At 33.0% G+C, this 115,343-nt stretch carries 105 protein-coding genes, 4 tRNA genes, 1 other RNA gene and 2 pseudogenes (2 of these 112 cut by a window edge); 41 read left to right on the top strand and 71 right to left on the bottom strand.

The window, feature by feature from the left end; translation table 11 throughout:
- On the bottom strand, window positions 1-1,005 hold the 5' portion of the coding sequence (locus EV02_RS02185) for a DNA helicase (RefSeq protein WP_032520048.1). 444 nt of this gene lie to the left of the window's left edge; only the first 1,005 of its 1,449 coding nucleotides appear in the window; its start codon is at window positions 1,003-1,005; its stop codon lies off the left edge, out of view.
- A 95-nt stretch (window positions 1,006-1,100) separates the two neighbouring features.
- On the opposite strand from EV02_RS02185, the gene EV02_RS02190 reads away from it, so the two are divergent.
- On the top strand, window positions 1,101-1,940 hold the full coding sequence (locus EV02_RS02190; protein ID WP_032520047.1) for a prephenate/arogenate dehydrogenase: 840 nt from the start codon (window positions 1,101-1,103) through the stop codon (window positions 1,938-1,940).
- On the opposite strand, the gene crtD is transcribed toward EV02_RS02190, so the two are convergent.
- The gene (crtD, locus tag EV02_RS02195) at window positions 1,930-3,435 is read right to left on the bottom strand and encodes a C-3',4' desaturase CrtD (protein WP_032520045.1); all 1,506 of its coding nucleotides are present in this window, start codon (window positions 3,433-3,435) and stop codon (window positions 1,930-1,932) included. The two genes, EV02_RS02190 and crtD, sit on opposite strands and share 11 nt — an antisense overlap.
- A 4-nt stretch (window positions 3,436-3,439) precedes the next feature.
- Between crtD and EV02_RS02200 the strand changes: the two genes are divergently transcribed.
- On the top strand, window positions 3,440-4,318 hold the full coding sequence (locus EV02_RS02200; protein WP_032520044.1) for a fructosamine kinase family protein: 879 nt from the start codon (window positions 3,440-3,442) through the stop codon (window positions 4,316-4,318).
- Between the two features lie 7 nt (window positions 4,319-4,325).
- Here the strand turns inward: EV02_RS02200 and EV02_RS02205 are convergent, their stop codons facing one another.
- Window positions 4,326-4,691: a CAAD domain-containing protein gene (locus EV02_RS02205; RefSeq protein ID WP_011819180.1), complete on the bottom strand. Its 366-nt coding sequence runs from the start codon at window positions 4,689-4,691 to the stop codon at window positions 4,326-4,328.
- 294 nt (window positions 4,692-4,985) lie between these two features.
- Here EV02_RS02205 and moeB point away from each other — a divergent pair, with 294 nt between their 5' ends.
- Window positions 4,986-6,149, top strand: coding sequence for a molybdopterin-synthase adenylyltransferase MoeB (gene moeB, locus EV02_RS02210; RefSeq protein ID WP_032520043.1), 1,164 nt, complete (start codon window positions 4,986-4,988; stop codon window positions 6,147-6,149).
- Here the strand turns inward: moeB and EV02_RS02215 are convergent.
- Window positions 6,146-7,306, bottom strand: a complete 1,161-nt coding sequence (locus tag EV02_RS02215; RefSeq protein ID WP_032520042.1) for a cob(I)yrinic acid a,c-diamide adenosyltransferase — start codon at window positions 7,304-7,306, stop codon at window positions 6,146-6,148. The two genes, moeB and EV02_RS02215, sit on opposite strands and share 4 nt — an antisense overlap.
- A gap of 108 nt (window positions 7,307-7,414) precedes the next feature.
- Here EV02_RS02215 and larE point away from each other — a divergent pair, with 108 nt between their 5' ends.
- Window positions 7,415-8,239 carry an ATP-dependent sacrificial sulfur transferase LarE gene (gene larE / locus EV02_RS02220; RefSeq protein WP_032520041.1) on the top strand — a complete coding sequence of 275 codons (825 nt, stop codon included), beginning with the start codon at window positions 7,415-7,417 and terminating at the stop codon, window positions 8,237-8,239.
- 6 nt (window positions 8,240-8,245) lie between these two features.
- On the opposite strand, the gene speD is transcribed toward larE, so the two are convergent.
- Window positions 8,246-8,680, bottom strand: a complete 435-nt coding sequence (gene speD, locus EV02_RS02225) for an adenosylmethionine decarboxylase (protein WP_032520039.1) — start codon at window positions 8,678-8,680, stop codon at window positions 8,246-8,248.
- A 52-nt stretch (window positions 8,681-8,732) separates the two neighbouring features.
- Entirely contained in the window at window positions 8,733-9,824 is a 1,092-nt protein-coding gene (recF, locus tag EV02_RS02230; protein ID WP_072014637.1) for a DNA replication/repair protein RecF, read from the bottom strand.
- Window positions 9,825-9,901: 77 nt separating this feature from the next.
- On the opposite strand from recF, the gene EV02_RS02235 reads away from it, so the two are divergent.
- A tRNA-Arg gene (locus tag EV02_RS02235) sits at window positions 9,902-9,975 on the top strand.
- A gap of 11 nt (window positions 9,976-9,986) precedes the next feature.
- Here EV02_RS02235 and EV02_RS02240 read toward each other — a convergent pair.
- The 8 genes from EV02_RS02240 to EV02_RS02275 form a co-directional block, all read right to left on the bottom strand.
- Window positions 9,987-10,433 (bottom strand): hypothetical protein, encoded by a 447-nt coding sequence (locus EV02_RS02240; protein ID WP_025893607.1) that lies wholly within the window; start codon window positions 10,431-10,433, stop codon window positions 9,987-9,989.
- A gap of 3 nt (window positions 10,434-10,436) precedes the next feature.
- On the bottom strand, window positions 10,437-13,406 hold the full coding sequence (ppc, locus tag EV02_RS02245; RefSeq protein ID WP_032520037.1) for a phosphoenolpyruvate carboxylase: 2,970 nt from the start codon (window positions 13,404-13,406) through the stop codon (window positions 10,437-10,439).
- A 53-nt stretch (window positions 13,407-13,459) separates the two neighbouring features.
- Window positions 13,460-14,578, bottom strand: coding sequence for a glutamate--cysteine ligase (gshA, locus tag EV02_RS02250; RefSeq protein WP_032520034.1), 1,119 nt, complete (start codon window positions 14,576-14,578; stop codon window positions 13,460-13,462).
- Window positions 14,579-16,099 (bottom strand): anthranilate synthase component I family protein, encoded by a 1,521-nt coding sequence (locus tag EV02_RS02255; protein WP_032520033.1) that lies wholly within the window; start codon window positions 16,097-16,099, stop codon window positions 14,579-14,581.
- A gap of 59 nt (window positions 16,100-16,158) precedes the next feature.
- Entirely contained in the window at window positions 16,159-16,581 is a 423-nt protein-coding gene (locus EV02_RS02260; RefSeq protein ID WP_002807018.1) for a photosystem I reaction center subunit II PsaD, read from the bottom strand.
- A gap of 110 nt (window positions 16,582-16,691) precedes the next feature.
- On the bottom strand, window positions 16,692-18,056 hold the full coding sequence (locus EV02_RS02265; protein WP_032520032.1) for a sensor histidine kinase: 1,365 nt from the start codon (window positions 18,054-18,056) through the stop codon (window positions 16,692-16,694).
- The gene (rodA, locus tag EV02_RS02270) at window positions 18,056-19,324 is read right to left on the bottom strand and encodes a rod shape-determining protein RodA (RefSeq protein WP_032520031.1); all 1,269 of its coding nucleotides are present in this window, start codon (window positions 19,322-19,324) and stop codon (window positions 18,056-18,058) included. The genes EV02_RS02265 and rodA overlap by 1 nt, the downstream gene beginning before the upstream one ends.
- Before the next feature lie 3 nt (window positions 19,325-19,327).
- Window positions 19,328-20,398 (bottom strand): Mrp/NBP35 family ATP-binding protein, encoded by a 1,071-nt coding sequence (locus EV02_RS02275; RefSeq protein ID WP_032520029.1) that lies wholly within the window; start codon window positions 20,396-20,398, stop codon window positions 19,328-19,330.
- 159 nt (window positions 20,399-20,557) lie between these two features.
- Between EV02_RS02275 and hemF the strand changes: the two genes are divergently transcribed.
- A complete protein-coding gene (hemF, locus tag EV02_RS02280; protein ID WP_032520028.1) occupies window positions 20,558-21,586 on the top strand; it encodes an oxygen-dependent coproporphyrinogen oxidase in 1,029 nt (342 codons plus the stop codon).
- Between the two features lie 28 nt (window positions 21,587-21,614).
- On the opposite strand, the gene EV02_RS02285 is transcribed toward hemF, so the two are convergent.
- The gene (locus EV02_RS02285) at window positions 21,615-22,172 is read right to left on the bottom strand and encodes a cofactor assembly of complex C subunit B (protein WP_032520027.1); all 558 of its coding nucleotides are present in this window, start codon (window positions 22,170-22,172) and stop codon (window positions 21,615-21,617) included.
- Between the two features lie 162 nt (window positions 22,173-22,334).
- On the opposite strand from EV02_RS02285, the gene EV02_RS02290 reads away from it, so the two are divergent.
- Window positions 22,335-22,970 carry a ribonuclease D gene (locus EV02_RS02290; protein WP_032520026.1) on the top strand — a complete coding sequence of 212 codons (636 nt, stop codon included), beginning with the start codon at window positions 22,335-22,337 and terminating at the stop codon, window positions 22,968-22,970.
- Between the two features lie 3 nt (window positions 22,971-22,973).
- Here EV02_RS02290 and EV02_RS02295 read toward each other — a convergent pair whose 3' ends face one another.
- Together EV02_RS02295 and EV02_RS09225 are read right to left on the bottom strand one after the other, a co-directional pair.
- The gene (locus tag EV02_RS02295; RefSeq protein ID WP_025972613.1) at window positions 22,974-23,240 is read right to left on the bottom strand and encodes a hypothetical protein; all 267 of its coding nucleotides are present in this window, start codon (window positions 23,238-23,240) and stop codon (window positions 22,974-22,976) included.
- Window positions 23,241-23,275: 35 nt separating this feature from the next.
- Window positions 23,276-24,505 carry a lipid-A-disaccharide synthase-related protein gene (locus EV02_RS09225; RefSeq protein WP_241433717.1) on the bottom strand — a complete coding sequence of 410 codons (1,230 nt, stop codon included), beginning with the start codon at window positions 24,503-24,505 and terminating at the stop codon, window positions 23,276-23,278.
- Window positions 24,506-24,547: 42 nt separating this feature from the next.
- Here EV02_RS09225 and EV02_RS02300 point away from each other — a divergent pair.
- Window positions 24,548-24,618 (top strand) — tRNA-Cys (locus EV02_RS02300).
- Between the two features lie 211 nt (window positions 24,619-24,829).
- Here the strand turns inward: EV02_RS02300 and EV02_RS09555 are convergent.
- The 3 genes from EV02_RS09555 to purM form a co-directional block, all read right to left on the bottom strand.
- Complete coding sequence (locus EV02_RS09555; protein WP_193742634.1) at window positions 24,830-24,997, bottom strand: hypothetical protein; 168 nt, start codon at window positions 24,995-24,997, stop codon at window positions 24,830-24,832.
- Window positions 24,984-25,628: a hypothetical protein gene (locus EV02_RS02305; RefSeq protein WP_032520023.1), complete on the bottom strand. Its 645-nt coding sequence runs from the start codon at window positions 25,626-25,628 to the stop codon at window positions 24,984-24,986. The genes EV02_RS09555 and EV02_RS02305 overlap by 14 nt, the downstream gene beginning before the upstream one ends.
- A 132-nt stretch (window positions 25,629-25,760) precedes the next feature.
- Window positions 25,761-26,804 carry a phosphoribosylformylglycinamidine cyclo-ligase gene (gene purM, locus EV02_RS02310; protein WP_032520022.1) on the bottom strand — a complete coding sequence of 348 codons (1,044 nt, stop codon included), beginning with the start codon at window positions 26,802-26,804 and terminating at the stop codon, window positions 25,761-25,763.
- 98 nt (window positions 26,805-26,902) lie between these two features.
- On the opposite strand from purM, the gene EV02_RS02315 reads away from it, so the two are divergent.
- A complete protein-coding gene (locus EV02_RS02315; RefSeq protein ID WP_032520021.1) occupies window positions 26,903-28,435 on the top strand; it encodes a bifunctional pantoate--beta-alanine ligase/(d)CMP kinase in 1,533 nt (510 codons plus the stop codon).
- A gap of 2 nt (window positions 28,436-28,437) precedes the next feature.
- On the opposite strand, the gene EV02_RS02320 is transcribed toward EV02_RS02315, so the two are convergent.
- From EV02_RS02320 to EV02_RS02340, 5 genes are read right to left on the bottom strand one after another with little or no spacing between them, the layout of a single operon-like run.
- Window positions 28,438-28,911: a low molecular weight protein-tyrosine-phosphatase gene (locus EV02_RS02320; protein ID WP_032520020.1), complete on the bottom strand. Its 474-nt coding sequence runs from the start codon at window positions 28,909-28,911 to the stop codon at window positions 28,438-28,440.
- A 31-nt stretch (window positions 28,912-28,942) separates the two neighbouring features.
- The gene (locus tag EV02_RS02325) at window positions 28,943-29,704 is read right to left on the bottom strand and encodes a phycoerythrobilin:ferredoxin oxidoreductase (RefSeq protein WP_032520018.1); all 762 of its coding nucleotides are present in this window, start codon (window positions 29,702-29,704) and stop codon (window positions 28,943-28,945) included.
- Window positions 29,705-30,415 carry a 15,16-dihydrobiliverdin:ferredoxin oxidoreductase gene (locus EV02_RS02330; RefSeq protein ID WP_032520016.1) on the bottom strand — a complete coding sequence of 237 codons (711 nt, stop codon included), beginning with the start codon at window positions 30,413-30,415 and terminating at the stop codon, window positions 29,705-29,707.
- A 5-nt stretch (window positions 30,416-30,420) separates the two neighbouring features.
- Window positions 30,421-31,131, bottom strand: coding sequence for a heme oxygenase (biliverdin-producing) (locus tag EV02_RS02335; protein WP_032520015.1), 711 nt, complete (start codon window positions 31,129-31,131; stop codon window positions 30,421-30,423).
- 57 nt (window positions 31,132-31,188) lie between these two features.
- Window positions 31,189-31,620: a hypothetical protein gene (locus EV02_RS02340; protein WP_032516106.1), complete on the bottom strand. Its 432-nt coding sequence runs from the start codon at window positions 31,618-31,620 to the stop codon at window positions 31,189-31,191.
- Window positions 31,621-31,831: 211 nt separating this feature from the next.
- Here EV02_RS02340 and EV02_RS02345 point away from each other — a divergent pair, with 211 nt between their 5' ends.
- Window positions 31,832-33,256, top strand: coding sequence for an NADP-dependent isocitrate dehydrogenase (locus EV02_RS02345; RefSeq protein ID WP_032520014.1), 1,425 nt, complete (start codon window positions 31,832-31,834; stop codon window positions 33,254-33,256).
- 2 nt (window positions 33,257-33,258) lie between these two features.
- On the opposite strand, the gene EV02_RS02350 is transcribed toward EV02_RS02345, so the two are convergent.
- From EV02_RS02350 to EV02_RS02365, 4 genes are read right to left on the bottom strand one after another with little or no spacing between them, the layout of a single operon-like run.
- On the bottom strand, window positions 33,259-34,608 hold the full coding sequence (locus EV02_RS02350) for a four-carbon acid sugar kinase family protein (protein ID WP_032520013.1): 1,350 nt from the start codon (window positions 34,606-34,608) through the stop codon (window positions 33,259-33,261).
- A gap of 13 nt (window positions 34,609-34,621) precedes the next feature.
- Window positions 34,622-35,476 (bottom strand): galactose mutarotase, encoded by an 855-nt coding sequence (locus EV02_RS02355; RefSeq protein WP_032520012.1) that lies wholly within the window; start codon window positions 35,474-35,476, stop codon window positions 34,622-34,624.
- Window positions 35,477-35,485: 9 nt separating this feature from the next.
- Window positions 35,486-36,385, bottom strand: a complete 900-nt coding sequence (locus EV02_RS02360) for an alpha/beta fold hydrolase (RefSeq protein ID WP_032520010.1) — start codon at window positions 36,383-36,385, stop codon at window positions 35,486-35,488.
- Window positions 36,386-36,426: 41 nt separating this feature from the next.
- Window positions 36,427-37,794: a cation:proton antiporter gene (locus EV02_RS02365; RefSeq protein WP_025922676.1), complete on the bottom strand. Its 1,368-nt coding sequence runs from the start codon at window positions 37,792-37,794 to the stop codon at window positions 36,427-36,429.
- A gap of 150 nt (window positions 37,795-37,944) precedes the next feature.
- On the opposite strand from EV02_RS02365, the gene EV02_RS02370 reads away from it, so the two are divergent.
- Complete coding sequence (locus EV02_RS02370) at window positions 37,945-40,491, top strand: glycogen/starch/alpha-glucan phosphorylase (protein ID WP_032520008.1); 2,547 nt, start codon at window positions 37,945-37,947, stop codon at window positions 40,489-40,491.
- On the opposite strand, the gene EV02_RS0108850 is transcribed toward EV02_RS02370, so the two are convergent.
- The 3 genes from EV02_RS0108850 to EV02_RS02380 form a co-directional block, all read right to left on the bottom strand.
- The gene (locus EV02_RS0108850) at window positions 40,484-40,939 is read right to left on the bottom strand and encodes a hypothetical protein (protein WP_032520007.1); all 456 of its coding nucleotides are present in this window, start codon (window positions 40,937-40,939) and stop codon (window positions 40,484-40,486) included. The genes EV02_RS02370 and EV02_RS0108850 overlap by 8 nt on opposite strands.
- A 31-nt stretch (window positions 40,940-40,970) precedes the next feature.
- Window positions 40,971-41,303 carry a hypothetical protein gene (locus EV02_RS02375; protein ID WP_011377237.1) on the bottom strand — a complete coding sequence of 111 codons (333 nt, stop codon included), beginning with the start codon at window positions 41,301-41,303 and terminating at the stop codon, window positions 40,971-40,973.
- Between the two features lie 77 nt (window positions 41,304-41,380).
- A tRNA-Arg gene (locus tag EV02_RS02380) sits at window positions 41,381-41,454 on the bottom strand.
- Between the two features lie 38 nt (window positions 41,455-41,492).
- Here EV02_RS02380 and rnpB point away from each other — a divergent pair.
- Window positions 41,493-41,875: RNase P RNA component class A (gene rnpB, locus EV02_RS09145), an RNA gene on the top strand.
- Window positions 41,876-41,896: 21 nt separating this feature from the next.
- Entirely contained in the window at window positions 41,897-42,646 is a 750-nt protein-coding gene (locus tag EV02_RS02385) for a ribonuclease III family protein (RefSeq protein WP_032520006.1), read from the top strand.
- Window positions 42,647-42,648: 2 nt separating this feature from the next.
- Here the strand turns inward: EV02_RS02385 and EV02_RS02390 are convergent, their stop codons facing one another.
- A complete protein-coding gene (locus EV02_RS02390; protein ID WP_032520005.1) occupies window positions 42,649-42,834 on the bottom strand; it encodes an NAD(P)H dehydrogenase subunit NdhS in 186 nt (61 codons plus the stop codon).
- A gap of 24 nt (window positions 42,835-42,858) precedes the next feature.
- Between EV02_RS02390 and rimM the strand changes: the two genes are divergently transcribed.
- On the top strand, window positions 42,859-43,398 hold the full coding sequence (gene rimM / locus EV02_RS02395) for a ribosome maturation factor RimM (protein ID WP_032520004.1): 540 nt from the start codon (window positions 42,859-42,861) through the stop codon (window positions 43,396-43,398).
- Window positions 43,399-43,429: 31 nt separating this feature from the next.
- On the opposite strand, the gene glmS is transcribed toward rimM, so the two are convergent.
- Both glmS and psaC read right to left on the bottom strand, forming a co-directional pair.
- A complete protein-coding gene (glmS, locus tag EV02_RS02400) occupies window positions 43,430-45,325 on the bottom strand; it encodes a glutamine--fructose-6-phosphate transaminase (isomerizing) (RefSeq protein ID WP_032520003.1) in 1,896 nt (631 codons plus the stop codon).
- A gap of 79 nt (window positions 45,326-45,404) precedes the next feature.
- Window positions 45,405-45,650 (bottom strand): photosystem I iron-sulfur center protein PsaC, encoded by a 246-nt coding sequence (gene psaC / locus EV02_RS02405; protein ID WP_007099573.1) that lies wholly within the window; start codon window positions 45,648-45,650, stop codon window positions 45,405-45,407.
- 133 nt (window positions 45,651-45,783) lie between these two features.
- Between psaC and acpP the strand changes: the two genes are divergently transcribed.
- The 3 genes from acpP to tkt are packed head-to-tail and all read left to right on the top strand — an operon-like array spanning window position 45,784 to window position 49,324.
- A complete protein-coding gene (gene acpP, locus EV02_RS02410; RefSeq protein WP_032520001.1) occupies window positions 45,784-46,023 on the top strand; it encodes an acyl carrier protein in 240 nt (79 codons plus the stop codon).
- A 6-nt stretch (window positions 46,024-46,029) separates the two neighbouring features.
- Window positions 46,030-47,274, top strand: a complete 1,245-nt coding sequence (gene fabF / locus EV02_RS02415; protein WP_032519999.1) for a beta-ketoacyl-ACP synthase II — start codon at window positions 46,030-46,032, stop codon at window positions 47,272-47,274.
- 43 nt (window positions 47,275-47,317) lie between these two features.
- Window positions 47,318-49,324: a transketolase gene (gene tkt, locus EV02_RS02420; RefSeq protein ID WP_032519998.1), complete on the top strand. Its 2,007-nt coding sequence runs from the start codon at window positions 47,318-47,320 to the stop codon at window positions 49,322-49,324.
- A gap of 14 nt (window positions 49,325-49,338) precedes the next feature.
- Here tkt and thiC read toward each other — a convergent pair whose 3' ends face one another.
- The 4 genes from thiC to ruvB all read right to left on the bottom strand — a co-directional run bounded on the left by thiC (window position 49,339) and on the right by ruvB (window position 54,140).
- On the bottom strand, window positions 49,339-50,709 hold the full coding sequence (gene thiC / locus EV02_RS02425) for a phosphomethylpyrimidine synthase ThiC (RefSeq protein ID WP_032519997.1): 1,371 nt from the start codon (window positions 50,707-50,709) through the stop codon (window positions 49,339-49,341).
- 409 nt (window positions 50,710-51,118) lie between these two features.
- The gene (locus tag EV02_RS02435) at window positions 51,119-52,303 is read right to left on the bottom strand and encodes an amidohydrolase (RefSeq protein ID WP_032519995.1); all 1,185 of its coding nucleotides are present in this window, start codon (window positions 52,301-52,303) and stop codon (window positions 51,119-51,121) included.
- A gap of 3 nt (window positions 52,304-52,306) precedes the next feature.
- Window positions 52,307-53,095 carry a tetratricopeptide repeat protein gene (locus EV02_RS02440; RefSeq protein ID WP_032519993.1) on the bottom strand — a complete coding sequence of 263 codons (789 nt, stop codon included), beginning with the start codon at window positions 53,093-53,095 and terminating at the stop codon, window positions 52,307-52,309.
- Window positions 53,082-54,140 (bottom strand): Holliday junction branch migration DNA helicase RuvB, encoded by a 1,059-nt coding sequence (gene ruvB / locus EV02_RS02445; protein ID WP_032519992.1) that lies wholly within the window; start codon window positions 54,138-54,140, stop codon window positions 53,082-53,084. Before ruvB ends, EV02_RS02440 begins: the two co-directional genes overlap by 14 nt.
- Window positions 54,141-54,192: 52 nt before the next feature.
- Here ruvB and smpB point away from each other — a divergent pair, with 52 nt between their 5' ends.
- Window positions 54,193-54,687, top strand: a complete 495-nt coding sequence (gene smpB / locus EV02_RS02450; RefSeq protein ID WP_011819228.1) for an SsrA-binding protein SmpB — start codon at window positions 54,193-54,195, stop codon at window positions 54,685-54,687.
- A 26-nt stretch (window positions 54,688-54,713) separates the two neighbouring features.
- Here the strand turns inward: smpB and EV02_RS02455 are convergent, their stop codons facing one another.
- The 6 genes from EV02_RS02455 to EV02_RS02480 all read right to left on the bottom strand — a co-directional run bounded on the left by EV02_RS02455 (window position 54,714) and on the right by EV02_RS02480 (window position 59,842).
- Window positions 54,714-54,959 carry a hypothetical protein gene (locus EV02_RS02455; protein ID WP_032519991.1) on the bottom strand — a complete coding sequence of 82 codons (246 nt, stop codon included), beginning with the start codon at window positions 54,957-54,959 and terminating at the stop codon, window positions 54,714-54,716.
- A gap of 55 nt (window positions 54,960-55,014) precedes the next feature.
- The gene (lysS, locus tag EV02_RS02460) at window positions 55,015-56,526 is read right to left on the bottom strand and encodes a lysine--tRNA ligase (protein ID WP_032519990.1); all 1,512 of its coding nucleotides are present in this window, start codon (window positions 56,524-56,526) and stop codon (window positions 55,015-55,017) included.
- A gap of 50 nt (window positions 56,527-56,576) precedes the next feature.
- Window positions 56,577-57,323, bottom strand: a complete 747-nt coding sequence (gene rpaB, locus EV02_RS02465) for a response regulator transcription factor RpaB (RefSeq protein WP_011819231.1) — start codon at window positions 57,321-57,323, stop codon at window positions 56,577-56,579.
- Between the two features lie 194 nt (window positions 57,324-57,517).
- Window positions 57,518-58,036: a hypothetical protein gene (locus EV02_RS02470; protein WP_032520498.1), complete on the bottom strand. Its 519-nt coding sequence runs from the start codon at window positions 58,034-58,036 to the stop codon at window positions 57,518-57,520.
- On the bottom strand, window positions 58,036-58,785 hold the full coding sequence (mreC, locus tag EV02_RS02475; protein ID WP_032519988.1) for a rod shape-determining protein MreC: 750 nt from the start codon (window positions 58,783-58,785) through the stop codon (window positions 58,036-58,038). Before mreC ends, EV02_RS02470 begins: the two co-directional genes overlap by 1 nt.
- Window positions 58,786-58,789: 4 nt before the next feature.
- Window positions 58,790-59,842 carry a rod shape-determining protein gene (locus EV02_RS02480; RefSeq protein ID WP_011819234.1) on the bottom strand — a complete coding sequence of 351 codons (1,053 nt, stop codon included), beginning with the start codon at window positions 59,840-59,842 and terminating at the stop codon, window positions 58,790-58,792.
- 132 nt (window positions 59,843-59,974) lie between these two features.
- Here EV02_RS02480 and EV02_RS02485 point away from each other — a divergent pair, with 132 nt between their 5' ends.
- On the top strand, window positions 59,975-60,346 hold the full coding sequence (locus tag EV02_RS02485; protein ID WP_011819235.1) for a single-stranded DNA-binding protein: 372 nt from the start codon (window positions 59,975-59,977) through the stop codon (window positions 60,344-60,346).
- Here the strand turns inward: EV02_RS02485 and EV02_RS02490 are convergent.
- Together EV02_RS02490 and ahcY are read right to left on the bottom strand one after the other, a co-directional pair.
- Window positions 60,343-61,002: a DedA family protein gene (locus tag EV02_RS02490; RefSeq protein ID WP_032519986.1), complete on the bottom strand. Its 660-nt coding sequence runs from the start codon at window positions 61,000-61,002 to the stop codon at window positions 60,343-60,345. The genes EV02_RS02485 and EV02_RS02490 overlap by 4 nt on opposite strands.
- Before the next feature lie 2 nt (window positions 61,003-61,004).
- Window positions 61,005-62,423: an adenosylhomocysteinase gene (gene ahcY, locus EV02_RS02495; protein WP_032519985.1), complete on the bottom strand. Its 1,419-nt coding sequence runs from the start codon at window positions 62,421-62,423 to the stop codon at window positions 61,005-61,007.
- 51 nt (window positions 62,424-62,474) lie between these two features.
- On the opposite strand from ahcY, the gene tsaE reads away from it, so the two are divergent.
- Window positions 62,475-62,912, top strand: a complete 438-nt coding sequence (gene tsaE, locus EV02_RS02500) for a tRNA (adenosine(37)-N6)-threonylcarbamoyltransferase complex ATPase subunit type 1 TsaE (protein WP_032519984.1) — start codon at window positions 62,475-62,477, stop codon at window positions 62,910-62,912.
- Here the strand turns inward: tsaE and EV02_RS02505 are convergent.
- Complete coding sequence (locus EV02_RS02505; RefSeq protein ID WP_032519983.1) at window positions 62,870-63,868, bottom strand: carbohydrate kinase family protein; 999 nt, start codon at window positions 63,866-63,868, stop codon at window positions 62,870-62,872. The genes tsaE and EV02_RS02505 overlap by 43 nt on opposite strands.
- A gap of 88 nt (window positions 63,869-63,956) precedes the next feature.
- Here EV02_RS02505 and EV02_RS02510 point away from each other — a divergent pair, with 88 nt between their 5' ends.
- Window positions 63,957-64,871 (top strand): alpha/beta fold hydrolase, encoded by a 915-nt coding sequence (locus EV02_RS02510; RefSeq protein WP_032519982.1) that lies wholly within the window; start codon window positions 63,957-63,959, stop codon window positions 64,869-64,871.
- On the opposite strand, the gene EV02_RS02515 is transcribed toward EV02_RS02510, so the two are convergent.
- The 6 genes from EV02_RS02515 to gyrB form a co-directional block, all read right to left on the bottom strand.
- Window positions 64,856-65,857 carry an RpoD/SigA family RNA polymerase sigma factor gene (locus EV02_RS02515; RefSeq protein WP_032519981.1) on the bottom strand — a complete coding sequence of 334 codons (1,002 nt, stop codon included), beginning with the start codon at window positions 65,855-65,857 and terminating at the stop codon, window positions 64,856-64,858. The two genes, EV02_RS02510 and EV02_RS02515, sit on opposite strands and share 16 nt — an antisense overlap.
- A 101-nt stretch (window positions 65,858-65,958) precedes the next feature.
- Entirely contained in the window at window positions 65,959-67,365 is a 1,407-nt protein-coding gene (mgtE, locus tag EV02_RS02520; RefSeq protein ID WP_032519979.1) for a magnesium transporter, read from the bottom strand.
- 43 nt (window positions 67,366-67,408) lie between these two features.
- Window positions 67,409-67,738 (bottom strand): CrcB family protein, encoded by a 330-nt coding sequence (locus EV02_RS02525; RefSeq protein ID WP_032520497.1) that lies wholly within the window; start codon window positions 67,736-67,738, stop codon window positions 67,409-67,411.
- 1 nt (window position 67,739) lies between these two features.
- Window positions 67,740-68,105 (bottom strand): fluoride efflux transporter FluC, encoded by a 366-nt coding sequence (locus EV02_RS02530; protein WP_032519978.1) that lies wholly within the window; start codon window positions 68,103-68,105, stop codon window positions 67,740-67,742.
- 3 nt (window positions 68,106-68,108) lie between these two features.
- Window positions 68,109-68,438, bottom strand: a complete 330-nt coding sequence (locus EV02_RS02535; RefSeq protein ID WP_032519977.1) for a hypothetical protein — start codon at window positions 68,436-68,438, stop codon at window positions 68,109-68,111.
- Window positions 68,435-70,402, bottom strand: a complete 1,968-nt coding sequence (gyrB, locus tag EV02_RS02540) for a DNA topoisomerase (ATP-hydrolyzing) subunit B (protein WP_032519975.1) — start codon at window positions 70,400-70,402, stop codon at window positions 68,435-68,437. Before gyrB ends, EV02_RS02535 begins: the two co-directional genes overlap by 4 nt.
- A gap of 149 nt (window positions 70,403-70,551) precedes the next feature.
- On the opposite strand from gyrB, the gene miaA reads away from it, so the two are divergent.
- The 4 genes from miaA to cysE all read left to right on the top strand — a co-directional run bounded on the left by miaA (window position 70,552) and on the right by cysE (window position 73,882).
- Complete coding sequence (miaA, locus tag EV02_RS02545) at window positions 70,552-71,451, top strand: tRNA (adenosine(37)-N6)-dimethylallyltransferase MiaA (protein ID WP_032519974.1); 900 nt, start codon at window positions 70,552-70,554, stop codon at window positions 71,449-71,451.
- 53 nt (window positions 71,452-71,504) lie between these two features.
- Window positions 71,505-72,077: a translation initiation factor IF-3 gene (infC, locus tag EV02_RS02550; RefSeq protein WP_032519972.1), complete on the top strand. Its 573-nt coding sequence runs from the start codon at window positions 71,505-71,507 to the stop codon at window positions 72,075-72,077.
- 77 nt (window positions 72,078-72,154) lie between these two features.
- On the top strand, window positions 72,155-73,141 hold the full coding sequence (locus tag EV02_RS02555) for a GntR family transcriptional regulator (protein ID WP_032519970.1): 987 nt from the start codon (window positions 72,155-72,157) through the stop codon (window positions 73,139-73,141).
- Window positions 73,142-73,144: 3 nt separating this feature from the next.
- A complete protein-coding gene (cysE, locus tag EV02_RS02560) occupies window positions 73,145-73,882 on the top strand; it encodes a serine O-acetyltransferase (protein ID WP_032519969.1) in 738 nt (245 codons plus the stop codon).
- Between the two features lie 8 nt (window positions 73,883-73,890).
- Here cysE and secA read toward each other — a convergent pair whose 3' ends face one another.
- Entirely contained in the window at window positions 73,891-76,719 is a 2,829-nt protein-coding gene (gene secA / locus EV02_RS02565; RefSeq protein WP_193742633.1) for a preprotein translocase subunit SecA, read from the bottom strand.
- A gap of 172 nt (window positions 76,720-76,891) precedes the next feature.
- Here secA and EV02_RS02570 point away from each other — a divergent pair, with 172 nt between their 5' ends.
- Window positions 76,892-77,347: a GNAT family N-acetyltransferase gene (locus EV02_RS02570; protein WP_032519968.1), complete on the top strand. Its 456-nt coding sequence runs from the start codon at window positions 76,892-76,894 to the stop codon at window positions 77,345-77,347.
- A 27-nt stretch (window positions 77,348-77,374) separates the two neighbouring features.
- Here EV02_RS02570 and EV02_RS02575 read toward each other — a convergent pair whose 3' ends face one another.
- The 4 genes and pseudogenes from EV02_RS02575 to EV02_RS09885 form a co-directional block, all read right to left on the bottom strand.
- A complete protein-coding gene (locus EV02_RS02575) occupies window positions 77,375-77,806 on the bottom strand; it encodes a nuclear transport factor 2 family protein (protein WP_032519967.1) in 432 nt (143 codons plus the stop codon).
- A gap of 74 nt (window positions 77,807-77,880) precedes the next feature.
- Window positions 77,881-83,784, bottom strand: a complete 5,904-nt coding sequence (locus EV02_RS09770) for a BspA family leucine-rich repeat surface protein (protein ID WP_241433716.1) — start codon at window positions 83,782-83,784, stop codon at window positions 77,881-77,883.
- Between the two features lie 162 nt (window positions 83,785-83,946).
- Window positions 83,947-85,410 (bottom strand): annotated as a pseudogene (locus EV02_RS09890) (PA14 domain-containing protein); the annotation flags it as partial.
- A 567-nt stretch (window positions 85,411-85,977) separates the two neighbouring features.
- Window positions 85,978-86,088 (bottom strand): annotated as a pseudogene (locus tag EV02_RS09885) (immunoglobulin-like domain-containing protein); the annotation flags it as partial.
- Window positions 86,089-86,152: 64 nt separating this feature from the next.
- On the opposite strand from EV02_RS09885, the gene EV02_RS09765 reads away from it, so the two are divergent.
- Complete coding sequence (locus EV02_RS09765; protein ID WP_241433715.1) at window positions 86,153-86,326, top strand: hypothetical protein; 174 nt, start codon at window positions 86,153-86,155, stop codon at window positions 86,324-86,326.
- A gap of 118 nt (window positions 86,327-86,444) precedes the next feature.
- Here the strand turns inward: EV02_RS09765 and EV02_RS09760 are convergent, their stop codons facing one another.
- The 4 genes from EV02_RS09760 to psbZ form a co-directional block, all read right to left on the bottom strand.
- Window positions 86,445-86,585 carry a hypothetical protein gene (locus tag EV02_RS09760; RefSeq protein ID WP_241433714.1) on the bottom strand — a complete coding sequence of 47 codons (141 nt, stop codon included), beginning with the start codon at window positions 86,583-86,585 and terminating at the stop codon, window positions 86,445-86,447.
- A gap of 932 nt (window positions 86,586-87,517) precedes the next feature.
- Window positions 87,518-87,589: transfer RNA gene (locus EV02_RS02580), tRNA-Gly, on the bottom strand.
- A 61-nt stretch (window positions 87,590-87,650) separates the two neighbouring features.
- Window positions 87,651-88,127 carry a 6,7-dimethyl-8-ribityllumazine synthase gene (ribH, locus tag EV02_RS02585; RefSeq protein WP_032519964.1) on the bottom strand — a complete coding sequence of 159 codons (477 nt, stop codon included), beginning with the start codon at window positions 88,125-88,127 and terminating at the stop codon, window positions 87,651-87,653.
- Between the two features lie 49 nt (window positions 88,128-88,176).
- A complete protein-coding gene (gene psbZ / locus EV02_RS02590; protein ID WP_002807211.1) occupies window positions 88,177-88,374 on the bottom strand; it encodes a photosystem II reaction center protein PsbZ in 198 nt (65 codons plus the stop codon).
- Between the two features lie 141 nt (window positions 88,375-88,515).
- On the opposite strand from psbZ, the gene mutS reads away from it, so the two are divergent.
- Window positions 88,516-91,257 carry a DNA mismatch repair protein MutS gene (gene mutS / locus EV02_RS02595; protein ID WP_032519963.1) on the top strand — a complete coding sequence of 914 codons (2,742 nt, stop codon included), beginning with the start codon at window positions 88,516-88,518 and terminating at the stop codon, window positions 91,255-91,257.
- Window positions 91,258-91,288: 31 nt separating this feature from the next.
- On the opposite strand, the gene EV02_RS02600 is transcribed toward mutS, so the two are convergent.
- Window positions 91,289-91,912, bottom strand: coding sequence for a precorrin-8X methylmutase (locus tag EV02_RS02600; RefSeq protein ID WP_032519962.1), 624 nt, complete (start codon window positions 91,910-91,912; stop codon window positions 91,289-91,291).
- A gap of 58 nt (window positions 91,913-91,970) precedes the next feature.
- Between EV02_RS02600 and holA the strand changes: the two genes are divergently transcribed.
- Window positions 91,971-92,972: a DNA polymerase III subunit delta gene (gene holA, locus EV02_RS02605; protein WP_032519961.1), complete on the top strand. Its 1,002-nt coding sequence runs from the start codon at window positions 91,971-91,973 to the stop codon at window positions 92,970-92,972.
- Between the two features lie 39 nt (window positions 92,973-93,011).
- Window positions 93,012-94,772: an aspartate kinase gene (locus EV02_RS02610; RefSeq protein WP_032519960.1), complete on the top strand. Its 1,761-nt coding sequence runs from the start codon at window positions 93,012-93,014 to the stop codon at window positions 94,770-94,772.
- Window positions 94,773-94,779: 7 nt separating this feature from the next.
- Here EV02_RS02610 and uvrB read toward each other — a convergent pair whose 3' ends face one another.
- Window positions 94,780-96,819 (bottom strand): excinuclease ABC subunit UvrB, encoded by a 2,040-nt coding sequence (gene uvrB / locus EV02_RS02615; protein WP_032519959.1) that lies wholly within the window; start codon window positions 96,817-96,819, stop codon window positions 94,780-94,782.
- A gap of 29 nt (window positions 96,820-96,848) precedes the next feature.
- Window positions 96,849-97,625, bottom strand: a complete 777-nt coding sequence (locus tag EV02_RS02620; protein ID WP_032520494.1) for a DUF561 domain-containing protein — start codon at window positions 97,623-97,625, stop codon at window positions 96,849-96,851.
- Between the two features lie 85 nt (window positions 97,626-97,710).
- On the opposite strand from EV02_RS02620, the gene tilS reads away from it, so the two are divergent.
- A complete protein-coding gene (gene tilS, locus EV02_RS02625) occupies window positions 97,711-98,721 on the top strand; it encodes a tRNA lysidine(34) synthetase TilS (RefSeq protein WP_032519957.1) in 1,011 nt (336 codons plus the stop codon).
- Here tilS and EV02_RS02630 read toward each other — a convergent pair.
- The 3 genes from EV02_RS02630 to EV02_RS02640 form a co-directional block, all read right to left on the bottom strand.
- Window positions 98,718-100,706: a ribonuclease J gene (locus tag EV02_RS02630; protein WP_032519955.1), complete on the bottom strand. Its 1,989-nt coding sequence runs from the start codon at window positions 100,704-100,706 to the stop codon at window positions 98,718-98,720. The genes tilS and EV02_RS02630 overlap by 4 nt on opposite strands.
- Before the next feature lie 80 nt (window positions 100,707-100,786).
- Entirely contained in the window at window positions 100,787-101,689 is a 903-nt protein-coding gene (gene dapA, locus EV02_RS02635) for a 4-hydroxy-tetrahydrodipicolinate synthase (RefSeq protein ID WP_032519954.1), read from the bottom strand.
- Window positions 101,686-102,717: an aspartate-semialdehyde dehydrogenase gene (locus tag EV02_RS02640; RefSeq protein WP_032519952.1), complete on the bottom strand. Its 1,032-nt coding sequence runs from the start codon at window positions 102,715-102,717 to the stop codon at window positions 101,686-101,688. Before EV02_RS02640 ends, dapA begins: the two co-directional genes overlap by 4 nt.
- A gap of 124 nt (window positions 102,718-102,841) precedes the next feature.
- On the opposite strand from EV02_RS02640, the gene tig reads away from it, so the two are divergent.
- The 4 genes from tig to EV02_RS02660 all read left to right on the top strand — a co-directional run bounded on the left by tig (window position 102,842) and on the right by EV02_RS02660 (window position 108,295).
- Window positions 102,842-104,293, top strand: a complete 1,452-nt coding sequence (gene tig / locus EV02_RS02645; protein ID WP_032519949.1) for a trigger factor — start codon at window positions 102,842-102,844, stop codon at window positions 104,291-104,293.
- Between the two features lie 66 nt (window positions 104,294-104,359).
- Window positions 104,360-105,004, top strand: a complete 645-nt coding sequence (gene clpP, locus EV02_RS02650; RefSeq protein ID WP_011819266.1) for an ATP-dependent Clp endopeptidase proteolytic subunit ClpP — start codon at window positions 104,360-104,362, stop codon at window positions 105,002-105,004.
- A gap of 105 nt (window positions 105,005-105,109) precedes the next feature.
- Entirely contained in the window at window positions 105,110-106,477 is a 1,368-nt protein-coding gene (clpX, locus tag EV02_RS02655; RefSeq protein WP_032519948.1) for an ATP-dependent protease ATP-binding subunit ClpX, read from the top strand.
- Between the two features lie 57 nt (window positions 106,478-106,534).
- Window positions 106,535-108,295 (top strand): DNA polymerase III subunit gamma/tau, encoded by a 1,761-nt coding sequence (locus tag EV02_RS02660; protein ID WP_032519947.1) that lies wholly within the window; start codon window positions 106,535-106,537, stop codon window positions 108,293-108,295.
- A gap of 1 nt (window position 108,296) precedes the next feature.
- Here EV02_RS02660 and EV02_RS02665 read toward each other — a convergent pair whose 3' ends face one another.
- On the bottom strand, window positions 108,297-109,598 hold the full coding sequence (locus EV02_RS02665; protein WP_032519946.1) for a glycosyltransferase family 2 protein: 1,302 nt from the start codon (window positions 109,596-109,598) through the stop codon (window positions 108,297-108,299).
- 27 nt (window positions 109,599-109,625) lie between these two features.
- Entirely contained in the window at window positions 109,626-111,164 is a 1,539-nt protein-coding gene (locus EV02_RS02670) for a SpoIID/LytB domain-containing protein (RefSeq protein WP_032519945.1), read from the bottom strand.
- 91 nt (window positions 111,165-111,255) lie between these two features.
- Between EV02_RS02670 and rpmI the strand changes: the two genes are divergently transcribed.
- The 6 genes from rpmI to EV02_RS02700 all read left to right on the top strand — a co-directional run.
- On the top strand, window positions 111,256-111,453 hold the full coding sequence (gene rpmI / locus EV02_RS02675) for a 50S ribosomal protein L35 (RefSeq protein WP_002806185.1): 198 nt from the start codon (window positions 111,256-111,258) through the stop codon (window positions 111,451-111,453).
- 28 nt (window positions 111,454-111,481) lie between these two features.
- Window positions 111,482-111,829 (top strand): 50S ribosomal protein L20, encoded by a 348-nt coding sequence (gene rplT / locus EV02_RS02680; RefSeq protein WP_032519944.1) that lies wholly within the window; start codon window positions 111,482-111,484, stop codon window positions 111,827-111,829.
- 35 nt (window positions 111,830-111,864) lie between these two features.
- The gene (locus tag EV02_RS02685) at window positions 111,865-112,422 is read left to right on the top strand and encodes a tetratricopeptide repeat protein (protein ID WP_025895196.1); all 558 of its coding nucleotides are present in this window, start codon (window positions 111,865-111,867) and stop codon (window positions 112,420-112,422) included.
- Window positions 112,423-112,424: 2 nt separating this feature from the next.
- The gene (locus EV02_RS02690; protein ID WP_032519943.1) at window positions 112,425-113,219 is read left to right on the top strand and encodes a thiazole synthase; all 795 of its coding nucleotides are present in this window, start codon (window positions 112,425-112,427) and stop codon (window positions 113,217-113,219) included.
- A 170-nt stretch (window positions 113,220-113,389) separates the two neighbouring features.
- Entirely contained in the window at window positions 113,390-114,583 is a 1,194-nt protein-coding gene (locus EV02_RS02695; RefSeq protein ID WP_032519942.1) for an NAD-dependent epimerase/dehydratase family protein, read from the top strand.
- Between the two features lie 27 nt (window positions 114,584-114,610).
- Window positions 114,611-115,343, top strand: partial view of a glycosyltransferase family 4 protein gene (locus EV02_RS02700; protein ID WP_025980084.1) — the 5' portion only. It continues 401 nt past the right edge of the window; the window shows 733 of its 1,134 coding nt (coding positions 1-733); the start codon lies at window positions 114,611-114,613; the stop codon falls past the right edge of the window.

The following is a 115,343-nucleotide window of genomic DNA, read 5'->3' as shown; positions in this document are numbered from 1 at the left end:
AGTTAGACCCTTTCTAAAAAGTATTAACTTTTTGCATTTATCCAAGATTGAATTAGTAAAAAGAGGATTATTAGGAAGCAATTGTTTAGAGGGCATATATAATAAAATTTTTTTCTCTTCAAAATTACTTTTAAAATTAATAACCAAGTCAATATCTAAACTATGCTTTTTAAAATACATTTGGAAAAAATTATCTTTTCTCAATGCTGATAAAAAAACAAATTTATTATTTGAAAAAAATTCCTTAATTTGAAAAAGTTCATCTATTGGCTGTAAATACAAATTCCAATCTAAATTTGTATCATTTAACTTTACCCAGCATGCCCAACCTTGAGATAATGCTTTGTTGACGCTTAAAAATTTATCAGAAAAAAAAGAATTTTCATGAAAAAAGTTTGACAAGAAACTAATTTCTTTTTCATTTAAATTGATATAACTATTTCCTAAGACCTTCTTCAAGAAGAACTTTTTGTTCAACGAATCATATACTTTTAAAAATTTTTGATTGATTAATTCAAATTCTTTAAAATTTTTTGTCCAATCCTTTTTAAGTAAAGAAATCCTAAAATGATTTTTTAAATCCTGTTTTATATCCTCAATTCCTGAATAAACTATTCGATGATTTCTAAGATTACGAGAATTGGGATCATTAAGAAAATTTTGGATAGTTATCAAGTGAACATGATGATTTGCAAAAATAAATTGATCATTTTTCAAAATAAAATTAAAACCTAGATTTTTCAATGAATCAATCTGAAATTGGCTTATAAATTGGATTTTTTCTTTAGGTAAAATAAAAGTTGAATCCTCTTCCTTTAAAAATAAAGAAATCAAAATTGGAGTTAACCAATCATAGCTAGAGAAAATTTCTGAATTAATTAGATAAGTAGAATCATTTTCAATACATTTGGAAACTATCCTCCCAAAAGAATATATGTGCTCCCAATTAATACTTTGATCTCTCAAAAAATTTTTCAAATATTGATGACTTAAAATTTCAAGCATTTATAATTAATTTAATGTCAAAAACATGCAAAATTTATGAACCTAATATACAAAAAATTGGTATCAATAAAAGAGGGTCTTGAATTAATTAATTTATGAAAATTGGAATAGTAGGATTAGGATTAATTGGTGGTTCCTTAGGATTAAAACTCCAAAGTCTAAATCATACAATTTATGGAATAGCAAATAATGAATTTAATGAAAAAAAAGCTAAGGATAAAAAACTTGCAAATTTTGTTAGCTGTGATCTGAGCTTATTAAAAAAATGTGAGCTAATAATTATGGCATTGCCTATCAAAGATTTGATCAGTCCGTCGCAACAATTAGTAGCATCAATACCTCAGGAAACAATACTAACTGATGTAGGGTCTGTCAAAGAACCAATTGTAAATACATGGGAAAATTCTCATCCCCTATTTATTGGATCTCATCCAATGGCAGGCACTGAAAAAAAAGGAGTTGATTCAGGTTTTGAAGGTCTTTTTGAAAATGCAAAATGGATTATTACCCCAACACAAAATAGTGATTTAAATTCAGTCAAAACTATTTCCGAGCTCATAAAATCAATGGATTGTGAAATTTGCCAAGCTTCGCCAAAAGAGCATGATGAAGCAGTATCTCTAATTTCTCATTTGCCTATATTTTTAGCTTCTGCCCTCATAGAAACTGCGCAAACAAAAAATAATCAATCTTTATTAGATCTCTCGCAAAAATTAGCTGCTACAGGATTTGCTGACACTTCGAGAGTTGGAGGAGGCAATGAGCAACTAGGCCTAGATTTAGCTATTAATAATCAGATTAATGTTTTAAATTCCATAAATAATTTTAAAAATAAGCTGAATATACTGGAATCTCTTATTAAAGAAAAAAATTGGGATTTACTTTCTAAAAAACTTGCTGAAGCAAAAGAAAACAGACAAAATTTTATAAACTAAAATTTTCTATACCTTTGGAAGCTAAAATTTGTCTTGAAACCATTAATGCAGACTGACTTACACCTGCAGTCCCCTCTCCTGGATAAATAGAATCTCCACATAACCATAAACCTTCAAAAGGTGTCCTACTTGATAATCCAAATAAACCAAAAATATCTGGATTTTGACCAAGCCCGCCTACTATTCCATTAGGTCTTTTTGTCCATTTTTCAAAGCCCAATGGAGTTGCTAATTCTCTATGTAGCCATTTTTCAGGATCAATATCAAATTGACTTTCCAATTCGAGGGATATTTTTTTCATGAAACCATTTTTTTTCTTTAAGTAAGTTTGTTTATCTAGATCAAACCAATCTTTAGTTTTGGTAAAGATACTGGCAATTAAAGTAACCTCACCTTTTGGCGCTCTTCCATCACCATCATCACTAATTGATACAAATAACGAACAAAATTCTTTTGAAACAAATTGATAATGATTGGAGAATGTTTTTTTAATATGTTCCTTTTTTAATGCTGAATAAAAAACTACAGCTCCACTTGGATCAGGCAAATTATTAAGTCGATTTTTATAATTTTTTTTTCTTTCTAAAGGATCTTTCAAATGCTTAAGCAAAGATTGTGGAGGTGCGGTATAAATCACATCTTTTGCTTGATAAATAAATGATTTTTTTTTCGAATTAGCAGATAGTTGCCAACACTTATTTACGTCGTCATAAGTTATAGAATTAACTTCTTGTCCAAAAATTAAATTAACTCCAGTTTTAATTAATGAACTTTCTAATGATTCACTTAAAGACTGCATAGATTTTTTAAGATGCCACAGACCATGTGGCTGTTGACACATCTGAAGAACAGTTGATCCATATAATGCTGCAGTACTATAAACGTCCTCTTGAGAATAAAGTTTTAGTTGAAGATTTAAGAATTTAATCAAGCGCTCATTCTTGGATAATCCACAAATCCGCAATAGATCAAAAATAGTAGATTTAAGTAAGATACCTGTGACAAGATTTGAAGGTACTAGTGCTTTGAGAAGTTGAGAAAAATCCCAAAAATTTCTTATTGGTAATACAGGATTATTATTAGCAAATATCCAATTACTTTCATGTATTAGGGTACAAAGTTTCCAAAATCTTTGACTCCCAGGAAACTGCATTTCTCGTTCAGCAATCCATTTACTTTTTTCATACCAAATAGGTATAGGATTACCACCATCATTTAAATCAACAATGCAAGCAGGATCTAAAATTGTGGCTTCTGGGGATGGAATATCTAAAAAATCAAAAATTCTAGAATGTATTCCTCCCTTCTCTAAACCAGCAACCTGAGTTGCGCCAACATCGAAAGTATAATTCTTTCTTTTAAAAGTACCGGCACATCCTCCGGCTTGAGTATGAGATTCGATTAAAGTCACTGATAAGCCTTGTTTTGATAAAATCGCTGCAGAAGTTAGTCCTGCTATACCGGCGCCTACAACAATAACTTCAGACTTTTTCATTAAAATGCAAAAATTATCTCCTATTGAAATTAACGAAATTTGTGAAGAATTAGGTGAAACCTATCCAAAAAGTATTGAACAAGTTCATGGTGGAGATATTCATAATGCATGGCGAATACAATTCTCAAACAGAAAGTTATTCCTTAAAAGAAACATTAGAAACAAAAAATTTCTTGAATTTGAAAAATATTGTCTCCAAAATTTGAGAAAATATATTAATGAAGAAAACTTAGTTATTCCTGAAGTTATTGCATATAAAAATATTAAAAATATAGAGATTCTTTTAATTGAATGGATAGATATGCATAACTTTGACCAAAAAAAGCTTGGAAAAGGTTTAGGTGAATTGCACTTGAAATCAGCTGAATCTAACCCCAAAATGTTTGGGTTTCCAGTTGAGGGTTTTATCGGAACAACAGATCAGAAAAAAGGCTTGGAAGATAATTGGATAGATTGTTTTTTAAACTTAAGGATAATACCTCAATTATTAAGTCTTAAATCGATAATTTTAGATAAAGAAATTATAAATAAAGTTAAAGAAAAAATTAAATCAGAATTGCTGAATCACAAACCAATAAATGCTCTAGTTCATGGTGATTTATGGTCAGGCAATGCAGGAATGGACAAAAATGGAAAGGGGGTTATATTTGACCCTGCATCTTGGTGGGCAGATAATGAAGTAGATATAGCTATGACAAAACTATTTGGAGGTTTTGGAAAAGAATTTTATGAAGAATACCATAGAATTTTTCCAATAAAAAACGGTTTTGAAAAAAGAATTATTATTTATAATTTTTATCACATATTGAATCACGCCAATATGTTTGGAGGAGGGTACTTAAACCAAGTTGAAGATTACGTAAAAGCAATTCTTAATATGTAATCTTTAACTACCCTAAATATGTCTTCTTAAGATTTTGTACCTTATCTAGAACAGCTTCACGATTTTCACTGGTACGAAGATTTTGCCAGCTCCATTGACCGACAACAATGACCCCTAGCAGTTCTAGTAAACCAGGAAGAATTGGGAAAAAGTTTATCGTGTCAATGACAACTTTAATTATTATCTGAGCTATTACGACAACAGCAATTATGCCTGCCGCCTTGCCGTACTTGCCCATTTGAGTCCAATCAACATTACCAAGGGTTTCGTTGACTTTTCCCATAACATCAGAGTACTTCTCTGAAAAACTTTTGGTTTCTGAGCTTGTATCGGAGCCGGAGTCTTGATTTGACTCTGGAGTGTTATCACTCATGAATTCAGTAAACTTAATATATGAACCAGACAGTATCGGAAAAAACGTCTATTGACTACCTTTTTGTTGTGCAAAATTCCGAACCGAAACATTTTGTATTTTTTTAGAGGCGTTGGTATATATGCTTTCTGAAGATATTTAAACTTAAAATTGATTTATAAAAACTTCACATTATGGTCTAGTTCTAACAAAAACATTAATAAATTATAGTAATAAGAAAAATTTAAAAGTCTAAAATTTTTATTTTAATTATTATATTTTCATAGTTTATTTCGCAAACATTAAAGGATTTCAATGTCCAAAGATATAAAATTTAATTTCTTAAACTCTGATGAAGAAGAAAGATATCAAAAACATTTGACCCTCAAAGAGATAGGTTATGAGGGCCAACTAAATCTTAAAAAGAGCTCAGTATTATGCATTGGAGCAGGTGGGCTTGGTTCTTCCGTTTTGCTTTATCTAGCTGCAGCAGGAATTGGGAGAATTGGAATAGTTGATAACGATCAAGTTGAAAAGTCTAATCTCCAGAGACAGATAATTCATGAAACAAATACTATTGGCAATCTTAAAATTGATTCTGCTCGGGAAAGAATTAAAAAATTCAATCCTAATTGTGAAATATTAACCTTTTCAGAGAGAATTAATCCTAAAAATGCTCTTGAATTAATAGAAGAGTTTGATGTTATTTGTGATTGCTCGGATAACTTTGGCACAAGATATTTAATAAATGATTCATGCCTGATATTAAAAAAACCCCTAGTCTTTGGAAGTGTACAAGGCTTTGAAGGGCAAGTGAGCGTTTTCAATTTATATAAAAATAGTCCTAATTTAAGAGACTTACTTCCAGAATCACCTACAAAAAATGCTGCCCCTAGTTGTGCAGAATATGGGGTTGTTGGTGTTTCAACAGGTTTAATAGGAATTCTTCAGGTTAATGAAATTATCAAAATCATTTTAAAAAAAGGTGAAATTTTAGATGGGAAAATTTTAATTTTTGATCTTTTTAATATGAATATGAAAAAATTACATCTTAAAAGTGATCAGTTAAATAAACGAATAAAAAATTTATCTCAGTTTGAGAGCTTTTATAATAGTGATGAATATTGTGGGGAAAACGATGAAATTAAAAGTATTAATGCTAATGACTTTAATAGTTTATACATAGCAAAACCTAACAAAATTCTTTTAATTGATGTTAGAGAAAATGAAGAGTTTTCTAAATCCGCAATAGAGGGATCTATCTCACTTCCTCTGAGTCATTTGAAGCAAGAATCTGACTTAAAATTTATTCAAAAAGAAAGTTTAAATAAAGAGGTTTTTACTATATGTAAATCGGGGAAACGCTCTGAAAAAGCTTCAAGAATCTTGTCTAAATTCAAAATTCAGTCAAGATCAATTGAAGGCGGCATTGAAAAAATAAAAAAATATTGTGCAAATAATTTTTTAAGAATAAGTTAGTAATCAACTCCTCTTTTTAAATCAACTCCCACATTTGCATAATGCTTATGACAAACCATTTCAGAGTAAACATCAGCTAGTTCAAAGTATGAAGGTTCATTTTTACACCTCCCAGTAATTACAACTTCTGTATCTGCGGGTTTTTTTAAGAGCGTTTGATGTATTGATTCCACAGGTAACAACTCTAAATCAACAGTTGGATTCAATTCATCTAAAATGATTGTTTTATACAAGCCAGACAAAATAGCAGCTTTAGCAATTTCCCATGCTCTTTCAGCCTCAACATAATCAATTGGTTGTTGTTGACCTCTCCATACGATGGCATCTCTGCCTGAACGCAAATGATCTACTAAATGAGGGTAACTCTCTCTCAAAGCCTCTATAGCAGCATCTTCGGTATATCCATTTCCACCTTTTAACCACTGTAATATTAAAACTCTATGACTTTTATCTTGAGATATTCCTTTACCAATAGCTTGAAGAGCCTTACCGAGTGCACTTGTGGATTTACCCTTTCCTTCACCCGTATAAATCTCAATTCCACCACTAGAACTACTTTGTTTGGATAATTCTAATAAGTCTCCTATCAAACGCGGTCTCATTTCTGAGTGGAGTTGAGATATTCTTACCAAAGAGGGTGGGGCTGCCCTTCCAGTAATAATTATTTCTAATCCATCTGGACGATTTTGCAGAGTATCAACTACTTCATTGATATCAAGCATCCCTAAATCAAGAACTGGATTTAACTCATCTAGTACAACTACAGAATAAAGAGAACTAGCAATTGCTCCTTTAGCAATATTCCAACCTCTTTCGGCCTCACCAACATCAAACTTTGTAACTTGGTCAGCAGTGAAAAATTCGGATCTTCCTGTCCTTACATGGTCAATTAAATGTGGAAAGCCTCTTTGTAAAGCCTCTATAGCTGAATCCTCGTCATATGGTCTCTCAGGGCCTTTTAAAAATCTTAGAAGTAAAACTCTTGACTGTCTTTTTTCGCATATTCCTAATCCTATTGTCCTGAGAACTACTCCCAAAGCAGCCTGACTTTTCCCCTTTCCCTCTCCATCATAAATATGTAATTGACCTTTTGATCTCTCTTGACTGTCACTTGCTGTGACAATTCCAATTCCTCTATTTCTACTCGTATTCGTCAATTGAACAAAATTAATAAATTTAATCTAAGATATAGATAAGAATATTATTAAAGATTTAATAATAAATTCAACCTATTCATAGGTAATTTGAATTTTAAAGTAATTAGCATGTTCAATCAACTAGAAATTCTCTCTGATGAACAAAGTGAAAAGCTTTATACAATTAGAAGATACATTAAGAATCTTGATAGTGTTTGTATTGCTTATTCCGGAGGAGTTGACAGTACATTAGTAGCATCATTAGCATTCGAGCAATTAGGTAGCAAAGCAATTGCCATAACTGGAATTTCTCCTGCATTAGCCACTACTCTTCGTGAAGAAGCAAGATGGCAAGCAAAATGGATTGGAGTAAAGCATGTAGAGATTAAAACATCCGAATTAGACCAATCAAGTTACAGTGAAAATCCTAAGGATAGGTGCTTTGCATGCAAAAAAGAGCTCCACAAACATACAACCTACCTCTCTAAAAAACTTAATTACAAGATAGTTTTAGATGGAGTCAATCTGGATGACCTTAAAGATTACAGACCAGGTATACAAGCCTCAAAACAAGCAGGAGTCATCTCTCCCCTTGCAAAATTTAAAGTCTCAAAACAAGACATTAGGGATATATCAAGAGCATTGGGTTTTCCTTGGTGGGATAAACCTGCTCAACCTTGTTTATCATCAAGATTTCCTTATGGCCATGAAATAACTAGTGAAAGGCTAAAAATGGTTGAGAAAGCAGAAGAATATCTTAAAGAATATGGAATATCGGAGGTTAGAGTTAGATGCCAAGGCTCAACTGCAAGAATAGAAATTCCCCAAGATGAATTAAAGCATTTTTTTAACAAATGTAATTTTAGTGAGTTAGTTCAATATTTTTCTAATTTAGGATTTAATTGCACAAGTTTAGATCTTGAGGGACTTGTAAGCGGAAAATTAAATAGGTAAATATTGTCAAACAACCGTTCTGATCTGATTAGAGACTGCTGAAGGTGGATTTCTCTCAATGACACGCAAAGAATGTTCTTTAGCCATCAAAGATTCAATTAAATATTGACTAGCTAGTTCAGGCATCATATTTTGACCACATGTAAAAATATCGACTGCCGAATAATTAGATTCAGGCCAAGTATGTATTGAAATATGAGATTCTGCCAGTAATGCAATTGCCGTAACCCCCTGAGGCTCAAATTTATTACTTATCAAATTCAAAACTGTTGCATTTGCCAATTTAGCAGCTCTATTTAAAATACAGCGCAAAAAGGATTCGTCATTTAATTTTTCGCGATCGCATCTATAAAGTTCCAACAAAAGGTGTTTACTTTGATGAATTAATTTTTGGTCATTTCTTAACGAACTTAAAATTTGACTTTTTTTGTAGATTTCCATTTAAGAAATTTATATGAAATTAAGATTAGCTAAAAAACATGCTTTTTAAGAATTATAAGTGAATCATCTGTGAAGAGCCTAAGAAAGACTGATTAAATTTATCTAAATGTGTCGCACTTATAAAACATTGACTATCTTTACCAACAGAATTTAATAATAAATTTTGCCTGGTTAAATCTAATTCCGCCAAGACATCATCCAATATAAGTATTGGAGGAACATTTAATGTTTTAGTTAATAAATCGAGTTCAGCCATCTTTAAAGCCAAGATAAAAGTCCTTTGCTGTCCTGAGGAACCATATTTTCTAACTGAAACATTATTAATTAGAAACTCAATATCATCACGATGAGGGCCAAAATTACATTTACCAGTCAATGCTTCTATTGAACGCTGATTTAAGAGTTGTTCTGCTATTTTTTTACTAATAACTTCTTCTTCTTCTTCTTCTGGACTTATATTTTGTATCCCCGATAGATAATTTATGTCTATTTGCTCTTGAGATTTACTTAAATGATTATGCCAATATTCAACATATGGTTTTATTTTTAATAAAGCTCTTCTTCTGCGCCGAAAAATTCTTGTACTTATTATTGACATTTGAATATCAAAGCTTTCAACAATATCTGTGGATTGGGTTTTTAAGAAACTTTCCGAACGCCAAAAATGACTTCTTTGTTTTAAAAGCCTATTAAATCTACTTATCAGGTCTAGATATACTGGTTCAAGCTGAGATACGACTTTATCAATCCATGTTCTCCGATAACTTGGTTCACTTCTAACAATATCTATATCATTAGAACAGAAACATACACTCCGAATATAATTCTTTATTTCACTCTGTTTTTGCAAGATTGATTCATTAACATAAATTCTTTTAGGCCCTTTACGAAATAAATTTAACTTTAAATCGTCTTTAAAATTTATCTGTCCTATAACTACAGCCATATCACTATCGTTTTCTATTAAATCTTTATCGCTTAGTGCTCTATTAGATTTTAATTGACTTAAAAATTCAACCGATTCAAGTAAATTTGATTTGCCAATACCATTGCAGCCAAGAACAATTGCTCTTTGCTCTTTTAGATCAATTTCGAAACTTTTATGGTTCCGAAAATTTTTAATTTTTAATTTATTTAAAAAAATTTTTTTTGTGCATTCATTAATTAAATTAGCTAAGTTTAAAATATTTAGATTTTCTTTAAAGAAATTGAAAAATTAAAGGGCATGTAGCTCAGTTGGATAGAGCATCAGATTCCGGTTCTGAGAGTCGGGGGTTCGAATCCCTCCATGCTCGTAAAATGATTTTTAAAGTTTATATCCCATTACTCTTATTCCATTTGGGTCTAGTATAAACCCATTTTCCTCTAAACTTAAAAACGAAGATACTGGAGCCTGTACAGAAATACTGCATCCAGGCATTTCTCTATTTATTTTCTCAAGAGTTACTTGAAGCAATATTGAATAATAAAGTTGCTGATTATTCCCTGGCAATGCACTTAAATTCCACAAGTTAGCATTCAATCCCCTATCTGAGGTAACCCTTACAAAACCATATAATTTATTCTTTAATTCATTCTGTATGGTAAAAAAGAAATTACTTTTCTGAATAGCCTCAGAAAGAGGTTTTATTGGAAAAGTCTCACAACCACAATTTGCTAAAAGTTTATTAACTTCTTTAGCTAATGGAATTTGAGAAGAGTTAACAAAATAACCTTCTGGGAGAACAAGTTTTTTTTTAGAAAAATACTGCAATTATCAACCTGTATTTCTCATGCCTGCTGCTATCCCATTAATAGTTAAAAGTGCTCCCCTCAATAGTTCACTTCTGCTGTAAGCCCTTCTAGATTCATCTTTATCTATCATAAATTCGCTTATTGGAGGTTGTCTTGTCTGGTCTCTTAATCTTCTTAGAAGTGAAACCTGCAAAAACCCCAATGGAATAATTGTCTTATTTCTCAAGCTTACTGATGATTTCAAGTCTCTATCAGATTCTAGGAGCTTATTTTTACCAGTAATTTCAAGAATTAAAGATTTTGTAAGATTATATTCCTTAGAAATTACTTCAAAAATATCATCAAAAGAATTTTTATTTTCTTTACTGCCAAGAGTATCAACATAATATCTAGCAACTTCCAAATCGACCTTAGATAATGTCATTTCTACCTTAGATATGAGCATCCTAAAAAATGGCCATCTTTGATGCAGAACTCTTAATAATTCAATTTGTTGTGGATCTGAATTTAATTCAGATGACAATGCAGTGCCTACTCCAAACCAACTTGGTAAAAGAAATCTACTTTGTGTCCAACCAAATACCCATGGAATAGCTCTTAAACTTGACAAATCTTTTGCACCTTTTTTTCTTCTAGCAGGCCTACTAGATATCTGTAATTTACTTATTTCTTCAATTGGAGTGACCTCTTGAAAGAAATTTAACAGATCAGGATTCTCATGCACTAATTTTCTGTAATGAGACCTCGATGTTTCTGCCAACCTAGACATTAATTGATTCCATTCTGGAGTAGCGTCAAGTCTATTATTTACCAAACTATTTTGAATTACCGCTGTAGTTACAGTCTCAAGATTGTACAAAGCCAGTTCGGGAAGACTATATTTAGAAGCTAAAACTTCACCTTGTTCTGTTATTTTTATTCTCCCTTTTAAAGTACCGCTTGGTTGAGCCAATATTGCCTGATAGGCCGGGCCTCCTCCTCTCCCTACAGAACCACCTCTTCCATGAAAAAGTCTTAGCAATATGTTATTTCTACTTGAGAGATTTTGAAGAGCTATTTGAGCTCTATGAATTTCCCAATTACTAGAAACAAACCCTGAATCTTTATTGCTATCAGAATATCCAAGCATTAATTCTTGCAGAGGTTTAAAAGATTCTCCTACTTTTGGCAATAATGATCTATAGAAATCTAATTTAAACAACTTTTCCATTACTTCTGGTGCTCTTTTAAGGTCTTCCACAGTTTCAAAAAGAGGAACAACTAATAATTTTGACTTTTGTGAATTTTGATCAAGAAGTCCCATTTCTTTTGCCAGCAAGAGAACTTCAAGCAAATCAGATGCACTATGACTCATTGAAATTACATAAGAATGACAAATGCGACTTCCAAATTCTTGCTGTAGTCTCTTAACCATTTTAAAAACTGAAAAAGTTTCTTCTGTAGTTTTTGTCCAGTTAACGTCAGATGGAATTAAAGGCCTTTTTGTATTTAATTCGTCTATGAGCCATTTAATTTTCTCTTCCTCAGACATTTGGTCATATTGAACAGATAAATCAAGATAACTTGTAAGCTCTTGTATAGCGTCACTATGCCTTGTACTCTCTTGACGAATATCTAAACTGGCTAAAGAAAATCCAAAAATATGAACCTGAGTAAGTAAAGTATTTACAGACTCACAATTTAAATCTGTACTAATCAAACTATTTTTAATTAGTTCGAGATCATAAGTAAATTCGTTTACTGACTTGTAATATAAGTTTTCAACTTTATCTAGATTTTTGTTATCAGTTTCTCCCTCCAATTCAAATTTCCACCCACTATCAGCTAATAAATTATTTCTTTCTTGTGTTAACCTTAATTTTTCCAAAATATAACTTAATTTCAATCTATAGGGTTCTGATCTATACCTTGTAGCTCTAGCTTCATATATTTCAGGGAACTTAACCCTGTCAGTTTCGAGTGACTCTAGTAGAGAGGAACTGACTTGACTCCATTGCATCGAGACACTTAATTGATCTCTAAGATTAGAGATCGCAATAATATATCTTTCCAACATCAACTGCCTTTGGTAGCATGCAGTTCTCCATGTTATCTCAGGAGTGACCGATGGATTACCGTCCCTATCAGAGCCTACCCAAGAACCGAAGTTGCAAAAAGATTCAGAGGGCATCTGAACATCTGGATAATTTTCGGTGAGTGCTTCAGCGATTCTACCCCTCAATTGAGGCATCGCATTAAATAAAACTTGCTGAAAATAATGCAAGGCGTAATCAACCTCGTCTAAAACTGAAGGTTTAAATTGATGCAATTCATCTGTTCTCCACCAAAGTCTTACTTCCTCTTTTAATTGGGTTTTTAGAAAATTTTTTTCTTCTTGTGTTAGGAATTGCTCAATCTGTATTTTTTTTAGCAAATTTGCTACTCTTGTTTGCTTATGTCTAATCGTATGTCTTACTATCTCCGTCGGATGTGCAGTAAAAACTAAACGAATATCCATTTCCTGCAATAACTCCTCTAATTTTCCTGGTGGTACATTTAATTTTCTCAGCCTGTAAAATAGTTCTCTAAAAGTTACTGGAGCATTTTGCCTTGCCAATGCTGGGGCAAAGGGGTCAAGATTGTCAGGCGATTTTTTAACATCCTTATTGGTAAAGCTTTGAATATATCTATCTTCCTCAACTCTTTGTTCCAAAATATTCACTAGTTGAAAATACAATGAAAACGCCCTTGCTGCTGCTATGGATTCTGCTAAATCCATAGAATTTATAATATTAACTATTTCATTCTTAAAAGTTTTTGAACTATCGCCATCAATTTGTTTTGAATAACTTAATTCTTTAAGCTGTATCATTCTTTCTGCTTGATCATCAGGACATTCTTCTCTCAGCACAGATTCCCATAGATCTTCTATTAAAAGACGATTTTTATCAAGTGGATCATTGTTACTTATCAGATCCACATTGTTATTTTTTATCTGTCGAAAAGATTCCATATAATCATTATGTCACAAGTAAAAATGTTCAGATCAAATGTTTATTTAAATAATCAAACATTATTGGCCTCACTCCTTATCATATCTTCGATAGAAATTTTCATTATTTGCTCAATAGAAAAACCTTTTTCATATTGATTTATCCATTTCATAGATTGATTACCCTCTTCAAGGACTTTATAAATAGGATCTAAGAGATGTTTCATACCAAAATTTTCTGCTGTGGATGACAAATCTGATAATAAGTTTTGAATCCATTCTCTACAAATAACTTTTTTACCATCTTGCCAGTTAATTAATTCTGAATTCAGACTATTTTTAGCAGCATTAGTTTCATTTTGATCACATATTTCTGATAATTTATCAATAGAAAAAAAACTGGCATTCAAAGGATCTAAGCTATCAATATTTTCAAAAAGATGTTGAATCCTTAGTTCTATCATGGCTGTTATCCCTAAAAGCAAGTTAATATCATAAACAAAATCACAAATTCTTAATTCCAGACGATCAAGAATTAAAGGTCTTTGGGGACCATTTGGTCGGATTGAAGACCAAAAATGCCTAATATTTTGCATATTATTATTGGCTATATTTTCCTCGATCCAATCGATATAGGAATTATGATTTACAAAAAAAGGCACTTTACTTGGTGTTTTAGGAAACTGTATCCATCTCTGAGAGTGATTCTCCGTAATTTTATTATTTAAAAAAGGTGAACTAGCACTTAGAGATAGATATAAAGCAGCCTCAGATCTTGTTAGTCTAATAGCTGCAAAAAGCTTTTCTAAATCATCTATTCCTAAGTTTATATGTACGCTGGAAGTTGCAATTGAGGTTCCATAATTATCTTGTATAAATTGATGATAAGCATTATCAATATCAGATCTTTGAAATTGAATATCGTGTTTAAAACAAAGAGTGGATGAAGGAATGATTGTTAACTCTTTTTTGTTTAGCCACCGTCTCAACTTTTGTCTAGGAATTAATAATTTCTCATATAAAGAGTTGTAGTCTTTTTCTGGTGTTGTTATGTATTCAACGTTTCTGTTATCTGGCTCTTTTACAAAATCAGGAAATGTTTTCTCAATTTCAGCCGAAACACCAATATGAGAAGTTAAAGAACCTGTGAAAAGTTCCACCTCAAAACCCTTATAAAGATTATTTTGACTCATTTATTTATCCAAACAGGCTAATGCTTTTAGTATCCCCTTCGCTTTATTTATTGTCTCTTGATATTCATTTTCAGGAAAAGAATCAGCAACTATTCCAGCTCCTGCTTGCACTGAAACATTATATTTACCATCTTTTAAGGGTTTAACTATCATAGTCCTTATCGTAATTGCTGTATTTAATGCACCATTAATATCAATAGATCCGTAAACACCAGCATAAGGTCCTCTAGCATCTTTTTCAAAGTGGTTAATTAATTGCATAGCTCTTATTTTTGGTGCACCAGTCACTGTCCCTGCGGGAAAAGATGCTTTGAGCAAATCCCATACATCAGCATTGTTTTTTAAGATTCCCTCAACTTCACTAACTATATGCATAACATGTGAATATTTCTCAATAACCATTAAATCCTTAACCCTTACGGTACCAATTTCACAAACTCTTCCAAGATCATTTCTTCCAAGATCAATAAGCATTACATGCTCAGCTATCTCTTTTGGATCTTTTAATAAATCCTTTTCTAATTCCAAGTCTTGTTGATTATCAATACCTCTTGGTCTTGTGCCAGCTATTGGTCTTAAGCTTGCAACAATCTGACTATTTTTATTTTTTTTGGCTTTAACCATTACTTCAGGACTTGAACCTATTAAGTACCATGAGCCAAAATCAAAAAATGACATGTATGGAGATGGATTAACCATCCTCAAACTTCTATATAAATTAAAGGGATCATTATTGACTTGAGTTTGGAATCTTTGACTTATAACTATTTGGAAGATATCTCCCTTTTTTATGTATTCTTTTGCAGAGAGAACTGCACCCTCAAAATCTTTTTTCTTCCAATTACTTTCTAGATCTAAATTCAGATTCTCATTTTCATTCCAATTTAAAAACTCATCTTCTTTTAGAGGAACTCTCATTAAATTTCTAGTTTTCTGAATTTTAGAAATTGAGTATAGATACAACTCTTCAATCGAAGACTCTTTTGAAGAAGTGGTATCTGCATAAACCACTGCAGTAATACATCTTTTTATTTGATCAAAAACAACTAATTGATCAAAAAACATCCATGAACCATAAGGGATATTATTGTCTGATATTGCATTTATTGGAACGCTTGGTTCTATCCGATTTATTAATTCATAACCCCAAGAGCCATATAACTGTCCAATTGATGGTAAGTCATCAAGCACGGTTGACTTATATTCCTTTGTCCAACTTTTTAAGATATCAAAAGGATCACCTCTATGAGTTTCCGTTTTGCCATTATTCCAAGTTTTAACTATTTCTTCTCCATAACAAACGGCTTCCCAAAGAGGTCTAGTAGCAACAATACTCCACCTACCCAAACTTTCCCCACCTTCAACAGATTCAAGAAAAACACCATGGGAATCTTTTGAGGATAATTTTAACCAAGTCGACAATGGAGTCTCTAAGTCTGCTGGCCAAGTTTGAATGATAGGTATAAAATTTTTACCTTCTTTATAAGCCTTTAAAAAACTATCTTTTTGTGAGCTGATCATATTAGTAATGTCAACCCAAATTATAATTATTTTCTTCTTTTATATCAACTTTATGGAAGTTAATCAAAAGTATTCTTAGTTGTAAATTTCAAACCAGCTGGATTTGGATTCTCACCTATTCTTCTTGGATTATGTCCTACTTTCTCTCTGCCTTCATTTACTTTTTCAGAGAAAACACCATCTTTTGGGTGTAAAAATTCAATATCCCCTCCTGGGAAAATTCGGTAGATTTTAAAATCTTCAATTCTTGGTTTGAAAGCTCTTAATTGTGTCCCTAATGCAAGGCATTGTTCTTTTCTTGCAAAGTACATTAGATTATCACCTTCATGCATAATAGCAGCTCCACCGGTTGGCAATTCAAAGGCTTGTTCCTTGGAACTTTTCCATACAATTGCATATTTTTCTTCGGTTTCTGCTGAGTTTAATAAACCCCCAGTACTTCCTATATGCTTTGGAAATTGACCAACTAAAGTTTCAGTCATCCTTGATTTTGAGTTATTTCTTATAAGAAATTAGCATTCATATTTTGCAAAATTATAAATTTAAAAGAAATTTTCTACATTATTTAATATATGGAAACCTTTTTCTCATTTTATTTTGAATCTGAAATCGGAAAAAATACTGTTAAACCTGTATCACGCCTTTGTGTGACACGCCCTCCCAAGCTGGCCAACAACTTTTGAGTAGCATTTTGACTAAGTTGTAAACTACCTGTTTGAGGGTTCCAATTTAAAACAGGACCAATATCAGAACCGTTATCTTTTTTTGGAATTTCTTTTTGATTACTTTCTAATTTTTGTACTTTTAATTGAAGTTTAAGTTTTTGACCAGCTGGTCTTAATTCTAAAATTAATGTACTACCTTCTTTTAATCCTCTAGTATTTTTATTAATTAAACCACTTAACATTAATTCCAATTTTTCAGAATCACTCAAAATTTGCGGAAGTTGACTGGGTATATCAATCTTTAAAGAAATCCCACGTCGATTTAATTGATCATTCCATGAAGGAGCAAGCTTTTTAAAAATTTCGGCTAAATTAATTTTCGCCAAGTTATTCAAGGATGGTACTTCATTACTAACTAATTCTGCTGCATTAAAGATTAAACCAAACCTATCAATTTGTTCATTACATTCATTATCTATTTGAATCAAACGATTTCTTATTGATTCATCCATTCTATATTTTTTTAAAGTAGAACTAATTAGGGTTTTTATAGTTGCTAAAGGAGTTCTTACTTCATGAGAAATTGCACGTAATAATTTTGCTTCAGTTATCTGCACATTTTTTTCATCATTTTTCACAAAATTCTGTATATTGTGACTTGGCGTATTATTTGCTAATTTTGCCGATAATATTGGCCAAAATAATTTTTCAAATTGATGGTTAATATTAAGATTTCCTAAATTATTTATTGCATTACGAAATTTTACTCCCTCCTCATAATTTTCTTGATTTAATTTTGCATGCATTAATTCAATTGAAAGTTTTAGGCTTTCTTCATCACACTTCATTAATAGAATTTTTTTATCTTTTTCTCCTACAATTGATAATACGCATTGAAAATTTGGGGTGATTATCATCAAAAAAGGTTCATAGCCATCTTCCTGACAAAGATTTAAGACTTTATAATTGCTAACTAAATCGAAATCTTTTTTTATCTTTTCTGAATTATTGACTGGTAAAAAACCTGCATTCTCATTTTGAAAATATGAAAACCCCTCAGGAGACCAAAGCCATCCATTAAGTTGATTTAAAAATTTTTTATCATTAAAAGCTGGCAAAGGAGAGGCGATCCAGATCCCCCCCTGTTTATAATTTTGAGATAAAAAATCTTTTTGAATAACTTCTAAAGAAGCCCACCACATTCTTCTGGATGTATCATCATCAACATATATGGTTTGAACTCCCTTCATTAAAAGCTCTTGAATTTTTTTTATAGTTATTAGTGATTTCATCAACTTCTTAGTGATCTAGAACGTTTCAATATAGATAAAACGAATCCAATAGATATAAAATTAGTCACCAATGACGTTCGACCATAGCTCATAAAAGGAAGGGGAATCCCAGTAACTGGCCCTAATCCAATAGTCATGAATAAGTTAATAATTATTTGAAATATAAATATTGAGGCTATTCCAATAACAATTAAAGATTCAAAGTTAGTCCTAGCAATTGATGCAGTATTAATAAGTTTTTTTATCAAAAAAAAGAACAAAAATAAAACTGTAGTGCAACCCACAAAGCCTAATTCTTCCCCTAAAGCACTAAATATAAAATCAGTATGTTGTTCAGGTATAAATTGCAAATTAGTCAGTTTACCTTGTAGCAAACCAGTCCCAAATAATCCTCCTGAACCAATTGCAATTTGACTCTGTATCAAATGATATCCGCCACCTAATGGATCTCTATTTGGATCTAAAAATAAAACTAATCTATCTTTTTGATATTCTTTTAAACCATATTGCCACAAGATTGGTGTCAATTTTGCCACTATTAAATGGAACGAAATAGCGATAGCAGAAAAAATAATTTTCTTTTTTGAAGATCTATAAGCAAGATATCCTATAACTGGAATCCAGAAAATAAGAATAGTTGGTAAGGTTAGATAAAATATAGATGTGATAATACAAAACACTAATATCAAAATCCACTCTATTGGCATTTGCGACCAATAGAACATCACACTTGTCAAAACAAGTAAAACTAAAGAGGTGCCTAAGTCCGGTTGAAAGAAAATTAATAACCAAGGAATAACTACTAATAATAAGGGCAATACTAAATCTCTTATTGTTAAGATTATTTTTTTGTCGAGTACTAAAGCAAGCGTTAATACAGTACTAAGTTTAGCTACTTCTGAAGGCTGAAAAGAAAAAATGCCCAAGTTTAACCATCTTTGGGCTCCAGAAACTGAAATCCCAAAAAAATAAATTAGTAATAAGGATATTAAAGTACACAAATAAAATGGAACCACATACTTTCTAATTCTCTCTAAGGGTATATAAGAAATAAAAAATCCTAAAAAATAACCTAAAAAACCAGTTAGGATATGACTTAAATAATTCGATACTAAAAAATCACCCTGAATACTTTTTATTAAAAAACCGGAAATAATGACTAAAAAAAGAGGAATAAGAAGTAGTGGAGAGAGTAAAAAACCTCTATTAAAGTTGTCTTTTTTTTGTAAAAATCCTCTGTTATTTAATAAGGAAATTCTTTTAAACATCAATTAAATATTGACAAATTGATTCTTAATTAATTGAGCTAAATTACCAAATACAACAGAACTTTCTGTATGGGGCTGACTTACTGAGATTGGTATACCTTTATTACTATCATCAACGAGAGGGATTTCAATAGGAATTTGAGCTAATAATGGTAAGTCATTTTCATTAGCTAATGTTCGTCCACCACCTTTACCAAAAATTTCATATTTTTTGCCTGGCATATCTGGCGGAATAAATACTGACATATTTTCTACGATTCCCAGTAAAGGTACTCCGAGTTGTTTAAACATTGCTAATCCTCTCCTTGCATCTTGCAAAGATACCTGTTGAGGAGTAGTGACAACTATAGCTCCAGAAATAGGCACAGATTGAGAAAGAGATATTTGAGCATCTCCTGTTCCTGGAGGCAAGTCAATAACCAAAAAATCAAGATTCTTCCATTCAACTTGGTATAAAAATTGTCGGATAATACTATTAAGCATTGGTCCTCTCCATATAACTGGCTGACCTTCTTCTATGAGGAAACCCATTGATACCAAAGAAATTCCATATTTATTTATTGGTATTAACCTTTGATCACTGCCACTACCTTCCGTAACCTTTGGATTCTGTTCGGCAACTCCCATCATTGAGGGAGTATTAGGTCCATAAATATCCGCATCCAGCAAACCAGTTTTTAAGCCTAATTTAGCTAGAGAACAAGCGAGATTAACTGCAATGGTACTTTTTCCAACTCCACCTTTACCACTGCTAACAGCTATGATGTGCCGAATCCCATCAATCTTCTGCAATTCAGGAGCATTACTTTGATTTTGAGATTCTGTTTTGGAAGAATTATTATCTACCTCTATTTGAACATCATCAATATCTTGAAAATCCAGTAGTACTTCTCTAACCTCTTTTACAATTCTATTTCTCTGAGAATTAGCAAACGATGGTAATGATAATGTTACGATTACTCTTGGTATAGTTACTCTTACATTTTTAATCCAAGCTAATTCAATTACATTTTTCTGTGATCCAGCATCTAGAACTTTTTGTAAAGCAAAATTCGCATCTTCTATTGTGGTCATTAAATTTTTAAATATTTTGGCAAGGTAGTCGACTGTTTAAAAGATTAAGAACTATGTCGAACTATCAAATAATAGGCAATAGGGACCCCCTAAGAGAAATTATAAAGAGAAACTTATAATTAACCAAAAAAAATTTTTTCTTCAAGATTTACTAAATACATGTTGAAAGAACCTCCTAAAAACTCGAGAGAAAAAACTAAAAATCTCTTATTAACTCTACAAGACAAAATTTGTTCAGGGCTTGAAAATATAGATGGCAAAGGGAAATTTACAGAAGAATCCTGGCTAAGAGACGAAGGTGGCGGAGGAAAATCAAGAGTATTGAAAAATGGTTCTATTTTTGAACAAGCAGGAGTAAATTTCTCGGAAGTACAGGGAAAAGAATTACCTCAATCTATAATCTCTCAAAGACCCGAAGCAAAAGGTCATGAATGGTTTGCTACGGGAACTTCTATGGTGTTGCATCCTAAGAATCCCTTTATTCCTACAGTTCATCTGAATTATCGATATTTCGAAGCTGGTCCTGTTTGGTGGTTTGGGGGAGGTGCAGACTTAACCCCTTTTTATCCTTATCTTTCTGATGTAAGGAATTTTCATAACGAACATAAAAAAGCTTGTGAGAATGTTAGTAAAGATTTGCATAAAGTTTTCAAACCATGGTGTGATGAATATTTCTTCTTGAAGCATAGAAATGAATCTAGAGGCATAGGAGGTATTTTTTATGATTATCAAGATGGTTCAGGCAATATTTATAAAGGAAATAATCACAATGGAGAGGCATCAAAATCTTCACAAAATATTGGCAGATCTAATTTAAATTGGGATAATTTATTTTCTTTAGCCGAAAATTGTGGGCAAGCATTCCTCCCTTCATATTTGCCCATTATTGAAAAAAGAGCTTCTCAAACATATTCATCGAAGGAAAGAGAATTTCAGCTATATCGAAGAGGTAGATATGTCGAATTCAATTTAGTTTGGGATAGAGGGACGATTTTTGGACTACAAACAAATGGTAGAACTGAATCTATATTAATGTCCTTGCCGCCTTTAGCTAGATGGGAATACGGATATAAAGCTAAAAAGGGTTCTCGAGAGGAATTTCTCACTTCAATTTTTACAAAACCCCAAGATTGGTTAAATGATAAAGAGTTAGAGAAATTCTGTATAGAGAATAATATTTTTGATTAAAAATTATCTAATAAAATTTTAAAGTATCTTAAATAGGTGTTTTAAATAAGGAACCATCACTTTTCAATTGAAGTTTTTCTCCAAGTTCATTTTCTAAAGAGATTAATTCATCCCTATGTGCTCTTAGTCTCATGAAAGTTGAATCATTTTCATTTTCGTTGATCAACCTTAATTCAAATTTCTCCTCTCTTGCTGATTTTTTAAAATAAACAATTCCAGACAAAGGTCCACCAATTAATCCCAAAAGAATAGGCCACCAACCCAATTCAGGATATATTTGAATAATTACTAATCCCAAAGCACAAGAACCAAAACCGCCAAGAAAACCTAAAAAAATTGCTAAAAATTTACTAGAAACAACTTGACCCTTGAATATTAAAATTCTTTGTTCAAAATCTCCTCCTGTTTGCTTCCATCCCCTCAAGTTAAGCCATTCACATAAACTATTTAAAACTTTAATAGGCTGCTGAGAAGATGAGATCTCAACGATAGTTGTTCTATCTTTACTGGAAGCCCTAAGAAAAAAAAATAAACCTATGGCCAAGAGAATTGTCAGCAATAATGTTGAATTTAAGGAATATGACATTAAATAATTTTTTCTAGTAACTCGAGAATAAAAATTAAATTTACATCATATTATAATTTTTTAGAATTATTCTGTAAAATACTTCTATAAGATAAAAATTCTTAATTAAATAAAATCTTAAGTAATATTCTAAATCTTAAATTTCCTTAAAACTTATTAAAAATGACTATTGAAAGTAAAAATATTGATCTTCTTTATAACGATTTAACAGTAGATTTATACAATCTTTATAAAAAATCATCCTACCTAGCTATTGATACTGAAGCAATGGGTTTAATCCATGGAAGAGATAGACTCTGTTTAGTACAAATATGCAATGAATTTAAAAGAACATGCTGTATAAAAATCGAACGTAATACATCTTCTTCATCTCATTTAAAAAAACTTCTTGAAGATGACAAAATTACTAAAATATTTCACTATGCGAGATTTGATGTAGCAGCTCTAAAATGCAATCTTGAAATTAATACAAAAAATATTTTTTGTACAAAGATTGCTAGTAAGTTGGCAAGAACTTATACAAATAAACACGGTTTAAAGGATTTAATTAATGAATTGTTAGGTATAGATCTGGACAAAAGCTCGCAAAGTAGTGATTGGGGTAGCAACGAAGATTTAACAAAAGATCAATTAGATTATGCATCAAATGATGTTAGATATTTAATTGAAGCTATGCATAAATTAAAAGTTATCTTAGAAAGAGAGAATAGATATGAATTAGCTCAAAAATGTTTCGAAACAGTTTCTGTACATGCTGATTTAGACATACTAAAATTCTCAAATATATTTGAACATTAATAATCAATCTTCAGTTAAAAAATTATCTTCACCATCAAGAGTTTCCATAAGCTTATCAAGTATTCTTGAAGAACTTAATTTATCTCCATCATTTTTTTCACAAATTTTTAAAACATTTTGCGCAACTTGTATTTTTTCTTGAATAGTTTTCGAGCCTTCTTTTGCGATTTGAATTTCTACTTTCTTTTTAGCAGAAGATAAGCTTATACTCATAAGTTTTGCAATCTCTGCACAAATTTTTAGATATTGTCGATCATTTATTGGATACATAAAAGAATTAATAATTAATAAGCTTGTGCCATTTACTAAGATAACAAATAAAGGTTTATGGCATCTACGATTTTCTTACTTGCTCCGGATTCCCCCATTCTTTTTTTGCCTATTTTTGCTTGTTCTAACCTTTCAACTTTTTCTTTCAAAAGTAAACTTAAACGTTTTAAAAGAATTTTTTTGTTATTGCAAACTAAAACACTACCGCCCAATAATCTTGATTGCCTTTTTGCAAATGATTTTGTAAATTGTGGCCCAGGTCCCGGTAGAGAGAGAGATGGAATTCCAAGGCCAGCAATTTGCTCTGTAGCAGTTCCTGCATTAGATAAGCCAACTTCTGCCATATTGGCCCATGAATTGAATGTACCTTTTCCAATCACTACATATTGATCTTTCTTTTTCCATACTGAATCTTCGTTAATTAGAAATTTAACTTTGCTCTGTTTTATAAAACCATATTTATTTAAATAATTTTGAATTTGAATCACATTTGCATTAATACTCAAAGGCAAAAGAATAACCAAATCCTTTGATATATGAAAATCTTGCAAACAATTTAGAAAATTATCAAGATTTTTAAGAGCTTCTGGATATCTACTTCCAACTAATAAAATAATCCTTTTAAAAGAAATAATATTTGATATTTTGTCGTTTGTTGCATTAACAAAATCCATCATTGGATTACCCAAATATTTTGCATCAATATTTTTTTTATTCAAATTATTAGCTGTAATTTTATCTCTCATAATTAAATTTTTACATCTTGGAGATTTCATTAAAAACATTTCCCATGGATCCCATTCAGAACCTTTCAACTTATGATAAAAATCGCTTAAATCCCAACCTGGCCCACTACTCCAAGTATGATCACTTTTGGGAGTTCCAATGAAACTAAATTCGCATTCTGAACTCCAAGCGTAGACTAATGGCAAGAAATCGCCTACTGCGATAATTTTGCAGTTATGTTTTGACTTCTGTTTTACAAGTAGAAAATTTCTTAAATTATCGATTAAAAATCCTGCAAACAAATCAAGCACAAATCCCTTAAGACTTTGATTACTAAAACCTCCACTAGGGAGCTCTTTTAAAAATCCTATTTTACGAAAATTCTTTGATTTTATGGAATTAAATACATCTCCTTTTCCTACTAAAGGCAAAACTTCAATATTTTTATTTTTTATTTTTTTTAGTAATCTTTTTATTATCTCCGATGCGATTACATCTTCTCCATGACCATTGCATATAAATAATAGAGAATGAGACACCTTACTGTTAAGATCATAAAAAGACTCAATCGAATCTTTTTCGGCGGCATGGCCAAGTGGTAAGGCAGAGGATTGCAAATCCTTTATCCCCAGTTCGAATCTGGGTGCCGCCTTATTTAATTTTTTTACATATTTAATTATGAAATTTTCTAAAAACTTCAATTTGAAATAAAAGGTATAAAGTTTCAATTACTTATTGATATATAGAAAAATGATCTCTTCTTTATTTATTGATTAATAATACCCGATATCTATTAATAAATAAAATTTAATTAATTTATTAATTATTTTCATCAGATTATTTATATAAAAATTTAAATTTTTTTAGTAATCATTATCTGCTACACACATTCCTAAACATCTTATACCATTTGAAGCAGTCCTTTTGCAATGATTACATAAAATGGGATCTTTCTCTGATATAAGGTTAATTTTTGAATTATTTTGGTTTTTAAAGCTTATTAACTCTTGTGTTGAATCAAATAGAGTCATTCTTAGAATCATCACTTGAGTCGATACTAACAACAAGTGAAGCATTAGTGTTGGAAGAGGGTATATCCATAATTTTTACAGTTTCTTTAGGCTCATCAATTACTTGATTTTCTTCAGCACTCTCATCAACTGCACAAACTTCAAGAGCCTCTCGAAGAAGTGAATCAAAAGTTGCTCCAGGCAATCTATGTCTAGCAACCTCAAGAAAAGTTCTCGGTAACGATTCAGATGCAGCATCTCGTAAAGCAGGATTATTCTTTCTATGTTCTTGTTCTTCTTCAATTGATTTAATAAACCTCAGTGTGACGTCTCTTTTAGTAGAAGCTTTTATCAGCGTATCGTTTTCCGGATTACTAACGTTAGGTTCATTTTCAAGATCACTAAGTCTTTTTTCCAAACTATTCAAAACTTCATTAGCTTCTTTACTAATATGCGCTAATTGACCATCAGACAAATTAGGTAAATCAGCAACAAAAACTTTCCCATGATCTCTTAGTGTCAAGAAAGTTGGTCTTGGGCCTTGAGCCTGTCTTCCATTTGATTCAGAATTATTACCTATTGGTCTTTTTGGAGGTGTAGGGCCAGCTGAACTACGTCTACGTGTAATTCTTTGATTATTTGCAAAGGGCATTGAATAAAAGTTAAATCTTAATACTTAAACTTCCGATATAATTCGGCGGTAATTTTATTATATTACACCTAACTTTTTCATTTGGGTATAAAAAATAATTTTTTAAAACTCGTTTAAAAAAGATAAAAGAACTTAAGTTAAAATTTCTGGCAAAAATTTACTATTTGTTAAATTATTTTTTCGAACTATCTTTCCAATTTCCCAACTTTCTATATCATAATCCTTGCAGATACTTAATATCGCGTTCTTAAATTTTTTATCAATAATTAAACAAAATCCAACTCCAAGATTGAAAGTATTCCATAAATCTTTTTCAGGAACAGATCCTTTGTCTTTAAGGAATTTAAATAAAATAGGTATTTCCCAAGAACTGGTATTGATATAAGGAATAAAATCAGAAGGTATACATCTTGGTAAATTTTCTGGAATTCCTCCTCCAGTTATATGAGACATTGCTTTAATTTCTATATTTTCAGATAAAATTTGGTTAATCACATTATTGTAAATTTTTGTAGGTTTTAATAACTCATCATAAAAACTTAAGTGAGAAACTTTTTCAAATTCCTTTTCTATTTGATTATTGTTTTGGATAATTTTTCTTACTAAACTAAAGCCATTACTATGAACTCCATTACTTTTTAAAGCAATTATTAAGTCATTTTCAGAGACTTTTTTACCATTAATAAGCTTATCCTCATCGACAATTCCAACACAAAATCCTGCAAGATCATACTTATTTTTTGAATAAAATCCTGGCATTTCAGCAGTTTCACCGCCGAGTAATGAACAGTTATTTTCTCCACAGCCATGTGAAATTCCCTGAACAACCCTCAATAATTGTTTCTTATCAAGCTTACCAGTAGCAATATAATCCAGAAAAAATAAAGGTTTTGCACCACTAGTAATGATATCGTTCATGCACATAGCAACTAAATCAATACCAACCTCAAAGTGAAAGTTTTTACTTTGAGCTAATTCTAATTTTGTTCCAACACCATCAGTTCCTGAAACAAGAACTGGTTTTTTAAAACTGTCGATAGGTATTCTAAACAAGCCTCCAAACCCGCCAATACCCTCAATCACATTAGATGTATGAGTTCCTTCAACTGCCTGTTTAATTTCGGAAACAAATTCTCGTCCAGCTTCTATATCAACACCTGATGTTTTGTAATCCATGAAATAAAAATGATAGACTCTCCCTATATAGATATTCCTCCTAAGATTGCTTTTGTCCAGTAATTATTTATCAAATAGATTTATTTTTTAAAAACAAAGTGAAGAAAGTAATAATAAGGAAAACTGAAGAAATAGAAAATTGGAGGAGAAATATAAATAGTGAAATTAACTTTATTCCAACAATGGGTAATCTTCATAATGGACATATAAAATTAATATCAACGGCAAGAAATGAAAATTCTAATGTTAATTTAGTAAGTATTTTTATTAATCCACTTCAATTCGATAACAAGTTAGACTTAGAAAATTACCCTAAAACAATTGATAATGATATAAAAATCTCCTTTTCAAATGGCGCGGATGCCATCTTCATCCCAAGTAATGAAGATATATATCCACCAAATAATAAAAATATTAAATTCCTAAAAGCGCCAAGAGAATTATCTTCGGCATTATGTGGATTAAAACGAATTGGACATTTTGATGGCGTTTGTACAGTAGTTTATAGATTACTTAATCTCATCAAGCCTACAAATCTTTACTTAGGAGAAAAAGATTGGCAACAACTTTTAATTTTAAAAAATCTTGTCCTAAAAGAGAAATTAAATGTTGCTATTAAATCTATTCCTACACAACGAGATTTTGATGGAATTCCTTTAAGTTCACGTAATGTACATTTATCAAAAAATGAAAGGAAATTGATTAGGTTTTTTTCAAGTGAGTTATTAGAAGCAAAAAAAATTTTTCAACAAGAAAAAAATGTCAATTTAAACGAAATTATTAAAAAGTTATCAGCAAAAAAAATTTCAATCGAATATTTAGAACACTTGCACCCTCATACCCTCCAAAAAGCGAGACTTGAGGATAATATTTCGTTACTGGCTGGTGCGATAAGATGTGGAGAGACAAGATTAATTGATCACGTTTTCCTAATGAAAAGAAGGCCGATTATTGCAATTGATGGTCCTGCAGGGTCAGGTAAAAGTACTGTAACAAAGTTAATAGCGAAGAAACTTAAACTTCTATATTTAGATACTGGCGCAATGTATAGGGCATTGAGTTGGCTTATACTTAAAGAAAATATTGATTATAAAAAAGAAAAAAAATTACTGAATATTTTTAAAGATATATCTATTGTTTTCAAGTCAAATACAAATTCACATCAGGATGTTTATGTTAATAACTACTGTGTTACTGAAGAAATTAGGTCGCAAAAGATAAGTTCCATAGTTTCTAAAATTTCCTCAATAAAAGAAGTAAGAAAATTCTTAGTAGAAGAACAAAGAAAAATTGGAGAATCTGGCGGACTTGTAGCTGAGGGAAGAGATATAGGAACTACTGTTTTTCCTCATGCAGAACTTAAAATATTTTTGACTGCTAGCATTGATGAAAGAGCAAAAAGAAGAAAATTTGATAAAAATAGTAAAGACTTACAAGAAATAGACCTTAGTACATTAAAAGAGCTTATAAAGAAACGAGATTTTGAAGATTCCAATAGGGAAATTTCACCTCTAGTAAAAGCGGATGACGCAATAGAAATTATTACGGATGGAAACACAATTAATGAGGTGGTGGATAAAATTATTGATCTTTATAATGACAAGATTCCTAAAGAGACTGAGATCAAATAAATTCAAGAAATACTTTCCAAAAAACCTTTTACAGAGTCTTCTAATATATCAAGAACATAATCGAAGCCCTCATCACCTCCAAAATATGGGTCAGGAACTTCTTGCTCATTAAAAACTGTTCTAAAATCTTGTATTTTTTTAATTGATGCAAAACCAGCTGAAGCTGTTCTATTTTTAAGATCTTGAATATTTCTAAAATTTGAATCGTCCATAGCAATAATATAGTTAAATTCGTCAAAATCTTTGTTGGTTATTTGACGAGCCCTGCTTAAGATATTTATATCTCTTCTTTCTGCCGCAATTCTCATCCTAGAGTCAGCTTTTTTTCCAATATGCCAACTCCCAGTTCCAGCAGAATCTACAATAAAGCCATCGGTTAAGCCCTTCTTTTCAATTAGACTTATAAAGATAGCTTCTGCTGCAGGAGACCTACAAATATTTCCCAAACATACAAAAAGAACAGAAATTTTTTTCATATGATTTCAAATTTCATAAATTATAAGACTTTTAAGTAGTAAATAAAACTTCTTTAATTAAAGATTCAGTAAATTCTTTACCAAATAAACTCGACAACATTGGCCTCGCTGGATCGTTATCTCTTCTATAATTCAAATAATTATTTTGACCGTTTATTAATTCTTTTTGCAGTTCAATATTGACTTCTTTGCTTTCGAAAAGAATTTCCAAATACAAATCAAGATATTCCTTAAATGAGATATAAAGCTGATTAGCAATCAAAAAATCACTACTTTCTTCTTTGGGTAATTTTGACCATATTGCTCCTGGAGAAAAAAATCTAGCTACATCCGCAGACATTTCTTCAGCTAATGGGAGTGATGAATGACAATGATTTTTGAGTTTGATAAGTTTTTCTAATAACTGATTATTGTATTGATTTTGTATTTTTAATGAGGGCTGAAAATCTAACACTAATAAATAACTATTAGGTAGAGAAACAAAATCTACTCCAAAAAATGGGACGTTATAAATAGTATTAGGAATAATTAAAAAATTTAAAACAGAATAATTTGGACTATTTATACACACTGCTCTTGCGAATTGAATTCTTTTTTTATGCGTTACACCCCAAGTAGAGAGATTCACATTTTTTTTTGATTTTTTTGAACCATATGTTGAATCTTTATAAGAATATTCCGAGGGTATTATTTTTTCTAAACAGTTATATTTACTTAAATTATTTGTTAAATATTTTAAAAAATTATGCCATCTCCAATCTGGCCTGTAAAAAATAGTATCTTGTATTAACATTCAATAAATAATCTCATTATTTAATGTAAAAAGGAATTTATTGACAAATTTTTTTGTCCATTTTTCTCCAAAAAAAGATTTAAACAATTTATCTGCAGGGTCTTTTTCAAAACTATACTTATCATATTTAATTTGATTAATCTTTATTTCTTCTGCATCTAAGAATTGATTAACAGGGTTCGATTTATGAATGTTCAAATAATTATTTACAAATAAATGAAATATATTTTTTAAATCTCTATCAAGATTTAATTTATTTCCTCTACATATAATTACCCATGGCGAAAAATACTTTTTTGAATCATATATATTCTTCATTTTATTATTATCAAATGCAGAATATTTTTTTTTAATAATACCTAAACTTGAACAATATTTTTCGAGATATTTGCCTTCTTGAATTAAAGGTTGATAATCAAGTATTGCTAATAACTTTTGAGAAGTTCCAAACCATAAAATATCAGCTCCTAAAATAGGCATTTCACAATCAAAATTAGGATATGCAACCGTATTAAACACTTGCAGTTTTTTGCCACCATCTAATCTTGTTATTCGCCACTTTCTATATTCGGGGGATGAAAAAAGCCAATTCTTAATAATATATTTTGAGTCTTCATTATGATATTCTTTAAATTCGCTAGATATTTGTACTTCATGACCATTTAATTCATCAATATTGGTTTTAAGAAAATCAACTAATGAATCAAACATAAATATTAGGTCTCGGTACTTCCTTTCCTGACTTTTTTTGTAATGTAATTGAATACAATCTTTCCTAAAACAGCAATCAAGTTACCTTCAAGCTCCTTAAACATTTTCATATTGTAAGTAAAAGCTTGATTAGCTTCATCAATAATTTGATCAGCAGTCTTTTGATTTATTGGAAGTTTATTCAAAGTAATAGAATATTCTTCCTTGAATTTCTTTTCATCAGCAATTAATTCAAACTCATAAAAATTTAAACCATCATTTCCCTGCAAATTTAATGCTTTTTTTGCGATCCTTTTCAAAATTTGCCCTCCAGATAAATCTCCTATATAGCGAGTGTAGTGGTGACCAACTAATAGCTCTGGTGAATTTTTTGCGACCTCTCGGATTCTTTCAACATATTCTTTTGCTGAGTGAGAAATATTAATTTCATTCTTCCAGTTTTCACCAAAATAAAATTTAAGATCATTAACAAGAGTTTCTTTCCTGTATAACGATTTAAAACCTATAGGTTTTATTACGGGATGTTCCTCATTGACCAGTCTTTCAATTTCTTCTTCCATAGCTTCATAAACAAAATATAAATCACTAATTAATTTTCTATAAGATTTTTTTTCAACAACTCCTTTTAAAAAACAAGCCACAAAGCCAGTATTTTCTGCCATAGTATGGGATTTTTTTGTCCCTTCTCTTAATTGTCCTGCAAGAGCAACTGCCATCTATTTTGAATTATTTTTGTAAGTGTATTTAATCTACAAGGAAAATACATAAAACAGCTAATTTTTGTTACCTGCAGATGTTGTAGAGAATAACTTATAAAGTTCTTTACAAACCAAAAAAAGGTTATCTTTTTGTTCCTTTTGCGGTAAATGAGTACCAGTCATTTCCCAATCACCGATGGTAGCCACTCTCCATCTCTCGGAGGGAACAATCATACCTCTCATTATTATTCCCAACAATTTCGGAACTCTACCATTATTATCATTTTCAATTCTTAATTGTAAGAGTATAGCTCTACATTCAATAAGAGGGCTCCAACCAGGGAAATGAAACGCAAAATCAATAGTATCTTGCATAGATTCATTATTTGAATTGTCCCAGGGACTAAAGTTTACGCTTGCATCTGGAAAATATTTCCGAAACAAAGCTGCAGTGGAAGCAATTTTATTCGCTATTTCAACATTACTTACATTTGAACTCGCATTCATAAAGTAATTGAGTACTTTTTTGAAAATGACATAATTTTCTTTAACTTGCTTATTAACTACTTTTTCTTTTAATAAAGATGTTGAAATGCTGATCAACAAACTATTCTCTATTCACATTTGAATAATAAATTTCTAGGTTTTAAAGAAAATAACTCATCGCAAATTACAATACGAGGAACTTCAATGAGTTATATTTTATTAATTAAATGCTATGACAAAATTTGAAAAATTAACTTTACCTAATGAAGGCGAGATAATAACTTTTAACCAAGGCAAACCTAATGTTCCTAATAATCCAATTGTCCCATTTATTAGGGGTGATGGTACTGGAGTTGATATTTGGCCTGCAACTCAAATCGTTCTTGATTCAGCGATTAAAAAAAGCTATGGAGATAAAAGAAAAATACATTGGTTTAAAGTCTATGCAGGCGATGAAGCTTGTGAACTTTATGGAACATATAACTATCTGCCTCAAGATACTATTGAAGCAATCAAACACTTTGGTGTAGCCATCAAAGGGCCTTTAACGACTCCCATTGGTGGAGGTATTAGATCTCTTAATGTTGCATTAAGGCAAATCTTTGATTTATATAGTTGTGTTAGACCATGCAAATATTATTCAGGAACTCCAAGCCCCCACAAAAATCCCCAAAATTTAGACGTTATTGTTTATAGAGAAAATACTGAGGATATCTACATGGGTATTGAATGGGAAGCGGAGGATAATAATTGTCTTGAATTAATTAATCACTTAAATAACGTTGTCATACCAAAAAGTAAAAATTTAAAAAATAGATCTATACCAGACGGATCAGGTATTGGAATAAAACCAGTAAGTAAATCTGGTAGCCAAAGGCATATTAGAAAAGCTATTGAACATGCCAAAAGATTATCAGGAGATAAAAGGCATGTAACTCTTGTACACAAAGGGAATATTATGAAATATACAGAAGGTGCATTTAGAGATTGGGGATATGAATTAGCAGTAAATGAATTTAGAGAAGATTGCATTACAGAGAGAGAAAGCTGGATTTTAGATAATATTCAGAAAAATCCAGAAATTACAATTGAAAATAATGCTCGAAAAATTGAACCAGGTTTTGACAAGCTTACAAATAACAAAAAAGCATTCATTTGCGAAGAAATTAAAGAAGTTATTGCATCAATATCAAATTCTCACGGAGATGGAAAATGGAGAGAACTTATTCTTGTTGATGATCGGATAGCTGATAGTATATTTCAACAAATTCAAACTAGACCTCAAGAATATTCAATTCTTGCAACCTTAAATCTCAATGGAGACTATGTTTCTGATGCAGCTGCAGCAATTGTTGGTGGCCTAGGCATGGCTCCTGGTGCAAATATTGGAGATAATGCAGCAATTTTCGAAGCTACGCACGGTACTGCGCCAAAACATGCAGGCTTAAATAAGATTAATCCAGGCTCAGTAATTCTTAGTGGTGTAATGATGCTCGAATATTTTGGTTGGGATGAGGCAGCTAACTTAATTACTAATGGTTTAAGTAAGGCAATTGAGCAAAAAAAAGTCACCTATGATTTAGCACGCTTAATGGAACCAAAAGTAGAACCCTTAACCTGCAGCAGTTTTGCTGAAGAAATTATCTCAAATTTCTAATTTTAAAAATTATTTTTATTTTCAAAAACTTTCCAAATATTAACCAGTGAATCTTTAGTACCAATGTTTCCAGGATGAGTAACAATGGGAAGTTTTTTGCCATTTTTAAGGTTGTAAGTCACCACTGAAATGCCAGTTAAAATCTGTCCTTCAAGATAAACATAATCTGCATTAAGTCCTTTACTAAGAATCAAATTTGTTGTTATTCCACCTTTTGAAATCAAATATCCTATTTCATACTTCAAATCCGCGACTAATTCAGCAATAAAACAAGCAAGTAAATTATAAAAATTAAATAGTTCAGAATAATCTAAAGACATAAATTTTCTTGAAGTAAACAAAACAGGAGTTTTTCCTCTCTCAAAAGAAAATCTAATTTCTTTTAAAAATTTATTTTTAAACAAATTCCTTCTCTTCTGATTATTATCTAATGAAGTAATTTTAAAGAATTCAAAAACATCTAATTCAACTGGGTTGCAATTACTTATCTCTAATAAATTATTTAATTGTATTGTTGAAAGTTCTACATAAGATCCAACAATGATCAGTCCTGGAAGAAAACTCTTTTCTTTATTTCTTATTCTTAAATTAGAGAAAAATATTTCAGTATGAGAGACACTTTTTTTCTCAGAAATTGAACTAATGAAACTTGCTGCAGTTCGAAAAAGGAATTTTTTTTGTTTAATTAATTTTCTAATTACTAAAGAAAATTTTTTTAATTGAGAATAATTCTCTACATCTACAACTACATGTTTATTATTCTTCAAGTTCTTTAGTGTTTTAAAAACAATATTATTTTCTTCATCATTTAGAATTTCGATATCTGATAATAAAAGATTTTGAATATCTTCAAAATTTATTTGCGATTTACTTTGCTGAAATAATAGATTCTTTACATTACTTGTCTCATATCCAAAAATTTTATCTGTTGCAAAAATTGTTTGACTAATAGGAGTTTTATCAACAAAATGAGATCCATTAATTGTGAATCTTTTACCTTCTATGAAAGCTGGAATATGAAAAGTAGCATCAAAAGGACCTAAGCAACTATTTAGAGCAATTGGCTCTAAATAGTTATGTCCTCTAAGAGTAGAGTCTCCTCTACTTATAAAAATAATTTCTTCTTCATAGGCTTGAGAAGTAATTACAGTCTTGAGATTTTTGCAAATTTCCTCTATTGTTAATTTCGCATCATTTTCCGATAGTGACCTTGTATTAGCCAAAATAAAAAATAAATTAGATTTAGATTCAAAACCTTTAGCTAAAGTTGAGCAGTCCCACTTAAGCAGTAATAAGCAATCTTGAACAGTTTGAGAGCCTGTTGGATCATCATCTATAACAACAAATTTCATAAGTATTGCAAAATTACTTAAGAGATTTTATTTGTATTGAGGCATTTAACCTTTTACTATCATTTGAAGGAATCATAATGTTTCTAAATCCATCAACAAAAGAATTTCGGGGACTAGTCCAAGGTTCAAGACATATCATTCTTCTTGGAGGATCACTCCAAATAACGCCTAAATCAAAAGGATATGGATGATTTAAAGTTACCTCTCTTTTAAAAATTTTATCTCGAAAAGAGCTTCTACCGGAAGTATACATAAGTAGATCAACTCCTAAATTAATTTTATTTAATTCATCCAAAGTATTACTTAAAGTATTTCTTACTTGATCCTGACAATTAAGTGGATTATCAACAAACTCTAAATTTTTGAAATCTGAAATTTTAAAATAAGGATGCAAACCAAAATTTATAGGCATAGCAAAGTCTGTTTTGTTATGGATTGTAATTTCAAATTCTAAAGAGTTAATTTTTAAGATAACTTCTATTTTTAGTTCGAAATCGAAAGGATAATATTTTTTGGTTTTTTTAGATTCATTTAAGAATAAACATAAAAATTTTTCATTTTCATTGAAGGAGTATTGCCATTTCAAATCCCTAGCGAAACCATGTTGTGGTAATTGCAAATAACCATTTCCAAATACTGAACTAGAGGTATTGAGATTTCCACAAATTGGAAACAAGATTGGAATGCCTCCCCTAATACTTTTTGTCTTATCCATAAATCTTGTTTCATCGAAATAAAGTATTTCATTACCATCCGAAACCCAATTTGTAATAACACCTCCTCTTTCAGGACAAAATTTAATGTAATTATTTTTATCCAATTGAAAGACAAAAATTCCTTGGTCCTTATTAGATAATTCAAGTTTCACGATTATTACTTAAAGAGAATCAACCCAATCCAAAATATGCTGATTAACTAATTCAGGTATCTCATCATGAGGACAATGTCCTGCTTCAAGAATAATTTCTTTTGTATTCTTTGGTGTAAATTTTTTATATAGATTTCTTTTTTTTGGAGTATTCATCCATGGATCTTTCCCTCCCCAAAGAAGTAATAATGGTGCATTTAGTTTTGCGAATAGCTTATCCAAGGGCAATCCCTGAGGACCTGATGGGTTAAATACACTTCTAAAAACATTAAAAGCTCCGAAATCTAGAGAAGGCTTTCTTATTGACTCAACTAAAAAATCATCAACATTTTTTTTATCAACATAAACTTGATTCAACGTTTTTTTAATATTTTTTGGATTTCTCATATTTTCAAAAATCAAACGTTGAAGAACAATATTTTTCAAAAATATGCCGGCAACTGTTTCAATTGAAGTTTGCAACATATTCTTTTTGATAGTTTTTTCTTCACTAAAATATCCAGCAGCATTAAGTAAGATCACTCCTGCGTTTAGCTCATTTAATTCTGCACAAGCTGCTAATGCGGCATAACCACCTAATGAATTTCCAACAACAATTGTAGGTTTTTTTATTTTCTCTTTTACATAAGCGACAACCTGATCTTTCCATAAAGATCCTGAGTATTCGACGTCTTGAGGCTTAGGACTTTTTCCAAAACCGAGTAAATCCATAGCATGAACTTCGTATTTTGTACTCAAAATAGGAATATTAAATCTCCAATGATCCGTAGAAGCACCGAAACCATGAATTAATAAAATTGCACAATCTTTTGATGTTTGCTCGGGCTTAGCGGAAACTGTATGAATTGGGTAATTTAAAAAATTCCAGTTATTATTAACACTACTATCTATCTGAGCTGACTTTTCCATTCATTGAAATTTATCTTTATTGATTCTAATAAACTTATTTCCTAAAGAAGACCAACAGGATCAGCTGCAACATCATCTGAAATTTTATTGCCATCATTTGGGGGCTTATCTTTTAGAACAATTCTTAAGAGTACAGGTGCAAGAAATGTAGTTCCTATAACCATTAATAAAATAGCTGCTTCAAGAGAAGGAGTTAATAACTTAGCGCTTGTTCCTAGCCCAAGAAAAATTAAACCAACCTCTCCTCTAGGCATCATACCCAAACCTACAACTAATCTATTTGTAGGTTTATCACTTGAAAATACCCATCCAGCTGCAATTTTTCCAATAATCGCAACAACTAATAAAAATCCTGCAACTACAAGAGCTGATCTACTTGTTGGATCAAGTGGATTGATAACTGATAAATCCATTCCCGCTCCAACTAATACAAAGAAAATAGTTGCGAATAAGGATACTAAAGGTAAAACGGATTGCTGAATTGCGTGGTTATTTTTAGAACTACTTAGAATTAATCCAGCTGCAAAAGCACCTAAAGCTGCTTCCAATCCAATGGCTGTTGCCACGAAACAACACAATACAAGTATCACAAAAGAAGCTACTACTACGGCTCCTGGAGCCTTTAATCTATCTAATAACCAATCAAAACCTGGAGCGGCTGTTCTACTTAATGCAATAGCAGCAATAACGAATACTACAGCTGCTGCAACTAATTTAACGATAGGAGCAATTTCTAAAGTGCCTCCGGCAGCAAGGGCTACTACAACTGCCAGAATAACAATTCCTAAGATATCGTCTAACACTGCTGCACCAATAACAATCTGTCCTTCTCTAGTTTTCAAATAACCCAACTCACCAAAAACACTTGCAGTAATTCCTATACTAGTTGCCGTCATAGATGCTCCAGCAAAAACTGCTGGAATTAGATCTACTTGGAAAATAAACATTAATCCAAGAGTTCCAAAGGCAAACGGTAAAATTACACCAGCCATCGCAACAGTGAAAGCCTGAGCTCCAACAGCTACTAATTCCTCCAACTCACTTTCTAAACCTGTTAAAAATAAAAGAGCATATAATCCCAGAGTCGCTACTGCTTGCAGGGACGGAAAACTTTCGAAATAAACATCTGGTACAGCTTCTGGGGGAATTGACGCTAAAGAACTAATAACATTTACAAGTCCTTCATTTAATTCGGTTCCAGCTGAAGGCGGTATCAACAAATGAAATCCTGATGCCCCTATTACAACTCCTGCAAGAAGCTCACCTACTATTGTGGGCAAACTCAGTCTTACTAATACTTCTGCTAATGCTCTTGCAGCTAAAAATATCAATAGAAACCTTATAACTCCTATCAACGTTTCAGCAACTTCTAAATCATGTGCACTTAATTCAGCAAGTAAAGAGTACATTTAAGTGTAAAAAATAAACTACCTAATTGGAAGATAGTTTATTAAGGGCCCAATTTAAGAAATATGTAAGAAAAAAGCAAAAATACTCAACAAGTGTGGATCTGAAGTTACAACAAAGAAATTTTCTTAAAAATGGCTATTGTCTGTTATATGGCTAATCCAATGAATTCCAACGAACCCTTTGATCTGCGCTTGCCTACACCAGGCTGCTATCTAGATCCCGAGAAAGCTGGCATGGATTCAGATGCTGTTTTTCAAGGAATGACAGCCCATCTTTTCTACACTCTTGGAAAGTTAGCAACCTCTGCAAGTCCTCACGATTTGTACATGGCTTTAAGTTATGCAGTTAAAGATAGGCTGATGACAAGATATTTAGCCAGCCAAGAAGTCATAAGAAAAAAACCTCAAAAAACAGTTGCTTACTTATCAGCAGAATTTTTAATAGGCCCTCAATTAAGTAATAATCTTCTTAATCTTGGAATAACTCAAGAGGCAGAAGATGCTTTAAAAAGATTTGGCATTGAATCATTGTCAACAATTCTTGAAGTTGAAGAGGAGCCTGGATTAGGTAATGGTGGACTTGGCAGACTTGCCGCATGTTATATGGAATCATTAGCATCTCTACAAGTTCCAGCAGTCGGTTATGGTATTCGATATGAATTTGGCATATTCAATCAGTTAATAAGAGATGGTTGGCAAGTTGAAGTAACTGACAAATGGTTAAAAGGGGGCTGGCCATGGGAACTTCCACAACCTGATGAATCATGTTTTGTAGGTTTTGGAGGGAGAACTGAAAGTTATAGAGATGATAAAGGGAACTACAGATCAAGATGGATTCCCTCAGAACATGCAATTGGAGTACCTCATGACGTTCCAGTTTTAGGATACAGAGTAAATACATGTGACAGATTAAGATTATGGAGAGCAGATGCAACAGAAAGTTTTGACTTTTATGCATTCAATATTGGTGATTATTATGGTGCAGTCGAAGAAAAAGTTGCATCTGAAACTCTATCAAAAGTTCTATATCCAAATGATGGAACTGACGAAGGCAGAAGATTAAGACTCAAACAACAACACTTTTTTGTAAGTTGTTCTCTTCAAGATATGTTGAGAAGCCTTGAAAAAAGATCAATAGCAATAACAGAATTCCCTAAGCATTGGACAGTTCAACTAAATGATACCCATCCTGCTATTGCAGTTGCAGAATTAATGAGACTTCTTATTGACCAATATCAAATAGGTTGGGATAAAGCTTGGAACATAACAACCTCTTCAGTGGCATATACCAACCATACATTACTTCCAGAAGCTTTAGAAAAATGGGATTTAGGTTTATTTAATGATCTTCTTCCTCGTCATCTAGAAATTATTTATGAAATTAATTGGAGATTTCTACAACAATTAAGACTACGTTATCCAGGTGATGACAAAATCCTTCAAAAACTTTCAATAATTGATGAAGAAGGATCCAAATCAGTTCGGATGGCTCATTTAGCTACAATTGGAGCTCATCACATAAATGGTGTTGCAGCTCTCCACTCAGATCTAATAAAAAGACAACTTTTGCCTGAATTCGCATCTCTGTGGCCTGAAAAATTTACAAATGTAACTAACGGAGTTACTCCACGGAGATGGGTTGCCCTTTCAAATCCATCACTATCGAGCCTTTTAGAAGAAGAAGTGGGTCCGAACTGGATAACCAACATGGAACTTCTTAAGAAGTTAGAAGAAAAAAAAGATGACAACAATTTTTTGCAAAAGTTTGAGGAAACAAAATTAAATGGCAAAAGAAAATTAGCCAGCTTTATTCATTCAAAAACTGGAATACTTGTAGATCCATCAAGTTTATTTGATGTTCAAGTTAAAAGAATTCATCAATATAAAAGGCAACATTTAAACGCACTACAAATTATTGCCCAATATTTAAGAATCAAAAATGGTACAAACAAGTATGAAGTCCCTAGAACAATAATATTCGGAGGTAAAGCTGCACCAGGTTACTTTATGGCAAAGCTGATGATTAGATTCATAAATGGTATTGCTGATGTAGTTAATTCTGATCCAGATATGGATGGTTTATTAAGAGTTGTCTTTCTACCAGACTACAACGTTAAACTTGGTGAAATAGTTTATCCTGCAACTGATCTTTCAGAACAAATCTCAACTGCTGGAAAAGAAGCTTCTGGAACTGGAAATATGAAGTTTGCCATGAATGGAGCTTTAACCATTGGAACCTTAGATGGAGCAAATGTTGAATTAAGAGATCTTGTGAAAAAAGAGAATTTCTTTCTTTTTGGTAAAACTGAAAGCGAAATTATGGACTTAAAAAATAATAACTACTCTCCCAAAACTTTTATTGATCAATGTCAAGAGCTCAAAGAGGTTATACGCCTAATTGAAATTGGTCACTTTAGCAATGGGGATAAAGAATTATTTAAACCTTTATTAAATAGCCTTACAGGACATGACCCATTTTTTGTTATGGCTGACTTTGAAGATTTCTTAAATAAACAAGATGTTGTCAGTGAATGCTGGAATAATAAAAAATCTTGGAACAAAATGGCATTATTAAATACTGCTAGATCAGGATATTTTTCTTCAGATAGATCTATCAGAGAGTACTGCAAATCTATTTGGAAAGTATCTCCAATGCCTGTTAAAATTACTTGCGACGTCGAAGAACTAACTAATTGATATTTTTCTTGTCTGGTGAATCTGGGGTTTGATGAAATAATCTATTCAAAATTAATCTATCCATGTTTAATGGGTCTGGGGCTAATTCATTTGCAATTTCTTTAAATTTTGATTCAATATTGTTTGCAATTTTTGTATCAAATATCCTTTCCATTAAGGCTTCAATTGAATATAAATAGGCATTAACACTTTCCAGTTCATCTAAAGCTTCGGTAATTTCTGTATCAGAAATATGTTTTACTTTTGGACTGTTATCTTCATTTGATTGCCTTTCAGATAATTCTTTCTGCAACTCATCAGTTACCTTAGTACAAAGAGTTCTGAATGATTGAATAGATGCCCAATTCAATTCTTGTTGCTGCTTAAAAGTAGGAAATTCTCTAATCAGACGATCATGCTCTTTGTAAAATCTCTGACAATCAGAGCATTGACATGGTTCTTCAGCCAAAAGAAAAAATAAATCTTTCTATATCATCTCACTATTTGGGCAAAATTGTAGGGCCATCCAACAATTCGTCATTTTCATCAAGTGAATCTGGACTATCTGGCAAAGGTATCTCAATACTAGTCACTAAATTAATAACATCTCTTAGTCTCATAGAATCAGCAAACCATCCCATAGCTTGCTCTGCATCGCCTCTTTTTTCAGCATCATTTGCTTGATCTTCATGAGCTTCTGCTAAAAGAGCAAGCCAGCACAGGCATCTTGCCTGAACTATTGAAAGATCTAAATCATTTGGTTGGGATTTAGAAATACGTTCATGCTCTTGTTGAATTAAGAGCTTTAAACGCATATCATGCAACTTAGCCATAAAAGATTTATTACTAACTATACGCTAGCTAGAGAGTAACAAATTTGCACACATACTACATATAGTTTTTTATTTTACGGGACTGGCGGGAGTCGAACCCACGACCTACGGTTTAGGAAACCGTTGCTCTATCCTGCTGAGCTACAGCCCCAATAGATGATTTTTGGAGTATTAAGCATTATGCTAAATGAAAGCAGGAGAGGTAATCGCAAGAAAGTTTTATTTTGGAAACAAAATAAAACTTTCTTGAGGAAAGTCCGGGCTCCCACATGGTCAGGCTTGCTGGGTAATTCCCAGTGCGGGAAACCGTGAGGATAGTGCCACAGAAACATACCGCCTAATACTTTATGTATGGCAAGGGTGCAAGGGTGTGGTAAGAGCGCACCAGCAACATTGAGAAGTGTTGGCTAGGTAAACCCCGGCTGGGAGCAAGGCTTAGTAGATTTATGACCATTAAACAATCTACTTTTAAGCGCCGCTCGAGACTGTGAAGTAATTCCAGTCCTAGATAGATGATTGCCCATCTTATTAATTAAGATGAACAGAACCCGGCTTATGACCTGCTTTCTAATTGTTGTGATTATTTAAATCAAATGACAAATATAATTGACGCAAAGCGGATTACTCAAATAACTACTTTTTTAAAGTCTTTAAATATTAAATCAGAAAGATTTTCTGAAATAATTAGAACTCAAAATATTTCAATTATTCAAGATATTAATCAAGCATTTATCCACTCTTCGGAGGACAAAATATTAAATTATGAAAAACTAGAATTTTTCGGAGATGCAGTTCTTAGATTAGCGGCTTCTAATTTTATTGAAAAAAAATATCCTCAAATGAGTGTAGGAGAAAGATCAGAGTTAAGAGCACAAATTGTAAGTGATGAATGGTTAACTAAATTAGGGGGAAAAATTGATATAGAAAAATTAATAATTAAAGGACCTGAAGCTCTTGGTGACGAAAATTCAAAAAATACTATTATTGGTGAAGCTACAGAAGCTTTGATCGGTGCTGTTTACAAGTGCTTTAATTCCATTCGGGAAGTAAATCTTTGGTTAGATGATATTTGGGAGGAAGATTCAGAAATATTTTTAAGAGCTCCATATAAATTCAAATCAAAAACAGTATTGCAAGAGTGGTGTCAAAGCAAAGGTTTTGATTTACCAGTCTATAAAATAATTGAAGTCTCAAAGAAAAATGGTGACCCCAAAAGATTTTCTTGCGATATATTTATCGAAGGATTAAAAGAATCATCAGCATTCGGCAAATCCCATAAGCAAGCAGAAACTAATGCAGCTAGAGTTTTGATAGAAAAATTTCTTACTATTGGTAAAATCTAACTTTATACTATTTCTAAATTCGCTAGCTGAAAAGTTATGAGTTTATCCCAATTACCTCCTTCAAAAAGAACCGCTGCTCTTTTTTTTGTAACTCTTTGTACAAACCCTTTATATCCTCTATAAATAGAATTGGTGTCTTTTACAACAACAAAAGATCCTGGGAGTATGGGTTTAGTAGATAATTCCATAAAACACTCTTTCTAATACAATATATGATAAATAAAAATGAATGGTTGACTGTTGGATTGATAACATCATGTCATGGAATTAATGGACAGGTAAAGGTTAAATCTTTAAGTGATTTTGAAGAAAGATTTTTAAAACCGGGAATTAGATGGTTGCAAAAAGAAAATGAATCTCCTTCAAAAATAGAACTTATATCTGGTTTCAAACAGCCTGGTAAAGTAACTTTTATAGTTAAGTTCCAAGGAATAAATACAAGAAATCAAGCAGAGCAACTAAAAAAATTTAAAATTCTTGTAAAAACTGATACACTACCCAAATTAAAAAAGGAAGAATTCCACTTGTTAGAACTTTTAAATCTAGAAGTCAAGACTTTAGAAAATGATGAATTAAAAAAAATTGGGAAGGTTATCAATTTAGAAAATGAGAAAAATAATTTACTTGTTATTGAACTATTTAAGAATCAAAAAAAAGTTCTCATACCATTTGTTAAAGAAATAGTCCCATTAGTAGATATAAAAAACAATTTTCTAATCATTAATCCTCCAAATGGACTTTTAGAGCTATAAATTAAAAAAATAAAAATTTGTAAAAAGCTCATTATTCAACAGTTACACTTTTAGCTAAATTTCTTGGTTGATCGACGTCAAGTCCCCTATGTGCTGCTATATGATAACTCAATAATTGTAAAGGAAGTATATTAAGCAGAGGTGAAATCCATTCATTACAGGAAGGAACTTTCATCAAATAATCAAAGATTTCAGTTCCATTACATTCAGGAGCAATCCCAATCAAATATGAATCTCTAGCTTTTGCTTCTTGAGCATTACTGATAACTTTATCAAAAACTTCACCAGGTGAGGCGATAGAAATTACAGGTACTTTTTTATCTAATAAAGCTATTGGACCATGTTTCATTTCTCCAGCAGGATATCCAGCTGCATGAATATAACTAATTTCTTTAAGTTTTAACGCGCCTTCAAGTGCAATAGGATAATTTATTCCTCTTCCTAAAAAAATAACATCCTTAATATTAAAAAAGTCTTGTGCTAGCTTTTCTGAAGATTTATTATGTTTCTCTAAGAGATCTTCCAGTAGTGGCGGAAGTTTTATAAGTTCACTTATTAATTTACCTATTTCATCAGGACTTTTATTACCTTTAATTTGAGCAAATTTTATGGCTAATCCATAAAAAGAAAGTAATTGAGCAAAAAAAGTTTTTGTTGCTGCAACTCCAACTTCTATTCCTGCACAGATATCAATTATATTTGAGACCTGTCTTCCTATGGAACTCTCTTTTCTATTTGTTATTGCAATAAGATTAGGTTTAAATTTTTTATTTTCAACTGAAGAACGTCTTTTAATTTCCATATCGATAGCCGCAATTGTATCAGCAGTTTCTCCGGATTGAGTGACTCCAATAGTTAATGTATTTGGCAATAGTGGAGGTGGTGAATATCGAAATTCGCTTGCATAAAAGACATTTGTGGGAATACCTGAAAATTGCTCTAATAAAAAGCAGCCCACCATTGCAGCATGTTTACTTGTACCACAAGCAATAATTTCAATCCTTTCTATTGATCCAAAATACTCTGTATCAAATGGATAGTTGATTTGATATTGACCATTATCTGAGTTCTTAATTAGATAATTTTCCAACCAGTTTTTTGCAGTCTGCGGCTGATCATATATCTCTTTCAACATGTAGTGTTTAAAATTCATCTTATCCATTATTTGCTCTGAGACTTTTAAAGAAACTGGATTTCTATATTGTCTCTCATTGCTTGCGTCATATATTTCAATCCCAAGCGGAGTCAACAAGGCTATTTCTTCATCCTCCATGGGCAAAATAATATTCGTAAAGTTTGCAATGGCTGGAGTATCACTAGCACAAATAAATTCTCCTTCACCCAAACCAATAATCAAGGGTGCTTGTCTTCTTGCAACTACCAAAGAAGTTGGAGCACCAGACCATAAAACTGCTAAAGCATAAGATCCTTCTAAATCCGATAATACATTTCTCACAGCTACTAATAATGTTGACCCATTCTTCTCAAGATTAAGTTTACTTAATATGTTTAACTCTCTTTGAATTAGATGGGGAATTACCTCTGTATCTGTATCAGAATTAAAAATAATGCCCTCTTTCTCTAATTTATTTTTTAAATCTTGGAAATTTTCAATAATGCCATTTTGAACAACTGCTATATTTCCTGAACTATCGGTATGAGGATGTGCATTTTTAACCTCCGGCTTTCCATGAGTTGCCCATCTAGTATGTCCTATTCCAACAGTTCCAGGAATATTATGACCATTAAGATTACCTATTAAATTTTTAAGTTTCCCTTCTGCTTTATTACAAGAAATAGAATTTGTTTCGGAATTTATTATTGCAATACCTGCAGAATCATAACCTCTGTATTCAAGTTTTTCTAAACCATTAATTAATAATGGTAAAGCTTTTTTATATCCAGTTACAGCAACTATTCCACACATACGATTTTTTTTTCAATTATATTGAAATAAAACGCGTGTTTATTAAAATATGGACTCTCTTAAAACTGCACTATAAAAATTAATATGCTAAACCCATACTCCTAGATGTCTCATCTCCTAAATAAACACGAATACTTAAGAAATCTGTAGGACATGCCGTTTCACATCTTTTGCATCCTACACAATCTTCTGTTCTAGGAGAAGATGCTATTTGGCCTGCTTTACAGCCATCCCAAGGAACCATTTCTAAAACATCAAGTGGGCAAGCCCTTACACATTGGGTACAACCAATGCAAGTGTCGTAAATTTTAACTGCGTGTGACATGTAAAAATTGTCTTTTGAACCTCGTTTTATAATACTATTGTCTTACAAAGAAATTAAAAAAATTAAGATATGCTTCACTCTTGTTAACTCTAGGGCATAAAATCATATAGATAATTAGTAATTTACATAAACTATGTCACAAGAAATCCTCGAAAAAGTCTGTTCTATTGTTTCAGAACAATTAAGCGTTGAAGCAGAAGAAGTTAAATCAGATTCAAATTTCCAAAATGATTTAGGTGCAGATTCTCTAGATACTGTTGAATTAGTAATGGCACTTGAAGAAGCATTTGATATTGAAATTCCAGATGAAGCAGCTGAAGGAATAGCAACTGTTGGCGATGCAGTAAAATTCATCGAAGAAAAAAAAGGTTAGTATAGGATGCCAAATTTCCATCGAGTAGTTATTACTGGTATAGGAGCAGTAACTCCAATTGGTAATAACATTGATGAATATTTAGTCGGTCTTCAAACAGGTACTAATGGGGTTTCAGATATTACTCTCTTTGATCCTGAACAACATCCCTGCAAATTTGCTGCAGAAGTAAAAAATCTTCAATCTGAACTTTTTATTGAAGCTAAAGAATCCAAAAGATGGGATCGTTTTTCCCAGTTTGGAGTTATTGCTGCAAAGCAAGCCTTTAATGATTCTGGACTTGAAATTACTGAAGCTAATGCATCAAGAATTGGAGTGATTATTGGTTCTGGTGTTGGAGGCTTACTAACTATGGAAAGTCAAGCTCAAATATTGAGTCATAAAGGGCCTAAGAGAGTAAGTCCATTTACAGTCCCAATGATGATTCCAAACATGGCCACTGGATTGGCTGCAATCGCTTTAGGTGCAAAAGGACCAAGTTCCTCTGTTTCCACGGCTTGTGCTGCTGGTTCAAATGCAATTGGCGATTCTTTTAGATTACTCCAACTTGGGAAAGCAGATGCAATGATCTGTGGGGGAGCAGAAGCAAGTATTACACCTCTCGGGGTAGCTGGTTTTGCTAGTGCCAAAGCTCTTTCTTCCAGAAATGAAAGCCCTCAAACTGCTAGCAGACCTTTTGATGCAGAAAGAGATGGATTTGTTATTGGAGAGGGATCTGGAATTCTTATTTTAGAAACTTTAGAAAATGCACAAAAAAGGAATGCGAGAATTTATGCAGAAATAGTTGGTTATGGAACAACATGTGATGCTCATCATATAACTGCTCCATCTCCAGGAGGGATTGGAGGCGCAGAAGCTATCAAATTAGCAATTGAAGACGCTTGTCTTAGCCTTGAAAAAGTTGATTACATAAATGCTCATGGAACAAGTACATCAGCTAATGATAAAAATGAAACTTCTGCAATTAAATCTATTTTTAGAGACAGATCTTACCTCATTCCTGTAAGCTCTACTAAGTCGATGACAGGTCATCTCCTAGGAGGCTCAGGAGGTATAGAAGCTGTAGCTTGTATACTTTCTTTGACACATAATTTTATCCCTCCTACAATTAACTACGTTAATCGAGATCCTGAATGTGATCTTGATTATGTACCAAATAATGCGAGAGAAGCTCAATTAAGAGTTACTCTCTCCAATTCTTTCGGCTTTGGTGGTCACAATGTTTGCCTTGCTTTCAGCAAAATGAACTGAAGACAACCAATTCTGAATTTCCAACTTAACTTATTTTAAAAAAATGGTCGCTGCATCTGTTTCATTAGAGTCACTTTGTGTAAATAGTATAAGAATGCTTGCTGTAGATGCAGTAAATAAATCTAATAGTGGACATCCTGGATTACCAATGGGATGTGCTCCTATGGGTTATGCATTATGGCAAAACATACTTAATCACAACCCTAATAACCCAAAATGGTTCAATAGAGACCGTTTTGTATTATCAGCTGGTCATGGCTGTATGCTGTTATATTCCTTGCTTCATTTGACAGGATATAAATCAGTTTCCATAGAAGATATTAAACAATTTAGGCAATGGGGATCAAAAACTCCTGGGCATCCAGAAACATTCGAAACTGAAGGTGTTGAAGTTACAGCAGGTCCTCTTGGAGCCGGAATTTCAAATGCAGTTGGCTTGGCAATAGCTGAAACACACTTAGCAGCTAAATTTAATAAGTCTGATTGCAATATCGTTGATCACTATACTTATGTAATAATGGGTGATGGCTGTAATCAAGAAGGTATTGCATCAGAGGCCTGCTCATTAGCTGGTCATCTTAAGCTTGGAAAATTAATTGCACTCTATGACGATAATCAAATTACTATTGATGGGCGAACCGACGTTTCTTTTACCGAAGATGTCTTAAAAAGATACGAAGCTTATGGATGGCATGTACAACATGTTGAAGATGGGAATCATGATGTTAAAGGAATCACTGAAGCTATCGAAAAAGCAAAATTAATCACAGACAAGCCTTCAATTATAAAAATTTCTACAACCATAGGTTATGGTTCTCCCAATAAATCAGATACAGCAGGAATTCATGGAGCAGCTGTTGGAGAAGAAGAAGCTGCACTTACTAGAGAGTTTCTAAATTGGGAATATTCGCCATTTGAAATACCCGATGAAGTATATGCGCACTTTAGAAAATCAATAAACAAAGGTGAAAATTTAGAGAAAGAATGGGATTCTAAATTTGCAGAATATCAAAAAAAATATCCCTCTGAAGGAGCCGAGTTAAAAAGAATGCTAGAGGGTCAATTACCTGAGAATTGGGACTCAGATCTCCCCTCTTATTCTCCTGATGATAAAGGGTTAGCCACCAGAAAGCATTCACAAATATGTTTGGGTGCTCTAGGTCCTAACCTACCTGAATTAATTGGCGGATCTGCAGATTTAACTCACTCTAATTACACAGATATAAAAGGAGAAAGTGGATCATTCCAGCCACATAGCCCTGAAAAAAGATATTTACATTTTGGCGTACGAGAGCATGCAATGGCAGCTGTACTTAATGGTATTGCCTATCACAATAGTGGTCTTATCCCTTATGGTGGAACCTTTCTTGTTTTCGCCGATTATATGAGGGGCTCAATGAGACTTTCAGCACTTAGCGAATTAGGAGTCATCTATGTCTTAACTCACGATTCAATTGGTGTAGGAGAAGATGGTCCAACACATCAACCCATTGAAACTATCCCTTCTCTACGGGCCATGCCTAACATGCTAGTTTTCAGACCTGGAGATGGCAACGAGACGAGCGGAGCTTATAAGCTTGCTATTCAAAATCGAAAAAGACCTTCTGCCCTTTGTTTAAGTAGACAAGGTATGCCAAATCAAGAAAATACTTCGATCGACAAAGTTGCTCTAGGGGGATATGTAGTTTCCGATTGTGAAGGAACACCAGATCTAATATTTATTGGTACTGGAAGCGAACTGAATCTTTGCATTGAAGCAAGTAAAGAAATTTCAAGCTTAGGTAAAAAAATTAGAGTTGTTTCTATGCCTTGTGTAGAACTTTTTGAAGAGCAAGAAGAATCTTATAAAGAAAGTGTTTTACCTAGTAGTGTGAAAAAAAGAGTTGTAGTAGAAGCTGCCCATTCATTTGGTTGGCATAAATATACAGGTTTTGATGGAATTTGTATTACTATGGACAAATTTGGTGCATCAGCACCAGGTGGAGAATGTATGAAAAATTTTGGATTTACAGTCGAAAACGTAGTTAATAAAACGAAAGAAATTCTATAACTACTAATTGATAATTACACTGAAGTATTGCATTCTTCAAGCTTATCTTTTAACTGATCAAGAGATTCATCAGAAATCTTTGAATTCATTGGACAATGTTTAGGGCCACACATTGAACAAAACTCTGCCTTTTTAAAGATTTCTTCAGGCAGTGTTTCATCATGGTACTGCTTTGCCCTTTCCGGATCTAATGAAAGTTCGAATTGTTTATTCCAATCAAAGTTATACCTTGCATGACTAAGTTCATCATCTCGATCACGAGCTCCAGATCTATGTCTTGCTATATCAGCAGCGTGAGCAGCTATTTTATAAGCAATTAAGCCTTCTCTCACATCTTCTGCATTTGGTAGACCTAGATGTTCTTTTGGCGTTACATAACATAACATAGAAGTCCCATACCATCCTGCCATCGCCGCCCCAATAGCACTTGATATATGGTCATAGCCAGGGGATATATCAGTCACTAATGGACCAAGCACATAAAATGGGGCTTCTGAACATTCTTCCATTTGCTTTCTTACATTAAACTCAATTTGATCCATAGGTACATGACCAGGACCTTCAACCATTACTTGAACATTATGTTCCCATGCTCTTCTAGTAAGCTCGCCTAAGGTCTTCAATTCAGCTAGCTGAGCATCATCAGAAGCATCATGCAAACATCCAGGCCTTAGTGAATCTCCTAGAGAAAAAGTACAATCATATTTTTTGAAAATCTCACAGATATCATCAAACCTTGTATAGAGAGGATTTTGTTTAAAATGATGTAACATCCATTGGGCTAAAATACCTCCCCCTCTACTAACAATTCCAGTAATTCTTCCTTTAACTTTTGGCAAATGCTCTATTAATAGACCAGCATGAATAGTTTGATAATCTACGCCCTGCTTACAATGTTTTTCAATAATATGAAGAAAATCGTCTTCTGTTAGTCTATCTATTGAACCATGAACACTTTCTAAAGCTTGATAAACAGGAACAGTTCCTATGGGAACAGGAGATTCTTGAATAATTGCTTGTCGGACTTCATCTAAATTGACTCCTCCCGTAGAAAGATCCATAACCGTATCAGCACCATATTTAACAGCAAGTTTCAGCTTTTCTACTTCTTCATTGATATCACTTGCATTAGGGGAAGCACCAATATTGGCATTAACTTTGCATCTAGAAGCAATACCTATAGACATTGGCTCAAGATTCAAATGATTAATATTAGCAGGAATAATTAATCTTCCTCTTGCTACTTCTTCCATTATTAAAGAAGAAGGAAGATTCTCTTTTTTAGCAACAAAATCCATTTCTTCAGTGATATATCCATTTCTCGCAAAGTTCATCTGAGTTACATTGTCTTTCCCAAGGCGAGGCTTAATCCAAGAACTTCTCATAATTTCTTAATTTTCAAAAGTGTTATTACTAAAGTTTGATCAAATCTCAACTTCCCTGCATCGAAATTAATGATTCAGGTTCAAAGGGTATGATCTCAGCTAAGTAAAATTTCTTAGCACCCCTAGTATTTATCTTATTAATAGCTCTTTTCTAAAAATAAGTCATCTCTTATTGTGTGAAAATAAATAAAATCGTTTTATTTATTTTTTTGATAAGACTTTATCTTTTTTAAAATATTTTTTCTATCCAATTGTCTGCTCATACCCCTCTCCAAAATAATTACAATCCCCATTAGGCCAATAGGTAAATAAAAAATCTTCTTGGAATTATCCCTAAATATTAATCCGATGGCAGATATAAAAATCATGAAAGGAGCTACAAAAGATAAAATAAATCTTTTATTAATTTTCATTTGCCAATAGTATTAATTTTTTTATTATTTAATTTTACTATGGATTCTGTTATCACTTTAATTCCAACAGCAATAGCTCTTTCATCCGGATCAAATTTAGAACTATGAAGAGGAGCACATCCATTGGAACTAGAAACCCCAAGCCTAAACATAGCTCCAGGAATTTCATTTAAGAATTCAGCGAAATCCTCAGCTCCTAATGATGGTTTTTGTAATTCGATTACATTTTCTTGACCCAAAACCTTAATTCCCGAATCTCTGAGAACTCGATTAATTTCAGGATTATTATTAACTGCCGGAGTGATTTCTCTAAATATTACTTTTGCTTCAGCTCCGCAACTATTGGCTAAAGAAGTGATATTTTCATTAAGCCAATTACCAATATTCGTAAATACTTTACGATTAGTGCATCTAACAGTACCAATTAAATTAACCTTTTCTGCAAGAACATTGAATGCATTGCCGCCATTTATTTTTCCAAAAGTTATTACTACTGGATCTAGAGGGTCTAACTTCCGTGTTATTGATTCTTGAATTCCCGAGATAACTTTTGAGGCCGCCCAAATGGCATCAACTCCTTCATAAGGTCGAGCACCATGGCCTGATTTTCCTTTAATCTCAACATTAAGTTCTCCCGCAGCTGCAGTTAAACTTCCCTCTTTAATGCCAATAGTCCCTACGGATAAATCGGGGTAGACATGAACTCCAAAAATATGGGTTAAACCATTAGTTGCACCATCCTTAATCATCCATCTAGCTCCACTCGCAATTTCTTCAGCAGGCTGAAAAATTATCCGAGTCCCAAAATTTAATTTTAAATCCTTAATAATTTTTGCGACACCCAATCCAATCGAGATATGCAAATCGTGCCCACAGGCATGCATAACACCATCTACTTTTGAAGAAAAACTTAATTTAGTTTCCTCAAATATTGGCAAAGCATCCATATCCACTCTTAAACCTATAATACCTTTATCTAGGGGGCCAAAATCAGCTATAACTCCAGTCCTACCTATAGATTCTCTAACATTCCAACCAATATCTTTTAAAAAACCACTGATCAAGATTGCTGTTTGATTTTCAAGTCCACTTAATTCCGGATGTTCATGGATATGTCTTCTTAAGTTAATGAGTTCATCATTAAACGAATCAATTTTTTTATATAACTGATTTCTATTCATTACTTATTTTAAATCGATAAAATTCATTAAATCTTTAATTGGTTGAGGAGGCCATCTTCTTACTTCTTTTAACCATACTCCATCACTATATCTAGGATCTAATTCAGTTACCGCTATCCAATTACTCTCTGCTTTACCAGCTTCACCATTAGACCAATTCAAAGCTGTTAAAGCTGCCCTAGCATCTGCAAAAGTTGGATAACGTCTAATTAACTTTATTAATTCTTTTTCAGCTTCATCAATATTTCCCAACTGGAAATCTGCTAACGCCAAACTTGACCTAGCCATAACAAATCCTGGATTATATAAAGCAGCTTTTGAGAATAAATCTCTTGCTTTATCCCAATGGTATGTAGATCCTTCGACGTTAGCTAAATTATATAATGCAGAGAAATTTTTACTATCTAGGGAAATAACGAACATATAATCCTTTTTCGCTTGCGACCATAAACCCAATGCTTCCTCAGCAATACCCCTGTTAATATAAGGATCAATTTCACTAGGATTCAAACTTATTGCCTTATTTTGGTCATCTATTGATCCCTTAACATCTCCTACAACAAGTCTTACATTTCCTCTATTGCTAAAACCTGCAGCATCATCAGGATAAGAATCGAGATATTGATTCCATTCTTGTAAAGCGAGATTAAATTTTCCGCCTGAACTAAGATCTAACGCATTTTTAAACAAATCCTCTCTCGAAGATAATGAATAGCATGGTGCAATATAAAAAATATTGAAAAAAATAAAAATTAATAAAAAACAAACCTTAACTTTTTTAAAAGTTATCATCTTTTGAATCAATGTACTTTTTTCCTAAAGCAGTAAGCAATCTTCCTCGAGGAGTTCTCCTGAGAAAACCAATTTTAATAAGATATGGCTCAACAACAAATTCTAACATTGAAGAATCATCTCCCAACCCAGATGCAATTGAATCAAGGCCAGTTGGAATATTATTATTTTGGTTAAGAAAAGATAAATAGTGTCTATCTAAAGAATCCAATCCTTTTTCATCTATTTGGTAAGAATTTAAAGCTTTTTTTATTAAATTCACTGAAATAGTATTAGTCTTCATAACAACTTGAGCATAATCTCTAACTCGTCTTAATAATCTTAAAGCAATTCTTGGAGTCCCTCGAGATATCTTTGCCAAATCATAAGATGCTTCATCTTCTAAATTGAGGTTTATTAATCGAGAGAAATTAACAATAATTTGTTTTAATTCATCACATGTATAGAATTCAATTTTCTGAGATATCCCAAATCTGTCTCTTAGAGGTGCACTTATTGAGGCTAATTTAGTTGTCGCGCCAATCAGAGTAAACCTAGGAAGATTAATTGTTCTGCAACGGGCTCCTCTATTAGCTCCCATAGTTAAGTCAAGTCTAAAATCCTCCATTGCAGAATATAACAACTCTTCAGTTAACCTATTTAAGCGATGTATCTCATCGATAAATAAAACTTCACCTTCTTTTAATCCAAGAAGTAAACCTACAATATCTCTTGGTCTTTCAATTGCTGGTGCAGTCGCAATCCTACATTTTGTATTCAATTCGTGGGCTATCAAAAAAGCAAGAGTAGTCTTACCTAGACCAGGCTGTCCATATAAAAGAGTATGCTCCAAAGGTTCTTTTCTAATAATTGAAGCATCTATGGCTATTCTTAAAGAAGATTTAAGTTGTTCTTGGCCAATAAATTCTTTTAAATTAAGAGGCCGGGCTAAGTTCAAATTATTATTTCTCTTTTCTTCTGGAATGTTTTTTGAGTCAACTAGCCTAAGTTCTTTTTTACGAAAAGAAAAGTCATTATCGTCTATATTGGAAGAAATTATTGCCATAATGAAAGGTTAATTGCAATTGTTCTGAGTAGAAAGATTTTTTACAACTAAAATGGCAAAAAATTCAAACAAAGTTAAAAAAAATACTAATAAAGCAAATAATTTTAAACTTCTAGCTGATAATAGATATGCAAAATTTCAATATGCAATATCTGAAACAATCGAAGCTGGAATTGAGCTTTTAGGGACTGAAGTAAAGTCCATTAGAAACGGAAAAGCAAATTTAAGAGACGGATACTGTTCATTCAGAGATGGTGAGATCTTATTATTAAATGTTCACATTTCACCACATAAAAATGTGGGGTCTTTCTTTAATCATGATCCACTAAGAAATAGAAAGTTGCTACTACATAAAAAAGAAATAATAAAAATGAAATCTAATACTGAAAAAAAAGGAATGACTATTGTTCCATTATCTCTTTATTTAAAGGGCTCATGGATAAAACTAACTATTGGAGTTGGTAAAGGGAAAAAATTACATGACAAACGACAAGATGAAAAACAAAAAAGCATAAAAAAAGAAATCAACTCGGCACTAAAAAGATAAAAGATTAGTCAGAATTATTGAAAGTATCATTCTAAACTTACTGAAGTTGGAGGTGGTGAAGGATCTGGATCTGCAATTAGCATATGCTGCAATACAGTTTCTGGCCTCTCACTATCTCTCCAGCGAATTTTGTATGCAGGCATTTTTGTACCTCTACTCGTAGTTTGCTCTACTGGTTCAATAACCCATCCTCTTCTTGATCGGCCTTGAGGATTTCTTTTTACTACTGCATCCGCGTGTTTGAAACGGAAACCAACACGTTCACCACTCATTTAAAAATTTCGTATTGGATTAATTTATCTATTTTACTTCATTCGAGGGTAATTTTTAACTTTTTTTGGAAGTTATTTCTGGTTTTAACAATGGGAAAGGGATTACATCTCTAATCGATGCGCTATTAGTAATTAACATAATTAGCCTATCAATGCCTATACCTAATCCTCCCGTAGGCGGCATGCCTATCTCTAAAGCATTTAAAAAATCTTCATCTATACAGTGAGCCTCAAGATCTCCTTCATCTCTAAGAGATTGCTGTAATTGCATTCTTTCTCTTTGATCTACTGGATCTATCAACTCACTAAAAGCATTTGCCAGTTCTCGACCAACAATGAATAATTCAAATCTCTGAACTATTTCTTTATTATCATGATGAGGCCTAGCTAAAGGAGAAATTTCAACAGGATAATCAATAACAAAAGTGGGTTCTATAAGTTTTGATTCTACTTTTTGCTCGAAGACCTCATTTAAAAGTCTTCCTATAGTATTTACTTTATTAGAACAATCAACATTGATATTTTTAACGGCTTGTTTTGCTGCTAGAAAGTCTCCACTGAAAGAATCAAAATCAATCCCTGTATATTTTTTGACAATAGCTTTCATGGATATTCTTGACCAAGGCTTAGAAAAATCAATTTCTTTATTTTGATAATTTATAGTTAAAGACCCACATGCATCAGCTACGATATCTTTAATTAATTCTTCAGTTAAATTCATCATATCTACATAATCAGAATAAGCTTCATAAATTTCCACTGAGGTGAATTCTGGATTATGCCTTGTACTTATCCCCTCATTACGGAAGATTCTTCCCAATTCATAGACTTTCTCAAAACCTCCAACAACCATTCTCTTTAAATGTAATTCTGTAGCTATTCTTAAATACAACGGTATATCTAATGTATTGTGATGAGTTATAAATGGTCTTGCTTCAGCACCACCAGCTTCAGATTGCAGAATTGGAGTCTCTATCTCTAAAAAATTTCTATTATCAAGCCATTTTCTTATAAAACTTATACATTTCGCTCTGGTTTTAAATACATTTTTAGAGTGAGGATTTACTATTAAATCTAAATAACGTTGTCTATATCTTTTTTCAATATCAGTCAATCCATGCCATTTATCTGGGAGAGGTTGTAATGATTTGGATAACATTTCCCATTTTTCTACTTTAATTGAAAGCTCACCTTTATTAGTTTTTTTAATAGTTCCATAGACTCCTATCCAATCACCAATATCTACTATTTCCTTGAGATCTTCAAAAGAAAGTAATTTTTGTTTTTCTAAATTGAAATTAATAATCCTTTTATCTAGATAAAGCTGAATCTGACCTTCTTGATCGCTTATTGTGAAAAAGGCAATTTTGCCCATTACCCTTTTTGCAAGAACTCTACCAGCAATAGAAACACTGAAGTCTTCCTCTTGACCATTTTCTAGATGATCAAATTTTTGAATAAGAAAACTGGTAGTATGTGATACCTTAAAGCTCTGTGCGTAAGAAGCAAATCCTTTATTCACAAGTGAACTAGCTTTTTGTAAGCGCGCTTCTTTTATTTCAGACAAAATTTATTTAAATATATTTGTTTTATTTAATAAAATTATCAGACTATTGCTCAACTTGCCAAAGATGTTGCTGTTTCCCCAACTCTCTGAGATGCGTAACCAATCCCTCTAACAGTTAATATTAATTCTGGATTTCTTGGATCTGGTTCCAATTTACCTCTTAGTCTCGCAACATATACATCTACAACTCTTAAATCTGCCGCTCTACGAGGAGGATAGCCCCACAGCTGTTCCAAAATTTCTGCTCGAGGAACAACCTTACCAGGTTCGTCAAATAATAACTCTAAGAGACTAAATTCAGTATAAGTTAGACTGATTCTATCTCCAGCTCTAGAAACTTGTCTGCGATTAGTATCAACAACTAAACTTCCAAATTTCATAACTCCTTTGCCTGAAGGAACTTCTTTGGTTTCAGTAACGGATACAGTTGGCCCCATTCTTCTCAAAATTGTAGCTATTCTGGCCTCTAACTCTTTTGGGCTAAATGGTTTAGATAAGTAATCATCAGCTCCTAAATCCAAACCTGCAACTCTCTCTGAAATAGCCTCTAGAGCGGTTAAAAATATTATTGGTACTACTGACTCAGCTCTAATTCTTCTACAAACAGCAAATCCATCCATTTTTGGAAGCATAACATCTAGAACTATCAAATCTGGGGAATCCCTGTGAAAAGACTCAAGAGCTTCTTCGCCGTTAGTGGCTGAATATACCTGATATCCTGCTAGTTGAAGCCTAGTAACTAATACCTTCAAAACTGCTGGTTCATCATCAACAACTAAAATTCTTGCTTTTGACATAGTTAAAAAAAGATTTGTCGATATTTCAAAGCAAAGAATTATTGCATTGAACATTTATTCTAACAATTAAAAATATAACATTACGAACCCTCAAAGAGATATTCCTAAGGTTTACAAACATTTTAAATTAATTGAAAATATATAAATTTTTTCAAGCATTTTTTCCTCTTGGCAAAATTTATTACCAAAATTTATTACCAAAATTTTCTTCTTGAAAATTTAAACATCCTTATAAGTTGGGAGCAAATAAAAGGAGCAAACAAACCTGTCAAAAAAACTTCAGCTAAGATATTTTTTACACCTGGAATAAACATTAAAAAATTACCATCTAAAAAATTTCTAAACAAAATTTGTGCAAGATAAAGAGTACCGCATAAAAAACTTCCAAAAGAACAAATTAAACCATACCTAAAATGTCCCACCATAAAATCACTATGTGATTTAATTCTCCCAAAGAAAAATCCACAAAAAATTAGGCCTGGAATTTGAGTAAAACTTTCATTTAAAGTTATGGAATCTAAGATGATACCTAAAAATAAACCAAAAACTAATCCATTAATTGATCCATTAATCATTGCCCAAGGCAATAACCAAAATAACGGCCAATAAGGCTGAACACCTAAAAATCCAAGCCAATTAGGGTGCCACAAAAAAATAATTGGGATAAAAATAAAGCTTATAATGGATAATTTTTTGGTAAAAAATTTATTCATTAAATATTTAATTTCAAAATTTGTACCCAATCAATTACATGAGGTTTTGCTAAAAGTAAAATTTTTGCCGTTTTTTTTGATTTCAACGTCTCATCTATAGATTGAACAATACCAATAGGGATATTTGGAGGTAATAATGTACTAGCAGGAGATGATGATACAAAATCTCCGACTTTAATATCGGCATCTTTTGAATAAAGTATTAGGCTAGGATAATCATCTCCTAAACCGACTAGTAATCCATTGATTTGAATTCTATCCACCCAAACACCTAACTTACTTTCTGGAGAAGTTATTAAAGTTACCGACGAAGTGAATAAAGAAGTATTCTTTACTCTTCCTAATAATCCACCCGGACCAATCACAATATTGCCAATTTCTACTCCATCCTTTGAACCTTTGTTTAAAATTATTTGTCTCCACCAACCTCCTGTTTTTCGCGAAATAACTGCAGCAGAAATATGTTTATCATTCGATGATTCTTGGAGAGATAAGATTTGTCGCAATCTTATATTATCTTTTTTAAGAAGATTAAACTTTATTAAATATTCTTGATCAATACTCTCAAGAACAATTTCTTTTTGAAATTGACCAGGCCAAAAAGGTTTTGAAATAAAATAATAAAAATCTTTATAAAAAGCTCCTTTAGATATTCTTACAAAAACCAAAAATAAAAAAATTGCAAAAAATAGCCAATTTTTCTTTTTATGCCACCAACGACTATTAGAAATTCGTCGGATACCTATCATGACATTAATCTCTTATCGCATTCCTTATGAATTCTGGAGTGTCAACAACTCTTTTGAGTTTTTTAAAATCATCCAACACCTCTCCACAACCATTCACTACGCAAAGCAGTGGGTTTTCTGCTATGTGAGTAAAAATTCCTGTTTCATCGCTCAATAAATCATTAATGCCTCTCACTAAAGCTCCACCACCTGCAAGCATAATCCCTCTATCAACAATATCTGCGGCAAGTTCAGGAGGGGTTCGCTCTAAAGTTCTTTTTACAGCTTCGACTATTTTGCTAAGTGTTTCAGCCATAGCTTCTCTGATTTCTCCTGATGTCAAAGTGACTGATCTAGGTAGACCAGATAAAAGATGTAAACCTCTAACCTCTAAAGTAGTTTTATCAAAATCATCATCTGGAAATGCAGATCCAATTTTTATCTTGATATCTTCTGCAGTTCTCTCTCCAACAACTAAATTGTGAACTTTTTTAAGATAAAGCGCAATTGACTCATTTATTTCATCGCCTGCTATTCGAACAGATTCACTCAAAACAGTTCCTCCTAAACTTAATACTGCAACCTCAGTAGTACCTCCACCAATATCAACAATCATTGTTCCAATTGGCTCAGTTACTGGTAATGATGCTCCTATTGCCGCTGCGACAGGTTCATCTATTAAATGAACTTCTCTAGCTCCCGCTAATCCAGCTTCTCTTACTGCTCTTCGCTCAACACTAGTAACTCCACTTGGAATTCCAATCACTATCCTTGGAGCTACTATCCCCTTGCCTTCATTACATTTTTGAATAAATGTTTTTATCATTTGTTCTGCAGCATCAAAATCTGCGATAACTCCATCTCTTAGTGGTCTTACAGCTCTTATATTGCCAGGGGTCCTTCCTAGCATTAACTTTGCTTCTTTACCAACAGCTAATGGAATCCCTTCTTCTAAGTCCATAGCTACCACAGAAGGTTCCTGTAAAACAACGCCTTTTCCTGATACATGTATAAGAGTGTTGGCAGTTCCCAAATCTATGCCAATATCTCGAGAAAATTTAAATCTGTTAAAAATCACAATAAGAATTTCTTTTTTTAAATAATATATCTATTTTTTGATAAGCTCTCGGAATTCTGGCGTTTAGTTATGAATAGCACGTAAAACTTTGAGCAGAAACTGAAAAAATGAGTATTATAAAAAAAAAAAATTATGGAAATTAACACTATTAACCTTGTTGGCAGAGCAGGAAGAGAACCAGATGTCAGATATTTTGAATCAGGCAGTATAGTAGCGAATTTCACAATTGCAGTTAACAGAAGAAGCAGAGATGAAGAGCCAGATTGGTTTAATTTAGAAATATGGGGCAAGCAAGCACAAATAGCCGCAGATTATGTGAAAAAAGGATCATTAATTGGAATTACAGGAAGCTTTAAAATTGATAGCTGGAAAGATAAAAATACTGGAGAAGATAGATTTAAACCAGTTGTTAGGGTAGATAGATTAAACTTACTAGGCTCACGAAAGGATTCTGATAATAACCAATATTCCAACAGCAATAACTCAAGTGAAATTCCTTTTTAAACTCTATTTTTTTTAAGAAATCTAATAAGTATTCTTATAAAAAAATATAAGAAAATTAAAATTAAAATTGGCTTTACAACATATTTGATTTGATCTAAATAAGTTTGAATAATTGGATAATTTTCACCAAATAAATAACCTGAATAAGTGAGAAGTGCTACCCATATCAGGCTCCCAAATGTAGTCCAAAGCAAAAATTTTCTTAATGGCATAAGTTCTATGCCAGCAGGAACAGATATTAAAGTTCTTATACCTGGTACTAATCTGCCCCAAAAAACTAAAGAAACACCGTATTTATCAAACCATCTTTTACTTTTACTTAAATCACTAGGAGAAATACCCAGATATTTTCCGTTTTTATCTAGAAAATTTGAAAGTCTTTTTTCATTTACTAATCTACCTAAATAGTACCAAGGCAATGATCCTAAAATAGTTCCAAGTAATCCCCAAAAAACTAAAATATAGAAATTTAATTTTTGTTGATAAACAAAAAAACCTCCTAATGGCATTATTATTTCCGAAGGAATTGGAGGTATTATGTTTTCCAAAAACATAGCCAAACAAATAGTGAGGTATGCAATTGTTGAATTCTTTTCAACAGCCAAACTAATATAGTCCGGAATTGAAGTAAGAAAATTTACAAAAATTAAACTCAAACTTAGTATCTATAAAGCTCTGGTTTGTAAGGTCCTTCAACAGAGACATTGATATAGTCAGCTTGTTCCTTAGTTAATTTTGTTAATTTTGCACCAATTTTATCAAGATGTAATCTAGCTACCATTTCATCTAAATGCTTTGGTAAAACATAAACCTCCTTAGCATATTTTTCTGACTTATTGAAAAGTTCGATTTGAGCTAATACTTGGTTAGTAAAAGAATTACTCATAACAAAACTTGGATGTCCAGTGGCACAGCCTAAGTTAACTAATCTACCTTCTGCTAAAAGAATTATTTTATTGCCACTTGGTAAAGTTATGTGATCAACCTGTGGCTTAATATTTTCCCATGGATAATCTTTCAATGAAGCCACATCAATTTCATTATCGAAATGACCAATATTACAAACTATGGCCTCATCTTTCATCTTGACGAGATTTTCGTTTGTAATCACTTGATAGTTCCCAGTTGCTGTAACAAAGATATCTATATCTTCCACAACATCTTCTAACGTAACAACGCTAAAACCTTCCATTGCCGCTTGAAGAGCACAAATTGGATCAACTTCAGCAACTTTTACGATTGCACCAAGTCCACGTAATGATTGAGCTGAGCCCTTACCTACATCTCCAAAACCCATTACTAAGGCAACCTTTCCAGCAATCATCACATCAGTTGCGCGCTTTATGCTATCTACTAAAGATTCGCGGCAGCCATATAAATTATCAAATTTGCTCTTAGTTACTGAATCATTAACGTTAATCGCAGGGAAAGGTAAAGCATTTTGCTTTTGCAGTTGATAAAGTCTTGCGACTCCAGTTGTTGTTTCTTCAGTAACACCAATGATATTACTCTTAATTCTAGAATAGAAGTTACTATCGTTTTCTAATTTAGACTTAATAGAATTGAATAAAGCAATTTCTTCTTCATTTCCGGGATTATCTAAAACAGACAAATCTTTTTCCGCTTTACTGCCGAGTATCAATAAACCAGTTGCATCCCCACCATCATCAAGAATCATATTTGGAGAGTCTGAACCCCAATCAAGGATATAGTGGGTATATTGCCAATATTCGTCAAGAGTCTCACCTTTTTTTGCGTAGACGGAAATTCCTTGATCTGCGATAGCTGCAGCCGCATGATCTTGAGTTGAAAAGATATTACATGAGGCCCATTTCACTTCTGCACCAAGATCAACAAGAGTTTCTATTAAGACTGCTGTCTGAATAGTCATGTGAAGGCTTCCAGCTATTTTTGCACCTTTTAGTGGCTTTTCAGATTGATATTTATCTCTCAAGGCCATTAATCCAGGCATTTCTTTTTCGGCAATTTTAATTTCTTTATGTCCAAAATCTGATAAAGATATATCAGTAATCACGTAATTAGGTGTAGAGGTTTTAACTGAATTTGCAATAACCATATCTAGTAAATACTTTATCTATTAAACTATAAATGATTTTTGAATAAATTTGTGTTTGTTGAGAATTTAGAAGAAACTTTAAATCTAGGAAAAAAACTCTCTCGCAAATTAAATCCCCAATCAATTGTTTTATTACAGGGTCCAATTGGGGCTGGAAAAACCTCATTTGTTCAAGGGATTGCTAAAGGCTTGTCAATTTCTGAGGACATTACAAGCCCTACATTTGCTTTATCGCATCATTACAACTCCGGAAGAATTCCACTAATTCATCTTGATTTATACAGGTTAAAAAATATTACTTCAGCGAAAGAAGTTTTTTTTTCAGAAGAAGAAGAGGCAATACAAAAGAAAGCCATTTTAGTTATTGAATGGCCAGAATTAATAGAACCAGTTATTGATAATTTCTGGAAAATAGAAATTAGTTACGCAAAAAATTTCGGGAGAAACTACGAAATAAGAGATCCCAAAAATTTATTAGCCTCCTCATAATTTGGCTGTTGATCGATGGCGCCTTCGCCAAGACAAGTTAATAATCCACAAACACCTGCGAACTTAATGCAATCTTCTATCTCTTCTTCATTTGAAGGATAGCCAAAAGAAATTAATTTTGAAATAAAGCCAGCCAGAAAAGCATCGCCTGCGCCAGTTGTATCAACAATTTTTTGTGAAGTAAGAGTTTCGGTAATTCCCTGCAATCCGTTGATATACCATAAAACGGGATTTTTTCCATCAGTTATTATTACATCTGGTCTATTAGACAATTGTTGAGATATTAGCAAGGGATTTTCATCCTCAAAAAACAAAGTTGCTTCTTCCTTAGCAAGCTTTAAAACATTTGCATGATTTAAAAAATTCTTAATTAATTTCACTCTACCCGCTTTACTAATTTCTGATGAAAAACTTGCATGATCCCAAAAGACCTCTCTCCAATTCAAATCAATAACTATTTTGACTTCAAATTTATTAGCCTGTTCCACAAGAAAAAAAACAGTCTCTGCTGATATTGGAGATGATAATAAGATAGTTCCTGTAACCAAATATTTTATTTCTAAAAAAGATTTCTCCAAACTTAAAATTTCTTTTTCTAATAATTTCTTCCTAAGAACTTCGTCTGCAAAGCATGAATTAGAACTTTTCTCAAAGCCTGAAAAAAAACGATCACCAAATTGATCTCTATCTACATTAACCACGCGAGTAGATGAATCATTATCTAATTGCAAGAAATCTAAATTAACTCCCAATTGATCAAATTGCGTAATAAATTTTTTTCCATAATCATCATTACCCAAACTTCCTATAAATGTTGAATCTATTTTTAATTTTCTTAATGCACAAGCAACATTAGCCGGCGCACCACCCAAAAAATCTGTAAATCCTTGATTTGACTTATTTCTGATTCTGTCTATTAAAGCCTCTCCAATACATATGACCTTTCTCTTTTTCATAAGTGAACGCTTTTTCTTAACTAAGGATAATTTATTAAAAACGAATAATTTTTTTTTGAATTAAAGTTTAATTAAAAGCAAACTCATAGTGTCTTTAAATAAATCTGAAACTTGGCAGTGGAAAAATTGGAAAATTTCTTGGTCTTTATCCAAAGAATCTAATTCTGAAAAAAATATTCAAATTTTATTAGTTCATGGCTTTGGGGCATCTAAAAACCACTGGAGACATAATCAAGATTTTCTTGGTAAATTTTCTAATTGCTACGCAATTGACTTATTAGGATTTGGAAAAAGTAGTCAGCCTAGTGCTTTATTAAATTTCGAACCTGAAAAAGAAAACTCAATTAAATATTCATTTGACTTATGGGGTAATCAAATATCAACATTTTGTGCAGAGGTAATAAAATCTCCTGTTTACTTAGTAGGAAATTCAATTGGTGGTGTTATTGCATTAAAAGCTGCTGAAATCCTAAAAGATAATTGCAAAGGTATCATTTTGATTGACTGTGCACAAAGAACTATGGATGATAAACGTTTAAAAAAAAGTGATATCTTAATGAATCTACTAAGACCTGTACTTAAAACGATAGTCAGACAAAGAGTAATTAGCAATACACTTTTTACAAGAGCTGCCAACCCAAAAGTTATAAAGAAAATACTTGAACAAGCTTACCCTACAGGAAAAAATATTGACAAAGAATTGATTGAAATACTTTATCAACCCTCTCAAAGGAAAAACTCTAAAGAAGCATTTCGAGGTTTTATTAACTTATTTGATGATTATCTCGCGACTGACCTTTTCGATAAGGTTGATGCTCCAATTCAATTAATTTGGGGAGAAAAAGATCCTTGGGAATCTTTAGAAGAAGCAAAAGAGTGGAAGAAACAATTCAGAAATATTAAAAGACTAGATATTATAAATGGGGTTGGTCATTGTCCTCATGATGAAGAACCTGAAAAAACAAATAATTTAATAAATGAATTTATTCAAGAAACAAAGTAAGCTTCTACATTATCACTAAGTCTTCTCAAGCCTCTTAATCCATCTCTTTCAAGATTTCTTACTCGATCTCTACTTATACCAAGTACCCTTCCTATACCAGTAAGGGACATTGGCTCATCACCATCCATTCCGTATCTCATTCTTAAAACTCTACATTGCAGATCAGGTAATTGATGTAAAAGAGAATGCAGATCACCTCTCATACAATCCATCTCTATTTGTTCGTCTGGCAAATCCTCACCCCCTGCCAGTAAATCTAATAAAACAGTATCTTCGCCATCGCCAACTTTGGTTTCAAGACTTACTGGCTGCCCAGCTTTGCACATCAAATCCTTGACATCAGCCTCAGGAAGCTCTACGTATTTAGCAAGTTCGGTTACAGTTGGAGTCCTAGACATTTCTTGACTGAGTTCTCTTTGACCTTTTTTTAACTTATTCAACATTTCAGTTATGTGAATTGGTAACCTTATTGCCCGGCTTTTTTCAGCTATTGCTCTTGTAATACCTTGTCTAATCCACCAGTATGCATATGTTGAAAACTTATATCCTCTTGCTGGATCAAATTTTTCAACACCTCTAACTAGTCCTATAGTTCCCTCTTGGATTAAATCTAAAAGTTCCATGTTTCTTTTTGTATATTTTTTTGCAACGCTTACTACCAATCTTAAATTTGCTGCAACCATCCTTTCTTTAGCTCTCTGTCCAGCTCTCAATCTTTTTTTAATTATGGAAGAAGTTAAGTTTAATTTGGTAGACAATTCATCAATACTAGGCTTATCCCCAGTTAATTCAATAATTTCTAATTCTGCTCTTTCAACTTCCATATACTCTTGAACTTGGCGACCTAAAGTAATTTCTTGTTCATGTGATAGTAATGGAACTCTTCCTATATCCCTCAAGTATGATCTAACAAGATCTACATCATTACTGGCTTTTATACTTGCGATTGACGCTATTTTAGTTTCGCTTATTGTTTCAGAAGACATGAAGATCTTAATGATGTTTTGTAAACAATACCATTAAGAAATGTAAAGTTAAACAAAAAAATCCACATTTTTACAAAAATGAGAATAAATACCTATTTAATTTACCCTAATGAAGAGCTTAATAGCCATTTTGCTGTGCTGAGATAAATAAATACACCTGCAATATCAGTTACGGTTGTAATGAAAGGAGAGGACATTAAGGCTGGATCCAATTTCATTCTGGCAAAAAACAAAGGGAGGATTGCTCCTGTTGTAGCAGCTAAAGTTGTTATCGATATCAAACTTATTCCAACCGCAGAGGCGATTAAAGGCCCTTCTCCTTGCCACCAAGCAAAGGGAAATACTACAAGCATCATAAAAACACCTAGAAGAGCGCCTGTAATTGCCTCCTTAACTACTGCCTTAATTGCACCAAGAGACTTCAGTTTTTGAGTACTTAGACCTCGAATGACAACCGTTGAACTTTGAGCACCAACATTCCCCCCAGTACCAATAAGTAGTGGAATAAATGCAGCTAGTAAGACTATTTCTTTTAATATTTGATCATTCATAGCTATTACTTTTGTCGTTAAGCCATTTGCTAAAACCAAAATTAATAACCATAAAATTCTTCTTCGAGCAATCGTGAACAAACTACTTTGAAAGTAATCATCTTCATCGCCGGGTTGGACTGCCCCAGCCGCATAAATATCTCTTGTTGCTTCTTGTTCTATGACATCAATTAAATCATCGACGGTTACTATCCCAACAAGTCTTTTTTCCTTATCAACGACTGGAAGAGCTAAAAAATCATATCTTTGTATTGCTCTAGCAACCTCTTCTTGATTTGTATTAGTAGCGATATTTACTACATCTCTTGTCATAACGTCTCCAATTGGCTTTGAAGGATCAGCAGTTACAAGGTCTCTTAAAGAGAGAATACCAGTTAAATGTCTTTCTTTATCAGTAACATATAAGCTATAGATAGTTTCAGTAAATGGAGCTCTTTTTCTAACTAAAGAAAGAGCCTCAGCTGCTGTTTGCATCTCTTTAAGATCTATAAACTCAGTTGTCATTAATCTCCCAGCAGTTTCGGGCTCATATCCAAGTAATTCAGCTGTTACTTTCCTTTCACCAGGACTAAGAGCAGATAAAAATTTTCGTACAACTTTTGCTGGTAATTCATCAAAGAGTTGAACCCTATCATCAGGAGACATTTTTTCAACAATTTCTAAAACTTCTCCTGAACGAAGCCTTTCTAATAAAGTTTGCTGAACTACTGGATCTAAATATTCATAAACTTCAATTGCTTCATTTTTCTTTAATAATCGAAATGCTAATGCCTGTAATATTAGTGGAAGGCTCCCAATAGCATCTGCAATATCTACAGGTTGGGAAGGCTCTAAAAGTAACTTTGCCTCATCATAATTTCCTGCGATGAGTAATTCTTCAAGTTGAATAGTAATATTTTCTCTTGTACTTAAATCTGAAGATAACGATGTAACTGTTTCAAGATTATTTTCATTCATAAATATAATCCCTTATCAAAGTAACAACACCATTATATGAAATCTAAGTAATTTTTCTACTTATCCAAAACCCGAAAAGCATTGTGAATAAATTTACGATGATGATTAAATTAAAAAAAATTATAAATTTTATCCAATCCCCTTGATTTAAAATTGTGTACAAAAAATATATAAATCCGCTAAAAGATGTAAAGCAAGAAAAAAAACCATTCAATAAAATTTTTTCAGTTGAATAACTTAATCTTCTACTAATAAAAAAACCGACTAAAAATGATCCGATTATTGAAATAAAAAAATTATTATTTATAGTTATTCTTAAAAAAGTAGCTAGGTAAGCGGATAAAAGAATATAAATAAAATTTTTTATTTTCACTTTAAAAAAACTGAATAACAAAATAACCTAAATAAAAGAAAAGGAATGAAAAAATAATCACTTCAATGTAATGAAAAAATAATATGACGAATTTTCTCTTTTTAAATAATTCAAATAGTTGATATATAAAAGAAGAAAATGTACTAAAACATCCTAAAAATCCACTATAAAATAAAACTAATATTTCGTTATTAATAAAATTTAAAGCTACTAAAATTCCTAATAAAAAAGATGATAAAAAATTTACTATTGAAGTATTTTGAATATCAAAACCTATACTTTTTTTAAAATTATTTTGTATGAATGTTCTCAGTGTTAATCCAAAAGTACTACCGAGTAAAATTATACTTATTGAACTAAAATCCAAAATTTACATTTTTATCCAGCCTTTTGAAATCTTATTAGGATCATCTAAAAATTTATTAGAATATAATTCAACCCTAACCCAAGTTTCATCTTTGCTGACTTTCCAATTACGTAATACTGATAAAGTTGTACCTACATCAAGAACTAATAATTCTTTAGCATAAATCTCAGGACAAGAATAAAGAGAAATATTGGAACTCAATATAATTTCATTTTTATTTTTAGGAAACTCATTATGATTAAAACTTTTTTGGATCCCACCTGCAGGTAATGTAATTGGAGCAATTAATGCAAAAGTTATTAAACAAAAATTCTTGAGAACATTATTAATCATATGTCTAAAGTTTTCATATCTAAGTTGCTACTATGAGTTTCAATAAATTCTCTTCGTGGTGCAACTTTATCCCCCATTAATATATTGAATATTCTGTCAGCTTCAAGTGCATCTTCGATTTCAACCCTTTTCATCATCCTCGTTTGAGGATTCATAGTTGTATCCCATAATTGTTTTGGCATCATCTCACCTAATCCCTTAAACCTTTGGATATTATAATTTGCATTTTCTCCAAAACCTTGAATTGTATCCTTTAATTGATTCTCGTTATAACAGTAATTATGATTCTTACCTCTTTCAACTTTATACAGAGGGGGACAAGCAATATATATAAAACCTTTCTCAACAAGTTCTCTTTGGTATCTGTAAAAAAATGTCAGCAATAAAGTTCTTATATGAGCACCGTCAACATCAGCATCCGTCATAATGACAACTCTGTGATATCTCAAAGAGTTCTCATCGAACTCCTCTCCTTTTATCCCTAATCCTAGAGCTGTTATCAATGACTGTATTTCTGTGTTTTTATAAATTTTAGTATCGTCAGTTTTTTCAATATTAAGAATTTTACCCCTTAGAGGCAAAATAGCCTGAAAATTTCTATCTCGTCCTTGTTTTGCAGAGCCACCTGCTGAATCTCCTTCAACTATATAAATTTCTGATTCTGAGGGATCTCTAGAACTACAATCTGCTAATTTACCCGGTAATGTAGAACTTTCTAGAACACTTTTTCTTCTTACTAATTCTCTAGCTCTTCTCGCAGCTTCTGCTGCATTAAATGATTGAATTGCTTTTTCAAGAATCAAGTCCAAAATTCCAGGATTGAATTCCATATATTTTGTGAGAGCCTCCCCAATGAGAGAATCCACAATTCCCCGTACTTCAGTATTTCCTAATTTTGTTTTTGTTTGCCCTTCAAATTCGGGATCTGGAACTTTTACTGATAAAACAACAGTCAAACCCTCTCTAATATTTTCGCCTGCTAAATTTTTTTCAATATCTTTTCTTTTGCCTCTTTTTTTTGCAAGATTATTAAAAGTTCTTGTCAAAACAGTTTTTAGCCCTTCAATATGAGTTCCTCCATCAATAGTTCTAATATTATTTGCGAATCCTAAAATATTATCTGAATATACATCTGAACACCATTGTAAAGCTGCTTCTACATATACATTTTCTTTCTGTGAGTCAACATAAATAATTTCATTATGAAGAGAATCTTTTTCAGCATTCATATATTCAACATATTCCTTAATACCTCCTTGATACAGGTAAATTTCTTCTTTAAAAGAACCATCTGATAATGTATTTCTCTCATCTCTAAAGACAATTTTTACTCCACCATTAAGATAAGCGAGCTCCCTTAATCTAGATGAAAGAAGAGCATATTCAAATTCAATTCCTCCAGAAAAAATCGTTTTGTCGGGTTTAAAGCAAATAGTTGTTCCTTTCTTAGATGATTTGCCAATCTGCTTTTTAGTTTCCAATTCACCCTTTGATACACCTTTTTCAAATCTTTGATTAAATTCGCTTCCATCCCTATAAACAGTCACATTAACCCATTCGCTAAGAGCATTAACTACAGATATTCCTACTCCATGCAAACCTCCTGAAACTTTATAACCACCACTTCCAAATTTCCCTCCTGCATGAAGTACAGTTAGTACGGTTTCTAAGGCACTTTTCCCTGTTCTTGGATGAATATCTGTTGGAATACCTCGGCCATTATCAGAAATTAAAGCAGAGCCATCTGCTCGAAGAACTATTTCTATGTGATCGCAATGTCCTGCAAGTGCTTCATCAACCGAGTTATCAACTACCTCGTATACTAAATGGTGTAATCCCCTAGGTCCTGTTGAACCTATATACATCCCAGGGCGTTTACGAACTGGTTCTAACCCCTCTAAAACCTGTATCTGTTCCGCACCATAATCATTTGAGATTTTATTAGATCTTTTGTCCTCACTCATTTAATATAAAAAAATATTAGACTTTTAAAATGTTATTTTTAAAAGGTATTTCATTAAACTTACCACCGCAAAAAGATAAAGGCTCGAATTCAATGAAAAATTTAATCACTTTAATTATATAGCTAATTTTTTTTTCTTCAGAAATTCATATGTCTCCGTCTCTACCTCATGTAATAATTTTAATTGGGCCTACCGCAAGTGGCAAAACAGAATTAGCTATTGAAATTGCAGAATATTTTAAAACTCATATACACAATATCGATTCAAGACAAATTTATAAGTCCATGGATATTGGAACAGCCAAGCCATCTAGAATCCAACAAAAAAAAATAAAGCATTTTTTAATAGATATTGAGGAACCAATCAATCCAATTAATGTAAAACAATTTCAAGAAATTGCTCAAAAATCTATTAAGGGTGAAATTAAAAAAGATAATTTACCTTTTCTTGTTGGAGGAAGTGGGTTGTATATGAACTCAATAACAAAAGGATTTTTTGTACCAGATGTCCCTCCTCAAAATAATTTCAGAAAACAATTAGAAGAACTTGGTCAGGAAAAATGTTGGGACCTATTAAAAAATTGTGATCCATTATCAACAAAAAAAATCAATTTTGCTGACCAAATTAGAACAATCAGAGCTTTAGAAGTCTTTTATGTAACGGGTAAACCTTTGTCAACTCTGAAAGTTCAAAAATCGCCTAACTGGAATATCCTAGAGCTTGGATTAGATAGAGATAATTTAAAAGAAAGAATTTTTCAAAGAACAAAAATAATGTTTTTATCGGGAATTATTGAGGAGACGAAAGACCTTATCTCTAAATACGGATTTGATTTGCCAATATTAGAAACCATTGGTTATCGAGAAGCAAGGGATGTTTTAAATAACCGATCAACAATAGACAAAGCGATTGAGTTAACTGCTACAAAAACAATCCAATTTGCCAAAAGACAAAAAACTTGGTTTCGTAATAAAAATAATCCTATTTGGCTTAATAACAAAAACCTGCTAAAAGATGCAATAATTAAAATAGAGTCTTTTTTAAGCTAACTTTATAAAAATAGATTTTGTTCATCATCCCATCAATTTATTTAATTAACTGAATGCCCCCACGCCCACGCTTTGACCGACGAGCTCCAGTTAGAGAGCTACCAAATATAAATGAAAGAATAAAATACCCTCAATTGAGAGTCGTTGATTCAGATGGAAAACAATTAGGCGTCATAGATAGATTAAAAGCATTAGAAATAGCATCTCAAAGAGAACTTGATTTAGTTTTGGTGAGCGAAAAAGCAAATCCTCCTGTTTGTAGAATCATGGACTACGGTAAATATAAATTTGAACAAGAAAAGAAAGCTAAAGAAGCAAGGAAAAAATCTCACCAAACAGAAGTTAAAGAAGTAAAAATGAGGTATAAAATTGATAAGCATGATTATGATGTTCGAATTGGTCAAGCTACTAAATTTCTAAAATCGGGAGATAAAGTAAAGTGTACTGTAATTTTTAGGGGAAGAGAAATTCAACACTCAAATTTAGCTGAGACTCTTCTTTTAAAAATGGCTAATGATTTAGAAGAGCAATCAGAAGTTCAACAAAAACCAAAAAGAGAAGGGAGAAACATGATTATGTTTTTAAGTCCTCGTAAAACTCCTCTTATTAAAAAAAATGATGAGTGATAAATTGTTATCAAAAAATATGACAGATGTTAAAGTGTCACTAGATCAAAAATTAAATTAGTCAGGATTTTTCTAAAGTGAGATTCCATATTCAACAAGAAAGTGATATCCCAGCATCTACTCAACTAAATAATCAAATTTGTTTCGCAATTGCAGCAAGACATTATCCTCCAGGACACAGACTCCCAAGCACGAGGCAACTTGCAATGCAGACTGGACTCCATCGGAATACAATTAGCAAAGTTTATAGACAACTGGAAGTAGATGGAGTTGTTGAAGCAATAGCTGGATCAGGTATCTACGTGAGAGATAATCTTACTAAAAAAGAATTTACAAAATCACTTTACTCAAAAGACAAAATTAGTAAGGCACCTGATCAAGAAGCAAAGAAGGTAATTGACAACTTAATAAGTCTTGGATTCACTTTACAAGAGACCAGAGAGATATTGAACAATGAAATTGATTGGCGTATTCAATGCGGTTCAAGAATCATAGTCAGTACTCCTAGAGAAGATATTGGAGCTTCTATGTTAATAGCAGAAGACCTTTCTACAACAGTTAATGTACCAGTAGAAGTTGTTCCTATGGAAGAATTAGAAAAAGTTTTAAGTAATTCAAATAATGGTACGATTGTAACAAGCAGATATTTTTTACAGCCTCTAGAAAAAGTTGCCAAGCAATATGGAGTTCGCGCAATTGCAGTTGACTTGAGTGATTTTCAAAAGGAATTAAAAATGCTCAAGGAATTAAATGCTGGAAGTTGTGTAGGTATTGTTAGCATAAGTCCTGGTTTATTGAGAGCTGCAGAAGTCATTATTCATAGCATGCGTGGTAGTGAATTAATGCTTATGACGGCAATCTCAGACAATAACAGTAGATTACTCTCACTTTTAAAGGCTTCAAACCACATAGTTTGTGATGGACCGAGTTTATCAGTTGTAGAAAACACTTTGTTAAAAAATCGTTCTCAGTTGATGAGATTACCACAAATAATCTGTGCTAAAAATTATTTAAGTATAGAAACAATAAATCAATTAAAAAAAGAAATAGGAGTTTTTAATTAAACCATGGTAATGAAAACTTTTAAATCAGATATAGAAATTATCAGAGAGAGAGATCCCGCCGCAAGAGGAATATTAGAGATATTTCTTTGCTACCCTGGCTTTCAATCAATAGTTATCCATAGGTTTACGCATAAATTATGGCAATTAAAGATTCCTTTGATTCCCCGCTTGCTCAGTCATCTTAATAGGCTAGCAACAGGTATTGAAATCCATCCTGGGGCAAAAATTGGTAAAAGGGTTTTCATAGATCATGGAATGGGTGTTGTAATTGGTGAAACTGCTGAGATAGGAAATAACTGTTTGCTTTATCAGGGCGTGACATTAGGAGGTACTGGTAAAAGCCATGGCAAAAGACACCCCACCTTAAGGGAAAATGTTGTAGTCGGAGCGGGCGCAAAAGTTCTTGGATCTATCACGGTAGGATCTAATACCCGTATTGGTGCTGGCTCAGTAGTTGTTCGAAATGTAGAGGGGAACAGTACTGTGGTCGGAGTTCCTGGCAGAGTAGTTCATCAAAGTGGTGTCAAAGTAAATCCTTTAGCTCACTCTGCCTTACCAGATGCAGAAGCTAATGTGATAAAAAATTTAATGGATAGGATAGACTCTCTTGAAAATGAAATTCTTAAACTACAAAAAACTCTAGAATGTATAGCCAGCTCAGAATCTATTGATATTTCTAAACTCGGTGATTCTCAAAATCTTAAAGATAAAGAAATTTTTGAATTTCTTGGAGATGATTAAATATTGAATTATTTTTCATTAACGTCAGTTTTAGGTTGAAACATGAACATTGAATAAATAACATTTCGTCTCATATTAGTCATCATTTCGAGAAACATGTCATATCCTTCGTTTTTATATTCGATTAATGGATCTTTTTGACCATAACCTCTCAATCCAACTGATTCCCTCAATGAATCCATGGATTGAAGATGTTCTCGCCATAAATTATCAATTTGTTGCAAAATGAAAAATCTTTCAGCTTCTCTCATTAATCCTGGACGAATCTTTTCTATTTGTGATTCCTTTAAATCATAAGCTATTCGCAACTGCTCTTGAAAATAGTTTTTTAATTCTTCTATGGACAGTAAATTAATATCATCAGGTTTAAGATCATCTAATAAATATATAAATTCTTTGACTTTAGAAATTAATTGATCAATATTCCATTCTTCAGGAGGAAGATCAGGATTAATATAAGCATCTACAATTTCAATCATCGTCCTTTCTCCATATCCTATTACTTGTCTTTTTAAATCAATTCCTTTCAATACCCGGAGTCTTTCGCCATAAACTGCTTTTCTTTGATTGTTCATTACCTCGTCGTATTCAAAAACTTGTTTTCTAATATCGTAATAATAGGTTTCAACTTTCTTTTGAGCACTTTCTAGAGACCTAGTAAGCATTCCTGACTCAATAGGCATATCTTCATCAACCCTAAAAGCATTCATTAGATTTGCCACTCTATCACCTCCAAAAATCCTTAATAAATTATCATCTAAAGATAAAAAGAATCTTGTACTTCCCAAGTCACCTTGTCTTCCTGCTCTTCCTCTAAGTTGATTATCCACTCTTCGTGATTCATGTCTCTCAGTACCAATGACATGTAAACCGCCAGCTTCTCTTACTTTTTCTTCTTCATGAATCAAAACTTTTTCATATTCTTTTTTTACATCAGACAAAGATTCTCTCAAAAGCTTTATCAAGTCATCATTAGTTGGTGCTTTTTCTGCCGCTGTAGCTATCCTATCATCAAGTTCTAAGACAGAAAGTTGTCTATCTCCCCAATTTTTTACAAGTTCATCAGATAAAACAGAGAGTTTCTTTTCAATTACCTCATCTAGTTTGCAAGGGAAAAGACTTGTTGAAGCATTTGAAATGTTCTTTTTCAAATTTGAACCAGCTTTTGTAGAAAAACCACCCTTAGATTTTGAATTTCTTTGTTTAGGTATTGGTGGCTTATGCTCATTATCAGGCTTGACTAACAAAGGAATTAAAATCTCTTTTAATTTAAGCCTTGCCATATAGTCACTATTACCGCCAAGAATTATATCTGTTCCCCTTCCAGCCATATTAGTCGCAATAGTAACAGCTCCTGCTCTTCCTGCCTGAGCAATAATTTCAGCCTCACGTTCAACGTTCTCTGGCTTAGCATTTAACAAATTATGTGGGATTTTTTCTTCTGATAAAAGTGAACTTAATAATTCACTTTTTTCAACACTTGTTGTACCAACTAGAACAGGTCTTCCCTCTCTATGAATTTGCGCAGTTTCTTTAGCAACGGCTTTCCATTTACCAATCTCTGTTTTAAATACTTGATCAGACCAATCTTGTCTCTTTCTTATTTGATTTGTCGGTATGACTGTTGATTCTAATTTATAAGTCTTTTCAAATTCAACCTCCTCAGTTTTTGCAGTTCCCGTCATTCCTGCTAAACCAGGATATAAAAGGAAAAAATTCTGATAAGTTATGGATGCTAATGTTTGAGTCTCAGGCTGAATTGGAAGACTCTCTTTAGCTTCAATTGCCTGATGTTGTCCATCACTCCAACGTCTGCCAGGCATTACCCTACCAGTAAATTCATCCACTATGACAGCTTCATCGTTCTTAATAATATAATTCACATCTTTAATAAATAATTCTTTAGCTTTTAAAGCGTTAGTTATATAGTGCGCCCAAGGATCTTGAGGATTATATAAATCATTAACTCCCAAATACTCTTCACATTTTGCGAAACCCTGATCAGTTAATATACAACTTCTCTGTTTTTCATCAACTTCATAATCGCCTTCTGGATCAATACCATCTTTACTTAACTCTTTTGCTTTGACTAATGCCAGAGATAATTCTGAAGCCTTTTGATATTTTTCTTGTGGTCTTTCAACTTGGCCAGAAATGATTAGAGGCGTTCTTGCTTCATCAATTAATATTGAATCAACCTCATCAATTACGCAATAATTAAATTTTCTTTGAACTACCTCACTAATATCGGTAGCCATATTATCTCTTAAATAATCAAATCCTAATTCTGAATTTGTAGCATACGTTATATCACAATCATAATTTTTCTTTCTCTCAACTGGATTCATATCTTGCTGAATCAAACCAACGGATAAACCTAAAAAACGATGAACTTGTCCCATCCACTCCGCATCCCTTCTAGCTAAATAATCATTTACAGTAACAACATGAACACCTTTTCCCGTAAGGGCATTTAAAAAACACGGTAATGTTGCAACAAGTGTTTTTCCCTCTCCAGTCTTCATCTCAGCAATTTGACACTCATTTAAAACCATCCCACCTATTAACTGAACATCAAAGTGTCTCATATCAAGAACACGTTTACTTGCTTCTCTTACTATTGCAAAGGCTCTAGGAAGAAATTCTTCTAAGAGTTCTTTTTGTTTTTTAAAATCTAATTCTGCTGAAATATTTGATTTAAGATTTTGAGTTTCTTTTCTAAGCTCATCATCAGTCAGTTGAGAAATTTCTTCTTCTAAAAAATTTATCTCTTCCACTATTGGTTGATAGCGCTTTAACTTTCGTGTATTCGGATCTCCCAACAAAAGTTTTAGCATAAGTCAAAGTCCTAAAAATTCATCCTATTACAAACATTATAAATTAGTGCGTTACAACAGAATGAAGAAAACTATTATCTCTTTATTTTATAGAAACGATCGATTAAGGTATTTAGATTGAAGTCACAAAAATAACCTAGCTGACATCACTTTTCAAAAATCTTTTTAATAAATGAAAGAAATATCTATAATTAAACATGCAAAAGGGGCTTTAGGATTAAGGGTTTTTGGATTAGGTCCTAATCTTAAACCAACAAAAGGATTAATTAAACTACAAAAATTACTAGATACCAATGCTTTTTGGGCAAAAAATAGATCAATTAATGATCTAAAAAAATGTCTTGCTAACAGTGATGTCGTAATAAGTCTTTGGGTTGGCAAGGAAATAGTTGGTTTTGGTAGAGCTTTAACCGATGGGATTTACCGCGGAGTGCTTTGGGATATTGTTATTGATCGAAATTACCAAGGCAATGGTTTCGGCACATTAATTTTAAACAATCTTTTATCTTCTAAAAAAATTAAAAATACAAAAAAATTATATTTAATGACAACAAATAAAAAATCGTTTTATTCTCAATTTGATTTTAAAGAAGTTACTTCTCAAAATTTATTGATTCGTGAAATATAAAGTATTCTTTTTCTAAAGAAAGCAAAATCAAGATACAAATTTACTATAAAGCCATCTTATAAATGGTCCTAAAATAGGAACTGGTCCAAAAGTTGGGCCGCAAAAATCAAAGTAATCTCTGTGCTCTTTTATTAGTCCATTTTCACCAAATAATAAACGAGTAGTTCCAGGATAAATAAATTCTTTACCCATAATTTTTAAACCCATTGTCCATTCAATAAATCCACAATCCCCAGTTATAGAAATTGCATGAGTTTCTAAAAAAACATCATCACATCTTTTAACTAGCTTTTCTTGAGCTTTAACATAAGAATCTAAACCCTCTGTTTTCTGAGTTGGGTCTGTAAAAATAACATTCTCATTATAAAATTCAGCCCATTTTTGTTTTGTTGGTGCATCTGTACCATAAGGTTTAGTAAATAATCCTCTTAAATCATCTATAGAGATTACTCTTGTCATTACGAAATTTTTATTAAGAACATCTTAGAAGATACAAACTTTAAAAGCGAAATTTCATACTCTCAGAATTTGATTTAAAAAATAAAATCAGATATTAATCCATCATCTATGTTGTTGTTATAAATTATTGCCAGCAAATCACTTTTATTTTCATCTATATAGACCTTCATATTTTTGCCACTATCAAAAACTCCTAATTCCTCAACAACAAGCCCTCTTAAATCAACTTTATCTCCTCTTTCAAAATCTCTAATTCTGTCGTAACCACTTCCGGCAGTTAATACAAAAACATCATTTCCACTTCCACCATATAAATCATCTTTACCTAAACCTCCAACTAAAATATCATCGCCATCTTCTCCTTTTAATAAGTCATCTCCACTTTCTCCATATAATTCATCTCCATCATCTCCGCCTCTTAGATAATCATCATCTTCTCCACCATATAGGTAATCAACTCCAGCATGTCCTTTTAGGTAATCATCACCTGTATCACCATATAATTGATCTGCCCCAGCACCGCCATAAAGTTTATCGGCACTTGTTCCTCCATGTAATTCATCATTTCCATTACCTCCAGAAAGCCTATCTTTACTAGTGCCACCTTCTAAATAATCATCACCATCTTGACCGTAAAGTTTATCAGCGCTAGAGCCTCCATATAATTCATCATTTCCATCTTCTCCATATAACTTGTCGGCGCTGGATTCTCCATAAAGTTTGTCATCATCTTCTCCTCCTCGTAGATAATCCTTACCACTTCCTCCCCAGAGGATGTCATTACCAGAATGTGCTTTTAGATAATCATTACCACTTTCTCCATAAAGAGTATCTGCTCCCTCTGAGCCATATAATCTGTCATTACCTTTTCCTCCATATAATTTGTCATCACCACTTTTGCCATAAAGCTTGTTCGCTTTATCATTTCCAGTAAGCGTATTATCTAGATCATTACCAGATCCGGAGATATTGCCTTTACCTGTAAGGGTTAGATTCTCTACATTGCTAGATGCTGTAAATGTAACTGATGAATAAATTAAATCAGTTCCTTCGTCCTCTTCTTCTGTGACACTATCACTTTTACTGCTCACATAAAAAGTATCATCACCATCTCCGCCATACATTTTGTCGCTACCGGATTCTCCTTTCAGGCGGTCATCTCCAGCTCCACCATAAAGTTCATCAGAACTGGAGCCTCCTCTTAAATAATCATTACCATTACCTCCATAAAGTTTATCGGCACTGGAGTGTCCCTTTAAATAATCATCTCCATCTTCTCCATAAAGAATGTCAGAACTGCTACCACCATAAAGCTTGTCCTCATCATCTCCTCCATAGAGTTCATCAGAACTTGTTCCACCATATAAAATATCATTTCCACTACCACCATATAATTTATCCGCGCTGGATTCTCCATATAATTTGTCATTACCTTCTCCTCCATAGAGTTCGTCAGAACTTGTTCCTCCTAGTAAGGTATCGTCACCAGCTCCTCCATATAATTTGTCTTTGCCGTAATGACCTTTTAAATAATCATCGCCATCTTCTCCATAAATAATATCTTCTCCCTTCCAGCCATATATCCTATCTTTACCATCTCTTCCATAGATTTCATCATCGCCATCTTTTCCATAAAGTTTATTATCACCAGAATTTCCCAACAGAGTATTATCTAGGGAATTACCAGATCCATTGATATTAGATGAGCCAGTAAGATTAAGATCTTCTACATAAGAAGAAGCAGTATATGTAACTGAGGAATAAATTAGATCAATGCCTTCTCCAGCTTTTTCAATGACTCGATCATCTTTGCTATCAACGTAATAAGTATCATGACCTTTACCTCCTCTTAAAACATCATCTTCTGAACCTCCATTAAAAACATCATTACCATCTTTACCAGTTAATGTATCTTTTCCCTCAGTTCCAAGATATGTTTTACCTATAAAATCAGATGCAGTAGGTGTTTCTGACCATCCAGCAGCAATCATTGCATCCGCCCCAAGGAACATAACACTAAAGTTTTGACCATTACCTACATTCCAAAGACTTATATCTTGATTAAATACTTCTGCGTTAGAAAACATATAAGAGAAATTAGTTCCATTACTTACGTCCCAATCGCTTATATCAGAATTAAAAGTTGTTTTACCTCGAAATAGTCCTGAAAAATCAGTTATTTGACTAACATCCCAGTTGTTAATATCTCCATACATTGCTGCTGCTTCATCCTGATCTTCTGTCCATGCATATATTGCAGTATCAAGTGAATCTCTTTCTAAAAATTTAGTTCTTATTTCATTATCAACATTTTGATTATTAACAAAAATAGTATCGAACTCTGTGCCTTTGTAGCCCCCACTATTTGAGACTGATACCCTAATTAAATATTTCGTATCATCGTCATAAGCGTTGTCAGCAATACCAGTAATGACAACATCCTTAGCAATATTCCAATTGCTTCTGTTAAAAGTGAGTTTGTTAACAGAAAGTATACCTTCCGTTGAATCAAGACCTGTGAGGGAAACAACAACATCCTCGTCTGTAAGAGGTTCTTGATTCAGCTTGACCTTGAATGATGTAGAGGAACCAACCTCTGAGGTTTGCAGTTTTCCTTCGCTATCGCGAGGTGCGGTTGGAATAATGCTGATGCCACTGAAAGGAATCTCAGCATCTTCCAATCCCGTAGTGATCTTGGCCAGAAAAATATCTGTTCCCCCCTGATTCTTTGCGATGCCTGCGTCTCCAGTCGTAATGCCATTCAAATAGAGTTCATCATTAGCGATGACAAAACTCCACCCTTGCATCCATTCATCAGGCAGATTGATCAATAGATGTCGCCCCATATTTCCGTCTTTCTCAAGTTCATGAATAACAGCTGCTTTCCCTTCAATACTTGCTGCGTATACAGTCCCTTTATAAGTAACGATATCGACGAACCTTGATCCCCAATCTCTCAATATTTTTCTCCATAAGACTTCGCCAGTTTCTAAATCGCGACTTACCAGGAGGCTGCCTGAGTCAGTTGATCTTTTCTTGTGTGTTTTACCCGCAGATATCAGTTGATTTTCAAAAATTGTTGAACTGTACTCTTCTGAACGCTGGCCATAATGTTTTGAATTGCTATACCAGACTTGATTTCCATCCAGATCATATTTGAAGGAGTGTGTATTTTGGGCGACCGTTAAGCCATATCCATCTTTTTCCTTAGAGGTTCCGCTGAGATAGAGCGCTTTACCATCTGTTTCAATGTCAAGAAAATCAACGATAGGATTCCTTTGGACTGATTTCCAATGAATCGAACCATCGTTTGTACTAAGTGAATAAATAACACCTGCTTTGTACCCGCTTGCTCCACCAGCAGTATAAATTTTGTCGTCAATCACGACCATGTCAAAGATGGTGTGTTCTGGAACTTCCAATGAAGCTTCCCAGAGCAGATCTCCGTTAGCATCAAATTTACCAATTTTTGAGGTCTTTGTTGGCTCTAAACTGGACCAAGCAACATAAATGTCCCCATTCTGATCGGTTGCAGTGGCAAGAGTTTGATAACTACCAATTAGATTTTCCCAGAGTAATTCACCGTTTAAGTCTGTCGCACGAATATACGCCTTGTTGTTTTCTGTGTTTTCTGCATTTGAGATCCAAGGCAAAATGATTTGATCATTCGTATAGCTTGGCCTAGAAATATTTGTATCTCTCCAGTGGTACCCACGGTCATGGAATCTATCATTGTCTTGTGTTCCGAATGAGCTGATAAATTCATAGCTCAATGGTTTGCTTAATGGAATTGCATCACTAACTGTTCGCGTGCCATTAGCAAAGTTGAGGTGTTCAATATCACGCAAAAGGTCTACCCCATCTGGGCTCGTCTCCCGCAGGTCAGTGATTTCCACGTCTCCACTGTCCAGCAACCGCAATGAATAGTCCGATTTATTGCCGCTGTACTGTGCTCGATCAATTCCTGCTCCGCCATTCAAACTGTCGTTGCCTGCGCCGCCAGCAAAGTATTCATTTTGATCGGAACCAGTGATGAAATCATCTCCACCAAGACCAAACAGCCATGTTGTCTCGAATGTTGTTTGTAAATTGTCGTCGCCCTCCGTGGCATTAAGCTGCTGAGACACAAGCAACTCAATGGGCTCTGTTGTGATGCTAAAAAGCCCCGTCTCATCCGTTGCTTTGTATTGGATGTTGAACGAGCCCAGATGTTCTTCTTTTGTAGGAGTTCCCGATAGATCACCTTGTGCGTTCAACGTCAGCCAGTCAGGACCAACCAGTTGACCGAAAGTAACTGAACCTCCTTCAGGATCAAACGCACTGTCTGCAATGCTGAAGCTATACTCCTTACCAATATCTGCTGGTAGTAGCTTCCAAGTGTTATCTTCCAATTGCTCATCATCCAAATCAATTGACTGATCATCAGAACCGGGACTCGGATTGTCCAGAATGGGTGCACGATTATTCCCATTCTTGTAGTTAGTGATATAAAACTCGTTGGTACCATTGTTGTCTTTATCTTTCTGTATTGCAGCGAGGCTAACGATTCGAAATCCCTTACTGGCTTCTTTGTCATTATTATGTTGGTTATCGACAAAATATCGATGTGATACACCTTCCTCATCGCTTTCGTAACTGCCACCAACTTGAAGCACTTTATTGTCAAGCATCTCTCCAACATTTCCTGCTTGGTCATAGGTACCGAAAAAGCTTGGTGTGGAATAGCTTCCCACCGACATAGTGTCATCAACCGTACTACCGTAATTGGCATCATTCGTTGTTATTAAATTGTTACTACCGGTTCGTCCTGTTGCATGCTTATAGACTGTATTTGTCGATTGGTTGTAGTAAGCAGATTTAATCCATTCTTCCCAGCTAGGTAAAGATATTGCACCGGCCCCCCAGGCACGTTGGTTGTCTTTGCGTTGCGTATAGCCCTTGTTAAAGCCGTTTAAATTTCCACCGTAAATCGCACCCGCTTCACCGCTCATCCAATTGGTGAATCGTGTTGCACTCGCCCAGCTCACATAGGTGACTGGATGATTTTCATTTCCACTAACGGGTGTATAGATGTATCCTCCAGACCCTGATGGATCTGATTCACGGCCAATCTGCATCCGGCTATCCCAGACATCGCCGACGTTGACGTATTGAGCAACTTCATTGAGGAACGCAGCATATTGACTGTTGGTGATTTCATACTTGCTGATGTAGTAGCCATAGGTTGGCAAGCTCAGCTCTGCTTTTCCATCATGATTTTTGGGTACAAGATATTGATGATCACCGTCCTGGTAATCAACATAAACCGACTCGATCTCGATTTGCTGCGGCCTGGTATCTACCGTGAATTGCCATGTATCTCCTTTTACGATTGAATCATCTAATTTTTTGGTATCGATCCTCCAGTAATAGGTTTGTCCAGCAGAAAGGATCTCATTTTCCTCAGGTGTCGGATCATAAATATTCCCTGTTTGCTCAATCTTAAATTCCAGTTGATCTGGATTTGTCCCAAAGTAAACACGATTGCTTTCGGCATCCAGGCCTTCTTGCCAGATCAGATCAAGATCTGGTTTGGCAATGAGGGTTTTATCTCGAGCACCGATTGGAAAACTTGCCTTCTCTTCTTGATGGCCAGGTATCCAGTACTGGCTATCGCCGTATTCATAGGCGCCGATATCTGGTGCAGCTCCGACGATTCCATCGGAGACACCATCAAATGGGATGGTGAAGCCTTCTATGGAAATGCCAGCATCAATAAAGGCTGACCCCTCTTTAGGTCGGAAATCGTAGTTGCCCCAATCTCTGAGCTCATCCCACACGTGACCGCCGCGATGACCCCAACCAGAGTTATTGGTTCTATCATCTGGATTTTTAATTGGGTTGATGCCGCTATTAATCGCGTTGTTGTGAGCAACAGAGAGGTGATTCCCCTTCCAAGGCAATTTATTTCCATCTTGATCCAATCCCCGGCCTGACACGCGGTTCCAGATTGTGCGGCCCGTTTCATATGTCTCTCCGACTGTCTCGTAATATTTAACGATTAAGCCTCCCACTTGGCTTTGCTGCAGACCGGATGTGTTGTTCTCACCGAGGTCATAACTGAGGTATTCCGACGCAATCGGTTCAGCGCCATCAGTTGGAGCAGCCTCACCTGCAAAGCCCCAAGAAACAGAAAGATGGTCTGAGCCTGTGTCCCCTCTGAGTAGTGCCTTAATTGCATAGCGTTTGCCAGCTTCTAAACTAATGCTGACTGATCGGCCCGTGGATTCAGTTCCGCCTGCGTCGTAATCTCTGAACTTGGTGACACCATCACGTTTAGCAACAAGCACGAGGTTGTTGATATCTTCATTGCTGCTGAGCCAGAGCTCAGAGTGATCATTAGAGGATAAATAAAAGATATAGTCGGCGTCTTGTTTCGGTGTTAGATATCCACTGATTTCTGCCCCGTAGTTATCTTTTTTGTAATCATCAATTTCGAATGACCGTACAACTTCAATGCTGTCGTAACTATCGTTTTTGTATTTTTCTGAGTTGCTCAGAATGTCGACTGACGGGCCTCCTGATGCCTCTTGATAGCCATAAAATTTGACCTCCCACATTGCCAGGTCATCACCATTAGCAAAGGCTGTATTGTTGTGAATCTTGTGTTGATCACCTTTGGTCTTGAGGGCCACCCCGTTTTGCCAAGCAACATTGTGGCTTGCGATCCTGCCGATACCTGCTGGGTGCCCATCAAAGCGCAGGCCATTTCTAGTATGGCCATAGATCCAGTTTCGATTGACGACGACATCGGAGGCACCCTGATTAATAGTGATTCCACCTGTATCCCAGTCGTACCATGATTTGCCGATATGGTTCAGCTCGATTTGATTGCTACTTCCCGGTCGGCCAAGACCTCCAAAACCCGTCCCAACAACAGTATTTTTTAGGGATACAACGTTGCTGTTATGCCTGACGATCGGCCCCCCATTATTACCCCACATATGGTTGATCGCATCATGAAAATTGTTATTTTTAAAAATCAGTGAACTTACGTTCTTCCCATATTCAATGAGCGTGCCATAGTTGTAGGCAAATTCATTGTTTGTGAACTTTAGCCTCGAGCTCGATCGAACGATGTTTGAACCTGGCCAACTTGTATCCGATAGCATGTAATTGGTGTAGCCAGGATGCAGGACTTTTGAGTTTTTAAACTCCAGATCTCGCGTGTTGTTGATGGTCAGTGACGTGGCAAAGAGATTGATGCCATCAAAGATCCATCCATCGCTATTCAGGATTTTGAGGCCAGCTCCGCTTTCTCCGGGTCCATGTTGATTTGTTCTGGCAATGATGCGTTGCTCATTGGGATCAATGCCATCCGCCAGTTGTAGGTAAAGATCTCCCGTTTCTTTATCAAAGAACCACTCCCGATCGGCATCGAGCAGCGGTAAAGCGCCCATTAACCAACCACCCGTATTGCCTATTACCCCATTGGACGTTTGTTGTTTGGGGTTTTTAGCTGTCTGTACGACATCTGATCCTTGCTGATGATCCTTAACCAGCATCGGCCCTTGGCCGACGCCGTACCAAACGGCTCCTTCGACACTGCCTTGAATATCATCCAAGCCATCGATTCTGTAGTTGCTGTGCTCTTCTGAGTTGGCCGAACGATAGGCCTTGGTGCTGGTCCACCAAAATGAATGATCAGGTTGATCAAATTCATGTTCGAGATTGGGGAATCGTGCGCCTGTGAGTAGCTTGTCGTCTAGAAATAACTGCCTGATCTTGCGCTTGTTGGTACCCAGGTCATCGCTGCCTTGCCATACATTTGTTTTCCAGCGATCTCCATCCTTGACCCATGAAGTGCTGATTGGCGGGGCACCAGAAACAACGACAGTTTCACCTTCATAGGCTTTGACCGTAATGGGATTGTGCTTGTCTCCCTTGGGGCCTGCTGAACCATTGATCTTCAGTTGTTGATAATACGTTCCCCCTCGTATATGGAGGGTATCTCCCGGTTTTAATGAGTCTTTTGCATGTTCAAAGGTTGCGAACGGATTATCGATGCTGCCATCATTTTCATCCGAGCCATTTAATGCCAGGTAATAGTTGTCACCCATGCGATGAGGTTCGACCTCAATAGTCCTCGCTACAGAGGTGCTTAAGCCCTCTGAATCTTCAACGCTATAAGTGAGTTCATAGGTTCCAGGCTTGCTTGTATCAATTACTCTTGGTGATGTGACACTGACGTTGGTGCTGAGGTCACCATCTTCTGGATCAGTTGCAGACCAACCTTCTTCCACCCATTCGCTACCTTGTTGGATGGTGATGCTGGCGTCGCCACTTAGCTGCAGTGTTGGTGCCTGATTGGCCGCTCCCTGTTGTGCAAAGATTGCGCCAGATGTTTCCTGGCCTGTAACAATTTGGATAATACCAGCTCCTGCATCCCCTTCTTGTGATGCCGCATTAACCAGAAATAACTTGTCTCCATTGGCTACCAACTGGGGGTCTTGCGTTGCATTGATTGGTGCTGCGAAGTAAATCTGTCTGCCTAGCTCTCCTTGCGTGCTAATCTCTTGCACGTTACCTTCCCAGCCCTTTCCTTTCCTTTCTATTGCGACTGCATAAATCTTCCCATTGAATTCGGTAATACTCGATATTATTTTATCGCCACTGCTCCCCCATTGTTGCCTCCAGTTGATCGCACCTGTCTGAAGATTTCTGCTGACAAGGCGCCAGGATGAACCATCATAAAACTCATCCAAGCTTGTTTTGCCTGCTGAGATGATCTGATTGCCAACGATGACTGATGTCTGGTCTTGCGTGTTTGTGCGACTCAGCTTTTGCCTATCCGAACCGTTCCAAGCTTCAACGACAGTGCCATCAAGCTTGAATTGATGGACTGTGCCCGAGATTCCAAGTGCTGACTTTGAGCTGACATAAAGGTTGGAACCATCGCTGTCGATTTCCGTGAATGCAGTCGAATCGCTAGCTGCTACCTCTTTCTGCCACAACAACTTGCCATCATTACGATTGACGGCAATGAACAGAGGCCTTTTTGTACCTTTGTATTGCCCGACAGCGTAGAGTGTATTTCCAACGGCGTAGAGATCATTAATGATGTAATTGTGGCTTTCTAGTTCTGTTTTCCAGACGATCTCACCATTGTCAGGATTTAGTTTGGCAATAAACGAGCCACGTGTTTCTTCGGTATGGTAGCTGTTGCGGCTCCAAGCAGTGTAGATTTTTTCATCTTTGTCTGTTGCAGTTGTGATCTGATTGACATCTGCAATCTGTTTTCGCCACTGAAGCTCGCCAGAGTGGGATAACTTACTGATATAGCCATTTTCATAGAGGCTTCCATTTTTCCAGGGAACATACAATGCATCGCTGGTGCTGCTACTTCGCCCCTTTATGCTGCTTTGTGAATCGGTTCCAATTTGGCTAAGAACAATACTTTTAAGTGGATCCTGGTTATTGCTATTTAGAGATTGCTCTTTTCTTATTTCGTTATTACCGCTTTCATTCATGCCGATATTTTTGGCCGTTTATAAGTACGCTCTGCGATATTATTATAATCAAAACCAAAGAGTTATGAGTAATTTAATGTATATGGTATAGACGACATTTATTTGAAAGGAGATTCAACCTAGACAACAAAAACCTATGAAGATTTTTTCTTTATGAGAAGAAATTATAAAAAATCTGCTATTACTGACAGGATTTTGAATAAGCGGATGAAGAGATTCGAACTCTCGACATTCTCCTTGGCAAGGAGATGCTCTACCACTGAGCTACATCCGCAGAACATTGTTATCTTATCTCAAAGAAGGTATCAATGATAAAAATAATTAATTTTTTTCAACTAATTTAAATTTTTAATTAAAGATCCCATCTCAATTGCTTGTAAAGCATAATTCCAACCAAGATTATTTTTAATTCCTGCTCTTTCTAGAGCCTGCTGCATAGTATCAGTAGTTAAAACTCCAAAAATAATTGGAACATTATTCTCATTTGAAACTTGTGAAATACCTTTGCTCGCCTCAGATATAACAACATCATAGTGAGAAGTTTCACCACGAATCACAGCCCCAAGAGCAACTACAACGTCATAACTCTTTTTTTTCATGAGGGTTTTAGCTGCGATTGGTAATTCAAATGAACCAGGAACCCATACTATATCTACTTGATCGCTTAATTCAGAAGTATCTAAACCATGTCTTTTTAAACAATCAAGACAACCAGAGAGGATTTTATTTGTAATTAAATCATTAAATCTTGCTATTACAATCCCAACTTTTAAAGTAGAGGCATTAGTAAAAGAACCCTCAAAAATAGCCATTAAATTTTACTGCGATATATTAATAGACTCTCACGAAAAGGTATTAAGTTCAAACTAATGAAGAAACTATCCCTGTAACAAAAACCAAAACAACCCAAACAGCAGCAATAGAATAGATTTTTCTCCTACTTTCTCGCTGTCCTTCTTCAGTAGAAGGTTGAGTCACATATAAAACGGGTACTCCAACTACCGCAATTAAAGAAGCAAATAATAGAGCATTTACGAAGAAAAAGTTAACAGCCTGCATAATTCAGTCTTAGGTTTCAAATATTATAAATACTATAATCTCATGAAAATGATAATTTTTAGAGAAAATTTACATACTTTAGCCACTTTAAAATGCAAAAAAAAAATTTCTACCTAATATCTATTTAGGAATTAAAAAAGTATGCAAGAAGATACGATAATTCAAAAGAATTTATTTGCGATTGGTACTGATAATAATGAACAAAAAGAAATAACAAAAATTCCAGAAGATTTATCTTTGGAGGATTTAAAAAAAGAATCGCAAAAAAGACCCAGACAAAGAAAAAATTCAACTAATTTAATAAATAAATTCAAGACTGATTTAATTTCAAATAACAAAAATGTTTGCATAAATGAAGAATCTTATAGCTATAAAACAGTTTCAAAACTGAAATTAACTCCTGTAATGAAGCATTATGTAACTCTAAAAGAAGAAAATAAAGATAGGTTATTACTTTATAGATTAGGAGATTTTTTTGAATGTTTTTTTGAAGACGCTGTATTAATATCTAACCTTTTAGAAATAACGCTTACCAGTAAAGATGCTGGCAAAGAGATTGGTAAGATCCCTATGGCAGGAGTTCCCCATCATGCAATGGAGAGATACTGTGCTGATTTAATTAAAAAAAATTATTCTGTGGTTATATGCGATCAATTAGAAAAAAGTTCTGGAAATTATGGGACTCCTATTAAAAGAGGAATAACAAGAATAATTACTCCTGGAACTGTAATTGAAGAAGGGATGTTGATAGCAAAGAAAAATAATTGGATTAGTGCTATTTACTTATCAGAAGAAAACTCAGATGAATCTTATGAATGGGGTATATCAAAAGCTGATGTAAGCACAGGAGAATTAATAACTTTAGAAGGCCAATCTCTGTCAAAACTATTTGATGAAATTATTAAATTAGATTCTTCAGAAATCATTGTAGGAAGCAATGCAGTAAGAGATTTATTAATTAAAGGAAATAGTCAAATTACATATACTGTTTCTCAAGAGACTAATTTTGGAATTAATGAAGCAAATTATCTAATAAAAAATTATTTCCAAATTGCAAACCTAGAGGGAATAGGACTTAAAAATTTAAACAATGCAACTAGATCACTTGGAGGTTTATTAAATTATTTAGAAAAAATTAATCCTTCAAATTTAGATAAAGATTCTTCTTTAAAAATCTCATTAGATTTTCCACAAATCCAATATAGTCACAACAAATTAATTATTGATTATCAAACTCAAAAAAACTTAGAAATCAAAAATACGCAACGAGAAAACAATTATGTAGGTTCGCTACTATGGAGTATTGATAGGACTTATACCTGCATGGGCGCAAGGTGTTTAAGAAGGTGGATAGATTCACCACTATTAAACGTTAATGAAATTTATAAAAGACAAAATATAATTACAAACTTTCTTGAATCAAAAAAATTACGTACAGATACCCAAAATTTACTTAGAGCAATGGGGGATTTAGAAAGACTTGCAGGTAGAGCTTGTGCAGGTCATGCAAGTCCCAGAGACTTAATTGCAATAGCTGAAGGTTTAAAAAAATTGCCTAGACTAAAATCCATAATTGAACTATTTAAATATGATCTCCCAGATTGGACTGATCAATTAAAAAATATTGATGAAGGACTCTTAGAATTAGCTGATACTATAAGTTTTAAATTAGTAGAAAATCCTCCTCTAAATATTAGTGAAGGAGGCATGATCCACGATGGTGTTGACAATGTATTAGATGGTTTACGAAATTTAATGGATGATTACTCTGAGTGGCTAAATAAAGAGGAATCAAAGGAAAGAAAAATTAGCAAAATTTCAAACCTAAAAATTCAATTTCATAAAAATTTTGGTTATTACATTTCTATTAATAAGTCAAAAGTTAATTTAGCTCCACAACATTGGATCAAAAGGCAAACACTTACTAATGAAGAAAGGTATATCACTTCAGAAATTAAAAATAAAGAAAATAAGATTTTCCAAATAAAAAGTAGAGCTTCATCAAAAGAATATGAAATTTTCTGCGAATTAAGAAATATAGTTGCTGAAAAAACAAAACAAATAAGATCAATCGCAAAATCCATAGCATCTCTTGATGCACTACTTGGTTTATCAATTACTTCAATAGAAAACAATTTTATAAAACCTTCATTAATACCAATAAATGATTCAATAACAAAAAATAGTACAAAAATTATCGCAGGAAGAAATCCAATTGTAGAGCAATTGTTAAGTGATAAAAAGTTTGTAGCAAACGATATCTCTTTTGAGGAAAATCAAAAATTAATTATATTAACCGGTCCCAATGCAAGCGGAAAAAGTTGCTTTATAAGACAACTTGGTTTAATACAAATTCTCACACAAATTGGTAGCTTTGTTCCTGCTAATAATGCTGAAATCAAAATTGCAGATAGGATTTTCACAAGAATTGGGGCTGTTGATGATCAATCATCTGGACAATCAACATTTATGGTAGAAATGTCTGAAACTGCATCAATTCTAAATCAGGCAACTCCTAGCTCACTAGTTTTACTTGATGAGATTGGCAGAGGGACATCTACTTTTGATGGACTTTCAATAGCTTGGTCAGTAAGTGAATATCTTGCAAAAAAAATTCAATGTAATACTATTTTTGCTACTCACTATCATGAGCTTAATTATTTAAAAAATTCAAATAAGAATATACAAAATTTTCAAGTTTTAGTAGAACAAAATAACGATCAGCTAATTTTTAGCCACAGGATTGTTAAAGGGGGCTCAAACAAAAGCTATGGCATAGAAGCAGCTAAATTAGCAGGAGTCCCAAAAGAAGTTATAGAAAAAGCAAAATCAGTTTTAAATTCTTTAGAAGAAAATAACAAATTAAATTATGATATTAAGTAGATTTTTGACATTTTTATAAAATGAATACTCTTTAAATAGTTTCCCTCAATAAGGCGTTAACGGCAGCAGCTGCCATGGCAGCACCTCCTCTAGTTGAATTCAAAACAATTCTAGGATGATCGGAGGAAATCAGTTTAATTTTACTATTTTCTACTCCAATAAATCCAACAGGCATTCCGATAATTAAACTAGGTAAATCTTTTGCATTTTCTAAAATATCAATTAAATAAGTTAACGCTGTAGGCGAACTGCCAATAACTACAATTGGAGATTTGCTTCCAGAATTTATAGCGGATAACTCCTTCCAACCTTCACTTAAGCCATATGCAGTTTTAGTTAAGTTTGCATGATTATTTTTTCCAAACCACATTCTAGCGGTGAATACTTTATTCCTAGTTGTATTTTCTGCCATGGATTTTATTGCTGCTGCTGCCATATCGGTATCAGTTAAAATCGGAGCACCATTTTTAAGTGCCTGAAGACCCTTTTCACAAGCACCTTCACTAAAATTTACAAGATTTTGAACCGTAAAATCTCCTGAAGTATGAACCAATCTCTCTAATACTTTTTTTTCCAAATAATTTAGATCATTGGCTACTAAACGAGATCTTATGAATCTGATGCTTTCCAAAAAAATTGGATGATCTATTACCATTAAATTTAATTTGTGTTAGAAGTAATCATAGTTAATATATGGTTTTTATTGAGCTATTATGCCAATACAAATATTATGGGGTAATGATCTAAATGCTCAAAATACATTTATTCAAAAATTAATTGATAAGGAAGTATCCAAAGAATGGAAAGAAATAAACGTAACTAATTTAAATGGAGATGATGATGAGCAAGTCAATAAAGCTTTTGATGAAGTTCTTACACCTCCTTTTGGAGATGGATACAGAATAGTTACATTGAAAAATAATCCCATTTTTACTGCCAAAAATGAAGATCTAAGAACTAAATTTGAAAAAATTCATGACAATATACCTCAAAATACTTATTTAATTTTGCAAAATACAAAAAAACCAGACTCAAGACTAAAGAGTACTAAATTTTTACAAAAACTTATTAAAAATAATTTAGCCAAAGAAAAATCATTTTCTTTACCAGAAATCTGGGACTATGAGGGCCAAAAAAGATTTTTAGAAGATGCCGCAAATGAAATGAATATCAAAATTGATAAAAATGCAGCTGAATTAATAATTGATTCAGTTGGTAATGACAGCTTTAAACTAATAAATGAATTAGCCAAAGCTAAAACATACCTCTCTGCAGTATCAAATGATTCTAATTCACAACTTTTTCTTAAAAGTATTGATGTAAAAAAAATATTTAGTGATCATCAATCCAATATTTTCAAAATCATTGATCTTCTCTTACAAAAAAATATTAATGAAAGCCTCATTGAAATAAATTATTCTTTACAGAGAGGAGAACCTGCTTTAAGACTAAATGCAGGTTTAATTAGTCAAATAAGAATTCATACCATTATAAAACTAGCAGTTAATTCAGGTAACGATAATGCAGAAAAGATTTGTAATCTTGCAGGCATTTCTAATCCAAAACGAATTTTTTTTATTCGAAAAAAAGTCAAAAATGTATCTCAAGAATATTTAATTAATTTAATGAGTAACTTACTAGATGTTGAATCATTACTAAAACAAGGTAATAATCCTATAAATGTTTTTACAGAGAAATTAATTAATTTAAGTTAACCAAATTATAAGTTTAAGAATTTACATTATCATTTAAATATGGCTTTACTAGTAAAAAAATTTGGCGGTACTTCTGTCGGTGATATTAAAAAAATTAAAAATATTGCAAGTAGCATTTGTCAAAGTAAAGAAGCAGGGAATGAAATTGTCGTAGTTGTCTCTGCGATGGGGCAAACTACAGATGATTTAAATTGTTTAGCGGAATCAATTAGTAAAAATCCTAATCGAAGAGAATTGGATATGCTTCTCTCAACTGGAGAGCAAGTAACCATAGCTCTTCTATCAATGGCGTTAAACGAATACGGAATACCTGCAATTTCAATGACTGGTAGCCAGGTTGGAATTATTACTGAATCAATTCATGGGAAAGCGAGAATTCTGGATATTAAAACAGAAAGGATCCAAAATTATTTAAATCAGGGTTTTGTAGTTGTCGTAGCTGGATTTCAAGGAACAACATTAAGCCATACGGGTTCAATGGAAATTACAACTTTGGGTAGAGGTGGTTCAGATACTTCCGCTGTAGCTTTATCAACAGCTTTAGGAGCTGAGACTTGCGAAATTTATACAGACGTTCCAGGGGTTCTTACTACTGATCCAAGGATTGTTCCTAATGCAAAACTCTTAGATGAAATTAGCTGCGAGGAAATGCTTGAACTTGCTAGCGTCGGTGCTTCAGTTCTCCATCCAAGAGCAGTAGAAATTGCTCGCAATTATGGAATTAAATTGTGTGTCAAATCAAGCCAAAGTGACTCCAGTGGGACTCTCCTAGAAAGTCAAATCCAACCTCTCCCGCTAAAAAGAGGAAGCTTAGAATTAACAAAAACAGTCAATAGTCTTGAAGTATTAGAAAACCAAGCAGTATTCAGTCTCTCAAATATTCCTGATAGACCTGGGATTGCTGCGCAAATATTTGAAAAACTTTCAGAAGCAAGTATTAACGTAGATTTAATAATACAAGCGACAAATGATGGAAATAAAAACGATATTACATTTACTGTTGGTGAATTAGAAGTAAAAAAGACTGCAGAACAATGTGAACTTATAACTAGTCAATTAGGGGGAGAATTTAACTTAAAAACCAACATGACAAAATTAAGTATTCAAGGAGCAGGCATTATGGGCAGGCCTACTGTTTCAGCTGATTTATTTGATACTTTATCTCAAGCGAATATAAACGTTAGGTTAATAGCTACTAGTGAAATTAAAGTCAGCTGTGTAATTGAAATTAATAATATACAAAAAACTATTAGATTTGTTGCTGAGAAATTTAAGTTATCCGATACACAAATATTTGTTAATCCAATCAATGAAAAACAAGATCAACCTGAAGTAAGAGGAATCGCATTAGATAAAAACCAAGTTCAGGTAAGCTTTCGAAAACTGCCTGATCGTCCTGGTGTAGCAGCATCGATATGTTTAGCATTAGCTGAAAATAATTTACTTATCGATACTATTGTTCAGTCTGAACGAATTTCCACTTTAAAAACTAAAGATATTAGTCTTACAATGAATAAACAAGATAGAGAGAAAGCTAACTTAGTTTTTGAGGCCTTAACAAAAAAATTACCCGGATCATACATTGAAGATGGCCCTGCTATAGCAAAAGTAAGTACTGTAGGAGCGGGAATGGCATTTAAGGTTGGGACGGCTGGAAAAATATTTAGAGCATTGGCTGACCAAAATATTAATATTGAAATGATTGCCACTAGTGAAATTAGGACTTCATGTATTGTCTTAGAAAAAGATTGTGACAAAGCAGTTAATGCGATTCATAATCATTTCGAATTAGAAAAATAAGTTCTTTTTAATTATTTCTTGCCAATTTTTGTCTTAATTTTTTGATTCTATCCCTCAAATTTGCTGCTTCTTCAAAATTTAACTCTTTTGCAGCGTCTTTCATTTTAATTTCTAACTTTTCTATTAAGTCAGGTAATTCTTCGAGCAAACATTGATTATCACTGGAACTGAGAATTGCGTCAGTTTTGTTATTAACTATATTTATGAGATCTTTAGATAAACCACCAGCATCAAGTTTTCTGGAAAGTTCTAGAAAAGATAATATTGAATTTTCTATTTTTTTGCCTGCAGGTTTTGGAGTAATACCATTGATTTGATTATATTTTTTTTGAATAGTTCTTCTTCTATCAGTTTCAGATATTGCTCTTTTCATTGAATCTGTGAAGTTATCTGCATAAAGCAAAGCAACACCTTCAACATGTCTGGCAGCTCTTCCTATTGTTTGAATCAATGACCTTTCTGCCCTCAGAAAACCTTCTTTATCAGCATCTAAAATGGCGACTAAGGATACTTCTGGAAGATCTAGTCCCTCTCTTAATAAATTAACGCCTACCAAAACATCATATTCGCCCATTCTAAGGTCTTGAATAATTTCAATTCTTTCAATTGAATGGATTTCGGAATGCAAATATCTAACTCTTACTTTATTTTCAGATAAAAAATCAGTTAGATCTTCAGCCATTCTCTTAGTAAGTGTTGTCACAAGCACTCTTTGATTCTTTTCAGCGCGAATTCTTATTTCAGATAACAGATCTTCTATTTGGCCTTCACTAGGTCTTACATCAATTACCGGGTCTAATACCCCAGTTGGTCTTATAACTTGCTCAATAAATTCACCATCACATTGATCTAATTCCCATTGACCGGGGGTTGCACTTATAAATAATGTCTGTTTTGATTTTTCCCAAAACTCTTCACATTTTAAAGGTCTATTATCTGCAGCACTTGGCAATCTAAAACCATGATCTATTAAAACTTTTTTTCTAGATTGATCACCGTTGTACATCGCATGAAGTTGAGGACATGTTACATGACTCTCATCAACTACCAACAACCAATCTTTGGGAAAGTAATCTATTAAACATTCTGGCGGTGAACCTTCCTCCCTACCTGATAAATGACGAGCATAATTCTCAACTCCATTACAATAACCAACCTCTTTAAGCATTTCTAAATCATATTTTGTACGTTGTTCTAGACGTTGAGCCTCTAATAATTTTCCTTCGTATGTAAATTTATCTAGTTGAGTTTTTAATTCACTTCTAATCGCACTTATTGCACTCTCAAGTCTTTCTTTTGGAGTTACAAAATGCTTCGCTGGGTAAACGCTAACTTGTTCCAAACTTTCAAGTATTTCTCCTGTAGTAGGGTCAACATATCTAATAGCCTCGACTTCATCACCAAATAACTCAATTCTTATTAATCTATCTTCATAAGCTGGACCGATTTCTAAAACATCACCTTTAATTCTGAATCTACCTCTAGTAATTTCAATATCATTTCTAGTATATTGATTTTCAACCAGAGACCTCAAAGAAGAACGTAGATTTATTGATTTTCCCACTTCAAATTTAACTGCAGCTTTTAAATACTCGCTCGGTATACCAAGACCATAAATACAACTTATTGAGGCTACAACAATTACATCTTTTCTTTCAAATAATGAGCGTGTTGCAGAATGCCTAAGCATATCTATTTCTTCATTAATTGAAGCAGTTTTGGCTATGTAAGTATCACTTACTGGTACATAAGCTTCAGGTTGATAATAATCGTAGTAAGAAATGAAGTACTCAACAGCATTTTTTGGAAAAAATTCCCTTAATTCATTACATAGTTGTGCAGCCAACGTTTTGTTATGGGCTAAAACAAGTGCTGGCCTTCCTGTTTGTTGAATTACATTGGCAATGGTAAATGTTTTTCCAGTTCCAGTAGCTCCTAAAAGAGTCTGAAACTGTTTACCATTATTTACACCTTTAACTAATTTTTTAATAGCTTCTGGTTGATCTCCATTTGGTTCGTAAGGAGCTTGAAGCTTATAGTTGTTCATCAAGCTAGTAGCTAAAGGATGTTGCTATACTAAGAAATTTTTTCTCCAATTATTGAATTTTTCAAAGATTCTTTTAAGCCCCTAACAACCGCAATCATTGATATTAAATCATCTAATTTATTAACCACCGATCCAACGCCAACTGCTGAGGCTCCAGAGGATATTGCTAGTGGACAAGTTACTTGGCTTAATCCAGAGGCACTCATGATTGGTATATTCAGAGATTGTTTCTTAAATTCTTGATGAATAGCATAGGTAGATGCAAGAGTTGGTACTGATTTTTCAAAAAAACCTTGAATTCCTGGAGAGTAAGGTGTAGAACTGATACCACCTTCTGTTTGAATAATATCAACGCCTTCTTCCACTAGCTTTACAGCAAGATCAACTTGTTTATCAATAGGCATAGTATGAGGAACAGTTACTGATAAAGGAAAATTAGGCAATAAATCCCTCGTCTCTTTTGTAATGTTTAAAACTTTTTTATCTGAAAAATGAATGCCTTTTTCATAAAAAGTATCGTAATTTCCTATCTCAATTAATGATGCTCCTGCTTTTACACAATCTTGAAAAGATCGAGGCACTACTGAACTAACACAAACTGATAGTGTTGAATTCTTAAGTGCTAAATCAACGAGTTCAGGTTTACAAGCAATATCGACAAGATCTGCACCTCCTAATGAAGCAGCCTCAACAATTATTTTCACAGACTGAACATCGAAATTATTCAATCCTGAAATAACTTTGAGTAAGGATTTGCTTCTTAACTCTTCTTTGATTTTTTGTGGCAAAAGATTAATCAGACTCATTGACTTAATGAATTTATTACCCGATTGTGACATTGTTTTAGTAAAACAGTGCATTTTTTAAAAAATATTATCTGAGCAACACAAAATGACTGATAAAAAATTAAGTCAGAAAAATTGGTCATCATGGCATCATCAGCTTCATAAGGAGATTCTTGCCAAAAAAATTTTAATTCCCAAAGGATCCAATATTTTAATAAGTGTTTCGGGGGGGCAAGACTCAATGGCCTTATTAACCCTAATTAATGACCTAAAAAAACTACATAATTGGTCTATTAGTGTTTGGCATGGTGATCATCAGTGGCACGAAAAATCATCACTATATGCTACTGAATTAAAAGATTATTGCGAAGATAAAAATATTTCATTCTCTTTTGATCAAGCAGATAAAGAAAGTATTTCTTCAGAAGAAAAAGCACGAGAATGGAGATATAAAAAATTATGTAAAAGAGCCAAAACTTTATTAAATAAAAATCAGGAAAAACATAATATTTATTTGCTAACTGGTCACACGAGTAGTGATAATGCAGAAACATTTATCCTTAATTTATCTAGAGGAAGCAATTTTGCAGGTCTGAGTAATATTGAGAGTAAAAGATTAATAGAAAATCAAATTTATTTAATAAGACCAATATTAATTTTCAGTAGGGAAGATACAAAAAAATTTTGCAATGAAATGAAGATTCCAGTCTGGGAAGATCCTACAAATTCAGATCTTAAATTAAAAAGAAATTTAGTAAGAAAAAAAATTATTCCTACCTTAGAAGTTATCTATCCTGGTTGTTCTGAAAGGATAAATAATTTTTCCCAAAAAATGAGCAAATACAATAATGAACGTAATGATCTAAGTGAACTAGCGTATTTTTATTGTAAAGATGTTAAAGGTATCAATAGGAATCTCCTAAATAGTATGTGTATTGAAGCGAGGTGCACAATTTTAAATAGATTTTTAAAAGAAATATCTCCAAAGCAATGTAGTTCTAAAAATCTGACAAAATTAGCAACTTCAATTTATGAAAAAAATAAAGGTCAAATTAATCTGCAAGAGTTTTTAAAAATTGTTTGGGATAAAAACTATATAAATTTTGAAAAAAGTTAAGATGTTACAGCAGATCTTCTTCTTCTTGTTCTACCTTCAAATGAATCTTCTGTAGAAGTCTCAGCTGATGGATTCTGTGATACTTTTGGACTTTTTTGGGTATTTTGTGGGTTATTTGAACTATTAGGATGATGATTATTGTTTGATTTCTTTTGGAAATTATTATTATTTCTATTTCTATTGGAGAAATTTTGCTCTTCGGTAATCTTTGGAATATAAGCACGAGTTCCACTTGGAGCAGGTTGAACTAAACACAAAATAAGTGGTTCAACTTGTAATTCTCTTCTCATTCTTCTCGATAAACCATTTTCAATTTCTCTTTGTACACCAATCCAATCTACCTCAAAATTATTCGGCCCAGTTTGTCTGGATAATTGTTTCCATCTATTTTCTAAGACCCAGCTTATTTCTCGTTCTGTCCACATAGACATTTTTCTTGGCTCTGCAGTAGTAACAACTCCTCTCAAATTAACTCTAGGAGGCGCAACCATCTTCCCATCTGTACTAATAGGAGCTAAAACAGTTACTACACCATCTCCAGCCAATTGCTGCCTTTCCTTTAATACTCGAGCATCTACTATCCCATTTCGTGAGTTATCAAGCAGTTCAACACCAGCTTTTACAGGATCACCCTTTTGAATAGAATTAGGTGTTAACTCAACTACATCTCCATTTTCAATAATTAAGATATTGTCTTTTGGAACCCCCATAGTTTGTGCACTCTTCCCATGACAAACAAGCATTCTATGTTCTCCATGAACAGGAACAAAAAACTTAGGTTTTGCGAGTGCCAACATTAACTTTTGATCTTCTTGAAAACCATGACCAGAAACATGAATATTCTCACCCTTTCCATAAACAACCTTTGCTCCGAGTTTCATTAATCTGTCAATTGTATTAACAACAGAAATAGTATTACCAGGAATTGGGCTGGCTGAAAATATTACAGTATCAGTAGTCTTAAGCCGAACATGCTGATGTTCACCACGAGAGATTCTGCTTAACGCTGCTAGGGGTTCTCCTTGACTACCCGTCATTAATAATAAGGTCTCCCTATCTGGCAAATCTCTAATTTGCTTGATAGGAACAAATAAATCATCTGGGCATTTCATATAACCAATATCTCTTGCCTTAGCAATAACATTTATCATCGATCTACCTAACAAACCGACCTTTCTTCCATGTTTCATGGCCAATTCTAAGATCATTGTCACTCTATGCACAGAACTAGCAAAAGTGGTAAGGATAACTCGTTCTTTTGCCTCTGCAATATGTTTTTCTAAAGAGGGATAGATAGTCTTCTCAGAAGGACAAAAACCTGGAACTTCGGCATTAGTAGAATCACTGAACATGCATAAAACACCCTTCTCTCCGTAATGCACCATTCTTTCAATATCAAATTGCTCTCCATCTACTGGCATATGATCAAACTTAAAATCTCCCGTGAAAATAATTGTGCCAACAGGTGTTGTAACTGCTAAAGAAAAGCTATCGCAAATAGAATGGGTATTTCGAATAAATTCAACAGAAAAATGTTGTCCTACTTTTACAACATCTCTTGGATTTACTGTCTGTATTGTTGTTCTATCAGATACCCCTGCTTCCTCCATTTTTCCTCTAAGCATTGACATTGCAAGTCTTGGGCCATAAATAATGGGAATATTAAAGTGCTTTAGATGATGAGAAATACCTCCAATGTGATCTTCATGCCCGTGAGTGACAATCATTCCTTTTATTCTTCTTTGATTTTCTTTTAAAAAAGTTGTATCAGGCATAACAACGTTTACGCCATGCATACCATCAGATGGGAAAGCTAGGCCAGCATCAACAAGCATTAATTCATCACCATATTCAAAAACGCAAGTGTTTTTTCCTATTTCATGTAATCCTCCAAGAGGTATTACTCGTAGAGCTGGGGTATTACTTTTAGATCTAGATGAATCATGAGTAGATCTTTTTACAGTTGAATTTGTACTTGATTGCATAATTTTGAAATTTATGAAGGCCTGCTTGTAATCAAATAAGGTTTATTTAAATTTAATTATCAAGTTAAATATAATCCCTATTATAGGGAATTCAGGATAAAAGATAGTTGCTTTTTCATGTCATTGTTTAAAGGTGACAAAGGACTTCTAGGATTACCTACATCCCATCCCGATAGCTCCAAAGCAGCTTTAATTGGGATTGGATTAGTAGTCATAAAGAGTGCTTTGAAAAGAGGCTGAAGTTTTTCATGAATAGCAAGAGCATTGGAAACCTTTCCAGTTTGAAAAGAATGAATCATCTCTTTCAATTGCAATCCAACTAAATGACTTGCAACACTTACTACTCCTACAGCACCTACCGATAACATTGGAAGCAACAATGAATCGTCGCCACTATATACAGATAGTTCGGAGCCACAAATAGCTCTTAATTCTGTTACTTCTTCTATTCTACCGCTTGCAGCTTTAATACTGAGAATATTTGAGAAATCCATAAGTTTCTTCACAGTATCAGGTAATAAATTGCATCCAGTCCTGCCAGGAACGTTGTAGAGCATAAGAGGCAAATCCTTTGCAGATTTAGCAATAGAACTGAAATGTTTATAAAGACCTTCTTGAGGCGGCTTATTGTAATAAGGAACAACGACCAAAGCACCGTCGGCACCAGAGTCGTAAGCTTTTTTTGTAGCTTCCACAGCTTCGCTTGTACAATTGCTACCAGTGCCAACTATTACTTTACAGCTTGCATCCAAAGATCCTTTTACCGCAATAAATAAATCATGCTGTTCAGCCCATGAAAGAGTCGGAGATTCTCCAGTAGTACCGCACAACACAATTCCATCGGAACCGTTCTCAAAAAGATAATTTGAAAGTTTTATAGCTAGTTCATAATCTACATCTCCATTCTCAGTGAATGGAGTAACCATTGCAGTCAATATTCTTCCAAATAGTGGATTATTACACTCAGTTTTGTTTGCAATCATTTTTTTGGAATTAATAACTCAGCTATTTGAACAGCATTCAGAGCTGCTCCTTTTCTTATTTGATCTCCACATAACCATAATTCTAATCCATGAGGATGACTTATATCAGTTCTTAGCCTGCCAACAGCAACACTATCCCTTCCCATAACGTCATTTGGCATAGGAAATCTATTATTTTTATAATCCTCAATAATTTCAATTCCAGGAGATTTTTTTAATTCTTCAAGAGCATCTTTAGGCTCAACTACATCGGCAAATTCAATATTGATCGATTCAGAATGTGCTCTCAGAACTGGGACTCGAACACATGTAGCAGAGAGCTTTAAATCAGCAATATTTAATATTTTCCTTGTCTCATTAACCATTTTGATCTCTTCTTCGCAGTAATTATTTGAAAGCATAGGGGAATTATGTAAAAACAAATTAAAAGCAAGGGAGTATGGCAAAACTTCACTTTTTTGAGGATTTCCTTGAAGATATTGTTCAGTTAAAAGTTTTAGTTCCTCCATCGCCAGTTGGCCTGCACCACTGACAGATTGATATGTTGAGACAATAACTCTTTGAATAGTAGAAAGTTTGTTTAATGGAGCTAAAACTAATGTCAATAAAATGGTAGTGCAGTTTGGATTCGCTATTACCCCATCATGATTAAGTACGTCACTAGCATTAACTTCAGGGACTATAAGAGGAACGTTCTTATCTAATCTGAAAGCACTTGAATTATCTATCAGTAAAGCATTTTGATCAATAATGGTAGATAACCACTTTTTTGAAATACTTCCGCCAGCTGAAGCCAAAACTAAATCAAGATTCTTAAACTCTTCCTTAGTTGTTTTTTTTGTAACTAATTCTTCATCTTTCCAAATAATTTTTTTTCCTTCTGACCGCTCTGATGAAAGCAAGACCAATTCTGATATTGGGAAATCACGTTGTTCAAGAATTTTTAGCAATTCAGATCCCACAGCACCTGAAGAACCTAAAACAGCAACTTTTAATGGCCTATTAGGCAAATACGGAGAATGTCTCACACTTTAAAATGATTCTTATAAATAGATTGACTATTTTTTTTACTTTATCAAAAAATTAACTTTCAAGGAAATCACATAATGTGAAATAATTAAGATTCGGTTCATAGTAATAACTTAGAAAAACATGGCTAAAGATGCACTAATAGTCAAAACAACTCCTCTGCCTCAAAGTAGGATTTCATTCGAATTAGAAATACCATCTGAAACATGCAAAACGTGTGTAAATGAAACAATCAGTTCAATCAGTCGTTCGGCTAAAATTCCGGGATTTAGACTTGGTAAGATTCCTAAACAAGTCTTAATCCAAAGAATTGGCATCGCACAATTACATGCTTCTGCTCTGGAAAAAATTATTGATAAATCATGGCAAGAAGCGTTAAAAATGAAATCTATAGAGCCACTAAGTGAGCCAGAATTGGTAGATGGATTTGAATCTTTACTTGCAAAGTTTAGTCCTGAAAAATCACTTAAGGTTACTCTTCAAACTGATGTTGCCCCAGAATTAAAACTTAAAAAATCCAAAGGACTAAGTGTTGAAATATCAAAGACAAAATTTGATCCTAATTCAATAGATGAAGCGCTAGAAAAATCTAGAAATCAGTTTGCAAACATTATTCCAGTTACCAATAGAGCAGCAAAATTAGGAGATATTGCTGTAGTTAGTTTCAAAGGAAAATATAAAGATTCTGGTAAAGAGATTGATGGTGGAACAAGTGAATCAATGGATCTTGAGTTAGAAAAGAACAAAATGATTCCCGGTTTCGTTGAGGGAATCGTAAAGATGGAAATTGGTGATACTAAAACACTTAACCTTAAATTTCCTGATGATTATTCTCATGAGGATTCAAGAGGCAAAGAAGCAATTTTTGAAGTAAATCTTAAGGATCTTAAGGAAAAAGAATTGCCTGAACTCAATGACGATTTTGCAAAACAGTCTGGCAACAAAGAATCATTAAAAGAGTTAAAGAAAGATATTGAAAAGCAACTTAAAGACAATTTTGAAAAAACTCAAAAAGATATCAAAATTGAAGCTTTATTAGATGCATTAACAAACGAATTGGTTGCTGAAATTCCAAAATCTATGATTGATATAGAAGTGAGGAATAATATTGAACAAACCGCTCAAAGATTCGCTCAACAAGGTCTTGATGTTAAATCTACTTTCACTCCGGAATTAGTTAAGTCATTAGCAGAGTCCACAAGGCCTCAAGCTGAAAAAAATGTTCAAAGAAATTTAGCTTTAAAAGCATTAGCTGAAACAGAAAACATAAAAGTTGAGCAAGATGAAATTGATTCAAGAATGAAAGATTATGAAGATGCAATCTCTCAATCTTCAAAACAAATAGATATTAAAAAATTAACAGAAGTAATAACTAACGATTTACTCAAAGAAAAGTTAATCATTTGGCTTGAAGAAAATTCTGAAGTAAAAGAAAAAACTACAAAAACTTCTAAAGCTACAAAAAGCTCAAAAACAACAAAAGCTACAAAAACTGCGTCAAAAACTACAAAAACTACAAAAACTACAAAAACTACAAAAACTACAAAAACTCAAAATAAAAAAGAAAAAAAATAATTTATGAAATTTCCTACTAATTCAACAAAAACCCCTTAAATTATTTATAGGACGAAAAACTAATTTGTGAACTCAGAAAAAAAACATTTAATCCAAAGCTCAATAAGTTCTTACGAAAGTAACAATAAAACCATTGCTGCTGTTCCTACTGTTATAGAACAATCAGGCAGAGGAGAAAGAGCTTTTGATATTTATTCAAGACTATTGAGGGAGAGAATAATTTTTTTAGGTACTGGAATTAATGATCAAGTATCTGATTCACTTGTTGCACAATTATTATTTCTTGAAGCGGAAGATCCCGAAAAAGACATACAAATATATATCAATTCTCCTGGAGGCTCAGTAACTGCAGGAATGGCAATATACGATACTATGCAACAAATATCCCCAGATGTAGTGACAATATGCTTTGGAGTAGCGGCAAGTATGGGGGCATTTCTACTTTCTGGAGGAGCAAAGGGGAAAAGATTGGCTTTACCTAATTCTAGGATTATGATTCATCAACCTCTGGGAGGTGCACAAGGTCAAGCAGTAGAGATTGAAATACAAGCTAAAGAAATACTTTTTCTCAAGAAAACATTAAATTCGCTCTTAGCAGAACATACTGGTCAACCTTTAGAAAAAATTAATGAAGATACAGAAAGAGATTACTTTTTATCTCCCTCAGAAGCAGTCGAATATGGATTAATTGATAAAGTTATCAAAAAGTGACAAGGGGTTCTGATTTTTTAAGAATAAGATGACGAATCGATATTTATAAGCAATCCTAGTGAATAGGGAATATTTAACACCCTTCACTTTAAAAACTTATTATCGATGGCTAAATTCGACGCCCATCTTAAATGTTCATTTTGCGGTAAATCACAAGACCAAGTGAGAAAGCTTATAGCTGGTCCTGGGGTTTATATCTGTGATGAGTGCATAGATCTTTGTAATGAAATTCTCGATGAAGAACTACTTGATAATCAAGCGAACACAAACAACTCTCCGCAAGTAAAAAAGAAATTAGCAACTGATAATCCAAAAAAATCTGTTCCTTTAGAATTAACCTCAATTCCTAAGCCATTAGAAATAAAAAGTTTTCTAGATAATCAAGTTGTTGGACAAGAATCTGCAAAAAAAATATTATCAGTAGCCGTATACAATCACTACAAGCGATTAGCTTGGAAAGTTAAAGAAGATAGTAATAATAACAATGCAACAGATTCACAAGCAACTAAATTACAAAAATCAAATATTTTACTCATCGGCCCTACTGGAAGTGGAAAAACATTGTTGGCGCAAACTTTAGCAGAGTTTTTGGATGTTCCTTTTGCAGTAGCAGATGCAACGACTTTGACAGAAGCTGGATATGTTGGGGAGGATGTTGAAAACATACTTTTAAGACTTCTGCAAAAATCAGAAATGAATGTAGAACTAGCTCAAAAAGGAATTATTTATATTGATGAAATAGATAAAATTGCTAGAAAAAGCGAGAATCCCTCAATTACTAGAGATGTCTCTGGTGAAGGAGTACAGCAAGCTTTATTAAAAATGCTTGAGGGAACAATTGCTAATGTGCCACCACAAGGCGGAAGAAAACATCCTTATCATGACTGTATCCAAATTGATACGAGTCAAATACTATTTATTTGTGGGGGAGCTTTTATAGGTTTAGAGGATATCGTTCAAAAGCGTATGGGTAAACACTCTATAGGTTTTACCACCAATTCAGATCAAAACAAAGTTGATACAAAAAAAATAGTAGACCCAAGAGATTCCCTGAAAAATTTAGAATTAGATGACTTAGTGAAATATGGCCTAATTCCAGAATTTATTGGAAGAATTCCGGTTTGTGCTGTATTAGATCGTCTTACTAAAGAAACTTTAGAATCTATTTTGACTCAACCAAGAGATGCATTAGTAAAGCAATTCAAAACTTTGCTAAGTATGGATAATGTTGAATTATCATTTGAGCCTGATTCTGTTGAAGCGATAGCAAATGAAGCATACAAAAGAAAAACAGGTGCAAGAGCATTAAGATCAATAATTGAAGAGCTAATGCTAGACATAATGTACACTTTGCCTTCTGAAGAAAATGTAAAAGAATTCACAATTACGAAAAAAATGGTAGAAAATTTGTTCTCATCTAAAATTGTTAAACTACCTTCAGGATCAAAAAGAATCATTAAAGAGTCTGCATAAAATTAGAGTTTAATTTTTTTTAATAAATCCCTAATTTTTCTAATTAATGAAAAATAAATGCCAAATATACATAAGCCTTTCCATCAAAAATATAGACCAAACAACTTAGACGAACTGGTTGGGCAAAAATTTATATCCATTACACTCAAACAAGCTCTATTAACAAAAAAAATTGCTCCTGCATATCTTTTTAATGGTCCAAGAGGCACTGGAAAAACATCAAGTGCAAGAATATTTGCAAAATCTCTAAATTGCCAGGCATTCGACCAACCTACGATAACTCCTTGTTGTAAATGTGACTTATGTAGACAAATTACAGATGGGAGCGCTCTAGATATTATCGAGATTGATGCAGCATCAAATACAGGAGTAGAAAATATAAGAGAAATTATAGAAAGAGCGAGATTTGCTCCTACTCAAGCGAGATGGAAAGTCTATGTAATTGATGAATGTCATATGCTTTCAACGGCAGCTTCAAATGCTTTACTAAAAACTATTGAAGAACCGCCCTCAAGAGTTGTATTTATACTTGCGACGACAAATCCTGAGAGAGTATTAAATACAATAAAAAGTAGATGCCAAAAGTTTGATTTTAGAAGAATAAGCCCTAGTGATATTTTTCAACATTTATCAGAAATCGCCGAAAAAGAATCCATTAAGTACGAAGTTCAGGCGTTAAAAATGATTGCAAAAAGGTCTAATGGAGGTATGAGAGATGCACAAAGCCTACTTGAACAATTGAATCTTTTACCAGAAGGAATAACAATAAATAACATCCAAAACCTCCTAGGAGAAGTATCAGAAAGTGAATTAACAAATATGATTAAATCATTGGTTGAGAATAATCCAGAGTCATTAATTGACACTTGCAACAAATTATATGATGCCGGAAACGAACCTCTTCAAATAATTATCGGATTATTGAATATAACAAGAGATCTACTATTACATAGTACTAATAACAAATATTCAGATCTTTATTATACCTCTGATGAATTTCGAGATGAGTTAGATAAAATCTCAAAAACAATAAATAAATCTAAAATAATAAATTGGCATAATAATCTGAGAAATATTGAATATCAAATCAAATCAAGTGATAATCCAAGGCTTTGGTTTGAAATACATTTAACTGGTCTTCTGGATAGTCAAGAGATAAATAGTTTTGAAAATAAACAAGAAAGTAAAAATAATACGACTGAGGAAAAGCATGAAAGTAGAAAACACATTTCAATTTTTAATAAAGAGAAAATTTCTAATGAAATTCAAAAACCAAGTATCCAAGAAGAGATAACTCACAAGGAATTGATCGAAAAAAAAGACGGAAAATTAGAAAAATTTGAAGTTCTTGAAAAAGAAAGTATTGAAAATATTTCTGAAAAGAACCAAAATAATCCTCGATCAAATTTAAAAGATAAATGGGAATTAATTCTTTCTAAAGTAGAGTTACCATCAACAAGAATGTTACTTTCACAACAAGCCGAACTTGAAAGTTTTGATTCGGAGAAAATCACAATTGCATTATCTCCAAACTGGGAAAGTATGATAAAAAGCAGAAAAGTTATAATTGAAGATACTGTAAAAAAGATATTTGGAGATGGAATAATACTTAATTTTTCAACCAAACAATTAAATAAAAGTAACCCAACAAACACTCCAGAAATAACCCAAAATGAAGTAAATAATTTCCGACCAATAAAAAAAATAGAACCAAAAACTAATTCGACAACAAAAATTTCTAACGAGGAAACTTATGATGATAGTTCAAAAAACTTAGCAAATTTTTTTAATGGAGAAATTATAGACCTTGATGAATAGATTAAACTCCAGTATGAAGAGTCTTTCGCCAAAGTATCTTTTTGGGAAAAATAGACATCTTTATAGTTACCCAGGGGATTACTAAAAACCAATGAGATAAATAAAAAACCGATACAAATACCATCAAAAAATTACTTTTTTGCAATACAGGTACTTCACTTTTACAAGAAGAACCGTACCAAAAAGCAATTCCAGATAACATAAAAGCTGTAAATGAAATAGGCCAGTAAATTGGTGAATCTAAAAAAGCAATACTGAAAACTAAATCAAAAATAGAAATGATTGGTAATGCATATTGCAAGATGAAAAAGTAAGTTAAATCAAATTTCTGCAAATAATCAATTTTATTAGTAAATAATTGATCTCCATAATCGAAGAATCTTTGCAAACCCCCCTCTGCCCATCTTTGCCTTTGCGCTAATAAAGCATTTAAATTCTCAACTGCCTCCTCCATGACTGGAGGATCCCATAAGATTCCAATTCTAGATTTTGATAATAATAATCTTAAACTCAAATCAAGATCATCTGTAACTGTATCTTCATTAAAAGAACCACATGCTAATAATGTTTCCTTCTTAATTAATTGGCCATTTCCCCTTAATTCGGAAACTCCAGCAACTGATAATCTTCCATATTGAAAGATTGCATCCATAGCCATCTCCATTGACTGACAGGAAGTTAAAAAATTCTTACTTACATTTGTTACTGATTTTCTTAGTTGAACTGCAGACCAATCACCCTCTTCTACAAAACTAAATAACCTTATCAAAGAATCTTGTTTTAATTCAGCATCAGCATCCAAAACTAATAACCATTCACCATGGGTAAATTTCAAGGCATAATTCAAAGCTCCTGACTTTCCTCCTCCTGCATTTGGAGAACGACTTATGACTTTTAACTTGTCATATTGTCTAGATAATCGATCTAAAATTAAAGGCGTCTTATCAGAACTACCATCATCGATTATGTAAATATTAAATTTATTTGTTGGATAATCTAAACTAAATAATCTTTCAACTAATCTTGCTATGACATTTTCTTCATCTCTAGCTGCGACTAAAATATCAAGCACAGGTAACTCTTTATTGCTAATTCTTCTGCCTATAGTATTTAAAACGTTCTTCCTTTCGAAATTTCTAGAAATAACTATTAAACCGTAGAAAACAATCACAAAAGAAAGAGTCAATATTATGTAAAAGAAATTTTCGATATTGTTAGAATGAGGAATAAAAGCTACTAAAAAACAACCACTAAGAAATATAAATGACTTCAATCTTCGATTTTTATAAAAACCCTTACTCATAAAAGTAAATTGTTAATTTCTTAGCTTTCATTGAGACAATATCTCAAATTTTTTTAGTTTTGCATTTCGATAGTAATGATTCAATATTTGTTCATAAGAGAATCCTAATTTAGCCATTTCAATTGCTCCTGACTGAGATAAACCTACACCATGACCGAAGCCTCCTCCTCTCAAAAGCCATAAATCATCATTTAATTTATTAATAGTAAACAAATTACTAGGTATAAAATTTAATACCCGTCGAATATCATCTTTAACAAGAACAATAGATTTATTACCCTTGTCCGTTTGTATTTCCAATTTTGTCACTCTGCCACTAGACCCACGTTCAATAGAATTTAAATCCAAAACATCTTCATTAATATTTATAAGTTTGTTTTTAATTAACTTTTCTTTAATTTCAAGAGTAGAAATTTTTTTATTCCATCGAAAAAGAGAATGATTACTCCCATAAAACTGTTCTTTATCAAAGTCTAAAAAATTATTTAAATAAGATTCATTCGTAATTGGAAGTTTAAAAATTTTATTTAATGATTTAGAACCATCAATAATTGAATTGAAATAAGAATAATCTTGAATTTGCCAAGACTCGCCTGCAGTAGCAGATACTCCACCATTAGAACCATGGTAAAAAGCATTTATTGGTTGATTTTCATGAGTGAGAATTAAATTTGAAGTTTCGTCTATGGCTTTTTGTACGTTTTTGTATGAAATTTCAGAAGGCTTATAAACTTGGCATTGAGTGCTTATACATAAATGATATTTATCCATATTAAATCTATCAGAATTAAATATTCCCCAAGTTCTTGCAATAACTGCTTGAGCCTTGAGTGCTTCTAAAGGAGAATTAGGTCCAATTTCATATGGCAAAACACCTGCCAAATAGTCATCAAATTTAATTTTTTGAACTAAGGTCCAAGTTCCATATAAATCTTTTATTAAATAAAAATTTTTGCCAAAATTAACACCATTTATTTTTATTTCCTCTTCAGAATAAATATATATAGGACCTTCAAGTTTCATACCACTGTATTCATTTCTTAGAACAGGAGTAATTTGAAAATTTTTTATTTTTTTGAAAATCTTATTTTTTAATTCAAACTCTGGCAGATCATCTTGAAATGGAATCCATACTTCCCAATTATTAGGGTAGGCAACAGTCGTCTCAAATCCTTTATTTCTTAGTTTCTCTGATTGTTTTTTTGCCGATTCATAGCTAGCAAAAGGACCAAAAACAATTCTTTCAATTGTTTTTGGATTTTTGACGGGTATATCCGCCCAGGTAATATTTATCTGTTTTGATTTATGTTTTATACCGTTGGACGAAATCAAGTTTAAAAAACCTTTATTAGTCGTAAAGTTTATATTCTTTTTCTCCGAAAAACTATCATTCTCCCCGCCCAAATATTGCTTTAAACCAATTAAAAATTTTCCATTTTTAATTTCATTTTGGAGTTCAACCTTTAGCAATTCTTCTCCTTTTGCATTTGAAATAAATTTAGGGTTTATTATTAAAAGAGAAATACAGCCTAAAAATAAGTTTAAAAAGGCAAATTTAAGTTTCATAAATTAGAACTTTCCTTATCAATTAAAAAATTTAATTTGCACCAATGCGTATAAAGGTTTAGATTATCCTAATTAAACACATTTGACTTAAATGTCTAAACTAAAAACTCGTAAATCAGCTGCCAAAAGATTTAAAGCTACTGCGACGGGTAAATTCATGAGAAGAAGAGCTTTCCATAATCATTTACTTGATCATAAAAGTTCAAAATTAAAAAGACATCTATCAACAAAAGCCGTAGTTGATGAAAGAGATGCTGATAATGTAAAATTAATGATTCCATACGCATAAATCTTTAACCAATTTTTATTAGATATTCATGGCACGGGTAAAAAGAGGCAACATAGCCAGAAAAAGAAGAAACAAAATCTTAAATCTTGCAAAAGGTTTTAGAGGCGGCAACAAAAATCTTTTCAGAACCGCAAACCAAAGGGTGATGAAAGCTCTTTGTAATGCTTATAGGGATAGAAGAAGAAGAAAAAGAGATTTTAGAAGACTTTGGATCTCTAGAATTAACGCATCTGCGAGGATAAATGGAACAAACTATAGCAAGTTAATAAATGGCATGAAAAATTCAGAAATTATCATTAACAGAAAAATGCTTGCTCAATTAGCTTTAAACGATCCTGAGTGTTTTGAAAAAATTGTTTCTTCCGTTAGTAAGTAGAAAAAAGAATATAATCTAAAAAGTAATTATAAATAATGGAAATATCTTCCTTTCAATCTTATTTAATAATTCTTTTTGTTGTATTAATAATAATTTCTATTTTTGTATTCAGACAATTTCTAAAAACAAGAAGTGAAGAATTAAATTTAGTAAAATTCGAGCAGAAAGGTTTAGATTCTCTCACTCAAGCTACAGAATTATATGAATTTGGGTCTATTCAGATAAAAAAAAGATTATATTCAGAAGCTACTAAAACTTTTTTAAAAGCAATTGAAAATTATGAAAATGAACCTGATGAAGCCAAAGCGATAATAAATAATGCTTTAGGATTTTCTTATGCTGCTCAAAATGAATTTAAAAAAGCAATAAAACATTATAACTCTGCAATAAAATCACTTCCCGAATATCCTATAGCCCTAAATAACCTCGCATCAGCACAACAGCGTTTACTGGAGTACGACTTGGCATATGAAACTTATCAAAAGGTTTTGGTGATAGATCCAAAGAACAAAACAGCAATTAAAAAAAGTAAGGAGTTAGAAAAAAGAAACAATTATAAACCTTATAAAGGTATCAAAGATAAGGGATTCTAAATATGGAAAATTATTCTTCTTTACTAATTGGTGGAAAACAATTTTCCAGTAGATTAATGGTTGGTACTGGCAAATACAAATCTACTCAGGATATGGTAGAAAGTTTGTCAAATTCTGAAACGGAAATTATAACCGTCGCTGTTAGAAGAATTAAAAATGATCAGACCGGAGAAAATTTACTCGAAAAGATCAACTGGGAAAAATACTGGATGCTTCCTAATACAGCTGGTTGTGTTAATTGCGATGAGGCAGTCAGAATAGCAATTTTAGGTAGAGAACTTGCAAAATTATCTGGTCAAGAAGAAAATAATTTTGTGAAGTTAGAAGTTATTCCTGACAAAAAGTATTTGCTACCAGATCCAATAGAAACTCTTAAAGCAGCCGAAATTTTAATAAAAAAGGGTTTCGCCGTACTACCTTATATCAATGCAGATCCTATTCTTGCAAAAAAACTAGAAGAAATAGGTTGTGCAACTGTAATGCCATTGGGCTCTCCCATAGGCTCCGGGCAAGGTTTATTAAATTTATCAAATATAAGGATAATTATTGAGAATGCAAAAGTGCCAGTAATAATTGACGCAGGAATTGGGGTACCTAGTGAAGCTTCTCAAGCTATGGAAATTGGAGCTGATGGTGTTTTAATCAATAGTGCAATAGCACAAGCTGCAAATCCTCCTCTAATGGCTCAAGCTATAAATTATAGTGTGAAAGCTGGCAGGCAAGCTTTTCTGGCAGGAAGAATTAAAAAACAAGACTTTGCAGTAGCAAGTTCGCCTGAAAAAAATATATCTATCTAATTCTCTAGATTATGAAAAGTTTAAAAAGAAAGTAAAAATTTATTATTTGCTTTTATTTATCGTATTAAGAGAGAAGATTTGAAACTATTTACAATGTTTTTTCGCAAAGTGGAAGCACGCTGTAGTAATTTAATAAATATATTATGAATCTTTTAATTCTGGAGTTCTGAGTGAAAGTTATTGTTCTAGGTGGAGATGGTTTTTGCGGTTGGCCTTGTGCGGTGAATTTAGCAGAGCAAAATCATGATGTAATTATTGTCGACAATTTAAGTCGTAGAAAAATTGATATTGATCTAGAGGTAGAATCTTTAACTCCAATTTCATCTATAACGGAACGACTTTCTGCATGGGAAGAGATTGGAGGCAAGCCTATGAGATTTCTTAACATGGATATCTCTAAGCAATATCAAAAATTACTCAATTTGCTCATTGATGAAAAACCAGATTCCGTAATCCATTTTGCAGAACAAAGAGCAGCACCATACTCAATGAAATCGAGTTTTACCAAAAGATATACAGTAGATAATAATGTTAATGGCACCCACAACCTACTTGCTGCGATAGTAGAGAGTAATTTAGATATTCATGTTGTTCATTTAGGAACAATGGGAGTCTACGGATATGGATCACATAGAGGTGCAACAATTCCAGAGGGTTATCTAAAAGTTGAAGTTCCACAACCTGATGGAAGCCGCTTTGAAGAAGAAATATTACACCCTGCCAGCCCAGGTAGTGTCTACCATATGACTAAAACTTTAGATCAATTATTATTTCTTTACTACAACAAAAATGATCTTGTAAGGATCACTGATCTACATCAAGGCATTGTTTGGGGAACAAATACAGAAGCAACTTTAAAAGATCCTAGATTGACAAACCGATTTGACTATGACGGAGATTATGGAACTGTTTTAAACAGATTTCTAATGCAAGCTGCAATTGGATATCCATTAAGTGTTCATGGGACAGGAGGGCAAACAAGAGCATTTATACATATAAAAGACTCTGTAAAATGCGTACAACTTGCTCTTGAAAATCCTCCAAAATCTGGAGAAAGAGTCAAAATCTTTAATCAAATGACTGAAAGTCATCAAGTTGGAGAACTAGCTAAAAAAGTTGCTTCTCTAACTGGAGCTGATATCAATTATTTACCAAATCCAAGGAATGAAGCAGTAGAAAATGATCTAATTGTTGATAATAAATGCTTTATAGAATTAGGTTTAAACCCAACTACTCTTGATAATGGCTTATTAGAAGAAGTTGTTGAAGTTGCTAAAAAATACTCCAATAGATGTGATCTTAATCGCATACCTTGTGTTTCATCCTGGACAAAAAAACAAGCTGAGGCTATAAAGACTAATTAAAATTTTTGAAATAGTTACCTTAAGAAAGTGAAAATTGCATTGTTTACTGAAACTTTTTTACCTAAAGTTGACGGCATAGTCACAAGACTGACTAAAACAATTGAATTTTTAATAAAAAATGGTGATGAAGTTATAATTTTTTGTCCAGAGGGGTGTCCAGAATCATATATGGGAGCAACTGTAGTGGGAGTAGCTGCAATGCCATTACCCTTATACCCAGAGTTGAAGCTTGGTTTACCAGGTCCTGCAGTCTCAGATAAGTTAGAAAAATTTAACCCAGATTTGATACATGTTGTTAATCCAGCTGTACTCGGCTTAGGTGGCATATGGTTGGCGAAAACTAATAATATTCCTTTAATTGCTAGCTACCATACTCATCTTCCGAAATATCTGGAACATTACGGTATGGGTATGCTAGAGCCACTTTTGTGGGAATTACTTAAAGCAGCTCATAATCAAGCATTGTTAAATTTGTGTACTTCCACCGCTATGGTCAATGAATTAAAAGATAAAGGTATTCAAAGGACTGCTCTTTGGCAAAGAGGAGTAGATACTTACAGTTTCAGACCAGATTTAAGAAGTGAGAAAATGAGAGATAAATTATTTGGAAAATATAAAGATGCTAATTATTTATTGATTTATGTAGGAAGATTATCAGCAGAAAAACAAATTGAGAGAATTAAACCAGTCTTAGAAAGTATCCCTAATGCTTGTCTAGCACTTGTAGGTGACGGCCCGTATAGAAACCAGCTTGAAAAAA

This window comes from Prochlorococcus marinus str. SB (assembly GCF_000760115.1).
Classification (GTDB): Bacteria; Cyanobacteriota; Cyanobacteriia; order PCC-6307; family Cyanobiaceae; genus Prochlorococcus_A; species Prochlorococcus_A marinus_D.
The sequence above is the reverse complement of the archived record's forward strand: the minus strand, read 5'-3'. Positions and strand labels throughout refer to the sequence as shown.

Excerpts from the sequence above, each read along its gene's own strand:
- glmS (WP_032520003.1), bottom strand. The coding sequence starts at position 45,325 with ATGTGTGGAATAGTTGCTGTAACTGGATATAAAAAAGCTTTACCATTA.
- mgtE (WP_032519979.1), bottom strand. The coding sequence starts at position 67,365 with ATGAATGAAAATAATCTTGAAACAGTTACATCGTTATCTTCAGATTTA.
- EV02_RS02285 (WP_032520027.1), bottom strand. The coding sequence starts at position 22,172 with ATGTCATATTCCTTAAATTCAACATTATTGCTGACAATTCTCTTGGCC.
- EV02_RS02620 (WP_032520494.1), bottom strand. The coding sequence starts at position 97,625 with ATGAGTCTGATTAATCTTTTGCCACAAAAAATCAAAGAAGAGTTAAGA.
- EV02_RS02260 (WP_002807018.1), bottom strand. The coding sequence starts at position 16,581 with ATGACTGAAACTTTAGTTGGTCAATTTCCAAAGCATATAGGAAGTACT.
- EV02_RS02630 (WP_032519955.1), bottom strand. The coding sequence starts at position 100,706 with ATGCAATCAAGTACAAATTCAACTGTAAAAAGATCTACTCATGATTCA.
- EV02_RS02375 (WP_011377237.1), bottom strand. The coding sequence starts at position 41,303 with ATGGCTAAGTTGCATGATATGCGTTTAAAGCTCTTAATTCAACAAGAG.
- ruvB (WP_032519992.1), bottom strand. The coding sequence starts at position 54,140 with ATGGCAATAATTTCTTCCAATATAGACGATAATGACTTTTCTTTTCGT.
- EV02_RS02610 (WP_032519960.1), top strand. The coding sequence starts at position 93,012 with ATGGCTTTACTAGTAAAAAAATTTGGCGGTACTTCTGTCGGTGATATT.
- psbZ (WP_002807211.1), bottom strand. The coding sequence starts at position 88,374 with ATGCAGGCTGTTAACTTTTTCTTCGTAAATGCTCTATTATTTGCTTCT.
- EV02_RS02455 (WP_032519991.1), bottom strand. The coding sequence starts at position 54,959 with ATGAGTGGTGAACGTGTTGGTTTCCGTTTCAAACACGCGGATGCAGTA.
- rpmI (WP_002806185.1), top strand. The coding sequence starts at position 111,256 with ATGTCTAAACTAAAAACTCGTAAATCAGCTGCCAAAAGATTTAAAGCT.
- rplT (WP_032519944.1), top strand. The coding sequence starts at position 111,482 with ATGGCACGGGTAAAAAGAGGCAACATAGCCAGAAAAAGAAGAAACAAA.
- EV02_RS02515 (WP_032519981.1), bottom strand. The coding sequence starts at position 65,857 with ATGTCTTCTGAAACAATAAGCGAAACTAAAATAGCGTCAATCGCAAGT.
- EV02_RS02370 (WP_032520008.1), top strand. The coding sequence starts at position 37,945 with ATGGCTAATCCAATGAATTCCAACGAACCCTTTGATCTGCGCTTGCCT.
- secA (WP_193742633.1), bottom strand. The coding sequence starts at position 76,719 with ATGCTAAAACTTTTGTTGGGAGATCCGAATACACGAAAGTTAAAGCGC.
- hemF (WP_032520028.1), top strand. The coding sequence starts at position 20,558 with ATGTTGAAAGAACCTCCTAAAAACTCGAGAGAAAAAACTAAAAATCTC.
- EV02_RS09555 (WP_193742634.1), bottom strand. The coding sequence starts at position 24,997 with ATGACTCTATTTGATTCAACACAAGAGTTAATAAGCTTTAAAAACCAA.
- EV02_RS02575 (WP_032519967.1), bottom strand. The coding sequence starts at position 77,806 with ATGACAAGAGTAATCTCTATAGATGATTTAAGAGGATTATTTACTAAA.
- ribH (WP_032519964.1), bottom strand. The coding sequence starts at position 88,127 with ATGGCTATTTTTGAGGGTTCTTTTACTAATGCCTCTACTTTAAAAGTT.
- acpP (WP_032520001.1), top strand. The coding sequence starts at position 45,784 with ATGTCACAAGAAATCCTCGAAAAAGTCTGTTCTATTGTTTCAGAACAA.
- EV02_RS02265 (WP_032520032.1), bottom strand. The coding sequence starts at position 18,056 with ATGAAATCACTAATAACTATAAAAAAAATTCAAGAGCTTTTAATGAAG.
- clpX (WP_032519948.1), top strand. The coding sequence starts at position 105,110 with ATGGCTAAATTCGACGCCCATCTTAAATGTTCATTTTGCGGTAAATCA.
- miaA (WP_032519974.1), top strand. The coding sequence starts at position 70,552 with ATGTCTCCGTCTCTACCTCATGTAATAATTTTAATTGGGCCTACCGCA.
- EV02_RS02320 (WP_032520020.1), bottom strand. The coding sequence starts at position 28,911 with ATGAAAAAAATTTCTGTTCTTTTTGTATGTTTGGGAAATATTTGTAGG.
- EV02_RS02345 (WP_032520014.1), top strand. The coding sequence starts at position 31,832 with ATGACAAAATTTGAAAAATTAACTTTACCTAATGAAGGCGAGATAATA.
- smpB (WP_011819228.1), top strand. The coding sequence starts at position 54,193 with ATGGCAAAAAATTCAAACAAAGTTAAAAAAAATACTAATAAAGCAAAT.
- EV02_RS02385 (WP_032520006.1), top strand. The coding sequence starts at position 41,897 with ATGACAAATATAATTGACGCAAAGCGGATTACTCAAATAACTACTTTT.
- EV02_RS02340 (WP_032516106.1), bottom strand. The coding sequence starts at position 31,620 with ATGAATGCGAGTTCAAATGTAAGTAATGTTGAAATAGCGAATAAAATT.
- EV02_RS02390 (WP_032520005.1), bottom strand. The coding sequence starts at position 42,834 with ATGGAATTATCTACTAAACCCATACTCCCAGGATCTTTTGTTGTTGTA.
- EV02_RS02470 (WP_032520498.1), bottom strand. The coding sequence starts at position 58,036 with ATGAATAAATTTTTTACCAAAAAATTATCCATTATAAGCTTTATTTTT.
- holA (WP_032519961.1), top strand. The coding sequence starts at position 91,971 with ATGCCAATACAAATATTATGGGGTAATGATCTAAATGCTCAAAATACA.
- gshA (WP_032520034.1), bottom strand. The coding sequence starts at position 14,578 with ATGAGTCAAAATAATCTTTATAAGGGTTTTGAGGTGGAACTTTTCACA.
- tig (WP_032519949.1), top strand. The coding sequence starts at position 102,842 with ATGGCTAAAGATGCACTAATAGTCAAAACAACTCCTCTGCCTCAAAGT.
- tkt (WP_032519998.1), top strand. The coding sequence starts at position 47,318 with ATGGTCGCTGCATCTGTTTCATTAGAGTCACTTTGTGTAAATAGTATA.
- speD (WP_032520039.1), bottom strand. The coding sequence starts at position 8,680 with ATGGAAATCTACAAAAAAAGTCAAATTTTAAGTTCGTTAAGAAATGAC.
- EV02_RS02330 (WP_032520016.1), bottom strand. The coding sequence starts at position 30,415 with ATGTTTGATTCATTAGTTGATTTTCTTAAAACCAATATTGATGAATTA.
- EV02_RS02685 (WP_025895196.1), top strand. The coding sequence starts at position 111,865 with ATGGAAATATCTTCCTTTCAATCTTATTTAATAATTCTTTTTGTTGTA.
- mreC (WP_032519988.1), bottom strand. The coding sequence starts at position 58,785 with ATGATAGGTATCCGACGAATTTCTAATAGTCGTTGGTGGCATAAAAAG.
- EV02_RS02275 (WP_032520029.1), bottom strand. The coding sequence starts at position 20,398 with ATGACCACAATAGAAGATGCGAATTTTGCTTTACAAAAAGTTCTAGAT.
- EV02_RS02665 (WP_032519946.1), bottom strand. The coding sequence starts at position 109,598 with ATGAGTAAGGGTTTTTATAAAAATCGAAGATTGAAGTCATTTATATTT.
- EV02_RS02295 (WP_025972613.1), bottom strand. The coding sequence starts at position 23,240 with ATGTATCCAATAAATGATCGACAATATCTAAAAATTTGTGCAGAGATT.
- EV02_RS02200 (WP_032520044.1), top strand. The coding sequence starts at position 3,440 with ATGCAAAAATTATCTCCTATTGAAATTAACGAAATTTGTGAAGAATTA.
- mutS (WP_032519963.1), top strand. The coding sequence starts at position 88,516 with ATGCAAGAAGATACGATAATTCAAAAGAATTTATTTGCGATTGGTACT.
- thiC (WP_032519997.1), bottom strand. The coding sequence starts at position 50,709 with ATGAGAAGTTCTTGGATTAAGCCTCGCCTTGGGAAAGACAATGTAACT.
- rpaB (WP_011819231.1), bottom strand. The coding sequence starts at position 57,323 with ATGTCAAAAGCAAGAATTTTAGTTGTTGATGATGAACCAGCAGTTTTG.
- EV02_RS02660 (WP_032519947.1), top strand. The coding sequence starts at position 106,535 with ATGCCAAATATACATAAGCCTTTCCATCAAAAATATAGACCAAACAAC.
- crtD (WP_032520045.1), bottom strand. The coding sequence starts at position 3,435 with ATGAAAAAGTCTGAAGTTATTGTTGTAGGCGCCGGTATAGCAGGACTA.
- EV02_RS02325 (WP_032520018.1), bottom strand. The coding sequence starts at position 29,704 with ATGTTAATACAAGATACTATTTTTTACAGGCCAGATTGGAGATGGCAT.
- dapA (WP_032519954.1), bottom strand. The coding sequence starts at position 101,689 with ATGATTGCAAACAAAACTGAGTGTAATAATCCACTATTTGGAAGAATA.
- EV02_RS02290 (WP_032520026.1), top strand. The coding sequence starts at position 22,335 with ATGACTATTGAAAGTAAAAATATTGATCTTCTTTATAACGATTTAACA.
- fabF (WP_032519999.1), top strand. The coding sequence starts at position 46,030 with ATGCCAAATTTCCATCGAGTAGTTATTACTGGTATAGGAGCAGTAACT.
- tilS (WP_032519957.1), top strand. The coding sequence starts at position 97,711 with ATGACTGATAAAAAATTAAGTCAGAAAAATTGGTCATCATGGCATCAT.
- EV02_RS02190 (WP_032520047.1), top strand. The coding sequence starts at position 1,101 with ATGAAAATTGGAATAGTAGGATTAGGATTAATTGGTGGTTCCTTAGGA.
- EV02_RS02485 (WP_011819235.1), top strand. The coding sequence starts at position 59,975 with ATGGAAATTAACACTATTAACCTTGTTGGCAGAGCAGGAAGAGAACCA.
- EV02_RS02505 (WP_032519983.1), bottom strand. The coding sequence starts at position 63,868 with ATGAAAAAGAGAAAGGTCATATGTATTGGAGAGGCTTTAATAGACAGA.
- uvrB (WP_032519959.1), bottom strand. The coding sequence starts at position 96,819 with ATGAACAACTATAAGCTTCAAGCTCCTTACGAACCAAATGGAGATCAA.
- ahcY (WP_032519985.1), bottom strand. The coding sequence starts at position 62,423 with ATGGTTATTGCAAATTCAGTTAAAACCTCTACACCTAATTACGTGATT.
- EV02_RS02255 (WP_032520033.1), bottom strand. The coding sequence starts at position 16,099 with ATGATCAGCTCACAAAAAGATAGTTTTTTAAAGGCTTATAAAGAAGGT.
- EV02_RS02440 (WP_032519993.1), bottom strand. The coding sequence starts at position 53,095 with ATGATAACTTTTAAAAAAGTTAAGGTTTGTTTTTTATTAATTTTTATT.
- EV02_RS02365 (WP_025922676.1), bottom strand. The coding sequence starts at position 37,794 with ATGTACTCTTTACTTGCTGAATTAAGTGCACATGATTTAGAAGTTGCT.
- EV02_RS02670 (WP_032519945.1), bottom strand. The coding sequence starts at position 111,164 with ATGAAACTTAAATTTGCCTTTTTAAACTTATTTTTAGGCTGTATTTCT.
- cysE (WP_032519969.1), top strand. The coding sequence starts at position 73,145 with ATGGTAATGAAAACTTTTAAATCAGATATAGAAATTATCAGAGAGAGA.
- EV02_RS02600 (WP_032519962.1), bottom strand. The coding sequence starts at position 91,912 with ATGGTAATAGATCATCCAATTTTTTTGGAAAGCATCAGATTCATAAGA.
- EV02_RS02435 (WP_032519995.1), bottom strand. The coding sequence starts at position 52,303 with ATGAATAGAAATCAGTTATATAAAAAAATTGATTCGTTTAATGATGAA.
- psaC (WP_007099573.1), bottom strand. The coding sequence starts at position 45,650 with ATGTCACACGCAGTTAAAATTTACGACACTTGCATTGGTTGTACCCAA.
- EV02_RS02335 (WP_032520015.1), bottom strand. The coding sequence starts at position 31,131 with ATGGCAGTTGCTCTTGCAGGACAATTAAGAGAAGGGACAAAAAAATCC.
- infC (WP_032519972.1), top strand. The coding sequence starts at position 71,505 with ATGCCCCCACGCCCACGCTTTGACCGACGAGCTCCAGTTAGAGAGCTA.
- EV02_RS02535 (WP_032519977.1), bottom strand. The coding sequence starts at position 68,438 with ATGATTAATAATGTTCTCAAGAATTTTTGTTTAATAACTTTTGCATTA.
- EV02_RS02205 (WP_011819180.1), bottom strand. The coding sequence starts at position 4,691 with ATGAGTGATAACACTCCAGAGTCAAATCAAGACTCCGGCTCCGATACA.
- purM (WP_032520022.1), bottom strand. The coding sequence starts at position 26,804 with ATGGATTACAAAACATCAGGTGTTGATATAGAAGCTGGACGAGAATTT.
- EV02_RS02690 (WP_032519943.1), top strand. The coding sequence starts at position 112,425 with ATGGAAAATTATTCTTCTTTACTAATTGGTGGAAAACAATTTTCCAGT.
- moeB (WP_032520043.1), top strand. The coding sequence starts at position 4,986 with ATGTCCAAAGATATAAAATTTAATTTCTTAAACTCTGATGAAGAAGAA.
- EV02_RS02570 (WP_032519968.1), top strand. The coding sequence starts at position 76,892 with ATGAAAGAAATATCTATAATTAAACATGCAAAAGGGGCTTTAGGATTA.
- ppc (WP_032520037.1), bottom strand. The coding sequence starts at position 13,406 with ATGGAATCTTTTCGACAGATAAAAAATAACAATGTGGATCTGATAAGT.
- EV02_RS02360 (WP_032520010.1), bottom strand. The coding sequence starts at position 36,385 with ATGGAAAAGTCAGCTCAGATAGATAGTAGTGTTAATAATAACTGGAAT.
- EV02_RS02305 (WP_032520023.1), bottom strand. The coding sequence starts at position 25,628 with ATGCCCTTTGCAAATAATCAAAGAATTACACGTAGACGTAGTTCAGCT.
- rimM (WP_032520004.1), top strand. The coding sequence starts at position 42,859 with ATGATAAATAAAAATGAATGGTTGACTGTTGGATTGATAACATCATGT.
- gyrB (WP_032519975.1), bottom strand. The coding sequence starts at position 70,402 with ATGAGTGAGGACAAAAGATCTAATAAAATCTCAAATGATTATGGTGCG.
- larE (WP_032520041.1), top strand. The coding sequence starts at position 7,415 with ATGTTCAATCAACTAGAAATTCTCTCTGATGAACAAAGTGAAAAGCTT.
- rodA (WP_032520031.1), bottom strand. The coding sequence starts at position 19,324 with ATGTTTAAAAGAATTTCCTTATTAAATAACAGAGGATTTTTACAAAAA.
- EV02_RS02350 (WP_032520013.1), bottom strand. The coding sequence starts at position 34,608 with ATGAAATTTGTTGTTATAGATGATGATCCAACAGGCTCTCAAACTGTT.